This is a genomic window from Candidatus Delongbacteria bacterium, assembly GCA_020634015.1.
Classification (GTDB): domain Bacteria; phylum CAIWAD01; class CAIWAD01; order CAIWAD01; family CAIWAD01; genus JACKCN01.
In genome coordinates this window covers 173,015-288,357 of the sequence record JACKCN010000003.1, presented here as the reverse complement: position 1 = coordinate 288,357, position 115,343 = coordinate 173,015, and the positions used below count along the sequence as shown (strand labels likewise).

Below are 115,343 nucleotides of genomic sequence, written 5' to 3'. Positions count from 1 at the left end.
GCGCTTGTCGGTGTAGGCGAAGAAGTTGAAGCGACGCACCTTGTAAGGGCAGTTGTTTCCGCAGTAGCGGGTGCCCACGCAGCGATTGTAGGTCATGGTGTTCAGACCTTCCTCGCTGTGGGACGTGGCCGCCACCGGGCAGACGTTCTCACAGGGGGCGTTGTCGCAATGCTGGCACATCATCGGCTGATGCAGCACGGTGGGTGCCGCGGGATTGCCTTCGTAGTAGCGGTCGATGCGGATCCAGTGCATCTCGCGGCCCTTGGCCACCCGCTCGGGACCCACCACCGGAATGTTGTTCTCACTCTGGCAGGCCATCACGCAGGCCGTGCAACCGGTGCATGCCGACAGGTCGACCACCATGCCCCACTTGTGGTTGGGGTACTCGCGAATCGGGTAGAAGGTGCGGCCGATGTAAGGGTCTTTGTGGACGTGGGGTTCGCTGTGATTGGCGAACTGCTCCATGGTCCAGTGCCGCACATGATCGCGGCCTTCCAGATTGAAGTGGCGCTGGGTCACCAGCGAGCGCTTCTCGCCATACTGGCCCTTGGACGCTTCGATCTGGGTCACCGTGACCTGCTGGCCGGCGAAGTCGGTGTAGGCGAAGGTGTTCACACCCACACCACTGGCGACACTGCCCGCGCTGCGACCGCCGCCGTGGGTCAGCACGGCCACACCCGGTGTCTGGCCGGGTGTCACGATCAGCGGGAAGTCGTGTTCCACTCCACCGACGCTGACGCGCACCAGGGCACCGGTTTCCATGCCCATGGCTTCCGCATCGGTCCAGGACAGCTGCAGGGAATTGCCCCAGGTTTCCTTGGTGACCGGATCGGGGCATTCCTGAAGCCAGCCGATGTTGGCCGTGCGCCCATCGTAGAGAGTGTGCCCGGGAAGCAGCACCAGCTCGAGGCCTTCCCCGTGTGCAGCCTTGCCTTCTCCGGCAAGCGCGGCCAGTGCCTCGCTCACGGCGGGTGCACGCAGGGCATTGCCCAGATCGGATGCTTCGCTGCGCCTGTGGATGCCGTCGTGCAGCACGGCATTCCAGAAGGCATTGAAATCCACCAGCGTGCCAGCAGGCAGAAACGCCTGGCGCCAGTGATCCATCAGGAAGGCATGGTAGTCGGGAGCCAGCCCCGCCGCCTGAAGAAGATGCTCTTCCCACTGCATGGTGTCCCAAAGGGGCGCGATCACGGGCTGCTGCAGGCAGTAGATGCCCGCACGGCTGCGCCAGTCGCCCCAGCCTTCCAGCCAGTGGGACATGGGCAGTACCAGCTGGCAGGCGGCCGCGCTCTCGTCTTCACGCAGGCCGATGAACACACGGTTCTTGACGGCCTGCAATCCGGCGGCGAAGCCCCAGCTGGCGGGGGTGTCGTACAGGGGATTCACCCCGCAAAGGATCACCGTGTTCCACGAACCGGCGCTCATTTCGGCGATGGTGGCCTTCATGCCCGCGGCATCCATGGGAAGGGCGGGATCCGCGGCCTGCAGCATCCAGGTAGTGCCCCGGTTGTCCAGCATGGCGTTCAGCAGCGCCACGGCCGCGTGACACTCCGCAGACAGCGACTGACCCGCGATCACCAGACTCTTGCGGCCCGCTTCGTTCAGATCGCGCAGCAGTGCGTCCAGCAGCGCGGGATCCAGGTGGTGCGCACTGGCGAACTCTTCAAGGGAATGGCCGCTGAGAGCGGAACCATCGACCCCGGCGGGCAGTGAACGCCCGTGAGACCGCAGACCGGAGACCAGCGCCAGGGCCAGACCACCCATCGCGTTGGCGCGCAGGCCCAGACGATGATCGGCCTTGCTGCCCGTGAGGGTCATTGCGGAATCCACGGCCCAGTGCCGGCTCATGGTGTCGGTACGCTGGTTCACACGTCGATTCAGCGCACGCTGGCGCGACTGGACGGTGGCATTGCCGGCGGTGCCCAGAATGTCCGCATCGAGGGTAAGCAGGGCATCGGCCTTGTCGATCTCGTATACGATTCTGGCAGACTGGCCGTAGAGCTCCATGCTGCCGGGGACATTCGTGCTGTTGTCCAGCGCTTCCCAGGTTCTGTGCTCCAGACCGGGAACCCGCTCAGCCAGCGCCTTGACCAGAGCCTGACGCGTTGGTGAATCACCGGCACCCGTCAGCAGCAGCACCTTCCCGCCCATGGCCGCCTGAAGTGCGGAGGCTGCGGCGGCCGGGTCCACGTCCTTGCCGTCGAGGCGCGGTGTCCGCAGGCGATCGGGATCGTAGAGATTCAGGATTTCGGAAATGGTGCGCAGGGATGTGCGGCCCGCGAAGTCCGGGTGCTCGTCGTTCCCTTCGATATGAATGGGACGACCTTCACGCGTCTTGACCAGCACGCTGTAGACCTGGGAGCCTTCGCCGCAGGCACTGGCGTAATAATTCGCCACGCCGGGCGTGACTTCTTCGGGGCGCTGGGTGTAGGCCACGATCTTGCCGCGGTCGATCTGACGGCTGCAACCGGTGGCAGCAAGCGCCGCGCTGGCGCCCAGCAAGGTCATGAACCGTCGCCGGGAAAGGCCCGCCGGCAGCTGCTCGGCACTCATGGGCTCTTCGGCCGCGGGGCTGAACTCCGGGGTACGGCGACCCGTGCTGGCGGCGTGATACTCTTCGATCGAGAGCCACTGGCCCCGGGAATCGGTGTGCTGTTCAGACATTGCGCTTCACCGCCTTTTCCGCCGGGCGAACCTGAAGGGACAGTTGCGGGCGATCCCCCGTCCCGTTGCCGGAGCCCGTTGTTTCTTGCCCGGCCGAGGAACGCGGAGCACCGCTTCTCAGCAGGCCCAGCGGCCCAAGGGCGAACAGGCCCGCGAGTACGGCTCCCAGCCGTCCCAGCGCCTGCCTACGATCGGTAGCACTCATGGATCGGATTCCTTGCAGGATTAACGGTGACAGGTGCCGCAGCTGACCGGCGCCGTCGGATAGGGCGGTTCCATGGTCGTGTACTCACGTTGCCCGCGATGGCACTCGAGACAGGCGCCCATGCGCATCTTGAGGACCTGGCTGACGGTGTCCATTTCTTCCACGGCCCCGTGGCACTCCTGGCAGGCGATCCCCTTGGCCAGATGCGGGCGATGGTCGAAGAACACATGATCGGGCAGACTGTGAATGCGTTTCCACTCCAGCGGCTTGCCCGAATCGCGGTACTCGGTCAGCTGCTGGATGAAGGGGCTGTCCAGGCGCGTGACGTTGTGGCACTTGAAACAGGCATCCACGGAAGGAATGCCCGCATGGCGCGAAGTCCGGGCGGACGTATGACAATATTCGCAGGGAATATTGTTGGTGCCTGCGTGGATCTTGTGAGAAAAGGGCAGTGGCTGGGTCGGGGCATAGCCCATCACGTAACGGTCGGGTTCCGTCATCCAGCCTACCGTGATGAGAGTCAGAACCACGGCAATCACTGTCAGCGGCAGCCCGACCCGCAGGAGCCGGTCAAGAAACTTCATCCAGGGCCTTCCAGGGAATGAGTGCCGAATCCGGGAGCGCGCGCGACGGATCCTGAGCGATTTTTTGCCGGTTAAAGTTTAAACAACCGGCCAAGTTAGCAAAGGTGTCATCCGATTGTCAATGCGCTTCCCCGGGAAAGCTTGACCGGGATCAAGGATTTCTCCCTTGCAAAAAGCAATGGGCCCGCTGTGCTCGACAGCGGGCCCACAAGCCACAATGACTTGAAAATTCTACTTGACGGAAGCGGTGATCACCTTGGCCTTCTTGGAGGCTTCCTTCTTCACGTCAGCTTTCTGGGCATCCTTCTGGCAGCAGGCACCGGGGGCGGCGGCCTTCTGGGCCTCCATGCTGCAGGAACCCTTGTCGGCGGTCTGCACAACACCATTGGAGCTGCAAGCACCCATCCCAGCGGTCTGCACGACACCCGTGGCGCTGCATGCACCCATGGAGGCCTTCTCAACGCCGGTGGCGCTGCAGGATCCGGAGGCGGTGGTCATGGCATGGGCACTGCAGGCGCCCTGGCCGGAGGCGTTCATGGCGGCCGCAGCGGGGCAGGCGATCGTCTGGCCATCGACCAGGCAGGTGCCATCACTCATCACGGTGCATTCGACGGACTTCCCGTCAACCATGCAGGACTTGGTGCCCACCACCGTGGCGGCGGGAACTGCCTGAGCCGTGGTGACGGCCGCCGCGTTCATGGCAGTCTGGGTTGTCGTGGCGCAGGCCGAAGCCTTCATGTTGGTGTTCTTGGCCTTCGTACCGCAGGTCGTGCCGCAGCCATCTCCGGCAAAGACAGACGTGGTCAGGGCGAGGCCACAGGCCAGCGCGATGGCCATTCCAATACGGAGTGAGTTCTTCATGTCGCGATCCCTCTTTATGACGTGTGTGTGGAGTCAGGTCGGAAGTTAGAGTTCGGACCCTGCAGTTGAAACCCAAACGAACGCGGGCCCAAAAAGTTCCCGGTTCCTAACTCCCTTCCTCGCCATATCGGAACGACATGCCCTCGAATTCCTTGGCGGGGGCCCCCGACATACCTCAATGTCCGGTCCGAACTCTCCGATTGAGCGTTGTCTCGGCCTTGACCGGGTCCATCGAAGAATTGAGCGAACCGGTTTCACTCCAAGATTTCTGTTGAGAATGCGGTTTTTTCGAGCGATACTTGACACTCATCGACATTGAAACGGTTTTCAAGTGATTTGAAACCGTGTTCAAGCGAGTCGAAAAGATTTTTTCACGTTTCCTTTGAAGCTCAGATCCACGGATCAAACCCAGGAGTTCCAAATGGCTCATGACAAGGCCACGATTGATGCGATCCGCAAGACCGTTGCGGAACAGAAGATTGAGTTCGTGAACCTGCAGTTCACGGACATCCACGGCATGCTGAAAAGCGTGGGTCTGCCCATCGCCATGTTCTGGGATGTGGTGGACCATGGCATGTGGTTCGATGGTTCGTCCATCCAGGGATTCACGCGCATCGCCGAAAGCGACATGCTGCTGCACCCGGACCTGGCCACCTTCGCCCGGATTCCCTGGGACGTGGAGATTCCCACGGCCCGCTGCATCTGCGATGTCTGCCTGCCCAATGGCGAACCCTTCGAGGGCGATCCTCGCGGTGTACTCAAGCGTCAGCTCGAGCGGGCAAAGGCCATGGGCTACGAGTACATCACGGCCCCCGAGCTGGAGTTCTTCCTGTTCAAGCCCAATGCCGACGGCAGCCTCCGTCCCCTGCGTCCCCATGACAACGCGCGCTACTTCGACATGAGCACCGACATGGCCCACGATGTGCGTCGCCGCATGGTGCATGCGCTGCAGGCCTTCGGCATCACCGTGGAAGCCCTGCATCACGAAGTGGCCATTGGCCAGCATGAAATCGACTTCAAGTACGGTCCTGCCCTGCAGACCGCCGACAACGCCATGACCCTCAAGACCACCTTCAAGGCAGTGGCCCAGGAGCATGGTCTGTTCTGCAGCTTCATGCCCAAGCCCATCGCGGGCGAGAACGGCAACGGCATGCATGTGCACCAGAGCCTCTGGAAGGACGGCAAGAACGTCTTCGGTGACACGTCGGACCCCCATGGCATGAGCAAGGTGGCCAAGCACTTCATCGCCGGCCAGCTCGAGCACGCCAAGGAAATGTCCGCAGTGATCGCCCCGCTGGTCAACAGCTACAAGCGTCTGGTTCCCGGTTACGAAGCGCCCGTGTACATCAGCTGGGCCAGCAGCAACCGCAGCGCCCTGATCCGCATCCCGCGCATCAGCAAGACCCGCATCGCCACCGCCAGTCGCATCGAGCTGCGTTGTCCCGATCCCAGCTCCAACCCCTATCTGTGCTTCGCCGCCATGCTGGCCTCGGGCCTCGACGGTATCGAGCGCAAACTGGAAGCCCCGCGCGCCCAGGAGGAGGATCTGTTCCACCTGAGCCCCAGCCGCCGCAGTCGCCTGGTTTCCATGCCGGGCAGCCTGGGCGAGGCGATCGGCGAGTTCCGCCGCAGCAAGCTGATGAAGCAGGCCTTCGGCGAGCACCTTTTCCGCCAGTACGTGGAAGCCAAGACCGCCGAATGGGACAGCTACCGCACAAGCGTCAGCGAGTGGGAACTGGAACAGTATCTCTCGGTCTACTAGTTTCAACGCCATCTGCAACACACGGGGCGTGGTTGTCTGCAACCACGCCCCGTTTTTCATCGGGCGCCGAATGCGTCCGCATGGAGGACCCTGCGATGTCGCACATCAGGACAATCGAGTACAAGCCCGATCGACAGACGCTTGAGGACTCACGGGAACGTGGACACGCGCTCCATGCACTCCTGGCGGGGCGTCGCAGCGTACGCAGCTTCTCTCCGGAAGCGGTTCCCCAGGAACTGATCGAGACGGCCGTCCGCTGTGCGGGCACCGCGCCCAGCGGGGCCAATCTGCAGCCCTGGACATTCGTCGCCGTTTCCGATCCCGCTCTGAAACGCGAGATCCGACTGGGTGCCGAGGAAGAAGAACGTCTGAACTATGCATCACGCATGAGCGATGTCTGGAAGGAAGATCTGAACCACCTGGGCACCGACTGGCACAAGCCCATGCTGGAAGAGGCCCCCTGGCTGATCGTCGTGTTCAAGCAGAACACCCGTCCCGATGGACGACCCAACTACTACGTCCAGGAGTCGGTGGGACTTGCCGTCGGCATGCTGCTGACCGCTTTCCGTGTGATGGGCCTGAGTACGTTGACACATACGCCCAGCCCGATGCAGTTCCTCGCCAGAATCCTCGCGCGCCCGGCCAACGAGCGCCCATTCCTGCTGATCCCCGTGGGTTGGCCCAGCGAGACCTGCCGCGTGCCCGACATCCAGCGCAAGCCGCTGGACGAGATCCTCGTGATCCAGAGCGGCAAGTGATCCCTTCTGAGTCGAACCAGCCGAACGGAGAAAGGCCCTGAACGTGAACACGTTCAGGGCCCTTGAATTCAATCCGCCGGAACTACTTGAGAATCTCGAGCAGCTCGACCTCGAACACCAGCACCTCATCGGGACCGATCTTGCCGGGGCTGCCACGCTTGCCGTAGGCGAGATCACCGGGGATCCAGAACTTGAACTTGCTGCCGACGGGCATCAGCTGCACGCCTTCGGTCCAGCCGCGGATCACGCCATTCAACCCGAAGCTGGCAGGCTGGCCACGGTCGTATGAACTGTCGAACTGGGTACCATCCAGCAGAGTACCGGCGTAGTGCACCTTCACCTGATCGGTGGCCTCGGGCTTGGGGCCGTCGCCCATGGTGATCACCTGGTACTGCAGACCGGATTCGGTGGTGACCACACCCTCCTTGGTGCCGTTCTCCTTGAGGAAGGCCTCGCCCGCGGCGCGGTTCTTCTCGGCAATCGACTCGGTCTCGGCCTGCATGCGGGCCTGACTCTGGCGACGGAACTCGCCCATGACGGCCTGGATCGAATCCTGTGTCATCAAGGATTTTCCGCTGGCGAACAGGGTATCACGAACGCCCTGCACGAACGCATCGATGTCCAGTTCGACTTTCTGGTTGGCCAACCAGGCGCCCATGTCCCGGCCGAATGCATAGCTGACCTTCTCTTCGAAGGTGACGACTTCGTTCTTCTCGTTCGCCACTCCCTTTCCTCCTGTGCTGCCGCATCCAACGGCGATTCCAAGCAGCGCCAGCAGAATCAGAAACTTTCCTGTGGTACGCATCATGCTCACTTTCTATATGGTCCCCGCGTGCGTATGGGTCCTTGCTCCGCGGGTTGGAACAAGGGCTGTGTGATCCGTGTCAGTTTTCCAGCGAGAATTCCACCCGCAGCAGGCCCCGCAGCTCGCCAAGGCCGTAGCCCACCGCCTGGTCCGAGGGATAGATCTTCTCGAGTGCCTGGCTGAGGTCGGGTGAAAAGTCCGCGGGATTTCCATGGCAGGCCAGGCAGGTCGCGCCCATGCGGATGGGGCGGTAGTAACGCACGATGGTCCGTTGGCCACGCCGGTACTTCTGCATCAGCTCGGAGGGCACATCGCCCCCCACATCCGCATGGGAGTGCATGATTTCAAGCGCGCGCTGTTCGGCACGATCCGGTGAATTCAAGGGATTGCGTGTCTTGCGGGAGACCCGTTTGATGTCCACGGCGGGGTCCCTGTGGGCCAGGGAGTCGGTCATCCTGAGTGCGCGCGTGGAACAGAAATCGAGCGCTCCCGCGGGCCCTTTGGCCGTCAGTGCCTGATTCAGCTGTGACATCAGCGCACTCATCACTTCACCCGATCGCAGGGCGCCCTGTTCCTTGAAATGGGCAATCTCATCCGGACTCATCACCTGATAGTCCGGTTCGCCCGGTTGGCAGGACAGGCAAGCGAGCAGCAGGGGCAGGGATACCCAACGGAACATCTCGGACTCCAGGTGGCGACATGGGTGGCTGGCAAGCGAAACAGCCAGTTCGGCGGGCAAGGTACTAATCGGCTTGTCAATCAAGGATGCCTGCGAATCAGGCGCGTTCAGGCCTCTCCGGACGCTTCATGCTGCGCTTCAGTCCATCCAGGCTGTGCATCAGTGCCAGCCAGGGATGGTGCAGCATCATGCGTGGACCGGCCCAGGCCATCATCGTCCGCAGTTCGTCTTTCCAGGGTGAACGATAACAGTGGATCGTGCAGTTGCGGCAGGTCCCCTTGTCCTCGCCGAAAGGGCAATGCTCGGTGCGCTTGAGGCTGTAATCCAGCTTCTCACGGCAGGCATCGCACAGATCGGGCGTGCCATGATGGTACCGACAATACAGGCGGCACATGGCCTCGATGGTCTTCAGTTCGCGCTTGATGCGTGGCCCGGGGCTGGATGACATGCGCACTTCCACAAAAAAGCATGGGCCCGGTCTGGGGTAGAGCGGGCCGCATGCAAACACACAGCTAAAAGGGGGGCTTGCCTGATTCGGACCATGGGGATCCGCACCCGGCGTCGAACTCACACTGCCTTGGGTGACTCAGTGAATTCGGCCTGAATATAGCCGTCAGGGCTGGGCTTTCCTTGATTTGAGTCAAGAATTGCAGAAAGCTCGTGCAAAATCTCATTTTCGCCGCAAAAAATCGGAAAGGATGTCCCGAGGCTGCTCAGATGGAGCGATTCACGGCTGACCTGAGCTCAGCAGGCCTGACGAGCAAGGGCCTGCTCCACCGAACTGACCAGATCGTGCATCGAGAAGGGCTTGGGCAGAAAGGCGACCGCTCCCAGATCCAGGATCTCGCGGGCTTCCCAGATGCCGGTATAGCCCGTGGTGATGATCACGGGAATCTCCGGCCGCAGGTTGCGCAGCACACCCAGGAAACTCAGTCCGTCCAGATTGGGCATCTGGATGTCGGAAATGATCAGGTCAAACTGCTCGCGCTCCACGTGGTCCAGGCCCTGCAATCCATCAAAGGCCAGATAGACCACGTACCCATAGCTGGCCAGCATGTCGCTGAAGATCTCGGCCAGATCGCGGTTGTCTTCCAGGACCAGCAGCTTGCAGAAGGAGTTCTGCACATGCTCGCTGTTGGGATAGAGGAAATTGATGAAGGTGTTCACCACTTCCGACGAATAGCGCGCAGCAAAGGTGTCCAGCAGCTCATCCTGGCGCGAATCCAGCGGATAATCCCCGGCGAAGTAGATCGCCGCCAGTTCCAGCACCTTCAGCAGCCGGGCATCGATGCGTCCTTCGCGGTGAACCACATCCAGCATGGCCAGGGGACACAGGGTGGCGAAGGCATGCAGTTTGTCTTCGGCGGCATCGAAGCGCACCCGGATCAGGGCAGCGGAATCCACGGAGACGTCCAGATTGCTCTCGCCGCGTCCCAGCAGTCCTGCCAGCACGGAAATCGCGGCGGCAAGCAGCAGACCGGTTTCCGCCTCGGCCGGTGCGTCGGTCAGCACCCGGTAACTCTCGAACTGCTGGCGGACTCGCCCCGCGAATTCACCTTCCTTCAGATCCAGCAAGCTGACACTGGCAAAACGCAGCAACAGCTCCTCCACTCCGAATCGGCTGCCGGAAGGGGAATCGCCAAGCTTGAATTCTGCACCACAGATGGTCTGGTTGCCATCTTCCCGCAGGAGTTTGAGACTATCGATCATGGGTCCCGGTCTGTTGGCTTCCACTGGCAGCACTCTCCATGCTCCACCTGTCGGCACCTATCGGCCAAGGCAATGGCCACTTTCAATGATTGAAAGATGCTTCTGCCATTTTTGTCTGAATTTCACACACAATTCACGCGCTTCGACACATGGGTGTGCCCGGAACCCGGGTCGTGAACTTGCACTCAAGAATCTTGGAAACCCTGCAGGGCACCCCTACATTTTCGCGTCACACACCCATCGCCGGAGCCAACGTGCCAATTATCCTGCTCAACCACCCGGTCATCCAGCACAATCTGGCCCAGGCGCGCAATCGAACGACCGACAGCGAGACCTTCGCCAAGATGATCGACCGCATCTCGTCGCTGATGGTCTACGAGGTCAGCCGGGATCTGCCCAGCCACCCGGTCTCGCTGGAAACTCCGCTGGAAACCACCCAGGGAAACTGCCTGAGCCGCCCATTGGTGCTGGTCCCCATCCTGCGGGCCGGTCTGGGGATGGTGCAGGGGTTCAAGGCCCTGCTGCCCGATGCCATGGTCGCCCACCTGGGGCTGTACCGCGACGAGCAGACTCTGGAGCCCGTGGTCTACTACAAGAAACTGCCCCGGGATCTGCAGAACCGTGACCTGATCGTGCTGGATCCCATGCTGGCCACCGGCGGCACGGCCGTGGCCGCGCTGCACTTCCTCAAGGAACGCAGGCCCGCCACGATCCGGCTGGTCTGCGTGCTGGCCGCTCCCGAAGGCGTCAAGCACGTGGAGCAGGCACATCCCGACGTGCCGATCTATGGCGCGGCCCTGGACCGCGAACTGAACTCGGTGGGCTATATCCTCCCCGGGCTGGGCGATGCGGGCGATCGCATCTTCGGCACCACCGGCACCGACGATGGGGACGACGCCTGAACTTCCTTCTGACCTGCATCTGCTGCCTGCTGGCCGGCACGACCGCCACGGCCGGCCTGTTGAATCCCGGGCGCACGGCCGTGATCAACCGCGCCATCGACAGCACCATCCGCGAGGACTACTCCGGGGCCATATTGCTGATGGACAGCCTGATCCGCGCCGAACCGGATCGGCCCGAAGGTTGGTTCTTCCGGGCGGCCATCCAGTCGATCCGGATGACCGACGAAGAAAGTTTTCGCCACGAAGCCGCGTTCCTGGCCGATCTGGACAGTGCCGAGACTCGCGCCCTGCAGCTGGAGCCGGTGTCACACGACACGCCCGACGTGGCATTCTGCCTGGCCAGCATCACCAGTTACCGCGCCTATCATGCCTCACGCCGCGAAGAGTGGCTCAAGGCGGTCTCCCTCGGTCTTGGGGCCGTGCGGTCCTTCGAGCGGGTCCAGGAACTGTGGCCCGATTTCCCCGATGTGCGACTGGGACTGGGCAACTACCTCTTCTGGAAGAGCGTGAAGATGCGCGCTTTCCAGTGGATGCCCTTCATCGAGGACGAGCGTCGGGAAGGCATTCGACTGGTCGAAAGCGCCCGCCGCAGCGGCGAGTATCACTCCTGGGTGGCGGCGTCCAATCTCAGCTGGATGTACCTGGAAGACAAGCAGCCACAGCAAGCCCTCGAGATCTGCGAGGAAGGACTGGCACACTATCCGGGAAGTCGGCTGTTCCTGTTTCCCCTGGGCGACGCGCTGATCCAGTTGCAGCAGTGGTCCCGTGCCGAGGAAGTCTGGCGCACGATCCTGGCCCAGCTGGAGTCGCCCACCCAGAACAGCGGAGTCAATCGGGTGATCTGCCACGAGAAGCTGGCCCGCATCGCCGAAGCCAGGGGGGATCACGCACGAGCCCTCGACCTGGCCCGCACGGGGCTGGGGATTCTCGTGGACCAGGCCCAGAAATCCCGCGTGCGTGACACCCGTCGTCGCCTCCAGGAACTGCTGGACTCAAACAACTGAACCCGGCTGACACCGCGACCTGACCGAGCTCGATCTTCCCTCGAACCGGGGCGCGACTCCCGGGATGAGTCAACGAAAGGAAACACCATGACATTTCTGTATCTCAACTCCGACCGCATGGGAACGGGTGACGACGAACTGGGACGCCGCCTCCTGCTGGCGTTCCTGGAGAAGCTGCTGGAATCGAGAACTCCCGTGGATCTGGTGGGTTGTGTCAATTCGGGGATCCGGCTGAGTACGGAAGCCGGCCGTGGTGCCGAGCTGCTGGCCCGTCTGGAGCAGGCCGGCGCGCGCATTGCCAGCTGCGGAACCTGTCTGGACCATTTCGGCAAGCGGGAACAGCTGCTGGTGGGCGAGGTGGGCAGCATGGACGGTACGGTCAAGGTCATGACCGAGGCCGATCGCGTGATCCGCCCCTGCTGAAACGCTCTGGCGGATCCACCGGCGATCTCAGTCGACGATCAGGCTGCCGTTGGCGGTCACGGTGCCGCCATTCACGCTTTCGCTCACCAGGTTGCCAAGCTCATCCACGCGGCTCCAGGACGTGGCGGGCACTTTCAGCCTCAGCTGATAGAGATAGACTCCGCGTGCCAGCGGATCGCCCCGATCATCCCGGGGGCGCCAGTCCTCGCTGTAGTACAGGCTTTCATTTCCCGCCAGGGCCAGTCGGTCGCCGAAGACCCGTCGCCCGCGCGTGGTGAAGACTCGCAACTCCACGTCGGCGGGCGGGTCAATGGCCAGCCCATTGAGCCTGAAGGTGAATCGCGTGCTGCTTCCCACCGGATTGGGATAGTTCACCAGATCCACGAGGGACAGGCTCCCGGTATTCACCACACGGAAATCGGCTTCGGCATAGCCCGGATTGTTGAAGTTGTCAAAGGCGCGCACGCGCGCGTGGTGCAAACCCGCTTCCAGCTGCGGCAGTTCCTGCTGCACGGTACCCTCGGTCCAGCTGCCGTTGTCGTAGACGAATGCCGGAGTCAGGTCCACCGGGGTACCGCCGTCGATCTCCAGCTCGATGCGATGGCCGATCTCGCCGGTCAGATTGATTCCATTGGAGTCGGCCAGCACGATGTAGACACTCGAATTGGGTGCCAGCAGATCATTCTCGCGCCACTGGGGCCCATTGAAGGACAGGCGCAACGTGGGAGCCTGTTCATCCACGGGCGGGTCCGGGTTGAGCGCGAAGTGAATGCTCTCGTCGAAGATCAGCCCGTCGGCGGGCTGGCCGGACGCATCCTCGCCCGTGTAATACATGCGTACCTGCCCCGGAGCCGTGCGTCCGGAAAAGTCCGCCGGCATGATGAACCGGGCCAGCGGGCGGCCGGCCGTGTATCGCACCTTGCCCGCGAACAGCAAGGCGCCGGGTTTCTCGTAGTCCAGCGAGTCGGGAACCGTTGCGGTCCCCGAGCTGGGCAGGTCGTAGTAATAGCGCCTGGGAACCGGAGCCTCGCGGACCACCACCAGGGCCTCACCCTCCTGCGGAGCCGCGGCGCTGGTGACACTGAATGGCCCCGCCAGGGCTTCCAGGGTGGCCAGCTCCAGAGTCCGCAGTGTATCGGTCACACTGCCGTCGGGTCGACGTACGGCCGTGAGCCGCCCGCCCCCCTCGGGAAAACCGGGCATCTGGCTGGGGTCGCCCAGATACAGGTACAGCTCGTCGTTGGAAGACACGCTGGCATTCTTGGCGATGCGCATCGCTTCGGCCACCGTGATGCGTTCGGTCAGCGAATCACTCCAGGCCGCGAACAGCGCCGGATAGAGATTGCGCGCGAAGCGGTCGTTGCCGCCACTGGTGGTGTTGCGCGTGGCGGCCATCACGCCCATCGCGCCGCCACGGGGCATGGTCAGCAGCTGCTGGGGCAGGGCCAGGCCAATGGGCAGGTCGATCTCGGCCCAGGAGCAGGTGGCCGCGATGTAGATCGCGGGCCGGTTGTTGCCGGGCAGCAGGTTGAAGTGCTTGCTGGAATTGAACAGGTACTCATGAGTCCAGGTCGTGTTGTTGCCGTGCCCGATGTAGTTGATCAGGCTGGCCCCCTCGCGCATGCCATCCAGCAGACGCTTCTCGGCCAGAGGTTTCTCGTTCACCCGGATTTCGGGATTGTAGACGGTAGGATACTCGATCTCGTAGATCCGCTCGACCTCGAAGGACGGGGGCACGATGGCCGAGATCAGGTACTCGCTGTGCTGGGTGTGGTCGCTCTCCCAGCTGCGCACGATGCCGTTCTCGCCGTGCTCGTCGTCGCCCACGAAGATCATCCGGTTGCGCCAGGCGCCATCATCCTGGCCACTCTCGTAACGAATCAGCTTGTCCACATAACTGCTCACCTCGGCGGAACTCCATGCGGACAGGCGCCCGATGGCGATGTCCATGCTGTTGTCGTTCAGCAGCCAGCCGTAATACTCGTCGATCATCTTGCCGGACTGGTACCAGACCGGAAAGAGATCCGGCCAGGCGCCCTGGATGCGTCCCACAGGATCGTAGTGCCCATTTCCCACCAGCAGGGCATACTTGAGAACCGGGGACGGCAGCCCACTCTGGTACTCGGCCCGCAGGAAATTGCGCACGGCTCCGGGGTCCGCCACACCCGCGTTGAACTGGCGGTAGACATCTTCCAGCGTGACCAGACGCGCCCGCACGTCTCCGCGGGCATTGCGGTGATCCACCAGGGGCTGGACCGCATCGACCAGACTCTCGGGACTGATCACCACCAGTTCGGTGGTGTTGGCCGCCAACAGGAGATCCGGTTGGGAATCGAGCTGGGCTCCCGTGATGGAGCGGATTCCAGCCTCCGCCACTCCGTAGTACAGGCGCTGAAGTCCGCTTCCGGGTACAGCCGGATTCTCGGGCACCCGATCGCTGAAAGTCGCGCCGCGACTGACTCGCGTGCTGTCGACGAAAGTCACGTCCAGCAGGTATCCGCCCGCCGGAAAACTGCCGATCGTGGTGGACCATGGGCCGGGCGCCAGGGGTGATTCGAAATGGCAGACGCCGTCCACGAACGCCGGCTGGGACTCGACGGCCAGTTCGATGTAGTCCAGCAGTACGGGAATGCCCGTGGATGCCAACTGTGTGATGCTGAAGGACAGTGCATTGCCCGAGAGGGCCAGATCCGCATCGAGAGTGCCCGACGAACTGGGACGCACTCCGCGCCCACCCACGGGCAGCCCGTTCAGCTCGAAATGCAGGCTGTCGCGCGTGTTGCTGGGGTTGGTGGAGTAGCTGAATCTGTACTCCAGTGCCACCGAGCGATTGCCCGCCCCCAGCGGAACCGGCCAGCTCCAGCTTTGCGTGTTGCGGTTGACGAATTCGACCCCGAACCAGTCACGCGAGCTGTTGCGTGCGTTGTTGATGTTGTCGTCAATGAAGGTGCGCCAGACCACTGATTGAACGGGCGTGCCACCTGTGCTTGCGATCGGGGCCATGCTGCGACCGGCGGTGACTCCGTCGAGCAGCAGCCAGACCTGGTTGCGGTCGTCATAGTAGTGCTGCGTGTGACGGATCAGCCCTTCGCCGTTGCGCGCCAGGCCGAAGAGCCCCCTGGCGTGAAACAGCAGCCGGTCGTTGCCGTCGAAGGCCCCGTTGCCATCGTGTTCGCGGATCACGGGCAGTTCCAGGAGGCGCGAGCGATCGTTGAGCGGACTGGATGGATCATCGGGAATCATCTGGCCGTCGTGACCGTAGACCTTGATCGCCTCGGGATCGAAACTGGCAGGATTCAGTCCCAGGGCGCTCAGGTCCTGGGGGGTCAGCTTGTAGAGCCCTTCCTCGGAAATGGGCACCCGCACCCAGCGAGTGCCTTCCCAGGACGCCGGCTGCGTGATCCGCCGGGCTGCCGGCAGCGTGGCCCAGCCACTGGCCTGGGCAGGATTGAGCAGGCACTGGCGCAGTTCCAGCGGGCTGCAGAGCGAACTGCCGCCCACACGGCCACCACCGCTCCAGCTCACCTGGATCCTGGCCGATTCGAGAATCCGGCGCGGACCGTCCGTCAGCTCCAGTTCAAGCACCAGCGTGTTGAGATCGCGCCAGCTTTCCTCGCGTGCCTTCAGGGGTTGTGAGGCATTCGCGGACTGAAGTTCGGGAACCAGATCGCCCGGCAAGCTGCGGTAGCGGCTGTCCAGAATCGTGGCCCTGGCGGAAGCTCCTGGTGGCAGGGCCAGACGGAAGGATTCCACCAGACTGAGCGGGTCCTGGCTGGACGAGGCACGCAGGCTCCAGCCCGTCTCGCCTTCTCGTGGCTGCTGGTCCCATTCGGGTTGCAAGTCGAACAGCAGGCCGTTGGCGTCGGAGCGCAGGATCGTGAGTTCCCGGGCCTGCAGTTCCGTTGCGAACAGGAGGAGGAATGCCAGCAGACAAATGGAAAGGAATCCGGCAGACGTGTCCGGCACACGCCGCTGACTTCCCCGGATGGCAGCGTCAGAATTGGATGCGGGCGAAGACGGGGAAGTGATCGGAGCCCGCAATGCGGGGAATCCGGGTTTCCAGGGCGGTGACTTTGTCGGAGAGAAAGACATGGTCCAGCTTCACCTCTATGTCATAGTTGGCCTGGAAAGTCCCCGTGAAGACGCTGTTCAGCGGGAAGGCATCGTGGTAATCCCTGATGAGCCGCCGCCAGGCAGAAGAGAACGGGAACGTATTGAAATCACCCACAAGGGCCAATGGAAGCTGATGCCAGGGTTCCAGCCAATTCACGACCGCCTCGGCCTGGATCGTGCGCATGCTGGTTCCCAGCAGTTCATTGCGCATGGTCTTGCGAACGCCCAGGTCATGGATGTCCGAATTGGGAAAGTGCACGGTGGCCACGTAGAAGGACCGTCCTTCCACGTCCAGCTCGCACATGCAGATCACGCGGCTTTCTTCTTCGGGTGGCAACAGCTGGCGCCAGCTCCTGCGGATCGGCCAGCGCGAAAAGATTGCCAGTCCGCTGCTGTTCTGGCCCTCGTAAGGGAAATACTCCCAGTACTCCAGGCCCCCCACCATCAACTGGGTCTCCTGCATGGTGGCCCGTTTGAAGGGAATCTCCTGCAGGCAGACCACGTCGGGATCCAGGGGGGCGAGCTGCAGCAGGCCATCACCGCCTTCACGCCCGTACTCGGCAAGGGCCATCAGGTTCCACGAGACGATGGACAATTCGGTATTGCCCTCCGCCCGGCCGCTGCTCAGCCAGGGATGAATCCACCAGCCCAGCGCCAGCAGCGGCGAAAGAAGAATCAGAAGTTTGAACAGCCGCTTCACAGCACGATTTCTCCCTTGAGAGTGCCGGAGCCCGGCGTTTGGCAGGTGATGATCGATTCCAGCGACGCTCCGGTCCAGCGTGCGCCCGGCCAGAGCACCGTGGTGCGCCAGTCCGGGTGACTTTCGAGCGCCGAGGCACTGACTTCGAGTGTATCGTCCCAATCGGGCTTCAGCTCCAGACGTCGGCAGAGAGCGTGGTAGTCCTCCGAGGCGCCCAGCCGCATGTGAAGGGGCAGGTAATCGCCCACGCGGCCCAGATCCTCCCAGAGCCCCGTGTGATGCTCGGCCTGAATCACCCAGCCTTCGAGCTGCATCTCCTGCCAGCTCTCGATCAGGTCGGCCTGCCGGCAGTCAAGCAATCGGGCGCGAAAGGCCTGCCCCATCCAGTGCACTCCCGCGAAACCGTGGGTCGAACGCAGGGGATCACGAAAGCCCAGCACTCTGCCCTGATCGACCTCCACCACACACGGCGCCTGTTGCACCAGCAGGCGGGCACGGTTGGGGTCGGCATTGCAGAGGCGTTTCAACGGACAGTCATGGATCACATCACCGTTGTGCACCAGCACAGGCCCCGGAGGCAGCTGTTCCAGCATCGCCCGCAGTCCTCCGCCCGTTCCCAGCAGCTCGGTTTCCCGATGGCAGGAGAATGTCACACCGGGAAAGCGCGCTGGCAGCGCTGCCGTCCAGTCCTCGAGCTGCCCGGCCAGATGACAGGCATTGAGCGCGATCCGGCGGCAGCCCGCTTCCAGCAGCAGTCGCAGCCCGAACTCGGCCAGCGCGATGCCGTGCAGGGGCACCAGCGCCTTGGGCCGTTGAAAGGTCAGTGGCCGCAGGCGACTTCCCAGTCCGGCGCAGAGCAACACGCCACTCAGGCTGTCATCGGTGCGGGGCACGGGTCACTCCATCCACGAATCGGGTTGAGGGTCTAGCGGAACTTGAGGGACAACAGGGCGATGAATCCCAGCAGCATCGCCACGATCCAGAAACGGATCACGACCTTGGTCTCGGCCACCCCGCGATGCTGGAAGGCATGATGGATCGGGGCTCGGTAGAAAATGCGCCGGCCCAGCCAGCGGATGCCGATCTTCTCCTGGATCAACACGCTGGCGCCTTCGACCACGAACACGCCACCGGCGATCAGAAAGAGCAGCTCCTGCTTGAGCAGCAGGGCCATCACGGCCACCAGCCCGCCCAGGGCCATGCTGCCCGTGTCACCCATGAAGACCTGCGCCGGAAAGAAATTGTACCAGAGAAAGCCCAGACAGGCCCCGATGATCGCACCGGCCAGCACCGCGAATTCCCCCGCGCCAGCCACATAGTCGAAGTTGAGATAGGCGCTGTAGATCTCGTTGCCGATCACGTAGGCCACCACCGCATAGACCATGTAGACAATGGCCACCGGCACCGTGGCCAGCCCGTCCATGCCGTCGGCGAAATTCACACTGTTGGATACGGCAAGGATGGTGAAGATGGCGAAGGGAATGAAGTACAGGCCCAGATCCAGCAGGGGCGCTTTCATGAAGGGAATGTAGAGCTGGGTGCGCAGTTCGGGCGGAACCGGTGACAGGGGCGAGAGCATCCACCAGACAAAGAGTCCGGCGAACGCTGTCTGCAGGAAGAGCTTCACGCCCTGGCTGAGACCGGCCTTGCCACTGCCACCGCGGATCTTGTAGAGGTCATCCACCAGCCCCAGCAGCCCGAACCAGAGCAGCGAGGCCAAGCCGGCCCAGGCCAGCTTGCTGTGGACATCGAACCAGAGCAGGTACCCCGCCAGCACGGCCAGGATGATGATCAGCCCGCCCATGGTGGGCGTGCCACGCTTGTTGCCCACGTCGATCACGCCGTAGTCTTCCACGACGTCACGATAGCCGCGGTCGTGCAGCCAGCGGATCATCAGGCGCCCGATGATCAGGCTGATCACGAAGGTGGTCAGCGCGGCCAGCATGGTGCGCACCGAAAGGTAGTCGAAGAGTCGCAACCACCCCGGTCCGCCCCATTCGGCGCGCAGGATGGCGGCCAGCCATTTCAGCATGAGCCTGTCTCCCGGATGCTGCGACTCAGGTCCTTCATGCGCTGTTTCAGCGGGAAGACCGGATCGAATCGGGTGGAGGTCAGCATGATCCGGTCCAGCAGGGGATCCACGTCCTTGTGGCCGTCCAGGCGCCCACTGCTCACCAGATCATGGAGCACGGTGATGGCTTGCTCGCGCACCCGGCTGTTGGAACAGGACAGCAGAGGCAAGACCCAGCTCTTCCAGTTCTCGGGCCGCTCGTGTTTCTCAAGAAAGCGGGCCGCCACGATCTGCTCTTCAAAATTGCCGCGGCGCGCACGGCGATGGGCCCAGGCAAGCAGCTCGGCACTCGCGCTGCCCGTGTCCAGCAGGTTCCGCAAGGCCCCCAGGGCCTCCACGCGGACTTCCCAGTAGCTGTCATCCAGCAGGCCCACAAGGGTGGAAATCACCTGGTTGTCGGCGTGTCCGATCTGGCCCAGAGCGGCGGCCGCGTTGCGCCGGATGAAACCGTTCTGCGCATAGTGTTCCCCGAAAAGGGCCCGCGGGCTCCAGCGCGTGCGCCCCTGGCCCAGCAACCTCAGCAGGATGGGCACCAGCGACTGGTCACGCAGATCGGCGGCCAGTTTCACGCCCGCGTTGCGTTCGACCCAGGACCCACTGATCAGGGCGGCTCCCGCACGATACACCAGGTAGGCCCGGGATTCTGGATCACGCGCCAGCCGGGCGCTCAGCGCCGCGGTGCTGCGGCTTTCCAGACCCGCGTGACTGGCCGGTTGGCGTGGCACAGCCTCACAGGTCACTCTGCCGCGGTCAACCAGTTCGTGGCACAGACGCAGCAGTTCGGCCAGGGCGTCCTGGCGAGCTTCGCTGTCGGCCAGTGTGCGCTGCCGGTCTCTTTCGTCGCCACTCTCGAGCAGCGGACGCATCACGGAAAACAGGGTGTCCGGATCCAGGCCCGCTTCCACGTGGTTCCCCAGGATCACGGGGCGCTCGAGCACGATGCGTGCGGCTCCCGTGCTCTCGATGCGGCGAGCATTCATCACCTGATGGTCGCCGGGCAGGCCCATCTTGGGCACCAGCACGGCGGGCACTCCGGCCGCCAGCAGTTCATAGATCGTGCCGGCCCCCGCGCGTGCCAGGCAGAGGTCGGCCGCGGCGTAGGCGGCCTGCATGTCAAACAGGAAGGGCACACCGTGATAGCGGCTGGCCAGTTCCTCACCCAGCCCGGCTTTCAAACCGCGCTGCATCTCAAGATTCTCGCTTTCGGCATTCCAGTCGCCCCGTGAGGTACCATAGGCGTGCAGTACCTGGACTCCCATGCGCAGGAGACGGGGCAAGAGCTCGTGCAGTGCGCGGTTCAGGCTGCGGGCGCCCTGCGAGCCCCCGAAGACCAGCAGCACCACGCCTTCCTTTTCCAGCCCCAGACGGGTGCGGGCCTCGTCACACGAAGGCAGCGTGCGCAGGTCGGTACGCACGGGATAGCCCGTGATGCAGCACTGGCGCGCCTTGAGCCCCGCCGCGCTGCCGGGAAATGTCAGCGCGGTCACATCAGCCAGACGCGCGGATACGCGATTCATCAGACCGGGAGACGCATTCTGTTCGTGCAGCAGGATGCGCACCTTCAGCAACCCAACCCGGCGCAGCAGGGAGGCCGCGAACACGGCGGGAGCGCTGGCATAGCCTCCGCAGGCGACAAGCAGATCGGGCCGGAAACGCAGCAGGTGCCAACTTGCCTGCAACACACCGGTTGCCAGAATGGCCAGAAAGCGCAGCAGCGGCAACAGGCGGGTCCCCGGATAGCCGCAACTGCTGGCGAAGCGCAAGGGAATGCGGCCCGCTCCGGAAATCTGGGCTTCGCGCGAGAGCACAAGTTCCTCGCTGCGTCCGCGGGTGCCGATGTAGAGCAGGGAATTGGCCGGATCGCGGGCCAGCTCACGCCCGATGGCCAGGGCAGGATAGACGTGGCCGGCCGTGCCGCCACCGGTGAGGACCACCTTCATGCGGGTTCCACTCCCAGGCGATTCAGGTGATCCCAGGCCAGCCAGCTTGTGTCACACAGGACGGGCCAGTCGGCAAAGGCGCCATCCAGGCAGAGCGAACGCAGGGCCGAGGCCGCGGGAACCAGGTGGCGCAACCAACGCCGTTCGCCCGTGGCTTTCGCGATGCGCAGATAGGCGGCCTGGGCCTGCATCAGCCGGTGGGCGGCCACACGCTGCAGGTCCGGAAGCATCTCCTCCAGCTCCAGCCCGTGCACGGGGTGCCCGATCTCGGCGTACTCCTCCAGCAGTCCCAGTCGCACATCCGGGGGAAGGGCCAGATAGGGGTCGTAGACCAGACTGGCCACATCATAGTAGGGACTGCCCAGCCGTGCGCCCTGGAAATCCACCACTCGCCAGGCACCGTTGACCTGCAGCAGATTGGTCGACTGGAAATCCCGGTGGATGAACTCTCCGGAAGGCAGTGCCCCTGTGACCCGGGCAAGGTCAAGGCATTCACGCTCGAGGGCCGCGTGATCCAGGTCCAGACGCAAGTGATCGTGGATCAGCAGGCGGCGCCAGGGACCGGACTCCTCGGCAAGCAGCATGCCGGTACCCCAGGCGGGACTGTGAGTGCGTGTGGCATCGAAGACCGGGGGCTTCAACCGCAGCTGCAGGTCCACCAGCACGGCCAGGGCATCCAGGCACAGGTCCATCAGACCGTCTTCGTGGGGAGTGGCCAGGGCCAGTTCCAGCAGGCGTGTGTCGCCCAGATCCTCTTCCAGGAACCAGGCGGCGCGGTCCGGGCGTGGGGCTGAGTGGGCCAGCAGGCGTGGGCCATGTCCGCCATGGGCCTCAAGCAGCCGTGCCATGTATACGAAACTCTGGTTCTCGTCCAGACTGCCCCCGACATGCTGGGGCGCGGGACTGAGGCAGAGGATGCGCGCGGGACGGGAATCCTGGACGCGCAGATAGCGACGCTGCCCGCCGCCTCCCGGCACGGGGACGCAACGTGCGTCCGGATCCACCAGGTTCAGTGAATGCAGTTGCTCGAGTGCTTCCTGCTGCAGTGAGATCAGGTCTGCCACACGGCGTCCGTTCGGTGGGTTCGGCGCGTGGCATCTTCGGGGATGCCACGCGCTTCGACAGCTGAGTCGGGCAACGAGACTACAGATTCAGTACCAGCGACATGGACAGCACCGTGTCCGTCTTGTCGTAGACGAACTTCTGGGTGGTGCCGGCCACGGATTCCGTAATCGGGTCGCCATCGTACTTGATGCCGTAGGCCAGTTTCATGGCCAGACGATCGCTCAGGCGGGACGCCAGGCCAAAGTCCAGGTTGAGGCGCAGGTCCTCGCTGTTGCTCATGTTCGAGAGGATTTCCGCCGCGGCGGTGAACTCGGATGTCTCGCTCAGGGGGCGCACATAATCCAGGAATCCACGGGCGCTGCCGAATGACTCGCCATCGCCTTCCACGGGGGTTTCATCCGTGAATTCGAAACCGGCTTCCGACGCCAGGCTGTGCGTGTCGTTCTTGAAGACCGTGTATCCGAAACCGGCACCCGCCGTGATCCGCTGGTCCACACCGGACAGCTTGTCCTGGAACCAGCCCACGTTGGTGTACCACTGGAACTCGCCGGCGAGCTTGCCCTTGAGCTTGGTGCCAAGCTCGTAGGCTTCGGCCGACTTCTCGGTGTTCTCGGTGACCAGAATCACGTCGTTGACCGCATCGTAGCTGACCACGCGAGACGTCGCCTCGGCACTGACCACCTTGCCCAGCACGGTCAGGGTGGTGTTGGTCCACTTGCGGGTGAACTTGTTGGTCAGGGTCAGATTCTGGGTCTGGGAGTTGCCACCGGTCATCACCAGGCTGACGTCCGCCGTGTTGCTCCAGGGCCGATCTTCGGCCTGGGTAGCGGCGGCCAGAAATCCACAGGCCAGAATGAGCGAGAGTGCGTTGCGCATGGAGGTCTTCCTTTATTTGCGACTGGTGCGGAACCAGCCGGTCATCAGAGTTGTCAGGTCGGGATTTGCCGCCGATGGCAGGCCAGAAACGGCTTGGAATCTAGCGAAGGCCGAAGGAAATCCGAACCGCGACCGGGCTCGCCCGGCAGGCTTCGGTCCGGTTTGTTCTATCTTCATCCGCCGCGCGGCGGCCAGCATGCCAACGCCCCGGGCTCCCGATGGTTCCAGTCGGTGTGCCGGGACCGCATTCAATCCGGAGGCTCACGCCATGAAACGCATTCGTCCTTTGTTGCCGCTACTGCTGCTGCTCGGCCTGGTGCTTGCATGCGCCAGCACGCGGGGGGCTCGCCCGCAGAAGACCGCAACCCACGTCATTCGTCTGGAAGCCCTCCAGTTCAGCGAGAAGGACTTCAACCGGGGCGTCCTGGGCGAGCCGCTGGACATCGAACTGCGCATCCTCAAGGACGGGATACCCGTGACCCCCGCCATGGGCGCCACCCCGGGCCATGGTGTGATGCTCGATGGCAAACGGGGCGAGCGGCGCGTGCAGCGCGAGCTGCAGTGGGTGTTGGAGGTTGGACCGGGCAGCCACTACCAGCTCGAGCTGGTCGAACACGCCCTGATCGCCCACAAGGCGCGCTTCGCGGTTCCCAGCGCACCGGAACTGGGCTGGTGGTTCTTCGCGGAGCACGAGGGGCGCGTGGCCGTGGGCAGCGAGTCCTGGCTTCGCTTCAGCGATTCCATCGTCAAGTAGAAACAGCGATCCCCGGTGTCCGTGATGCGGTCACCGGGGATCGTGTGTGAACTGTGCGTGTGTCACGCGGCCCCGGCAGCCCCCCGGCTGCGCAGCAGATGTTCAAAGGCCGCCAATGATGCCTTGGCGCCCTCACCCACCGCGATCACGATCTGTTTCCAGGGCACGGTGGTCACGTCGCCACAGGCGAAGATCCCGGGCTCACTGGTCTCGCAGCGATCGTTGATCACCACTTCCCCGAAGCGGGTCAGTTCGACCACATCCTTGAGGAAGGCGCTGTTGGGCACCAGCCCGATCTGGATGAACACCCCGGCCAGCGGCAGCTCGAGCTCTTCTCCGCTGGCCCGGTTGGTTAGCGACAGGGACACCACTTTGCCCTCCTGGGCATTGATGGTGCGCGTGGCCACATTGGTGTGCACGGTGATGTTGCTTGTGTTCTGCAGCTGGTCCACCAGCACCTTGTCCGCTTTCAGCTCAGGCAGATACTCCAGCACGGTCACAGAGTTCACGATGCCGGCCAGATCCAGGGCGGCTTCCACGCCCGAATTGCCGCCGCCGATCACCGCCACGTCCTTGCCCTTGAAAAAAGGGCCGTCGCAGTGCGGGCAGTAGGCCACGCCATGGCCGATGTTCTCGCGCTCGCCCGGGACTCCCAGTTCGCGCCAGCGGGCCCCGGTGGCCACGATCACGGTGCGGGCGCGCACCACCTCCCCCGAACTGAGCACAAGACTCTTGATCTCGCCCTTTTCCAGCGAATGCACCTTCAAGTGCTTGCGCACCGTGACGGGGTACTCCCCAAGATGTGCTTCCAGGGCATTGCTCAGTTCGGGACCCGTAGTCCTGGGCACCGAAATCAGGTTCTCGATGCCCATGGTATCCTTGACCTGGCCACCCAGCCGGTCCGCGATCAGCATCACCGACAGGCCCTTGCGCGCGGCGTAGACACTGGCGGCCACTCCCGCGGGGCCTCCCCCGACCACCACCACATCCTGGATCACGGACTCATCGGCCGCGGGTGCGACAACGGCCCGCTGGTCCGCGGGAATCAGTGCCAGCACCTTCTCGACGATCTGGCCCACATCCAGTTTGCCATTGGCAAAGGGCTTGCCATCCAGGAACACCGCGGGCACGCCCTGGATCTCGCGCTGCTCCACCAATTCGGGAAACACGCCTCCATCGATCATCTCGTGGTTGATCAGCGGATTCAGCAGGGCCATCTGGTTCAGGGCCTGTACCACATCGGGGCAGTTGTGACAACTGAGCGAGACCACTGTCTCGAAGTGCAGGGGACGCTGGATCGACCGGATGGCGGCCTGGATTCCCGGATCCAGTTTCAGGGGCACGCCCCCGCTCTGCAGCAGGGCCAGGACCAGGGAACTGAACTCGTGACCGCCGGGAACCCCGGAGAAGACGATGCCCGTCTCACGGCCCTCCTGCAGCAGGGTGAAACTGGCCGCGCTGCACAGAGGGGTACTCAGTCCGCTGTCCTCTTCGATCAGGGAAATGCGCGGACTCACGGACGCCACATCCTGCAGCATGGCCAGCAGTTCGGCCCGGCTGGCGTGTTCACCTTTGCCCAGCACCAATGTGACATCGTGGCTCATGCGGGTGGTGTATTCCCGCAGGGCGTCCAGAATGGATGTATCAAGCATGGGGGGACCTCCTTGAAAGAGAACAGGCTGCCCGTGCTGTTCCGGACAGCCTGTTCAACAGGAATTTCAATGGACCTGAACTGGCGAGGGCGTCAGATCTTGCCCACCAGATCCAGACCGGGCTTCAGTGTGGACGCGCCGGGAGTCCAGTTGGCGGGGCAGACTTCGCCGTCGTTGGCAGCCACGTACTGGGCGGCCTTGACCTTGCGCACCATGTCGGCGGCGCTGCGGCCAATGCCCAGATCGTGCACTTCTTCAACCTTGATCACGCCATCGGGATTGGCCAGGAAAGTGCCGCGCAGCGCCAGGCCGGCGTCTTCGATCATCACGCCGAATCCGCGGCTGATGGCGCCGGTGGGGTCACCCAGCATGGGAAACTTGATCTTCTTGATGGTGTCGCTGGCATCGGCCCAGGCCTTGTGCACGAAATGGGTGTCGGTGGACACCGAATAGACTTCCACGCCCAGCTTCTTCAGTTCGTCGTACATGTCGGCCATGTCGCCCAGCTCGGTCGGGCAGACGAAGGTGAAGTCGGCGGGATAGAACATGAAGATGGACCACTTGCCCAGCACATCCTTGGTGCTGACGGTCTTGAACTCGCCATTGTGGTAGGCTTCGGCGGTGAATTGGGGCAGATTCGTGTTGATCCGGGACATTATCGGGACTCCTTTTGTTTGACGTTGCCTGAGGATACCAAAGGCCCCGCATGCTGCAAAATCGAATGATCTGATGCGTTTGATAGCCAATGGCTATTGCCCATTGCATCCCGAACCGCCGTACGGCACGCGTGGTTCCCGCGGGCGAATCAGCCCAGCGGGCTTCCGGGCTGCAGCAGTTCGGCCAGCCGGCGGACCTGGAAATCGGCCTGACGCCGGCGCACGGACAGGCGTTCCGGCCACAGCTCTTCCAGCACCTCCGAGACCAGAATCGTGCACAGGCCGGCCTCCCTGGCTCCCAGCAATTCATTGGAGCCCCCGTCGCCCAGAAACCAGCAGCGCTCCGCGGGCAGCTCCAGTGCGTCCAGAGCCAGCCGGTAGCTTTCGGGTTCGGGTTTGGCACAACCGATGTCGCAGGAAAAGAGCGCCCGGTGAAAGAGAGGAGCCAGCGGAGACCGGGGCCAGGGCGCGGCTTCCATTGCATCGGCATTGCTCAGCAGAGCCAGACTCCAGCCACGCCGGCGCAGTTCCGCCAGAGTGTCAAGGGTCTCGGCAGGAATGGCCGTCAGCATCACCTCGAAGCGGCGCGCCCGTTCCAGGGCCACGGCAGTCAACTGCTCATCCGAGAAGCCCGCGTCGATGCGGTCGGTGATGTCGTGCAGAATCGCCAGCGGTTCGCGCACCTGGCCCGTGAGCCGGGCCCGGGTCTCGCTGAACAGGGCCTGCTCCCAGCGGGCCCGCGGAATGCCCAGCAGTGCGCTGGTATGCGCCGGCAGTTCGACCCTGGACGGGGCGGGCGTCAGGGTGTGAAACAGATCGAAGATCAGACCTCCGGCCGGGCCGGGTCCGCTGACTGAATGTGACAACAAGTCCTCCTCGAGTCTGGGTGCGAACCAGCCGGGATCCGTCCGGATCTGGATCACAGGATGCACAGGGCCCCATCGGCGCATGCTGCCGATGGGGCCCTGAAAACGTGACTGGTCACGATCTAGAGCCGCGGGCCCGCCGCTTCCAGGCGCTTGCCTTCGTCGTTGTCCGTGTATTGCTTGAAGTTGGCGATGAACAGCCCGGCCAGTTCGGCGGCCCTGCGGTCCCATTCGCTGGAATCGGCGTAGGTGTCACGCGGATCAAGGATGCTGGAGGCCACCCCCTTCAGGGAGGTGGGCACTTCAAGATTGAAGACGGGAATCACCTTGGTCGGCGCGTTGTCGATGTCACCATTGAGAATGGCGTCGATGATGCCGCGCGTATCCTTGATGGAGATGCGCTTGCCCGTACCGTTCCAGCCCGTGTTCACCAGGTAGGCCTTGGCCCCGGCCGCATCCATGCGCTTGACCAGTTCCTTGCCGTACATGGTCGGGTGCACGGCCAGGAAGGCCGCCCCGAAGCAGGACGAGAAGGTGGGCGTGGGCTTGTTCACGCCGATCTCGGTGCCCGCCAGCTTGGCCGTGAAGCCCGAGAGGAAGTGATACTTGGCCTGCTCGTGATCCAGGCGGGACACCGGAGGCAGCACGCCGAAGGCATCGGCGGTGAGGAAGATCACCTTGGTGGCGTGCCCGGCCTTGGAGACCGGCTTGACGATGTTGGCGATGTGATGGATCGGGTAGCTGACGCGCGTGTTCTGGGTGACGCTGCCGTCCTTGAAGTCGATCTTGCCCGCGGCGTTCACGGTCACGTTCTCGAGCAGGGCGTCGCGGCGGATGGCATTGTAGATGTCGGGCTCGGCGTCCTTGTCCAGATCGATGGTCTTGGCGTAGCAGCCGCCTTCGAAATTGAACACGCCATCGTCGTCCCAGCCGTGTTCGTCGTCGCCGATCAGCTGGCGATGCGGATCGGTGGACAGGGTGGTCTTGCCCGTGCCCGACAGACCGAAGAACACGGCCGTGTCACCGTCCTTGCCCACGTTGGCGCTGCAGTGCATGGAGGCCATGCCGCGCAGGGGCAGGTAGTAGTTCATGATGGTGAACATGCCCTTCTTCATCTCGCCACCGTACCAGGTGCCGCCGATGACCTGCATCTTCTCCGTCATGTTGAAAGCGACGAAGTTCTCGGAATTGAGCCCCTGCTCCTTCCAGTCCGGGTTGACGCACTTGGAGCCATTGATGACCACGAAATCGGGTTCGCCGAATTCGGCCAGTTCCTGGGCCGTGGGGCGAATGAACATGTTGGTGACGAAGTGCGCCTGCCAGGCCACTTCCATGATGAAGCGCACTTTCAGGCGGCTGTCGGGATTGGCGCCGCAGAAGGCGTCCACCACGAAGAGTCGCTTTGCGGAGAGCTGCTTGCCCACCAGCGACTTCAGATGCGTCCAGTGCTCCTGGCTGAGGCTCTTGTTGCTGCTGCTCTTGGCCTGGGTGCTCCACCAGATGGTGTTTTCCGTGATACTGTCGCGCACGAAGTACTTGTCCTGGGGGGACCGGCCGGTGAACTTTCCGGTCATCACATTGACCGCACCCAGCTCGGTGACCTGACCGCGCTCGTAGCCCTCGAGTCCCGCTTTCGTCTCTTCTTCGAAGAGCAGATCATAGCCGGGATTGTGCACCACCTCCGTGGTATCCATGATGCCGTAGATCGTCAGGTCGAGCATGCCTGCCATTGTGCGCTCCTTCAGGGATTGTGGCTTCCGCCCTTGGGGGAAGTGCTGACGGTAAAGAATTCGGGAGACTGGCCCAGGCCGTGCCCGGACCGGATTCCTGCGGAATCAGTCGGCGAGAACGAGTGCCCATGATCAGCCCCCATGCGGGGCTGCCAGTCCGGCTGGACCTGCATTCAGGTGGCCGGCCTGGAAAGGTCGCAAACTAACAAAGGTGCGGCGAGGAGCCATGGGGATTCCAGCTGGAAGCCCTGCGCACGAGCACGGAATCGGATGGTTTCCAACGAAAACCCCTCAAGTTAAGGGCATCCAAAGTCTCTTTGGTTGGCATTGGACATTCCGCGCAGCAGGACTCCCCGATCTGTCAGCCGTCAGTGCTCCGGGTGCGACGGGTCGGCCACAGGGCCCATGACCGGGAGGGTCCATCCTGGAGCCGGTGATCCATTCCGGAATCTCGTGCCCGGCCAGCTCTCTCTGGACAGTGCGGCTCACCCGGAGACCATCCACCAGAATTGTCCTCAGCCTGGAACGCGTGCATGCGCCCCTCAGGAGCAGTTGTCCCTTTGGAATCTTGCATGGGCAGAAATCAGACGCTGCGACCGGTGGGCACGGGAGAGGCGGGAGATCCGCAGGCGCCATGGCCCTTGGAAGAGAAGGGAGACGGGGTGCATACATGTGCCAGACGTGCGGCACAATGCATCACGGACCAGCCCACGCAGGCCCGGGCCTGGTGTGTACGAAGTGGCTGATTGGGATGGCTGCACTGAGTCCGGGCTGGTTCAAGCCATCGTGCCCCGGACATGCCGCGACCTATGGCCTGTGGGTCAGTTCGCCCAGCAGCATGCGGAATTCATCGAGTCCGGCGAGCTGTACGAACCCCGTCGCACGACCAGTGGAGGTCAGCAACTGCAGAGCCGTCCAGGCCTGGGCGCCCCCCAGCAGAATGGGAAGCCGGGAATCCAGCAGGCGGCGCAGGCGCTCCAGCTCATTCAGCAACTGGGTGCCATCGGCCAGATGCATCACACTCAATGCCACGGCACACGCGCCGCGAAGCTGGGCCACGGCGGCAATGTCCTCGGCGGGCATGTCGGCTCCCAGATGCACCACATCAAAGCCGCAATCCTGGGCGTTGAGGGCCGCGATCATGGCTCCCAACTCGTGCCTCTGTCCCTGGGGCGTGGCCGTGATCAGAACAGGTGAGTCAAGTTGCAGGCGGCGCCTCAGCAATTGAGTCCCCAGAAAACTGCGCAGGACGGCTGTGGCCAGATGCTCCTGCGCGATGCGCAATTCACCCCGGTGCCAATGGTCGCCCACGCGCTGCAGCAAAGGAATGACCACCGTTTCCAGCATGGCGCGCAGGCTGAGTTCCAGGCTGGCCTGATCCAGGGTCTGGGCAAGCTGGTCTCCCTGCAGGATCAGAATGGCCCGCCAGGCCTGCTCGAGCAAGGGTGTCGTGTTGTCCTGCGCGCCGAGGGTGGTCGGGCTGGATGACGGCCTGGCGACCTCCGCGGGTTGCACGGCACCCACCAGACCCTCCAGAGTGTCCAGTTCAAGACTGGCCACATCCCCGATGCGATGGCCAAGACCCAGGGCTTTCTTGAGCAGCAGCAGTCGGTTCAGGTCTTCATCAGTATACATCCGCCTGCCGCTGGCGGTCCGGGTGGGCACCACTGCCTGGTAACGCCGCTCCCAGGCACGCAGCAGGTCCTGGGGCAGGTCTGTTTTCTGGGAGATCACAGCGATGGGATGAAGCATGGCACCTGTTTTCATGGCGCGAAGCTAGAGTATTGTCCATCTTTTGTCAAGATTTTACTGACACAACTTTAAACAGAATGATCTGGACAGTCCACTCGGGTCGTCCCGTTGCTTCGCCAAGGCCCGGGCGTCCAGGCAGACTCAAACAAACTTTGGAATCAACGCAATCTCAATGTTGTCAATGTATTGGAAGCAATGCCTGGTTGATGGACATCCCTTCATGGCATCGGGCTGAGGCGCGCGGCTGTGCAGGAAATCTTGATTCTTGTTGAATTTTTCTTGGACAAAGCCTTGACATGATCCACTGGGTGCTCTAGTTTGTCCATCCGTTGTACAAGAACCAACCCAGGAGAGACCGATGAAAAGACTGATGCTTGCTCTTGCCTGTGGCCTGCTGCCATTGGCCGCCCAGGCCGCCGATCTGCGTGTGGCCCATCTGAGCCCCGACGCCCCCAATGTGGACGTATGGCTGGACAGCAATGTGGTGCTGAGTGATGTGCCCTACGGCGCATTCAGTCCCTATCTGGATATCGCCGACGGCAGCCACCTGGTTCAGGTCTTCGTCGCCGGTACCAATATGAACCCGGTGATCGACGCGACCCTCGACTTCGCCGCCGGCAGTGTCACCACCGTGGCGGCCACCGGGTTGCTGTCGGACAACAGTTTCGGCCCGATCCTGCTGGAAGATACCCGCAGCACGGACGCCAACTCCGCCTGGCTGCGTTTCGTGCATACGGTTGCCGACGCCCCCGCCGTGGACATCACCCTGGCCGATGGCACGGTGATCTTCTCCGATGTGGCCTTCAACCAGTCCATCGATTACACGCCCGTCGCGCCCGGTGACTACAGCCTGCAGGTGCGGGTCGCCGGCACCGAGACCGTGGTGCTGGCCTTCGAGCAGGTGAGCCTGAGTGCGGCCACCACCCTCAGCGTCTTCGCCACCGGCAAGCTGAGCGACGGCACTCTGGGCGCCCTTGCCTCCGTGGATGCCCCGGGCACCGGATCCGATGTGGTGATGCTTGAGAATCTGGGCACCAGCCTGCGTGTGGCGCACCTCAGTCCCGACGCCCCGGCCGTGGACGTCTACTTCGGTGGAGCGATGGTCCTGGAGAATGTGTCCTACCCGGCCTTCAGCAACTATCTGGACATTCCGTCCGGTCCGCACGGGGTTCAGGTGTTCGTGAGCGGCACGAACACCGATCCCGTGATCGATGCCACGCTGGACTTCGCGGCCGGATCGGCCACGACCGTGGCCGCGACCGGCCTGCTGGCTGATCAGAGTTTCGGCCCCGTGGTGCTGGAAGACAGCCGTCTGACGGTTCCCGCGCACGCCTGGGCCCGCTTTGTGCACACGGCCGCGGACGCCCCGGCCGTGGACATCACCCTCGCCGATGGCACCGTGATCTTCGGTGACGTTGCCTTCAACGGCTCCTCGGCCTACCTGCCCGTGTCACCCGGCAACTACAGTTTCCAGGTCCGTCTGGCCGGCACCGAAACCGTGGTGCTGAGTTTCGCCCCGGTTGAGCTGATGGCCGCCTCGACCTACAGCATCTTCGCCACGGGCACCCTGGCTGCTGGCACTCTGGGCGCCTGGGCCAGTGTGGACGCCCCCGGAAGCGGTTCCGATGTGATGATGCTGGAGAATCTGGGAACCAGCGTGCGTGTCGCACACCTGAGCCCCGATGCCCCCGCCGTGGATGTGTACCTGAACGAGGCGATGGTACTGGAGAATGTCGGCTACCCGGCCTTCAGCCCCTACCTGGACATTCCCGCGGGCACCCACCACGTGCAGGTCTTCGTCAGCGGAACCAGCACCAACCCCGTGATCGATGAGATGCTGGACTTCCAGGCCGGCAGCGCCACCACCGTGGCGGCCACTGGCCTGCTGGGCAATGGCAGTTTCGGACCCATGCTCTTCGCCGACAGCCGCCTGACCAGCCCGACACAGGCCTGGGTACGCTTCGCGCACACCGCGGCGGATGCTCCCGCGGTGGACATCACCCTGACCGACGGCACCGTGGTCTTCGGCAACGTGGCCTTCAATGAGTCCGCGGCCTACTTGCCGTTGGACCCGGGTGGATATGATCTGCAGGTGCGCGTGGCGGGCACTGAGACTGTCGTGATGAGTCTTGACACCGTGGAACTGGATGCGGCCATGACCTACTCGGTGTTCGCCACGGGCACCCTGGCGGGCGACATGCTTGCTGCACTGGCCACCGTGGACGCCCCCGGTGACGGCAGTGGATACATCGAGCTGGGACAGACCACTTCCGTGGCGACGGAGCTGGCCCGGCCCAGTGGCTTCCGCATGCTGCCCGCCAGCCCCAATCCCTTCAATCCGACGACCCGTCTGAGCTTCGAGCTGGATGCCGCCAGCTCGGTGCGACTTTCGGTATACAATGTGCAAGGACAGATGGTTGCCCGGTTGCTTGACGGACAACTGGGCGCTGGAGTGCATTCCCTGCAGTGGAATGCCTCTTCTCTGGCAAGTGGACGCTACCTGGCCCTGCTGGAGGGCGGTGCCGGACAAAGCGTGCAGCCTTTGACTCTGGTCAAATAAGAAACCTGCTTTCCATTCTGTGTTCCTTGCCCTGGCCGGGGCCCTTCGGGCCCCGGTTTTCTTTGCTCCTTGCCGCAGGCCTTGATGATACAGTGACTTGAATCCCGGCATGCACACAACTACTGTGGCAGTTCGAGTTCTGTTGACGATCCGGGTGCAGGGACTCCACGTCTGCCGCGAATCTCCCTGTGATCCAACCCCAGAGAGGACCTTGCCATGTCAAGCGCGACCAGAACCCTGCTGGCAGCCTGCCTGCTGGTGCCCTGTGTGTGCCGGATTGCCCGTTGCGATCTGGCCCGCGATTCGGGCAAGGCGACTCTGGAGGATGCAGGCACCCTGGTCGTGGAGCTCTCAGCCCAGCACGAGCAGGATGGAGGCGACAACGAACGATCCGTCGAACTGGCACTGCAGTATGTGCCAAGCTGGTTGCCCCGCGTGAACCTGTTCCTGGAATCGACGACCTGGAAGCGCCTTGCCACGGAACAGCAGCCGGTGCACACCGGCCAGGGTGACACGGAAATCGGGCTCACCACATTGCTGCGAGCGGCCGAGGGCTGGAGTCCGGGAATCCTGCTGGGTGCCAGGCTCAAATTGCCGACAGGGCAAGAACCCTGGCTGGGCAGCGGCAGCGCCGACTGGTCCGGACTGCTGGTGCTTGGAACGGGCTTCGAAAGGCTGGATCTGAATCTGGAACTGGAATACCTGCGCCCGGGCCAGCCCGCCGCCCTGCCGGGCACTGCTGGTGTCGTGGACGCGGAATTGAAGAATCGCCTGCTGCTGTCCCTCGCGGCGGACCTTGACCTGCTTGAGCATCTCAAACTGTTCTCGGAGTTGGGCGCCGCCACGGCAGAAACGGCTGACGACCGTCCGGAACTGGCCCTGGAACTGGGGATGGAAGTGGACATCGACCTGCTCGACGTCGGCAATCTCTTTCTGGAGACCGGAGCGCAAACCGACAGCGGATTCCAGACCAAGCTTGGCCTGGAACTGGAATTCTGAGCTGCAAGCGTCTCCCCATCAGAACTCCGGCACACGGTGAGTCAACCCCGCATGCGCACATCGGCTTGCCCGATCCAGTCCGCCACCCTGAATCCTGCAGAGACAAAAGCCCCGCCAGCTAGTGCTGGCGGGGCCTTTTCGTAACCAGATGTATCGTACTACTTGAGCAGGACCATCTTGTGCGCCTGGCGGAAACCGGGCGCTTCCATCTGGTAGACATACAAGCCGCTGGCGACCTGGATGCCGGCATCGTTGATACCGGTCCAGTTGACCTGGTGATGTCCGGCGACCAGCTGGTCGGCGACCAGGGTGCGGACCTTCTGACCCAGCATGTTGTATACCGTCAACTTCACGAAGCTATCCTGCGGGATGGCGAAGTTGATGCTCGTGACCGGGTTGAACGGGTTGGGGTAGTTGCTCCCCAGCTCGAAGTTCGCGGGCAGCACACTGCTGTTGTCCACGCCGGCAATCTGCATCTCGTTGCCACTGTTCACGACCTGACCGGAGATCAGGCGCAGGTTCGGACGACCGTCACGCTGCGCACGCAGGGTGGCGACGGCAATCACGGACTCGCCGGCGAAACCTTCGCGCTGGCAACCCTTGATGGCACCGGCCCAGACCAGTTCACCGCGGGTGTTCTGGCTCAGGTAGGTGGCCTCGCTCCAGTCGCCCAGCAGGTTGGTGTGCTCAAGGCTCACCACATCCATGCCGGGGGCCGAGAGACGCAGGTCATAGGCACGCACGTCAGCCGCATTGTCCATGGTGATGGCCACGATCAGTTCTTCTCCGCGACGCATGTACTCGGGAACCTCGGGCATGCGGAAGATCACACCGTTGTTGGGCAGGCCCGCACGGTAGATCAGAGGCACGCCGTTGCTGCCCTGGTTGGCATTGGTCACGTTCAGATCCTGGATCTCGACCCAGCCGTTCCGGTTGAAATCGCACAGGGCGTTCCAGCTGGTGCTGTCCGGACGGGCGTTGTAGGCGTTCTTCACCGCGGTCAGGTCCGTGGCGTCGATCTGGTTGTCGGGGGTGGTGTTGCCCAGGTAGTCGGTGTACCCGGCACAGTCACCAGCCAGGAACTGCAGCTGCTGCTCGGCGATGGTCTGGGTCACGCGGTCCGTATAGATCGGATCGGTGTCGCCCGTGTGATCTCCAAACTGCAGCACCACATTCACGGTCTGATCCAGCCAGCCTTCCACATGGACGGTCACATCGTACTCGCCGTTGGGAATGTTGGTCATCCGGAATTCACCGTACTCATTCAGCACGACCTGCACACCGGGCTCGGAGGCGTTGGTGTCGTTGGTCGCCAGGTACAGGGCATCCCACAGTTCCACACCATGGATCGCACCTTCAGGGGACAGGGCGATGGTGGCTTCGATGTCCGTGTAGTCGGTCACCAGCTGCAGGTCCACGGTGCCTTCGATGGTGGCACGCGGGTAGCTCTCGGCGTTGGCCGCGGGCACCTGCACGCTCACCGGCAGCAGATTGCCACCGCCATTGTAGAAGGCCGTGTACCGTCCGCCGCTGACATCCTGGGCGAAGGTGATGAAGGTACTGCGCGGATTGTCCGTGCCGGTATGCTTGTGAATCAGCTGATACGTGGCCAGTTCGGCGGTTCCGCCGTCCAGGTTGGCATCGGGCGATCCGGTGGCGCCGTACACGAAGTTCAGATGATGCATGCCACCGGAGGTGTCGCCACTGTGGTTGCCGTTCTCCACGACATTGGTCGAGGTGAAGCTGCTGCCCACGGTGAACGGCGCGCTCGGGTTGACCACATCCCAGTAGGTGGTGTCCACGTCGATGTAGACGGCGGCGATTTCCGCGGTGGCCACGCCCGAATTGGGATAGATCGAGAAGGTCACGGTGTCGCCATGGGAGACGGCAAAGTTGTTCGGCAGCATGTTGTAGCCCCAGCTGGTGGGACCGGACTCGCTGCTGATGCGCAGGGGACCCGGGGCCTGGAAGACCAGGTCGGCGTCGGCGGCGATCACCGCGTTGGCGGCGGAACTGACGACCACGTAGACATAATAGGTGCCTTCGTTGACCAGGTCCGTGGCCAGGGCCTGGGCGCCGTTGATCGACGCACCGGTCATGGTGTGGGGCTGGAAGTCGAAGGAACCACCGAAGGACGGACCGCTGATGATGTCGGTGAGCGTATTGTTGGCAACGGTACCATCGCTGGAGTTCATCACCCACAGGTCGTTGCTCAGGTCGGCAAGACCCAGCACACCCGTGCCGTAGGTTCCATTGAAGGTGGCCTGCGTACGCATGTCCACATCACCCAGCAGCAACAACACGTTCTGGTTGGCCTGACCGAAGTTCCAGGCAAAATCCCAGGCCACACGGTAGGCTTCGCCCCAGGACACCTCGCCACCCAGATCGGGCGGGGACACCACGAAAGCGTCCTGGGCGTTGGAGATGGCCACGTTGGCATTGGTGATGTCCTCGGCGGCGGTCACAACATAGTCGGTATCCTCGGAGGCGAAGGTCGTGATGCGACTCTGGCTGCCACTGGTGATCACGGCATAGATATGCAGGTCACGCGCGGCATCCGCGGTGGCGACACTGGCCATGAAGGCACTGGACCACAAGGACATGGGAATGTCCACATGGTTGTTCCACTGGTGGTCAGGGTCTTCGCTCACGGTGGTGGTGTAGATCAGCTCGCCATTGGTCACATCGTCGTCGGTGGCGGTGGCCGTGGCGGTCAATGTGGCGATGGTGGTCTGGTTGAAGTCGGCCAGATTGTCGTCGCCGGTGTCATCATCCAGATAGAAGGAGATGGTGGCGGAGTCATCGGGATCCTGGTCACCGGCGATGGTCAGACCCCAGTTCAGGTTGATGTAACGCTGACTGGCGGCCGGGAAGGTGAAGGGATCGGCGACGGCGTCCACCCACGGGTCCTGGATGATCAGGATCGGATTGTGGGCCACCACATAGGTCTGGTTGGAGAACTGGCTGGCGGCCAGGTCCAGATCCTGATGGTAACCATCGTTGGAAGCCACATAGATGTAGTAGGTCCCGGCGGGCACGTAGTCGCTGTCGTCGGTGTAGATGCTCCAGGTGTAATCGGGATCATCATTCTCCAGCAACACATCGCTGCCGTCCAGCAGGGTGGCTCCGGTCAATCCGGTGATGGTCTCGCTGCCATCGACACCGCTGATCACCAGATCGGACTCGCTCAGGGTGGCACTGGTGCTGTAGTACAGGCGCACATCGGCGTTGTCATCGAAGTCGATGGTCTGCAGCGTCCAGGTCACACTGGTCTGGCCGGATCCGTCCTCGGCACCGTCATCCAGCGCGAAGAGCAGCCCCGAATCCAGATAATCCGTGTTGTTGCTGGTGAAGTCGACCATGTCGTTCACACTGTTCGGATCGGTGAGATCGAGGTTGTTGGTGGGGTAATGGAACACGCGAATCGGGCCGCAACGGCCTACTTTGCGAGTTCCGGACTCCCTGGTCGTCGCGAACAGGTAGTACTCCACTCCATACCGCTCAAAATCCTGCAGATCCGCGGTGAGCAGACTGATGGTCGTCGGCGAGGCGGAGATGTTGATCCAGGCATCCACTTCCACATTGGAAGAGTCGCGAGTGGCTCGCTGGGCACCATCGTTGATCGAAATGTCGATCACGGTGGAGTCCGTGTGCCACCACAGCAGATAGTCGGAATCGTGCACATCCGTCGCGGCGAACACGGTGGGAATGTCCCAACCGCCGTCGCCATCGGCCAGATCGGTCGAATCACCGCTGGCACCCGGAGTGGTCCAGGCGATCGAGGATCCCGCCACCACAGCGACTGTCGTGCCCCATGCCGCGTCCGTAAGACTGGTCATGGTATTGCCGGTCACGGCAATGGCAGTGGCCGACACGGCTGCAGTCACGGCCGTCGTCGAACGGGCCGCCAGAACCGTACAGGTGATGTTGCCTGCTGCGGGAATCGCAAAGGCATTCAAGGTAAGCACGAGCTGCTGGGCCGTGCCTCCCTGGGCAAACGTCACGTTACCGCCGCCACCGCTCACGGTAGCGACACACTGGCCCGGAACCCATTCCCAGCTGGTGGTGGGCAGAGTCAACGTCACCGTCCCGGTAGCCTGCAGCTCGCTGCCGGCTCCTGAATCGGTGAACACCAGGTCCTGTCCACTGACCGAGGTCAGGTCGGTCCAGCCGTAGGGGCCGCCGCTGGACAGGAAGATGGTGGAGCTCACGCCCACATTCTGAGTAATGGTAGCCTGCGCGCGAACTTCCGTGTTCTGCATGATCAGCAACAAGCCGACCACCAGGAACAGCGGAACCCTCGCAAGCAAGTTCCGGGGAAGATTGATTAAAGGTTTCATCTCTCCTCCGCAGGCAGTTAAACCTTGAATTCGTTCTTCGTTTCCTCGCCGGGAGAAGCAAGGTCTCGAAGGCATCGTCTCCAGTGTATCTCCAGGAACAGAAGAGTGGCTTCCAAGAGATCATGAATCAGACTCGCCAGCCTTCCCGTTTTTTCGCGGGCCGAACACGCCGAGTCCTCTTCCTGTCTGGGCAACCCTATCGGCACCTTTCAAAAACTATCGAGCAGAATTCTGCCCGCACTCCCGACGTTCTTCCTTTGGCAAGCTTGGGGCCAAGCCAAAGAAGAGGCGATTGCTTGTTTGACAGATATTTTGTTTTGCGTCTTGGATCAATAAATGGTGCAAGAATGCCTGCCAGAAGAACCTGCCGGGGGCAAATTATTCCCCTGAGTTCGGAACTTGGGAAGAGAGCGCGGGAGGAGAGTCGGGGATTGGGGCATCCCGGGCAGGGGATCAGAAGCTGAGAACCAGGATCTCGGTACGGCGATTGAGGCGGCGTCCGGCTTCGGAGTCGTTGTCGGCCACGGGTACCGTCTCCCCATAGCCCCGTGCCTGGAGGCGCTCGGGGTCGGTTCCGGCGGCGATCAGCCAGTCCCGCACGCTTTGCGCACGCCGACTGCTGAGGCCCAGATTGTACTCCGGGCTGCCCACAGCGTCGGTATGCCCCTGCAGTTCAACCACCAGGCCTGGATTCTCCTCGAGGAGCTCGAATGCCGCCTGCAGCACCGGGCGGCTTTCATCCTTCAGGCTGGCCAGATTGAAATCGAAGAGCAGATTGTCCAGCACGGCCCGGGCTCCCACGCGGATCGGCCTGAGGGAAAGCTGAAGCAGGGAGTCACTCCAGCTCTCCGAATGCTGGAGCAGGCGGCTGGTGAAGAAGTGTCCCGGCGCCGATGCGGACACCAGAATGGGCCCCGGGGCCAGCACCAGACCGAATGCTCCCAGCTCGCTGGACCATTGCATGGGCACCTCGATCGCTTGCAGCAATCCATCGGCACGGACGCGCGCCTTCAGGCCGGCGCCACTCTCCTCGTCCACAACGCACCCCCGCAGCAGGAAGGCTTCTTCGGGACGACAATCGGCGGGCAGTCGGCATCCAAATAGGTCGAGCTCGACACCACCGGCCACCGGGCTGGCGTAGTAGCCCAGTCGTCCTTCCCCGGGGACCACCAGGCCAAGATCGGGGCCGCTTCCGTTGATCGGCCGCCCAAGGTTCAGGGGGTCCGTCCAGCCCTTGCCGCTGGCCCGGGCGCAGAAAAGGTCCATGTCGCCGAAGCCCGGTTTTCCGCTACTACTATAGTAGAGCGTCTTGCCGCCCGCATGCAGGAATGGGGTCTCGTCGCGACCCGGGCTGTTGATGGCCGCGCCCAGATTCACCGGTTCGGACCACATGCCATTCTCAAGCCGACTGCTCCAGAGATCGGTCTGTCCAAACCCTCCCGGGCGATCACTGCTGAAGATCAGCAGACAGCCATCGGCGGAAATGGCCGGCTGGCTCTCCCAGAATGAGGAGTTCACGGGCGCTCCCAGATTGCGGGGTGGCCCCCAGCCATCGGCTCCGGAGCTGCAGCGGTAGATGTCGCAATCACCCAGTCCTTCACTGCGGTCGCACGCGGTGAAGTAAAGCACCGTACCCAGTGCCGTGAAACTGGCGGACCCTTCGGAGCGCGGTGTATTCAATGGCGGCCCTGCATTGCGACAGGCTTTCCATCCATCATCGCCCCACTCACTCTGCCAGAAATCTTCGCGGCAGCGCTGTCCCGGCGGGCAATCACCCACTCCACCGGGGCGGTCGCTGGTGAAGAACAGTCGTCGCCCATCCACGGTAACGGTGGGCATGTAGTCATTGAAGCTGGAATTGATCAGGGGCCCCAGATTCCAGCGATGATCCTGGGGCTGGTCGCGCTGACTCAGTTCTTCCAGTCCCGCATGAACCTCCAGCGCATGGGCCAGCGCTTCCCGTTCCGTGGCGGAGATCCGTGGGTTGGCCAGGAGATGGCGGCAGACTCCGGCCGCTTCCGTGAATCGGCCCAGCCGGGAAAGCGCCAGAGCCAGAGTACGCACGATTTCTCCATTGGCGGGATCAAGCTCCATGGCCAGTTCAAGCTCCGTCGCCGCGTCCTGCGCGCTGCCCAGATCCAACAGGCAGCGCCCCAGCAGCAGGCGCGCCTCAACCAATCCGGAACAACGCTGCAGCACCGAACGCATCTGAGCGGCCGCTTCGCTGTACTGTTGCTGGTGAAACAGGCGTTGCCCCTGTTCCAGTTGCCGCTGACAGAGGTCCTGACGCAGATCCGCTCCCTGCGCGAGACAGGCGGTGAGGAGGATTCCGGCCTGAACGAGCCGCCACCGGGAGCCGATGGACACGCATGACCGCAAAGCTGGAAAGGATGCGGGCATTGAATCTCCCTGGCATTGGAACAGCCTGACGCCGAACCGGTTCTATCGGTGGCACAAGGCCGGGACTTGCCGGAAAAGCGGTTGGCGGCGCAGCTCGGGGGTAATGGACAGATTCGGCAGATGGCGAAAGCGATTTGGAACCCGGCACCCGCTCATCGTACATTCCCCGTCGACCACACTCCCCAACCGCCAGCAGTCAGCAAACGAACCGTGGCGGCCGGAGTCAACAGGAGCCTGCAGCAATGCGCGCCAATCCGATGGAAACCATCCTCGAGTATTTCAACGAGCTGGACTGGGACCATCGCTTCTATCCGGAAGATGGTTCCGTCGATGCCACCTACAACGGCTCCAACGGCACCTGGCAATGTCGGGCCGTCTGGGACGGGCAGGCCGAGATCTTCACCTTCTATTCTTTCCTGCCGCTGACGATTCCCATCGAGAAGCGCTATGTGCTGATGGAACTGGTGACCCGGCTGAACCTGGGCCAGCGCTACGGAGACTTCGAGCTCGACCTGAACACGGGCAGTCTGGCCCTGAAGACCTATCTGCTGTGTCGCGAACACTCGCTCAACCGCGAACAGATCAACGACGCCATCGGGGGCAATCTGGCGCTGCTGGACGACCATCTGCACCTGTTGATCAAGATGGTCTACACCGACCTCAGCCCGCTGGAAGCCTACGAAGAAGCCATGCTCGATGAAGAACACCGTTTCGGCACCGAAGACGAAGAAGCCGACGGCGACGACGAAGACTGAGCCACACTCCATGACACACAGAAGCCCGTGCTCACCACACGGGCTTTTTTCTTGCACATGCGAATTACGACACCACTGAACGAACAAAGGGGATCCGCACCATGAGCGCGGACCCCCTTGTTCCTCCTCCCGTGACAAGGCTACTTCAGGAGGACCATCTTCTGACTGCGGCTCTGGCCTTCGCTGCTCAGGGTGTACACGTACACGCCACTGGCGAGGCTGGAGGCGTCGAAGGTGACCTCATGGGCTCCACTGGCCACCATTCCATCAACGAGCGTCGCCACGGTGCGGCCGGCCAGGTCACTGACGACCAGACGGACTTCCGCGGTGTGCGCCATCGCGAAGGCGATGGTGGTGCTGGGGTTGAAGGGATTGGGGTAGGCGGGGCTCAGGTTGAAAGCGCCGGGGAGATCCTCGGTGCCACTGGTGGGGCAATCGCTGACGTTGTCCCAGTGCAGGGCGAGGCCATCGCTGGTGGCACCATCGGCAATGGTGTAGACACGGTCGCCGATGTTTTCCCAGTCGTTGACGCCGGGGTTGCGGAACTTGAAGTATACGGTGGGTGAGGAACCTGCCGGAATGGTGATCGTGGTGCACCAGACATTCGGGTTCGGTGTGGAGTTCAGACCCAGAAAGGCCCAACCGTTGAATGAGCCGGACACACCGGGATCGCCCACTTGGGTGCAATGCATGTCAACGCAGAGGGTCAGCTCAAAATCATTCAATGTGGCCTGGACGATGTCGTAGTAGGCCGGTTCGAACTCGGAGTAGCCATCAGGATAGAAGAACGACTGGTCGCTGACATCCATGTACTCGATATAGAACAGCACCTGGGATTCGGCCAGAGAAGTCTGCGGAATCTGCCCCATGTACTCGTCGTTGCTTCCGCTGTCGGTATTGTAGGCCATCGCCACCGCACTGAAGCTGCCTTCGCTGGGCATTTTGTAGTACAGGGTCGGCACCAGATCGGCACAGGCGCCGGGCATGTCGGTGCAGCCGCCCTTCCAGACCTGGCTGTACACGGTGATCGCGGAGTTCGAGGGCTGGGTCGAACCGGGAATCGGCCACTGGATATTGCCCCAGCCGACCACGGCCTGGGCGCTGAGTGCCAGACCAACGACGGCCAGCACGGATGTGAACAGACGAGAGATGCGCATGCTTCCTCCAGGGGGAAATGGATGATTGTGTCGATTGTCAGGTTCAGGGCTCGGGGGGCCCACCGAGGCGGTGGACAGGTTGCGACGCAGACGGCAATAAACGGGCCGAACGGCAACTCATTGAAAAACAAATGCGGTTCCCATTGGCTCCCGGTGTCAAGTGTTCGGAATACGTCAGGCTGCCATGCAATTCCCGGCAGCAACCGGATTCTCCTACATTGGACAGCCGCTCGCGACCCGCAACGTGTCGTCCATCGATCGCGGCCCACTCCCCTGGAGGATGCAGAATGAGTTCCCTGCCCCGCACCGTCTCCATACTGCTGCTGCTCGCCCTGGGCCTGCTCAGCACTGTCGCCGCCATGGTGGAACTGACCCCCGTGCTGACGCTGAACCCCGGCGAATCCAGCCGATTCACCAATGCCAGCCTCGGTTTGTCGCCAACGTCCACCTTGAGTGCCACGGGGCCTGCTCTGGACCATGTGAGCATGACAGCCACGCCCGGCAGTCTCGAGCTGGCATGTGACGCACCATTCGGCTGGCAGGTGCTCGAATCAAAGGACGGCGATGTTCTGCTGCGAAGTGGAGGCCGGGTGCCCGTGGACTTCGTCCACGACGGCGAGCCGGGTCAGAATGTGTTCGTCTTCGGCAGTTTCAACGGCTGGAACCGCGGAGCAAACACCCTGGAAGAACTCACCCCGGGCCATTATTCAACACGTGTGGCGCTGGAGTCCGGGGATTACGAATACCTGTTCAAGGTCGGCGATCGGGAATTGCTGGATCCCAGCAATCCCGACTCGGTGAGCAATGGCATGGGCGGATTCAACAGCCCGCTCAAGGTGCGAGCCGCGCAGGGGTCCACGATCCACGTGCGCCGTCTGGGTTGGCGCGCGGTTGCTGAAGGGCGATGCGTGTCATTCCTCTGCGAGGGCCAGGGCAGCGCTCCGCGCGTCAGCGCCCTGCATGGCAACCGACGAGTCGAAGCGACGGCTGTTTCCTTTGTGGGTGATACACTACGGGTAACGATCGCATCCTCGCCCCGCATGGGTCCCGATATCCTGCGACTGGCGCTCTCCGGCCCGGGCAGCGCCTCCAGTCTGCAGACCATCTGGTTCGACCGGGACTTCGTCTGGGAGGACGGTCTGGTGTATGCCCTGATGCCCGACCGCTTCCGCAATGGCGACCCCGACAACGACCGGCCCGTGAGCCATCCCGAACTGAGCGAACGCGCCAACTGGCAGGGCGGCGATCTGGCCGGCATTCTCAAGTGCCTGCAGGAGGGCTACTTCAGCAATCTGGGAGTCAACACTCTCTGGATCTATCCGTTGAATCTGGCTGCCGATGGCGCCTGGCGCGAGTTCCCCGAGCCCCATCGGATGTATACGGGCTATCATGGCTACTGGCCCGTATCGGACCGCAAGCTGGAACCGCGCTTCGGCGACGAGGAACTCTTCAAGCAGGTGGTGGCCGAAGCCCACCGGCGCGGCATCAAGGTGCTGCTGGATTTCGTTTCGAATCACGTGCACGAGGATCACCCCTGGGTCAGGCAGCATCCCGACTGGTTCAGTCAGCTGGCCCTGCCCGACGGCACCCTGAACCTGCGCAACTGGGACGAACATCGGCTGACCACCTGGTTCGAACCCTACATGCCGGACATCGACTACTCCCACAGCCCGCAGGTGACCCAGGCGATGTGTGACGCGGCGCTCTGGTGGCTGAAGACCTATGACCTGGATGGCTTCCGGCATGATGCCGTGAAACATGTACCGCGCGAGTTCTGGGAGGAACTGACACGCAGGATCCGCAAGGACCCGGTCCTCTCCGGGCGCGACATCTTCCAGATTGGCGAGACCTTCGGCAGTGACGAGCTGATTCTGTCCTATGTCGGACCCGATGTGCTGGACGCCCAGTTCAACTTCAACCTGTTCCACCCGGCGCGCGCGCTTTTCCTGAACGAGCAGGCGAACTTCGGCGGTCTGGCGGATCTTGTGACACAGGATCTGCGGATCTACGGTGCGAACAACCGAATGGGCATGCTGATGGACAGCCACGACAAGGCGCGCTATGCGGTCTATGCCGATGGCGACATGCCGCTGGAAGGGGTCAGCGAGACGGAGCCCGGTTGGCACAATGAGTATCGCGTGGACCATCCCGAGACCTACGACAAGCAGGCTCTGTACCTGACCTGGATGCTGACCTCGCCCGGCCTGCCATTTCTGTATTACGGTGACGAGATCGGCATGACGGGTGCCGGTGATCCGGACAATCGCCGGATGATGCGTTTTGGCAAGGATGTCTCGGAGGATGAAGCGCGACTCAAGGAACGGGTCTCCCTGCTCTGCCGTGCGCGCCGCGAACGCCCGGAGCTTCGCCGGGGCGATCTGGAGTTTCTGCTGGCCGACGAACAGGTCGTGGCCTACCTGCGCAGTGCGGAGAACGCGGACGGATCACCGAGTCGCAGCCTGATCTGGCTGAATCGCAGTGGCAGTCTGCAGACCCGTTCGGTGAACTTGCCGCTGGGACTTGGCGCACGTGAGGTGGAGCTGCAGCCCTGGGGCGGCAGCATCCAGATCATCGAATAGTGCACGCTCCGCCGGGAGTGCGTCTCAGCCTTGCTTGAGCATGGTCAGCAGCATCACGAAGGACTGCTCGGCCTTGAGAGCATGGGGCACATTGGCGGGCATCAGCACCAGTTGCCCGGCGGCCACGGTCATTTCCTTGCCATCGATCGTGACCAGAGCCTCTCCCTGGATTACCTGGACAGTGGCGTCGAAAGGTGCCGTGTGCTCGCTCAAGCCCTGCCCGGCCGCGAAGGCGAACAGGCTCTGGTTGCCGCCAGCGGCCTTGCACAGTGTGCGGCTGACGATGGACCCTTCCTGAATGCTCACCAGATCGCTCAATGTCACGACGGAGGCCGGTTCCAGCTGGCTCATGGAGTTCCCCTGTTTTGAATGCTGATCCGGATGCGAAGGTCCGATCCTGGGCCCCGGGAGATGTCACCGGAACATCACGTGCGAATGAACCCCAGCAACGACGCCACCCGAGCAGCGATTGCCGGTGAGGCGGTCAACCCCGGACTCTCGATGCCGATCAGGTTGACCCAGCCCGGCAGACCGCGTGCGCTCTCTTCGGCGAGATGAAAGTCCCGGGCCGGCTCCCCGGGAGCCGCCAGCCTGGCCCGGATGCCGACCAGGCAGGGCTCCAGCTGATCTTCGCGCAGCTCGGGCAGCCAGCGTGATACGGATGCGTGCACCGTAGCCCTGCCGCGATTGTCCTGCCGATAGTCTTCTTCATGAGTCGTTGAGGGGGACGCCGTGGGGCCGAAGCGCACCTGTCCGGCCAGATCGAGGGTCAGATGCACCCCCAGATGGCCGTCCGCTCCACCGGGTACCGGATAGAGCAGATGCCGGATGCCCCGCTCGCCCGCGCCGCTCCAGGCGAAATACTCCCCCCGGTTCCAGTGCAGACGCAGTCCCTCGCGGTCCACATTCATTCCGGCCAGCGCGGCCACCCGGTCGCTGTAGAGCCCGGCGGCGTTGACCACTCGGGTGGAGCTCACCTCTGTCAGGCCATCCGGACCACGAAGTTCCAGCACGTACTCCTGCGTCGTGTGACGCACGGACAGCAACTCGTGGCCGAAAACACTTTCGGCACCGGCATGGCTCGCCCTCTGCAGCCAGTGCGCCAACAGCGCGTGGCTGTCGAGAATGGCGGTACTCGGGGAGAGGAGGGCTGAGTGACAACGGACCGCCGGTTCCAGTTCCTGCACCTGGTTCGCATTCAGCAATTCCAGTCCGGACACACCGCAGGCGAGTGCGTTGCGTTGCAGGGCCTGCAGGCGGGAGTGGTCCTCGGCCGTGGGTGCCAACACCAGCTTGCCACACACGGAGACGGGAATCGTGCCGGCCCGGCCCAGTTCGGCGATGCGTCGATGCCCTTCTAGACAGAGTCGCGCCTTGAGGCTTCCGGGAGGGTAATACAAGCCCGCGTGCAGGACTTCGGAATTGCGGCTTGAAGATCCGCGTCCGATGCCGGCTTCCTTCTCCACCAGCAGCAGAGATCCGTGTGGTGCCAGCTCGGCCGCGCAAGCCAGTCCGCAGGCTCCGGCGCCGATCACCACACTGTCGAAGTCCGCCATGACAGCCTCCCGCGTGCAGCGATCAGTAGCGGCGCCCTGCCAGGAATCCGGTTTTGCGGTACACCTTGTCCAGCGTGCGACGCGCCACGCCGCGAGCCTTTTCGGCGCCTGCATCCAGCACCTTCTCGAGCCCCGCCTTGTCGGCAATGATCTCCTTGTAGCGCGCCTGCAGCGGTTCCAGCCAGGCCACCACGGCCTCGCCCAGTTCGGCCTTGAAGGGGCCATAGCCCTTGCCCGCGAAACGCTCGGTCTGACTCTCGAAGGACTCGCCCGTGACCGCCTTGAGAATGGTCATCAGGTTGCTCACCCCGGGCCGGTTCTCGGGATCGTAGCCAATGCTGGTTTCGCTGTCGGTCACGGCGCGCTTGAGCTTGTTGCGGATCACGGCGGGTGGATCCAGCAGCAGCAGGCTGGCGTCGGCGTCGGTGTCCGACTTGGACATCTTGCTGGTGGGATCCTGCAGGCTCATGATGCGCGCCCCTTCGGCGCGCGCCGCAATCCAGGGCTCCGGCACAGTGAAGGTGTCGCTGTAGAGACTGTTGAAGCGAATCGCCAGATCGCGTGTCAGTTCCAGGTGTTGTTTCTGGTCGTCGCCCACCGGCACCTTGTCCGCGTTGTACAGGAGAATGTCCGCGGCCATCAGGACGGGGTAGGCCAGCAGTCCCGCGTTGAGATTCTTCTCGTGCTTGCGTGACTTGTCCTTGAACTGTGTCATGCGCTGCAACTGGCCCAGCGGCGTGATACAGGTCAGCACCCAGGCCAGCTCGGCATGCATGGGCACATGGCTCTGCACGAAGAGCGTGCTGCGTTCGGGATCGATGCCGCAGGCGATGTACAGCGCCAGCAATTCCAGACTGCGCTTGCGCAGGTCGGCCGGTTTCTGGAACACGGTGATGGCGTGCATGTCCACCAGCATGAAAAAGCAATCGTGGGTTTCCTGCAGCAGCTTCCAGTTGCGGATCGCGCCGATGTAATGCCCCAGCATCAGCGATCCGCTGGGCTGGATTCCCGAGAGGATCACCGGCTTGCGCGCCGTTGCCTCCCCCTCATTCCTGGTCTCACTTCCGGCACTCTCGCTGCTCATCTCACTCTCCTGCTGGTGTGACGCCCGCCTTCCGGGCGAAAGGCCAAGTATAGGAAGTCGGGGCCGCCCGAGGAAAGCGAGGCCGACTGGCTGGTCCGGATGCAGGCATGATGGCGGGCCAGGCTGCTGGCCTGACTGCAGGCCGACGGGGGGCTCCGCGGCTGGCACAGCAGCTCGCTTGGTGGCTGGCACGACGGGTGGCTGGCACGACGGGTGGCTCCGCGGGTGGCGTAGTTGCTGACGCGGCAGCTGGCGTGACGGCGGGCCAGGATGCTGGCCAGGCAGCAGGCACAACGGGTGGCTCCGCGGGTGGCGCGGCAGCTGGCGTGAATGCTGGCATGACGCCGGGCTCATCGGGTGGCATGGCGCCAGCACCCTCCGCTGTCGCCAAGCCAGCAGCCCTGGCCATGAGGTCAGGGCGTGCGCAACTTCAGGTCGAAGGGGTCGTAGGAGATGGCGATGCGGCCAAGGCCTTCCTGAAGGTTCTTGCGGCGCCGCATGGGCATCTTGAGCTTTTCGTAGAACTCCTGCAGGTCCTTCTGAAGGGTCATCCGGATTTCGCTGTGGGCAGGCAACCACAGACCCTGGGCCACCTGGTAGTGGGTTTCCAGCTCCATGACAAGCTGCCCGTCCACGCGCATCAGGAGGTGGGTCGGCACCCAGTGCAGGGTGTCGATGCGATACTCCATTTCCGCCAGGCGACTGCCTTCACGAAAGACGCCCCGCACGCGCAGGTTGTCGCGGCCCAGACTGTCATCGGGTGCGCTGATCACCGGGTCGGCCAGACCGGCGAAGAGACTGTCCGGATTCATGTTCAGGCTGCGCCGGGGCAGCACCGCAAAGCCCTTGGCCTCGTAGCGGAAACTGTCCGGGTACTCGTAGAACAGCGTCACGGACTTGTCGCGCACGGTCATCCCGGGCATCTCGATGTCCACGTGGATGCGCACCCGGTAGGACTGGATGCGCTGGAATTCCTGCTGCATGCGTGCCCGCAGCGCGGGCAGATCGGGCAGGGCCGAGTCCGGCAGATCGGCGGCAATCACCTGCGACGCCAGCAACAAGCCAAGCCACACAGACACGGCAACGGTTCGGAAACGCCTCATGAGCGGATGTCCTTGTGGTTGAAGATCCAGAACGACAGCCCCGTGAACAGCGCGATGTAACCCGCGTGAATCGCGGCGCTCTGGGCCAGCAGGTCTCCGGGAACCGGACTTTCCAGCGCCAGGGTCCAGATGTCGAAATGGCTGGTGAAGAGCCAGGGACGCAGCGCGTCGAAACTGGTCACCGGCAGTCCACTGACCGCCAGGCTGACCACGATCACGGCCATGGCACCGATCACGGGCGTGAGACTGTTCTCGGACAGCACACCGAAGAGGAAGGCCAGACTGGCCACGGTCATCATGGACAGCGCCCCGCAGGCCACGGCCGCCAGCAGCTGGCCCAGCGCCTGGTCTTCGCCCAGCAGGCTGATGCCCGCCTCGGTCAGCACCAACAGGTCGCCGCTGCCCATGAACAACACGCCCAGCCCGATGGCCAGCAGCCCCATCAGGAACACCAACCCCACCGCGTAGCCCATGCTGACCATCCATTTGGCGGCCAGAATCCGGCTGCGCGACTGGCGCCGGGTGAGGGTCAGCCGCAGGGTGCCCGCCGCCGCCTCGCCCGCCAGTGTATCACCGGCCACCAGGGTCACCAGCAGGGGCACGTGGATCCAGAGGAAATTGAGCACCAGCACCGTGGCCGTGTAGCCATTCATGATGGTACCCAGCACGATGAACTGCTCCTCCAGCCCGCGCGCGAATTCCTTCTCGATGGTCTCGCCTCCCGCGGCCAGCCCCCAGACCACCAGCGGAATCACCACCAGAATTGCCACGATGCCCACGATGGTACGCGGCTTGCGGAAGGTCTTGCGCATCTCCAGCCTCATCAGCAGCAGGAAGTCGCTCATCGTGCGTCCTCCGCGCCTTCGGGCAGGTGATCCAGAAACAGTTCTTCCAGGCTGTCCGCCGAACGGAATTCATCCACGGGCAGCCCGTGTTCCAGCAACTCGCGCAGCAGACGATCGGGTGTCACGGCCCTAGCCACGTTCACCCGGATGCGCAGCCCGTGCGGCGTGTGCTCCACCACTTCCACCCCGGCCCGGCCGGTCATGAAGGCGGCCAGCGCACCGGGATCGCCGCCGTGCACCTCGAAATAGCGCTCGGGCAGCGAATGGAACAGTTCCTCGAGCGTGCCCATTGCCAGGGTGCGCCCGTGGTTGAGAATCAGCACCCGGTCGGCCAGCAGCTCCACCTCGCTGAGCAGGTGGCTGGAAAAGAGCACGGCCATGCCCTCGTCGCGCGCCAGCTGGCGAATCAGCACACGCATCTCGCGCATGCCACCCGGATCCAGCCCCGTGGCCGGTTCGTCCAGAATCAGCAGCCTGGGCCGATGCAGGATTGCCTGGGCCAGCCCCAGTCGCTGCTTCATGCCGTGGGAGAACTTGGCCACCCGGTCGTCGGCGCGATCGAGCAGACCCACACGCTCGAGCACCTCGTTGACCCGCGCCGCATCGCGCACTCCCTGCATGCGCCCCAGCAGCTCGATGTTCTCGCGTGCCGTCAATTGAAGGAACAGGTCCGCGCGCTCGATCAGTGCCCCCACGCGCCCGTAGACCGCACGGTTGCCACCGGGGAAGTCCGTGTCCAGAATGCGGAAACGCCCACTGTCGGCACGTACCAGGCTCAACAGAATGCGCAACGTGGTGCTCTTGCCCGCCCCGTTGGCCCCCAGAAATCCCAGAATGCGCCCCTCTTCCAATTGGAACGAGATTCGGTCCAACACCTGCAGCCGGCCATAGTGTTTGCTGAGACCGTCAACCGACAAAACCATCTGCATACCGCTCCCGCCCTCACACCGGTCCCCGTGACCGGCGCTGCGCCAACCTACCAATTGGCCACCCCGAAGAAAGCCCCACCGGCCTGCCAGCGCCAGGAAGCGGACAGACACTTGCGCCGACCCGCAGGCGCAGGCTTGACTTTGCCACTCTCCGGCATTATACTCCGGCCCTTGCGCCAGAACGGCGTTTTTTCCTGAGTAGCTCAATGGTAGAGCGGGTGGCTGTTAACCACTAGGTTGGGGGTTCAAATCCCTCCTCAGGAGCTTGAGTCTCAAAAGTTCGCAGCGATGCGGACTTTTTCTCTCCTGTCCGGGGCCAAGCGTGCCACCGCCGAGCCGACTGCACCCAACGATGCGTTGCGCTTGCCGGCTGTGAGACTGCCGTACGTCGCTCCCTCACTGGCTGGGAAGCGAGTGATCCCATGAGCGTCGCAGCGGCTCTCTCAGCTTTCCACCCTCTCCACACGAATCAAGCTCGCCACACGCCTGCCCAGTGCGACCTGCGCGAATTCAGTCCGCAATGTGACGGCGTCCAGCAAGCGCGAATTGTCCTCCACCAGCACCACGCTGCCGATGCCCAGCTTCCAGCTGTCCAGCAGGCGCAGCAGTTCGGAATCCTCATCCGGAACCTCCAGCAACCGGACCCGTGATCCCGATTCCACCTGGTCCAGGGCGATTCCCTGGATCGTGAGCGCAGACGCGTCCGCCCGGGGAATCCTCGAGCCGTGTGGGTCGTGGTCGGGGTAGCCGAGGAAGGCGTCAATCTTCCCGGTGAGATCGTCACCGATGGCGTGCTCCAGGCGATCCGCGTACTCATGGACCTCGTCCCAGGGGACAGAGAGCACCTGATGCAGGAAGAGCTCGATCAGTCGATGACGCCGCAGCACGGCATTCGCGAATCGTCTGCCCTTCTCCGACAGGACGGCTCCCCTGTAGGGCTCGTGCTCGATCAGGCCTTCGGCGGCAAGCCGTTTCACCATGCGTGTGACCGAAGGCATGGTCACGGAGAGTGCCCGCGCGATCTCGTTGGTGGAGGCCTGCCCGTAGCGCAACTCGAGCGTCTGGATGGCCTTGATGTAATTCTCGGTCGATTCGCTCATCAGGTATGCCCTTCCTTGCCCGCCCATTCCCGGACCCTGTTCCATCGGATGCCTGCATCAGGATCGCATTGTCGGCGTTCGCACGCATGATTTGCTCAGGCTAATTTTATTGTTATGCTTGGCTAATTATCAAGCATGAGGACCGAGATGCGATTCACACAGTCACGAAAGTGGCCGAAAAGGCTGTGTCTGCTGGGGTTCCTGCTCGGCGTCTGTCTGATCGGAGCAGCTGGATGCCAGCGCCCCGCCGAACGCAAGACCGACGGAAAGAAGCGTGTCGTGACCACCTTCACCATTCTGGCGGACATCGCGAGCAATGTCGCGGGCGACAAGGCGGTGGTGGAATCGATCACGAAACCCGGAGCCGAAATCCACGAGTACGAGCCCACGCCGCTGGATATCGTGAAGGCTCAATCCGCGGATCTGGTGCTGCGCAATGGCATGGGGCTGGAACGCTGGTTCGAGAAGTTCATGGGCTCCCTTCGCGATGTGAAGAGCATGGATTGCAGCCAGGGCGTCGAACCGATCGGAATCGGGGAAGGGCCTTACAACGGCAAACCCAATCCGCACGCCTGGATGTCCCCGGCCAATGCGCTGATCTATGTGGAGAACATTCGCAAGGCACTGACGGAGATCGATCCTGAAAATGCCGTCGCCTATGCGACCAACGCCGACGCATACAGTGCCAGGATCCTGGCGATTGACGCACCGCTGCGCGCGACACTGTCCGGAATACCCACCGATCAACGCTGGCTGGTGACCTGCGAGGGTGCCTTCTCCTATCTGGCGCGGGACTACGACATGCAGGAGCTTTTCCTGTGGCCGGTCAACGCCGATGCGGAGGGCACTCCGCAACAGATTCGCAAGGTGGTGGACACCATTCGCCGCTTCCGCATTCCCGTGGTGTTCTCCGAGAGCACGATCAGCGACAAGGCTCAGCGCGAAGTGTGTCAGGAGACAGGCGCGCGTTACGGCGGGGTGCTGTACGTGGATTCGCTCACGGACGAGAGCGGGCCCGCGCCCACCTACCTCAGAATGCTCACCTACAACGCCGGAGTCATCGTGTCCGGTTTCGACCAGGCACGCTGAACCCATTCGGAAGGAAGACGGATGCCCGATGAAGTGCGGGACATGCAGCTGACCGTGCGTGATCTGACCGTGGCCTACACCAATGGCCACGTGGCGCTCCACGATGCCGGATTCGAGTTGAGGTCCGGCACGATCTGCGGGCTGGTGGGGGTCAACGGGAGTGGAAAGTCCACCCTGTTCAAGTCGATCATGGGGTTCGTGAAACCGGTCACGGGCAGTGTGCTCATTGCCGGGCGCCCCGTGAAGGAAGCGCTCCGCAACAACTGGGTGGCCTACGTTCCCCAATCCGAGGATGTGGACTGGGCCTTTCCCGTCAGTGTCTGGGATGTCGTGCTGATGGGCCGCTACGGGCACATGAACTTCCTCCGCATGCCCAGGGCGCATGACAGACGGATCGCCCTCGAGAGCCTGGAGAGGGTCGGCATGGCCGAGTTTCGCGAACGCCAGATCGGCGAACTCTCCGGTGGGCAGAAGAAGCGCGTCTTTCTCGCCCGCGCACTGGCTCAGGAGGGACGCATCATGTTGCTGGACGAACCCTTCACCGGCGTGGACGTCAGCACCGAAACCGCGATCATCGACCTGCTGCGGCAGCTGCGCGCCGACGGACACATCATTCTCGTCTCCACCCACGATCTGGGCGCCGTGCCCGGATTCTGCGATCAGGTGGTGATCATCAACCGCACCGTGCTGGCCGCTGGCCCCACGCAGGAAACCTTCACCGCGGAGAATCTCGGCCTCGCGTTCGGCGGAGCGCTGCGCAGTCTGCGTGTGGATCACACGGACACACCTGGATCGAAGATTCACGAACTGCGGGTGATCACGGACGACGAAGGCGCCCTTGTTCTGCGTGAGGATGGAAGGCTCAGCCGCGCGACACGCGAGGATTCGCGCGATGCTTGAGACCCTGCTGACACCGTTCCACTACCAGTACATGGTCAAGGCGATCTGCGTGAGCGCCGCGGTGGGCGGTGTGTGCGCGCTGCTCTCCTGCTTCGTCACGCTGAAGGGCTGGTCGTTGATGGGCGACGCCCTGTCGCACGCCGTGGTTCCGGGCGTGGTCCTGGCGCATCTCGCCGCTCTCCCGTTCTCGGTGGGCGCATTCCTTTCCGGAATACTGGCGGCAGTGACGATGGGCGCGATCAAGTCGCGCACCCATATCCGCGAAGACGCCGTGATCGGCATTGTCTTCACCACGTTCTTCGCCGCCGGCGTGCTGCTGATCTCGCTGTTTCCAAGCAACATCAGCCTGAAGACGATCGTGTTCGGCAACATTCTCGGCATTGCGGACGAGGACATCCTGCAGCTGCTCGTCATCTCGGCCATCACCGTTTCAGTGATCGCCGTCAAGTGGAAGGACCTGTTGCTCTTCGCCTTCGACCCCAACCAGGCCCGGGCCATCGGCCTCAACACGACCGTGCTGCACTACACCCTGCTGACCTTGCTGGCGGCCACATCCGTGGCCGGGTTGCAGGCCGTGGGCGCCTGTCTGGTCGTGGCGATGCTGGTGACGCCCGGGGCAACGGCCTACCTGCTCACGAATCGCTTTGGCACCATGATGCTGCTGGCCGCCGGAATCGGTCTGCTCACTTCCGCCGGCGGGGCCTACCTCAGCTATTTCCTCAATGGTTCGACGGGCGGTTGCATCGTGGTGCTTCAGGTCATGGTCTTTCTGCTCACACTCTTGCTCGCCCCACGACACGGCGTGCTGGCGGGCAGGCTGGCCGCGCGACACGCCGTTCGCACAGGAACCACGCGAGTTCCGCAACCGGCGAACGTGGAAGGCCGGGCCTGATGCTCACGACCCTTCTGGAACCGCTGCGATACGGCTTCATGGTGGAAGCGATGCTGATTTCGGCTGTGATCGGGGCCGCCTGTGCGCTGCTTTCCTGCTACCTCGTGCTCAAGGGCTGGTCGCTGATGGGCGACGCCATCTCCCACGCGCTGCTTCCCGGAGTCGTTCTGGCGTACATCGCGGGACTGCCGCTGGCGCTGGGTGCCTTTGCCGCCGGTCTTGTCTGTGCCGGGGGCACGGGATGGATCAAGCAACACAGCCGAGTGAAGGAGGACACGGTTCTGGGCGTCGTCTTCACCGGCATGTTCGCACTGGGCCTGGTGATGTTCTCCAAGGTGCAGACATCCGTGCATCTGAATCACATCCTGTTCGGCAGCCTTCTGGGCATCGAGCGGGAGGAGATGATCCAGGCACTGGTCTTCGGTGGTCTTGCGCTGATCACGCTGCTGCTGAAGCGCAAGGACCTGCTGCTGTACCTGTTCGATGCCGGTCAGGCGCGCGCCTCCGGACTCAACACCACCGCCATGCACTACCTGCTGCTTGTCCTGATGGCCGCCACGGTCGTCGCCGCGTTGCAGGCCGTGGGCATCATTCTGACCGTGGCCATGCTGATCACGCCGGGCTGCATCGCCCACCTGCTCACCGACCGCTTCGACCGCATGCTGCTGGTATCCGCAGCAAGCGCCGTTTCCAGTTCCGTGATCGGCACCTGGCTGAGCTACTTCCTCAACGGTGCCACGGGCGCGTGCATCGTCCTCACCCAGTCCCTGTTCTTTGTGTTCGCCCTGCTGTTCGCCCCCAAACACGGTCTGCTGTCCCGCCGCACGGCAGCACGGACACGCTCGATCCAGGCCAAGAGCGTCTGAGCTCAGCGAATTCTTCCGGCACGACCCCTCGCAGCGCCGCTCTTCTGGAGCGGGCAGGGCCTGTGCGTGGGGCCGGAAAAGGCAGCCACACCGCGACCCGTGCGCCAGCCAGCAGGCATCCTGGGTCTGCGCGCCTCCGGATCCGACCCGACTTCAGCCCTGCGCCAGCATTTCTTCGGCCCACCGGCGACGAGCACAGGCCAGCTCCGCCATCCAGTTCCTGAAACAATTCACTTGACGATGACGCTGACTCTCCTATCTTCGGGTCCTGTTATGAACATATGCACACCATCCATGGACAGGAGCCCACTCGTGCCGCGACCTTTCAATTGCCGCCGGATCGCCGGGAGCCCCGCGTCGCCGGTCTTCAAGCCGATGGGCATCCGCAGGAGTACCCTCGAGGAAGTGGTCATGACTCTCGACGAGTTCGAGGCCATCCGCCTCGCCGATCTTGAGGGCCTGTACCAGGAGCAGGCAGCCGCGCAGATGAACATCTCCCGCGCGACCTTCAGCCGGATCATCGAATCCGCCCACCGCAAGACCGCGGATGCCCTGGTGCATGGAAAGGCACTGCGCATCGAAGGGGGCCCGATCCAGATGACGGCACGCCGGTGCTGCCGCCTCCATGATGACTCGGTGGACTGAAGACTCAGAAGTCCGCAGGGACCGCGAACAGCCCGGCCGCGGCAACGGAACTCCGCTCACACGGTGATGAACATTCAAGGAGATTCGATCATGAAGATCTGCGTTCCCATCAATGCTGACAACCAGCTCGACAGTGAGATCTGCGCCCATTTCGGTTCGGCTCCCGCCTTTCTGATCGTGGACACCGAGGACCAGAGTTGCCATGCCATCGTCAACGGCAACCAGCATCACCAGCACGGCAAGTGCATGCCGCTCCAGGCGCTCCAGAACGAACGGATCGAGGGCGTTGTCGTTGGCGGAATCGGCAATGGCGCGCTGAGCAAACTCACCGCCGCCAGACTCCAGGTATACATTTCCAGGCAAGGGACCGTCAGGGACATGCTGGTCGAGTTCAGGGCGGGCCGCCTGGGAAGGATGGAGCCGGCACTGGCCTGCGCTCACGATGCTCATGGCCATGTGTGACCTCAGGTTTCCACGGTGAACACGCACCTTGGCCGGACGGACATGCACACCGGTGACAGGCAGGTGAGGCGATGATCCTTCTGCTGATCCTCTTCGCATCCCTGGCGGGAGGCATCGTCTCCGTCCTTCTGGCCGCCACGGTCCTGACCGTCAAGCCTGCCCGTCTGGAACGCGCACTGCCGCGGCTGATCAGTTTTTCCACCGGCACACTGCTGGGGGCCGCCATGCTGGGCATGATCCCCCACGCGGCCGATTCCCTGCCCACGTCCACAGTGGCACAAGCCATGCTGGTCGGAATCGTCAGCTTCTTCGTGCTCGAAAAGCTGCTGGTGTGGCGTCATTGCCACAAGCACGACTGTGATGTTCACGCCAGCTCCGGGCCGCTCCTGCTCATCGGCGACGCGTTTCACAACTTCGTTGACGGCGTGGTCATCGCGGGCGCCTTCCTGAGTTCCGTGCCACTGGGTCTGACCGTGACACTCTCGACCATCGCCCATGAAGTACCGCAGGAAGTCGGCGAATTCATGGTCTACCTCAGCAGCGGCTACACGCGACGACGCGCCCTCTTCCTCAACGCCGTGACGAGCCTGACTGCGGTTGTCGGCGCTGCCCTTGGATATTTCTTCCTCTCGCAGATGCACCACGCGGGCCCCTATCTGCTGTCCTTCGCCGCCGCGGGGTTCATCTACGTGGCCCTCGCGGACCTGATCCCCACCCAGCGCGGCAAGACCAGTCTCCGCCTGACGCTGCTGGACCTCCTGCTTCTGCTCGCGGGCATCGGTCTGATCGCATGGGTCGTACGGTAGTCATCAAGAAAGTTGCAGGAGACCTTCTGCACAGATGGCTCGGGCAGCGGGACAGGATGAGCGCCAGCTTCACTGGGGAGCACCCCTGGCATCTTTCGGGCCCACTGCTCCAACCCCGCCCGGCCAGCTGAACCGAACGAGCAGTACTACATGTTGGAATGAGTGGCTTTTGACCACCGGATCCGGAGTACAGAACCCCGAGGATCATGATTTTCAATGAGTTGACAGCAGCGCCAGCCGCCATGGCTCACACACCAGCTGACACTCCACACATCTCTCCAGCCAAGAACGCCCTGTCTGATCGCAATCCACCACGCATCCGCAGAAAAGTCTGGGCCACGGATGGTTGTGCAGCGTTCCTTGGCAGTTCGCCATATCGATATGTTGTTTCACAGTGCGATCGGCAAGCAGTAGGTTTTGTGGGGCAGTCAGCCGAAGCACCGATAGCCGGCCATTTCAATGAAAGCACCACATCCCAGCCAATGGGTGGCCATTTGGAAGGACAAGTTGTGACTGGAGAGTTGATCAAGTTGCCGGCGGATCAGCTGCTGAACAAATTCGGCTCCGGGAATCACAAACCTGGATCCGGAAGTGCCGCCGCGCTGATTGGATTGCTTGCGTGCAAACTGTTGCAGACAGTTGTGTCTCTGACGAATGGCCGAGATCAGTATCAAGGAGTCGTCCCCCAGTTGACATTGGCCAACCAGGATATCCTGAACGGCATCGAACCCAAACTGGTGAGCGCATTACAGAGTGACTCAGAGCAGTTCGAACGTGTCATTCAGGCCAGGCGACTGCGAGATGCCGAAGAGGACAGGAACAAGAGGCGCGCACTTTCGGAGCGGGCACTTGAAGAGCTAAGGAAGGCGACAGATATCCCAATCGAAATCGCCGAAGTATGTCTGACACTTGCAGAGAAGGCACTGATTGTCTTTGATCTGGGGTTCAAAGCGGCGCGCGGCGATTCCGGAGTTGCATTGAGTTCCGCATTGGCCGCCGCTTCGGGTTCATTGTCCATCGTCTACTTGAACCTGTCGAGATTCAAAGGCAGTGACTGGGCGGTGAAGACTCGTGAGCGAGCGGATGTCCAATCCGCGAAACTGAGCAGTTTGCAGATGGAATTGGCAACCAGAATCAATCAGCTTCGTGAAGCAGTTGTCCATCGGGAGTCTTTGGCTTGACTTCGATTGATTTGGAATCACAGAACGAGAAGCATCATTGCAGGAAACTCGAAGGACCGTTTGCATATGGCAAACAACAAAGGCAATGGCAAGTCGCTGGAATCATGGATCTGGGGCGCCGCCTGCTCAATTCGCGGGGCCAAGGATGCCCCGAAGTTCAAGGACTACATCCTTCCGCTGATCTTCACCAAGCGTCTATGTGATGTCTTCGATGACGAGGTGAACCGCATTGCCAAGGAAGTCGGATCGCGCAAGAAGGCATTCCAACTCGTCAAGGCCGATCACAAACTGGTCCGTTTCTACCTCCCCCTTGTGCCTGATGACCCCGATCTGCCTGTCTGGTCCGTAATCCGCAAGCTCGCCGACAGAATCGGTGAAAATGTCACCACCCAGATGCGGGCCATTGCCAGAGAGAACTCGCAGCTGCAGGGCATCATCGATCGCGTGGACTTCAACGCCACGACTCACGGCGTGCGCGATCTCGACGACGACCGGCTCTCGAACCTGATCGAAGCCATCAGCAGCAAGCGTCTTGGGCTGGATGATGTCGAGGCCGACATCATCGGCAAGAGCTATGAATACCTCATCCGCAAGTTCGCCGAGGGCAGTGGCTCAAGCGCGGGCGAGTTCTACACACCACCGGAAGTCGGCACGATCATGTCACGCGTCCTCCAGCCCGAACCGGGCATGGAAATCCATGACCCTACCTGTGGTTCCGGCGGGCTGCTCGTGAAGTGCGAGATCGCCATGGAGGAACGCTCCATAGGCAAGCAACGCAGCGTGGCTCCATTGAAGCTGTTTGGCCAGGAGTACATACCGGAAACCTGGGCCATGGCCAGCATGAACATGATCATCCACGACATGGAAGGTCAGATCGAAATCGGTGACACTTTCAAGAACCCAAAATTCCGTGACCGCCGGGGCAGGCTGCGCACTTTCGACCGTGTCGTCGCCAATCCCATGTGGAACCAGGACTCGTTCACCGAGGCCGACTACGACGCCGACGAGTTGGACCGCTTCCCCGCCGGTGCGGGCTTCCCGGGAAAGTCCTCCGCCGATTGGGGCTGGGTTCAGCACATTCACGCCTGCCTGAACGACACGGGCCGTGCTGCCGTGGTTCTCGACACGGGTGCTGCCTCGCGTGGCTCGGGCAATGCCGGCAGCAACAAGGAACGCACGGTACGCCAGTGGTTCGTGGATCAGGATCTGATCGAGAGCGTACTCTATCTGCCGGAAAATCTGTTCTACAACACCACTGCCCCGGGCATTGTGCTCTTTCTCAACAGGGCCAAGCCCAAATCCCGTCAGGGCAAGGTCTTTCTCGTCAACGCCAGTCAGATCTTCGAAAAGGGCGAGCCCAAGAACTTCATCCCGGACGCAGGCATCCAACGCATCGCCGAGACCCTCATCGGGTGGAAGGAAGAGGAAAAGCTCAGCCGCATCGTCGATCACGCCGAGTTGAAGAAAAACGACTACAACATCTCACCGAGTCGCTACATACACACCAGCGACGCGGAGACCTACCGCCCGATTGCGGAGATTGTCGCGGAGTTGAAGGTCATCGAAGCCGAAGCTCGTGAGACGGACAAGGCTTTGATGAAGATTCTGAAGCAGATCGGGGTCTAGGAGGGTCCACCATTGGCCAGGTCAACGCCATTCGATCCGAGAAAGCTGATGGAGCAAGCGGTGGAAGTCATGAAGGCTTCCATACGCGAGAGGCGTGCTGACGATACGGTCCCTCCGAAAGTCGGGGCTGTGCTCTGGATGCCCGATGGAACGACTCGAACGGCCAGTCGGGGTGAGCTGCGCGAGGGCGACCATGCTGAATACACCCTGATCGAGCGCAAGAATGGTGCTGTGGATCTCAGCGACTGTGTTCTCTTTGCCACTCTGGAACCCTGCGGCCCCATGTCCCGCACTGTGCCGAAGATCGGGTGTTCGCGACGTATCACCAACGCACGAATCAAGACGGTCTATTACGGTTGTGAGGACCCACATCCCAAGGTTGCCGGGGAGGGCCTTCGCTACCTGCGACAGATGGGCGTCGAGGTCATTCCATTCGACCGGGACCTGCAGGAAATCATCGAGCGGGAGAATGCCGACTTCTTCGATCAGGCGCGACGAAAGGCCGAGCAGATGGAAGAGGGGCCAACCCTGGCGCCTTCCCTCTACGACCAGAATCCTGCTCAGGTGTCCATGCAGGATCTCGACAACGAAGCGCTCAGCTACTACCGCCGCTTTCTGTTCAAGAAAGGCACGGGCAGCGACGACGAGTTCCATCGCCGGTTGTCTCACCAGGGTCTGCTGGTGAAAACCACAGACGGCATTCTCGCACCAACACGATTCGCCCACCTTCTCTTCGGAGAACACCCCCGCGACATTCTTCTCCAGGCAGGTGTCATGGCGACGATTGCCCGTGGTACAGGGGAAGAACTCAGAGATTTTGACGGTCCCATGGTGCTGGGCCCCAGTCAGGTGATTGCCTGGCTGCGCGAGAAACTGCCCGATGCCATCAATCGCTCGAATGCCCAACGGACGAGTATCAATGATGCCTTCTACGAACTGGTTCGCGAAGGCCTCGCCAATGCCCTCGTTCACCGTGACTACGACATCGAGGGCTGCAAGATCCAACTGGTGGTAACCGGCGACACGGTGACCATCCGCAGTCCCGGCGCCCCCGTCGCCCCGATCACTCTCGAGCAATTGCAGTCGTTCACCGCGCCCATGGTCAGCCGCAATCCGCGACTGCATGCGGTTTTCAACACCATGGAACTTGCCGAGGAACGCGGTCTGGGCCTCAAGTCCATGCGCAGCAAAGCGACGGAAGCAGGCCTTCCCCTTCCGAAGTTCAGTTATACCGCACCCTATCTTGACCTGACTCTTTACCGCACTGCCCAGGCGGCGACACAGGCCCTGCCAGCGGAAATACTCGACCAGCTCAGCCCCGCGGAACGCAGGGGCTGGGAGTGGTTGGCCGCAAGAGAGATCGTCTCCGCCGCTGAGTATAAAAAGGCCATGGAGATTCCGAATCGCACATCTCTCAACCACCTCAAACACCTCGTGGACCTCGGTTTCCTGAAGAAGGAAGGCAGAGGAAACGCGACCAAATACCGCATCCTCCAACCATGAGATTGCTCAGTCACAGGCCCACCGTCTCGCCAAGCCTCTCGCCAGAATGGCGCGAGACTGACCCTTTCCTGGGGGAAAGCAAGCTCTCACGCCATTTCTCGCGCCAAAATGGCGAGAGGAAAAGCTTGGGTTGGAGACTTCCGGGATATCCCGCAGAACTTCGCGCACCAATGGCAGGACTGTTCGGCACCTCGTTCCGGAAACGACCGATCCCGCCATTGCTCATGCCAATCTGGCGAGAGGACGTGGCGGCCGAGGCCATCGTCAACGCCGTGGCCCACCGCGATCACAACAGCAACGGCAGTGTCCAGGTCATGCTATTCACCGACCGGCTGGAGGTCTGGAACCCCGGCACCCTGACCAACGCCGAGATCCTGGAAGCCTTTGCCCTGAGGGATCGCCGACGCCTGCGCGAAACCACCATCGACCCGGCACTGGCCGAGGGACTGGTGGAGCGCACCAATCCGGACAAGCCCACCAGCCGCCTTCAGCAGTATCGCCTTACCGACAAGGGCCGCACCTTGCTCAAGCAGGCAAACCAAGAAAAGGGCTAATCGTGAAAACGCACGAACAAGCCATAATAGTCGCACCCCATAAAGCCGCTGGGGCTCGACCAGTAAGCCATCCCGTAAGCCTCCGAGCCTGTGGAAGGCCAGGCTGGCAACATGCGTTGTGTGGCCTAGACGCAGAAAAGGAGATAGGCTGGGTCAACGTATACACTGGTCTTCCACGGGGAGTGAAAGTGACAGCTACAATACGATGGGTGAACAAGGCTTTCAAAAAATCTCAGGAGAAATACGGAGCATGAGCGATTCCAACTTGCTTCTTGATCCACTGCCTCCTGGATGGGAAAACCACAAGTTTGGTGACATATGCAATCGTGTGAAGGATTCATACAAACCAATCGAAGGCGGCGACACACCATATGTAGGCCTTGAGCACCTGGCCCAAGGATTTCCCGTGTTTGTTGGCCGAGGAAAAGAAAGCGACGTGAAGTCCGCCAAGACGGCCTTCAAAGTAGACGACATTCTCTTTGGAAAGCTTCGTCCGTATCTCCGCAAAGGCGCACGGGCCAATTTTGATGGTGTATGCTCAACGGACATTCTCGCATTTCGTGCTACGCCTTCCTGTGAGTCAGAGTACTTGAAGTTTGTCATCCACAGCAATGAATTCATCGACCACGCAAAATCAACGACGAGCGGGGTTCAGCATCCCAGGACATCGTGGCCTTCGCTGAAGGAATTCCGCCTTTCACTCCCCCCACTAGCCGAACAGAAGAAGATGGCGCACATCCTGTCGACGGTGCAGAAGGCGATCGAAGCGCAGGAGCGGATCATTCAGACAACCACAGAGCTGAAGAAGGCTCTCATGCACAAGCTCTTCACCGAAGGCCTTCGCAACGAACCCCAAAAACAAACCGAAATCGGCCCCGTCCCCGAAAGCTGGGAGGTCAAACGCTTCGATTCATTCGCTGTTCTTCAAAGAGGATTCGACATCACGAAAAAGGACCAAAGACCCGGAGAGTATCCGGTCGTCTCATCTGGAGGCGTTAGCAGCTATCACGATGAACCGAAAGTAAAGGGCCCGGGGGTCGTTATCGGGCGTAAGGGCACCCTCGGAACGGTCCACTATATTCCAACCGACTATTGGCCTCATGACACGACTCTTTGGGTGAAAGATTTCAAAGGGAACGATCCCCGATTTGTCGGTTACTTGCTTAAGACTATGCGACTGAAGCGATTCGACACGGGAGCCGCAAACCCAACATTGAATCGGAATATTGTCCACGGCGAGAAGATCGTTGTCCCCCCAAAGGGCCAACAGGTGGAGATCGGCGAAGCGCTGGAAACGGTCGAATCAAAGATCACCTTTCACGAGAGTCGCAAACACTCGTTCCAAGACCTCTTCCTCACCCTCCTTCACGAACTGATGACCGCGAAGTCCCGCGTTCACAGATTGGAGATTTCCTTATGAGCACATCGCCGAAATCAACAAGCACGATGCCGGCAAATTTAGGCGGTCGGCTCAGAAACACCCCCCTACCCTTGACAAGTGGCCTTCTTCCACTGTTTGAGGCGGTAGTGAATTCGATTCATGCACTTGAGGAAGCGAGTGTTTCCACAGAAGACGGTCGAATCCGGGTCACTATTCTTCGGGGATCAAAACAAGGATCCTTGAATCTGAGAGATTCCAAGAAGAGAGGGCCGGATGCACTTGAGGACATTGTCGGATTTAAAATTGAGGATAACGGAATCGGATTCACAGACGACAACATGCTGTCGTTCCGGACACTTGATTCAGAACATAAAATCCAAAAGGGTTGCCGTGGAATAGGACGCTTGCTCTGGCTCAAAGCCTTCAAGAACGTCCGAGTTGAAAGTACCTATCGAGTGGGTGAAAGCCTCTTTCAGCGCACTTTCACCTTTAGCGCCGACGGCGGAGTCTCTAATGAGGAAAACTACACGGCACCCGTAAGTTCTTCGATCAGTACCAGTGTCCACCTTGATGAGTTCAATACGCGCTATCGCGAGTACGCACGTAAAACCCCTGGCGCGATAGCTGATAGCATTTTTGAGCACTGCCTGTGGTATTTCATCAGGCAGGGTGGTGCACCGCTAATCGAACTCGTTGATGAAGCAGAATTGATTTCAATAAATGATGTCTACGATGCTCACATGCATTCTTCGGCCGTTCCGGAAACCATTTCCATCAAGGAACAGTCATTCGACCTCGTTCATGTCCGGCTCAGGTATACCTCCCTCTCGGCGCATTTCATCGCGTTCTGCGCCGACAATCGACTGGTCGCAGAAGAAAAGCTGTCCGGCAAGTTGCCGGGGCTACACGGGAAACTCACAGATGCTAACGGCGAGTTCGTTTATTCCTGTTATGTGAGTTCGGCATTTTTAGATGAAAATGTACGTCCTGAGCGCACAGGATTTGAAATTATCGACAATGTCGATGGGCTATTTGCGAACACAGAGATCGGCCTCAACGACATTCGAGAGGCGGTAGTAGAGCGAGCAAAAGTGCAACTGGCAGAGCATCTCGAGAAAAACTTGCAGCGCTCGAAAGACAAGGTCTCGACGTTTGTTGCAACCAAGGCGCCCCGCTATCGCCCCATCCTCTCTCGAATTCCTGAGACTGAACTAAATATCGATCCCGACATTTCGGACAAGGATCTGGAACTCACTCTTCATAAACAGTTCGCAAATTTCGAGAGGGAACTTATAAGCGAAGGGCACGACATCCTCAGCCAAACTCACGCACCACTGGATGAACAATACAGGACTAAGCTCGAGTCTTACTTGGCAAAAGCCGCGGACATCAAGAAATCAGATCTTGCGAGTTACGTTTCGCACCGGCGGGTGATTATTGACCTCTTCGAAAAGGCTATCGAGAAGGATGTGCACGGGAACTACGTTCGGGAGGAGTTAATTCACAGCCTCATTATTCAAATGCGGAAGGATAGCTCGGAACTCCTGATGGACAGTTGCAATTTATGGCTAGTCGATGAAAGGCTCGCGTTCCATGATTACCTAGCTTCGGATAAACCGCTCAAGTCGATTCCCATTACAGCATCTGGAGATGGTAAGGAACCCGATATCTGCGTCTTGAATGTCTTCGATCAACCGATTTTGGTTTCAGAAGGAACCAAGCTTCCGCCTGCCAGCATCGAGATTGTGGAGATAAAACGACCGATGCGGAATGATGCAAAGGCGGGTCAGGACCATGACCCCATCGAACAGGCGATCGACTATCTTGAAAGAATTCGACAAGGAGGTGTGATGACATCAACTGGGCGGCCCATTCCATCACTCCAAAACAATGTTGTTCCAGGTTTCTGCTACATCCTCGCAGACCTTACACCATCGTTTGAAAAGCGCTGTCGAATTCATCACAACCTCAAGCGCACTTCTGATGGACAGGGTTATTTTGGCTATAAGGACAACGTAAACGCCTATGTGGAAGTGATCTCCTTTGGCCGCCTTGTAAATATGGCGAAAGAACGGAATCGCGCGTTCTTTGACAAACTCGGACTACCCGCAAATTGAGCACTGAATCAGCAGACACGACCTGAATCATGCCAATCTTTGAATGTTGATGCCCATAGGAGACGTACGAATATCTCGATCCATTTGGGCATACACATACAAACTCAATGTTGGGATAGCCTGCGGTTTTCAGCTGCCCCTTCAATCGGGAGACGCAAATTCAACGATGGCCAAGAGAATGAAGACGCACACAAATCCTCCTGCTGACTTTGAGAGTTCTGAATACTCAGTCAAGCCGATTTGCTCGTGGAATCATGTGACCCAACTCTCGGGCTTTCCACCAGCGCCGAGCGAGAATCTGTAACTCATGCTCACACCCGGAGAACATAAAACCGTCCAATCCCGGATCCTCGCCTACGCCGAGGCTATCGGCTGGACTGTTGTGTCCCGTGCCGCAGCTGAGCAGCGGCGCGGGTTTGATCCCGACACGCCGGTTGCCGACCGAGCCCGGAACCGTTCGCTCTACTTCGAGGCTCTGCTGGACAGCAAGGTGCGGGAGTTCAACCCGTGTTACGCCGAGGCCGCGGGTGCTCTGCCCGGACAGTTCCGTCGCCTACACACCGACATTTACGGAAACCGTGAATTCGTCGAGCACCTGCGAAACCACGGCAAGTTCTTCGATCACCAGGAGAAGCGCGAGCGCGACCTGAACCTGATCGACTACGACGAGCCAACGAACAATGTCTACGAAGTGACCGAGGAGTGGGCCTTTCACAACGGGCGCTACGGAACGCGGGAAGATGTGGTCTTTCTCATCAATGGCATCCCCGTACTGGTGATCGAGTGCAAGAACGCCAGCAAGGACGAGGCGATTGCCCTGGGGGTGGACCAGATCCGCCGCTACCACCGCGAGACTCCCGAACTGTTCGTGTCGCAACAACTGTTCACCGCCACCGACGCGATCGGCTTCTCATACGGTGCAAGTTGGAATACGGTGCGGCGGAACATCTTCAACTGGAAGGACACGGAGCTCGGCAAGCTGGAGGCCAAGGTTCGCAGCTTCTGTGCCATTCCGCAGGTGCTGGCCTTTCTGAAGGACTACATCGTCTTCGCCGAAAAGGACGAGGAGCTGAACAAATACATCCTGCGCCAGCACCAGACCGGCGCCGTGGAAGCGACTGTCGGTCGGGCCCTCGATCCCGGACGCAGGCGGGGCCTCGTCTGGCACACCCAGGGAAGCGGCAAGACTTTCACCATAATCAAGGCGGCGGAAAAGCTCTTCCGCGCACCGGAAGCCGACAAGCCCACCGTGCTGCTGATGATTGACCGCAACGAGCTGGAAGATCAGATGCTGAAGAATCTGGCCGCGCTCGGCATGGGCAATCTGGAGCACGCCAGCAGCATCGATCGACTCAACCAGCTGCTGAGGGATGACTACCGCGGTATCATCGTGACCATGGTGCACAAATTCCGCGACATGCCTGCGGATATCAACACGCGCACCAATATCTACGTGCTTATTGACGAAGCCCACCGTACCACTGGTGGCGATCTGGGCAACTTCCTGATGGCCGGTCTGCCGAATGCGACCTACATCGGCTTCACGGGAACGCCGGTGGACAGGACCGTTTACGGCAAGGGTACCTTCAAGACCTTCGGCTGCGAAGATGACCGGGGCTACCTGCACAAGTACTCCATCTCGGACAGTATCGAGGACGGCACCACCCTGCCGCTGTACTACCAGCTCGCCCCCAACGAACTGCTCGTTCCGCACGAAACTCTGGACAAGGAGTTTCTCTCCCTCGCCGAAGCCGAAGGCGTGGCCGACATTGAGGAACTGAACAAGATCCTTGAGCGGGCGGTGACCCTGAAAAACTTCCTCAAAGGGGCACAGCGTATCCAGCAGGTGGCACAGTTCGTCGCCAGTCACTACCGGGAAACCGTGGAGCCGCTGGGTTACAAAGGCTTTCTGGTAGGTGTGGACCGCGAAGCCTGTGCGATGTACAAACATGCGCTGGACCAGTTTCTGCCGCCCGATTACTCGGAGGTGGTGTACACGGACAACAACAACGATTCGGCCCTGCTGAAGGAGTTCCATCTTGAGAGCAAGCGTGAACGCCAGATCCGCAAGAGCTTTGGCAAGCTGGACCAGCAGCCGAAGATTCTCATCGTCACCGAGAAACTGCTGACGGGCTTCGATGCACCCGTGCTGTACGCGATGTATCTGGACAAGCCGATGCGTGACCACACTCTGCTGCAGGCCATTGCCCGGGTGAACCGCCCGTACGAGAACGAAGCACAGGAAATGGTGAAGCCACACGGTTTCGTGCTGGATTTCGTGGGCATCTTTGACAAGCTGTCAAAGGCGCTGGCCTTCGACAGCGACGAAGTGAACGCCATCGTCAAGGATCTGAAGCTGCTCAAGGAATTGTTCAAATCCAGGATGGAACAATCGGCACCGGCGTATCTCGCCCTGATTGAACAGAACTTCAATGACAAGGATGTGGAAACTCTGATCGAGCATTTTCGTGATGCCGACCGGCGCAAGGTATTCTTCAAGGAGTTCAAGGAACTCGAGATGCTTTACGAAATCATCTCACCGGATGCCTTCTTGCGGCCGTTCATCGATTCCTATACATCACTGGCAGCGATGTACCACGTGGTGCGCAAGGCTTTTGCAAAGACAGTCTATGTGGACCGGGAGTTCCAACGCAAGACGGGCAGTTTGATCCAGGAACAGGTGGGCACCTATGGACTCGCGGATCCCAGCGGCCGGATCCGGATCGACGAGGATACGATCGAACTCATCAAGTCAACCCGTGGCGGCGAAGGCACGAAAGTCATCAACCTGATCCGCAGCATCCAGAAGACGGCCGAAGAGGAAAGCGACGATCCGTTTCTGATCGCGATGGCGGAACGAGCCCTGGCCGTCCAGCAGAGTTTCGAAGAGCGGCAGACTTCCACAAGTGAAGCCCTGGCCACCTTGCTTGAGGCCGTGGAAGCCAACGAACTCCGCAAGAAGGAGCAGGCAGCCAAAGGCTTTGATGGCCTGACCTATTTCGTTTACAGGACCTTGCTGGACAAAGGGGTCGGCAATGCGGAATCGGTCAGCGGGCGAATCAAGGCCGCCTTCGTGGACCTGCCCAACTGGAAGAAAAGCGAAGCCACCCTGCGAGAGTTACGTCAGAAAGTCACTTTTGCGATAGCCGCCGAACTGGACGACCTGCAGCAGGTGGCCGATGTCGTGGAAGAGCTGTTCTCGCTGTTGGACAAGGCCGGGCGGATTTGATCCCATGACGCAGGCAGACCGCGTACTCACTTTCAAGGCCCGCGTACGCCAGTGGGAAACGGCACTGGATGTGAAAATCGTCCGCCTTGCCGTACGCCCGATGCGCGCCAAGTGGGCTTCGTGTTCGACCAAAGGCCATCTGAATTTCAGCACCGATCTGCTGCACCTGAACTCCAAGCTGCAGGACTATGTCATTGTTCACGAGCTGCTCCATTTGCGCACGCCCAACCACGGCAAGCTCTGGAAGGTCTTCATGCGAGCCCATCTGGGCGAGTACGAGGTGTACGAAGCAGAATTGAAGCACGTTATGCACAGTCAATCGAACCCATGATCGAGCGGTCACGCGCTTGGATCAAAATGCAGTCACTCCCCATGAACCCCACCAAAGTCATCCGCTCAAGAACCAGACGACTTGTCGACCTGCCCAACATCGGCCCGGCCAGCGCGGCTGATCTGCGTCTGCTGGGCATTCAGGAACCCACCGATCTGGTGGGGCGCGATCCCTGGGTCATGTATGAGCAGTTGTGCAAAATGACCGCCTGCCGCCAGGATCCCTGCGTGCTGGATGTGTTCATCTCGGTCACGCGCTTCATGAGTGGCCATGAGCCGCGTCCCTGGTGGGACTTCACGGAGGAGCGCAAGAAAACGCTGGCTGCGCGGAGGAATTCGCCTGCCGGATCGCCAGAGCATTCCGCACACGTGTCGAAGGATTCGTGAGATGATCGCCCTTTCCATCGTCGCGCCCAATGGCACACGGATTGCGCGTGGCGAGAAGACGCTGGAAGTGCGTTCGTGGCAACCTCCAGTCTTGCCATTGCACGACCTGCTGATCGTGGAGAACTCACTGTTCCTCTCGGAGGACCAGCCCGAAGACCCGGAGGGACGGGCCGTGGCGCTCGTGGACGTGGTGGCCGTGCATCCCTGGCGCCCGGACGAGGTGCAGGCAGCCTGTTCCAGCGGCTGGCAGCCGGGCTACTGGGCCTGGGTGCTGGAGAATGTGCGAGTGCTGGAGCCCCAGGCAACAGTTCCGGCGAAGCGCAAGTTGTACGAGATTGATCCAGCGAGCAAAGTGACTCCTGGAGATGACTGAAACCGGCGACAACTCGCCCATTCTTGCCTGAGCACGCCCCCACACACTCATTGAATCACCTGATTGGAGACTGCGTGGATATCTGTTCCTTGCCTGTTCAACCTGCCTGCGCGTTCCTGCGCCAACGAATTCTTGGCGTGATCGCCCTGGCGACCCTGGCGGGCTGGACAGGTCCTGCCGGGGCCACCATCCTGCTGCCGCCGACCCTTGAAGGCCCAACCTATCAGCTGACCCTGCAGACCGGCAGCTGGCAGTTCCGTCCGGGCACCGATTCGGCCACCATGGGGGTGAACGGGCCAGTCCTGGGACCGACTCTGATCATGGAACAGGGCGAGGACGTGAGCCTGTTCCTTGAGAATCAACTGGGCACGACCACTACCATCCACTGGCACGGCATGCATGTGTCACCCGAGAATGACGGCGGTCCCCATACCGTGATCGTGCCCGGGGCGACCTGGAACCCGCAGTTCACGGTGCTGGACAAGGCCGGAACCTATTGGTATCACCCGCACCTGCACGAGAACACAAATCTGCACGCCTCGCGGGGCATCGCCGGTTTCGTGATCGTGCGCGACGCCGAAGAGGCCGCGCTGGACCTGCCGCGCACCTACGGCGTTGATGACTTCCCTCTGGCGATCCAGACCAAGACCGTCGATGAGACCGGGCAGATCATCGTGCCTTCGAATGCCGACTCGGTGCTGATGGTGAATGCCACCGTCAACGCGGAACTTGCCGTGCCGGGCCAGGTGGTCCGCCTGCGCCTGCTGAACGGCTCCTCGATGCGCACCTTCAACCTTGGGCTGGAAGACAACAGCAACTTCCAGATGATCGCCTCCGATGGCGGCCTGCTGGGCTCGCCACTGGCATTGACCCGGTTGCAGCTTTCCCCGGGCGAGCGTGCGGAGATTCTGGTGAACTTCGCCAACTACACGGGTTCCCTCGCTCTGATGAGCTATGCCTCGGAACTGCCGAATGGCGTATACGGCGCCCTTCAGCCGGGAATGATGCCCCAGCAGGTACTGACCGGATACAACCCGAATCCGATGAACGGCACCGACTTTCAGGTCATGCGCTTCAACATCGGCGCGCAGAGCGAGAATCCGGTGCTGACCATTCCCGGGGAACTGGTGCCGCAGACTCCCCTGCCAGAAAGCCAGGCCGACACGCTCCGGCAGTTCCTGCTGACTCCCATGACTCCGGGTCCCAACGCGCTCAATGGTCACTTCCTGATCAATGGCAGCGAGTTCGACATGGGCATGATCAACGAGACGATCATGCTGGGGGCCACCGAAATCTGGTCGATCACCAACCAGTCGCCGATCGCCCATCCATTCCATATCCACGATGTCCAGTTCTACGTGTTGGATCTGAACGGTGCGCCTCCCCTGCCCGCACTGAGCGGGCGCAAGGATGTGATTCTGGTGCCGCCCATGCAGACCGTGCGGTTCATCACCCAGTTTCTTGACCATGCCAGCAGCACGGTACCATACATGTATCACTGCCACATGCTGATCCACGAGGACGCCGGCATGATGGGCCAGTTTCTGGTGATCGATCCGAGCGCCTCGCTTGCTCCGCAGGCGGGACTCCCTGGTTCTCTGATCCTGCAGCCAGCCTTCCCCAACCCGTTCAATCCCGACACGGTGCTGGGCGTGGTCGTGAGCCACGCACAACACGCCAGTCTGGGCATCTTCAATCTGCTCGGCCAGGAAGTCGCCAGGCTCCACGAGGGGCTGATGGGCACGGGCGAGCACAGTTTTCGGCTGGACGGCTCCACTCTGGCCTCCGGCGTATACATCGTGCGCCTCCAGGGTGACTCGGAGCTGCTGCAGCAGAAAGTCCTGCTGTGCAAGTGAGCGGCGGTCGAACCTTCGCATCAGGTGGATGTGAAGGCGGCATGGAACTGATGCAGGAACGGAGATCTTGATGGCGAGCACCACAGGCCTCTGCGGCGAACGGATCCTGATCCTGGGCGGCACCGGGTTCATCGGGTCGGCCGTGGTGCAAGCGCTGCTGGCCAGGGCTTGCACGCTCACCATCCTGACTCGAGGCGCACGGGACGGCGACCTGCCCGCCGAAGTCGAACGCCTGCACGGCGATCGCGATGCGGGGCCAGCCGGCATCGCGGCCCTCGGCACACGCACCTGGGATGTCTGCGTGGATCTGTCGGGCTACACCGCGATCCAGGTGCGAGCGTCCTCCCGGGCCCTGGCCGGGAGGGTCGAGCGCTACCTGTTCATCAGTTCGGCGGCGGCCTATGGCCCCCTGTCCAGCGGACCGGTGGACGAGAGCACACCCCTGACCCCCGAGGCCCCGGAAACCGAGACCGATCTGGCCGGTGGCAACTATGGGCGTCTCAAGGCCACCTGCGAGCGCATCGTGCGTGAGACATTCGGCGCGCGGGCCACGATCCTGCGTCCCCAGGTGGTCGCGGGGCCCGCGGACCCTTGGTCCAGACTGGGTCACTGGGTGCAGCGCGCTCTGCTGCCCGGCCCGATGCTCGCGCCCGGTGCCGGGCAGGACTGGCTGCAGTTGATCGATGTGGAGGATGTGGCCCGGTTCGTCGGCACGGTTCTGGAACACAACCTACCGGGTGCCTTCAACCTGGCGGGCGAACGCGTGCGCTGGACGGAATTCATGTCCATGCTGGGCGTGCCGGATCCGGTCTGGGTGCCATGGGGCATGCTCGATGAAGCGGGCCTGAACTTTCAGCTGCTGCCACTGTACAGAGCCGATGGCCAGCCATACAGCGGCCTGATGGATGTCTCCAACGCCAAAGCACGGAGCCTGGGGCTGCGGATCACACCGCTGGCAGATACCATCGCACGTGTGCGTGCCTCCATCCAGCAAGGTGCCCGGATCCAGCTGGCCCTCGACCCGGAGCGCGAGGCGGAGTTGATCCGGCGCGCCAGGTCGGCATGACCCGGGCCCGGAATGGACAACAGACTGGAACACAATGAAATCTGGGGAGGCCCGATGAAAACCGCACTCCTTGTGATCGATGTCCAGCAAGCACTCTGCACGGGAGAGTATTCCGTGCATGACGCCGAAGTGCTGACATCGCGCATCAACACTCTGACGGTCAGGGCACGCGCCGCTGGTGTGCCCGTGTTCTGGATCCAGCACGAAGAGGATCACGAGCTGCTGCGCTGGGGCAGTCCGGGTTGGCAGCTGGACAGCCGCCTGCAGCCATTGCCCGGGGACGCGCGCGTGCGCAAGACCACCCCCGATTCGTTCCACGGGACCGACCTCAAGAAGGGTCTGGACGCGGCTGGCATCCAGCGGCTGATCATCTGCGGCCTGCAAAGTGAATACTGTGTGGATTCCACCGTGCGCGCGGCACTGGCCCATGGCTACCCGGTGGTGCTGGTCTCCGACGCCCACACCACCATGGACAACGGCGTGCTCAGCGCGGGTCAGATCGTGGCTCACCACAACGCCACCCTGGCCGGCCTGGACAGTTTCGGCCCCCGTGTGAGCCTGGTGTGCAGCGAGGACCTGAGGATCAGCGACTGAGTTCCGGACCCCCGATGCCCCACGCCTGTTCCATTGAGGCTCCCGCACGGTTCTGGCGCTTTCTTCAGGCGGCAGGCTGTCTCCTGCTTGCCGCGTGTCTCGTGCTGGGCCCGGCACGGCCCTGCCACGGCGCGGGGGCTCAGACCGGGCTGACCTTTCGCGAGGACACGGTGGATCTGCTGCGCTTTCTGCGCGAAGGGCACGGGCGGGCCCAGGATGACCATCTGACCTTTTCCCTGGCGGCCTGGCATGCCTGGGGGCCGCCGCAGCGCTCCCTTGAACTGGGGCTGGCGCTGCACTGCCTCACCGACCGACTCTCGGGCACCCGCACGGATCTGGGATTCGTTCAGCTCGAGAACTCCCTGTGGCACAGCCAATCTCTGGCCTGGACCATGGGGCTGGGTCTCGCGGCTCGAGGCGACCTGGGCGGCCAATCACTGCAGAATGGCTACCACGGACTCAGTGGCAACGCCCTGCTGGATCTTGAGTATCCCACGCACAGACACTGGGGCGGCCTGTTCACACAACGGCTGGACTGGATTGCGCTGAAAGGTGCAGGCTCCCGGGCCGGAATTCTGGCGGCGCATTGCGAGAGTGGAGCCGGATTCCACCGTGCAAGCCTGTTGGCTCACGGCGACTGGATGCCTGCCACAGGTTGGCGATTGGAAGTCGGCGCGGGCGTCGTGCGCCATCATCATCTGGCCAGTGAGCTGCAGCATGCCTTCCAGAGTGGCCCGATGGGAGCCCTGCTGGGTCACTGGTCTCCCGCATCCCGCCTGGAGCTGTCGATTTTCGTGCTGGTCCGGAATACGCGCCAGGACCAGAGCGTGCCCGGAGTGAGTCTGACATGGGGTCGCAATGCCCTGGCCAGCAGTGGATTGCCGCGCCTCCTGCAGCTCTGATCCCGTGGGAGTCGGCAACGCGGTGATCGCCATCCGGTGAGCGCTGCGGCTTGCCGCGCCGGAGCCGGCAAGCGGTTCAGGCAGGATTCTGCATCGTGCCTTCCGGGCAGGTCAAGCGCCACCCACGACAGTTCGCTTCATGGCGGCAAGGAGCAGGTTCCGTTCGTTCTGCATGCTGCGGATCACGGCTCGGAGAGCGGTACGAAACGGCAGCGGTCGATCACGACCGTGCGCGGTGCAATGAACGCCGACAGTCGCCCGGGGCCATCCTGTTCGACACACAGATCGGACAGCACCAGATCGAAGCGCCCCTCCAGATCCAGATTTCCCCGGACCCGCAAGCGGACACAATCCTGGCCATCGTTGCCCCCATCCTTGCGCTCCGGCCCCGCTCCCCTCAACTCGAGACAGCAGAACGGCGACCGCGCATCCAGCGTACTGAAATCAAGCTGGCTGAAGTCCACCGTGTCGCAGGCTGAATCTCTTTCATGAAACCAGATCCGCACCGTGTCCTGGTGGGCGGCGCTGGCCCGAATGAGCGTGGCCAGCGGGGTTGACCAGCGCTGATGATCGAACTCCGGGCCTTCTCCGATGTGATACTTTGCCCGCCCCGTGGCCCAGTTGCGCAGCTCGGTGTACGCCGGTTTGAGTGACCAGTCCAGATTGCGCGCGAAGCCGTACCAGTCGTACCCCCCGGAATAGCGCATCCAGGGTTTGTTCCAGACTTTTCCCGGGACCCGGTCCCGGATGCTGAACCAGATCAAAGGACCCGTGAAATCCCAGGCCAGCCACTGTGACATGTAGTCATTCACCCAGGCGGCCTGCAAGGTTTCCATGGCTGGATTGGAGAACCAGATTGTGGCACCGAAGGTCGAGTCGTAAAGCGCCGGGTCGGGCCAGTTTTCCGGAATGTTCCGGTACTTCAGCGCACCGGTCGGCAGACCGAATTCACTGCCCCAGATCTGCTTGGCACCGTCCTGATTGGCCCGCATGATGTTGTGGAGGTTTTTCGTATACAGAAACAGGGACTGTCTGGAATGAGGCCCGAAACCATCTGCCGTCACTGGATAGTCGGCCAGTGGCCCATACTCATGCCAGTGGGCGGGTCCACTGCGCCAGTCGAAGAAGGCGTAGGGGTGGTAGGCCACCGCATCGAAGGACTCGCGGATATCGTGGCCTTCAGGATTCAGCACGGGATCCCGGCTCCAGTCGTACAGACGCAGCAACCAGTCCCGTGAGCTCAGACTGGAATCCTTGAACGAGGTGCGAACGTAAATGGAATCCCCCAACAGGGTCATGGTCGAATCGATGCGACTCCAGGGGATGGGTTGCATTCCGCCCGTCACGATGAAGGCGTCTGGATCCACGCTGCGAATCGAGTCCGCGGCGATCCGCAGCAATTCGGGATAGTGCGCGGACGAATCATTGGTGGTGAAGAAGCCCTGGGCATTGGGCTCATTCCAGATCTCGTAGTGATGCACGCCTCGCGCCGAATAGCGGGCCGCAGCCCGTGCGCAGAAGTGTGCCCAGTCCTGCAGATGTGAGCGGGAGGGAGCAGCGGCGTATCGGGACGGATCATTGTCCTGTTCCGGATCCCGCACCTGAAACTCAACCGGTCGCGCCCAGGAGGGTGTGCCATACAGTCCCAGCAGAATGCTCCTGCCATGCGCGCGCACACTGTCGACCCATGCATCCGTGCGCGTCCAGTCCATCGGCTCGCCGCGGGAATGCTTCTGCACCTTTCGCCACGAACATCCTCCATGGAACCAGTCGCCCAGCGAATCCGCCAGTTGCTGCTCACGCCCGATCTCCACGGCATCCTGATTGTCCAGATAGCCCGAACCGGTGCCCATCCGATGTGCCTGTCGCGTGGCGGCATGTGCAGGAAGGATCGACAGCAGCAGGAGAATCGCCAGGACATGCCGGGCCGTGCGAACGCAAGGCGCAGCCGCGTCTCGACATGCGTTGCGGATCACGTTCTTCAGAAAATCGACAGGGAGCATGCTCACCTCCGCACTGGTATCGTGTACCTGCTTCCTGTTGCGGCGGAAGCTGCACCATGATACACCCCGGTCAGGCCGGGTGCAACGAAATTCCGGAGTGCGCGATCCGTGAAAGACAGAAGGGCACCCCGCGGGGTGCCCTTTCATCAGAATCCTGTGTCATGAGCGATCAGTTGCAGATATGCACGATCCGGTAGAAACGATGAGGCGCTCCCAAAGCGTTGGCGTCGGTCCAGCTGCCCAGGCTGGCGTCCACGGTGGCCAGGGGCAGGAAGCCCGCATAGGCATCCAGGGAGGCTTCGATGCGGATCTGGCCACTGTCGGGCGTCCAGCTGAGCATGATGTCGCTGCCACTGGGCTCCACCGACATGGGCCTGGGCGGACAGGGCGCGGTGAACACGAGCATGCACAGATTCAGCTCGTCGTACAGCTCACCGCCATTGGCCCACCAGGAATCGTAGCTCACGCCATCGTAGAACGAACTGAATCCGTCGTAGCCACCGGGTTCGCCGGCATAAAAGCCGATCCGGTCGGCGGGGCCATCTCCGGTGAAGCTCAGCCCGATGCTGAAATCCTGGCCGGGCGTCACGGCGTACCCGAGACCGCTCATGTCAAAATCGTTGTAGCCGTCAAGCAGCAGATCGGTGTCCACGTCCAGTTGCCCCTGCAGCAGGGTGGGTTGCCCCAGACCGTCGGCGTGCAGCACGCTCAGGCTCAGCACGCCCGCGTGATCCGGAAATGCACTGGTGTTCAGGTTGAGGGTCACCTGGCCCAGCACACCGGCGGTCGCAGGCACGAAGAGCTGGTAATACTCCAGCGCGATGCCATTGATGTCGGGCAGGCTCAGCAGCAGCGAACTGCTGCCGTGGTGACACTCCAGCCCATCGATGCAAGGGCCGGAGCGCAGGGCGAAGCTGAAGGGCAGCCCGTTCCAGTTGAAGGCGTCCACGACCACGTAGTACTCGCCCGCCGGATAGACGCCCGAAATGCTCTCGCTGCTGCCGATCAGCCAGGGCATGGCCAGACAGTCGGCCGGGTCGCAGCTGCCCAGCAGGATCAGGTCCAGCTGGTTGCTGTCCTCGGAACTGAGACTGAGGTCCAGCAGGCCGCCCGGGTGATTGAGCACGTAAATCACTTCCGGAGCGCTCTCGCCGCTGAAGCAGTACTCGCCCCAGAGATTGCCGTTCTGCGATTGCTCCGAGTTGCCGAAAGCCAGCTCATCGCAGCCCAGGGGAATCGCGCTGGCGCAGTAGTCGGCCTCGCCCGGGCAGATGGCGCTCAGCTCGAAGGTGAAGGGCTGCCCATTCCAGCCGTAGGCATCCACGACCACGTGATACGTGCCCGCGGGATAGTCGCCGGAAATGGTCTCGTCGCTGCCCACCAGCCAGGGCATGGCCAGGCAGTCCTGGCTGTCGCAGCTGCCCAGCAGAATCAGGTCCAGCTGTTCGCTGTCGGTGGAACTGAGCTGCAGATTCAGCGGTCCGCCCGGGTGCTCCAGCGAGTAGATCACTTCGGGGCCGCTGTCGCCGCTGAAACAGTAGCTGCTCCAGGCATTGCCGTTCTGCGAATCGTCGCTGGAGCCCACCACCGTGCTGCCGCAGAGCAGGGGAATGGCGTTGGCGCAGAGGTCCACATTGCCCAGGCAGCTGGTTTCCAGGGTGTAGGTGAAGGGCTGGCCATCCCAGCCATAGGCGTCAACGACCACGTGATACGTGCCCGCAGGGTAACTGCCGGAAATGCTCTCGCTGCTGCCCACCAGCCAGGGCATGGCCAGACAATCGGCCTCATCACAGCCGCCCAGCAGGATCAGGTCCAGCTGGCTGGAGTCGCCGCTGTTCAATGTCAGGGTCAGCGGGCCGCCACCGTGCTCGAGGACGTGGATGACCTCGGGGCCCGTGTCGCCGCTGAAACAGTAGTTGGACCAGGTGTCGCCGTTCTGGGACAGGGCCGACGAGCCATTGAACACCTCGTTGCAGGACAGCACCACCGCGTTGTCGCACAGAGTGCGGTTGTCGCGCGGGCTGTCGTTGGCGGGACGCTGGTCCGCATCGCCATTGAGTGTCTGGTTCGGTCTCGGCTGGTGCATGGCAGAATCGGTCGACATGGGCAGATCCGCGGTCCGTCCCGCTCCGGCAAGCAGCAGGGTGACCAGCGATGGGGCAAGCAGTGTGCGCATGGATGTCCTCATGGATGATGGGGGAAAACACCTCGCCAAAGCAAAATCCGGGCCGCCCGCCCGAAGCGGCCCGGGTCGAGAATCCCGTCACGTCCGTGAAGGATTCGTCAACATGTCGATGGTGAGTTCGCGGATGCTCGCCCAGAATTGAACACTGCGAACAAGGATCCGGGCAGGCGCGATGGCCCCGCTCAGCGCACCAGGCTGAGCTTGCGCGTGCGGCACTGGCCCAGGGCTTCCAGACTGACGAAGTAGAGTCCCGAGGGCAGATGGCCCGCGTCGAAGCGCAGCTCGTGGGATCCCGCGGCGGTGGGGCCCTCGAGCAGGGTTGCCACCCGCTGGCCCGCCAGGTTGTAGACGCACAGGCGAGCCTGGCCTGCATGGGCCAGGGTGAAACTCAGGCGCGTGCTCGGGTTGAAGGGATTGGGCTGGCCCGCCGAGAGCGTGATCGCGCCGGGAAGTCCGCGGCCGTCGGGGGCCGGCAGTCCGGTTCCCGCGCGCTGGAAGACGACCTCGAACTCGCCCCCATTGCCCGCGGGAATGTGCAGGGTGCGTTCCAGCGGATCGAAGTCCGTCCACGGCTCGCCTTCGTGCAGGATCTGGGCGATCTGCAGCTCTCCCTCTTCGATGGCGATCGGTGTCAGCCGGATGTTGCGCTCCAGTTCCGCCGACACGAAGCGGTAGCGCAGCGTGGCCGGGTCGCCGTGCAGCAGCAGCTTGCCGTAGAGGTAGGCGTAGTAGCCCGTCTCGATGGAATGATAACCCGCCTTGCCGCCGCCGCCCTTGTTCAGGCCCCATGTCTCATTGCCCCGGATGGTGCGGTTCTCGTAGATCTCGCCGTAGACGGGGTCGACGAAATGGTCCATGAAGAACACCAGGGTCTCGTCGGCCATCTGCAGCTGGCGTTCGTCCTCGGACAGGCCATTCAGCATCAGTCCGGCCACCACGGCCTGCTCCATCTGCCACCAGGCCTTGGCCGTGTCCGGATTGCTCCACATCAGCATCTGGCCCGTGACACGGTTGAAGTCCTTGTACGGGCCACCATATTCATGGTCGTAGCCCAGATCCCAGACGTTATCGAAGAGAGTATGGGACGCATCAAGCCATTGCGGATTGCCATCCAGCCGGTAGGTGCGGCCCAGACACCAGGCGGTCTTCAGCACATGGCCCATGATGGTCATGGTCTCGCCGTTGTCGGGCTGCCAGTCGGGGTTGTATTCCTCGACGAAGCCGATGGCCTGCGCGGGCATCGACGCCACCAGATGTGACACCATCTGCCCGGCAAGGGTCTGCAGGCGCTGGCGGTACTGGGGCTCGCCGGTCATCAGGTCCATCAGCAGCACATGGGTCGTCACCGCGTCCACGGTGGCGTTGAAGCTCTTGCCGCCCGGATTGCCGTTGCTGCTGTTGGTGTGATCCCAGTAGCCTTCCAGTCCGGGTCGATCGTCCCAGAAATGCGCTTCCAGGTGCTCGATGCCCGCCAGCAGGGCCGCCAGCATCTCGGGGTCTCCCGTCGCCTCCACATAGGCCGCCAGCCCCAGCAAGGCGTAGTGCGCGTCAAAGGCGCTGCGGCTGTCGTTGGGCGAGGTGGGCAGGCCGTTCTCGCCCAGCGAACTGACCCAGCCTCCGCCGTTGGCGGTGTCCCAGGCGTGTGCCAGCATCCAGACCAGCGCCTCGTGAGCGCGATCCAGGTAGCTCTGTTCACCCGTGAGCTGGAAGGCCCGCACCAGTCCGTAGGCGTTGCGGGTCTGGGTCAGCAGGTTCTTGTTGCGCCCCCAGGCACTGATCACCTGTCCCGTACGATCGATGTTGGTGTAGAAGCCGCCCTGGACCGGGTCCCAGGTGGGCATCCAGAAACGCGCGCAACTGTCCACATAGGAGATGTTGCGCTCGGGATGGGCCAGATGGTCACTGAGGAACTGGGCTGGTGCACTTCCCGCCAGAAGCAGGAGGGCCAGCAGGGTGCGCAGGAAGACAGGCATGAGGACTCCGGAGCTGAATGTGCGGGACAGCCCCAACATAGGAAGTGCCGCGTCCCCGGGCGACTCATCAGGAAATGGATGCGGGAATCGCAAGGCTCACGTTGCTCAGGCCCGGAGATGGGTGTCGCAGACCCGGCGGAAGTGATGGCCGTAGATCGCCAGCGTCACGGCCAGCTGCATCGAGCGCGGGCGGTGGAAGAGGGTCCAGCGCAGCAGCCGCCAGAAGTGGAAGCGTTCGCGTCCCAGCACGCCCAGTCGCCAGAGGCTGCGCAGGAAGGCGGTGCCGCGATCCAGATCCAGCGGGGCGCGCACGCTGGGGCGTTTCATTTCCCTGAGGAAGGTACGCACGCGCGCGTAATACACTTTCGGTTTGTACAGGTGCAGCATCAGCGCGCGGTAGTTGTCGCGCAGGGAGTCCGATGCCGTCAGCGGCAGGATGTTGGTGCGCCCGTCCACATTGTTGCCGTAGTCCTCGCTGAGGATGCGCCCAGCCGCCCGCATGCGCGCGTGCAGCCTTGTGCCCGGAGGGGCCTGCAGCAGCCCGACCATGGCCGTGACGATGCCCGAGCGCTGGATCAGGTCGATCTGGCGCTGGAACACACCGGGACTGTCGTTGTCGAAGCCCACGATGAATCCGCCCTGAACCTGCATGCCCGCCCGCTGGATGCGCTGGGTGTCGGCCACCATGTCGCGGCCCGTGTTCTGGCGCTTGCCGCATTCGGCAAGGGCGTCGTCCTCGGGTGTTTCCAGCCCGATGAACACCGTGTCGAAGCCCGCGGCGGCCATCAGGGCCATCAGCGTGGCGTCATCGGCCAGATTGATCGAGACCTGGGTATTGAAGGGCATGCCCTTGCGTGGTTGTCCTGAAGGCCCGTTCATCCGCCAGTCGACCAGCGCGGGCAGCAGGTCCCGCAGGATGCGCGGCCGGTTGCCGATGAAGTTGTCATCCACGAAGAACACACCCTTGCGCCAGCCCAGGTCCCAGAGCCGGTCCAGTTCGGCCAGCACCTGGGCCGTGGTCTTCTGGCGCGGCTTGCGCCCCAGCAGGCTGGTCACGTTGCAGAAATCACAGTCGAAGGGACAGCCGCGCGAACTCTGGATCGAGGCGGTCATGTAGCCATCCAGCTCGGCCAGTTCCCAGAGCGGAAGCGGTGAGTGCTCCAGATCGGCGAAGCCCGTCGGGTGATACATGCGCCGGGCGGTTCCGGCCTCCAGGTCCGCCAGGAAGGGAGCCAGACTCAGCTCGGCTTCTCCCAGCACCAGATGATCCACCGCGGGAAAGAGTTCCGGCTCCATGGTGAAGAGCGGTCCGCCGCCCACCACTCGCAGTCCGGCCGTCTTGCAGCGCTCGATGGCATGCAGGGCTGAATCACGCTGTACGCTCATGGCACCGATGAACACGAGCTCGGCCCAGGCCAGATCGGCCTCCGAGAGAGGTCGGATGTTCAGGTCCACCAATCGCATGGGCCACTGGGCAGGCAGCAGCGCCGCCATGGTCAGCAGACCGAGGGGCGGCAGGGCCGTCTTGCGTCGGGTGAAGGAAATGGCGTGACGGAAGCTCCAGAAGGTGTCGGGAAATTCCGGATTGATCAGCAGACAACGCATGGCGGCTCTCCCGGGGCCACTCCTGCCGCGAACGGTTCGCGGCGGATCGGATGGCCCGACCGGTGGTCCACGCCACGAGGTCCCGGGAAGGGGAATCGGCTGCAGGCCGTGGGTGACACACAAGCTCCCGCTCCCGCGTCAGCGCCGCAAGCACTGCCTGCTGCCGGCAGGATCATCTCAGGGCGCCGTTCCAGTTGCGGGACACGAGGAGAGGCCGGATTTCCAAGCTGTGGGCGGGCAGCGGGATCCCAGGGGCGAGCCTCGGCGGGCAAAGATATCCGGGGGATGGAGAGTGCGGGCTGGCGTACTGCGGTGCCCAGCCTCAGGACTTGCGCGTGGGCAGACGCAGCAGATGCTGAGTGACCGCCACACCGATGCCCAGCAGCAGGAGCTTCACCCAGAACATGTGGGGTGGAATGTGCCGGACGATGGACACAGCCAGCATGACCCACAACAGCGAGAGCGAGACCACCTTGTGCGCCAGCGAGAGTCCTTCTCCCGCCCGGTAACGCCGCAGCACTTCGCCGAAGAAGCGGTTGTGCAGCAACCAGTGATGCAGGCGCGGACTGCTGCGCACGAAACAGGCGGCCGCCAGCAGCAGAAAGGGCGTGGTGGGCAGCACGGGCACCACCACTCCGATCAGGCCCAGGGCCACGGACAGGATACCGGCTGCGATCAGCAGCCCGCGAATGAGTGGATTGCGTACCAGGTGCGTCTCCTCCACGCAGAAATCACGGCGGTGGCCCAGGTCCCATCGTTGGCATCGGAAGGTTGCTGGTGTGAGTCAGTGCCGGCAGAAATGTACTCAGAGCCCGGGAACTGTGACTCAGGTCCGGGTCTGGCCCAGCGTGCGGTGCAGGATCGCCGGAGGCTGAATGCCCTGCTCGGCGAAAGCCTTCATCACGCGGAACTGCACATCGGTCTCGAAAGCCTTCTCGTAGCGGCAGTCGAAGACATAGGGCCGCGCCGTCAGCTGCAGGGCCACATAACTGTCCAGGATGACCTGGCGCGCCATCACGGGCACATCCTTGTCCAGATGCACATAGGAACTGGTGAGACAGGCCTCGCGGATGATCTCGCAGGCGCGCTCGTTGTCCTGGCCGATGCCGATCCAGAAGTTCATGGGCACCTGCATCTCCAGCGCGCCATAGTTGCCGCTGGCCGTGACATCGGTCAGGATCTTGTTGTTGGGAATGGTCACGATGTTGTGATCCAGCGTATTCATCTGCACGCTGCGCAGGCCGATCTTGACCACATCGCCATACTCGCCGGCATAGGAAATGCGGTCACCCACCTGGAAGGGCCGGTCGAACATGATGGTGATGCCCGCGATGAAGGCCGCCACCAGATCGCGCATCGCGAAGCCCACGGCAAAGGCCAGCGCGCCTCCGATCACGGTCATGGCCGTCTTGTCCAGCCTGATGCTCAGACTCACACAGAGCGCGGCCGCCACGATGTAGATCAGGAAACTGGTGGCCGACTCCACTTTCTGGATCGTGGGACGCCGGTTGGTGAAGCTGCGGCTGAGCCGCTCGGCCAGGTCGCCCACGATGCGGCGCAGGATGGCTGCTCCCATCAGCACCAGAATGGACAGGGTCACGCCGCCCCAGCGGATGAAGTTCGCCAGCTGCCCCAGATCCGGTGCATCCTGCGTCTGGGCGGTGGCAACCAGCGGCAGGGCGATCAGCAGTGTGATACCGATGCGTGTGGGCCAACGACGGTTCATGAGGGGGTCTCCTCCCGGAGCTTCAATGACTGGCCAGCAGGTGACGTCGCTGGAGGAATCGGGTGATCGCCCGGAACCAGGCCCAGGACACCCGGTAGCGCTCGCCTTCCCGCAGGAAGTACCCGCGCGCCAGCCCGTAACGCAACGCATTCTCGACCTGGGACAGCCCAAGCATCGTCGCGCGCACCACATCCTCGACGCGCACGGGTTCCATCTGGATCACGGCCCGCAGCACGAAGACCGCCGGATCGGGCAGCTGTTCCAGTTCCCGGGTGTCCGGGGCCTGGAAGAGTTTCACGAACACCCGGCCATCCTCGCCAACGCCCAGCGAACGCCGCCACATGTGCAGGGCGACTCCCGGGTTGCCCGAGGAGTAATCCCAGAGCAGGCGATAGTAGCCCGCGGATGCACGGGCGAGGGCTTCTTCACGATCGTACTCGTCGGCATCGGTGGGCAGCGGCTCCAGCATGTGCTCGAAGTCCGGCTCGATGCCCGCCTCCCTGCTGCGTGTGACAAGCAGATTGGAAATGTCCTCTTCGCGCCAGGAACCGAGCATGATCACATCATCGAAGAGCGGACGGGAGCCACGCGCACGCACCAGAAAGCGCCAGATCACTTCGTCCATGGCAAAGAACCAGGCGCACTGGGTGCTGTTGTGGCGGGCCACGTCCACGATGTGATCGAACTGGGTCAGACCGCCCATCATGGGCTGGATCAGCAGGTGCGCGTTGTCGATCAGCAGAGCCGGATCCCGTTCCGGTTGGTTCAGGGCGGCCGCACAGGTTTCCAGCGTGCTGTTCGCGTCCAGGGCCAGGCGAGACGCAAAGGCCTGGCGCAGCCCTTCGGGACCGGTCACGGGACAATCCAGCAGGAGTGTGTCGGGATGCAGCTCCTGCACCCGGTGCAACACGGCGGACTTGCCACCACCGCGTTCGCCCACCACGGCGAAGACTCCCCCGCCCGTGCGCCGGATCCGTTCCAGCACACGCTGGACCTGGGCATCCCCTTCGCCACTGACATCGTTCGCGGACTGATGCTCGGGCCCCATGATGCTGAAGACGCTCGCCGGCAGCTCGGCGAATTGCAGTCCGGACTTCTCGTCGGCCAGACGATCCATGCCGCGCCGGAAAAGCCAGGCCAGGGTGCGGCGAGTCAGATTGAAGCGACTGACCCGGTTGCGCAGGATGCGCAGCGCACCGCGCGTGAACAGGTAGACACCTCCCGCGGCCACGGCGGGGAAACTTTTCCAGCCGCTGCGGTTCTGCAACACCCAGCGCTCGAGCGGGCGTTTCTTGCGGTTGGCGTCGATGCGTTCCAGAATCACCACGCGCCACCAGCGCAGGATCACCAGCGCCACGGGAATCGCCGCGAACCAGCAGATCGAGAAGACCCAGTTGTAAATGGTCCCACGTCCCACCAGCTGGATGCTGAGCACCAGGATCAGTCCGAAGACCACCACCGTGCGTCCCACCAGACGCAGCGAACGCAGGCGCAGTGTTCCATGGGGCGAAAGCGCGCCCAGCGGACGGGTCTGTTCCTGATGACTGGCGATGGTGTTGATCACATCCACGGCCAGAGCTCCGCCGAAGGCCCAGAAGAGAACCGTGGCCAACAGACGCACTTCAAGTTGCGCCGCCGTCTCGGTGGGCAGGGCCCAGACCAGCAGGATCACCAGCAACAACCAGTCCAGCGGTCCACGGATCTGGCGCAGCGAGTCCAGCACGATGATCAGGCGGCTGGGCAACACCGCCCGCTGGCGCCGATCCTCCTCGCGGATCCGCTCGCGCCACTGCTGCAGCAACTCATCCCCGCGCTTGCGCCACCAGAGAAACAGCCCAAGGGTGAAGATCCACTTCAGCAACACCATGCCGAAAGTGACCGCCGACCAACCCAGAGTCGAGCTGGAACTGCCCAGAGTCGTGATCCAGTTGCGGCTGACCATCAGATGGTAGCTCAGCACCAGGCTGACCTGGCGAACTTCGGCGAGAGCCTGGTCCAGGCCGTCCGCGCCGAAGTGGATGATCCGGCCCCGGCGCTCGGAACTGAGGAAGCCCAGCAGTTTCAGGCGGTCGGCATTCAGGGCGCGCACGTCATCGTACAGTTGGCCGGCCTGATCCAGACGCAGGCGCCGCTCACGCAGGCGCAACTGCACGCTGGTGGCGTCGATTTCCAGACGGATGCGATCAATGGCCGTGCGATCCACGCCGGACATCAGGCTGCCCAGTGGATCCTCGCCAGCGGTGGGAACCACACTGGGCGCTGCGACCATGGAAATGGCACGGGCCAACTGGTCACGCGACGTCCGCAGGTGCTGGCGCAGTTCGTCGTACAGACCATCGGCCGAATCGGCAATCTGGCCCGCATCCTGCAACTCACGGATCCGCCGGTGATACGAGAGGCTGAGTTCGCCGCCCAGAGCCAGTGCCTGGCGAGCCCGCAGCATGTCGGCGCTCACGCTTGCCTGTTCGGCCTGGATGCCCAGCAGGCGCGCCTGTTCTTCATTGATCAGGCGCTCGGCCTCGGTGCGGGCGTGGGCCGCTTCTTCGATGCTGCGCTGGCGCTCGGCCAATGCATCACGCTGGCGCTTTTCGGCCTGATCCAGTTCGGCTGCCTGGCGGGCTCCCGCCGTCTCACGCCAGCGCTGGGTCTGCTTCTGCACCAGGCTGTCGCGCCGTGCTTTGGGCAGCGAATAGAAATCCAGACGGGCGCGATCCAGACCCAGGCGCGCCGCAAGCAGCAGAGAATCGGCCCCGGCCTGCAGGGAGTCCGACGTGTCACCTTGTTGAGAATGGGTTTCGCCATCGCGCGCGTGTGTCGCCGGACGCCCGCCCGGCACAGGCCCTTGTTCCCCGAGCACGGCACCGAGACGCTCGACTTCCACCCGGATCGCCGCGTCGTCGTCCAGCGGCAGGTCGAACAGGTCGGCCGGAATGACTTCGGCCTGCAGCGTATCCCCCAGCAGATCACGGATCCGCTGCGAGGTGGCATGGAGGATCTGGACATCCGTCGTGTCCACGAAGACACGCATGGCACTGCTGTCCGCCGGACTGACGACCACGTCCGCCGGTCCCGAGTGCGCCAGGGACTCCGCCGGGGCCGATGCATCGGCCGGTGACTGGCCGAACGCACTCGTCACCCACACCAGACAACTGAGCCAGAGTCCATGTCGGAGAAGTTGCTGGATCATGCTGCGGTCTCCCGGTTCGCAATGTCAGAACGGCCCTGACAGCGGTCACGCCAGACTGGGACGAGGGGTTTGAATGGGCCCGTGCAAGTGGCGTTCAAGATGGCAATGCAGGGGCATTGATGACGGCAGTCCCCAAAGCTGCCCGACATGGGGCGGCCGGGCAGATGGATGTGATCGGGCCTGGATGCGCGTCTCGGGGCGTGCCAATGCGAAACCTATCCCACACGGCATGACCGGTACCGCCCAAGAGAACGCGCGGCCGAAGCCGCGCGTGTCATGATCAGTGTGCCAGGTAAGGTTCTGCAGTGTCCTCAGAACTGATTCAGCAGCGGACCGGCGGCCACCACGTCGGGGGGGCAGTCGGCGGCGAACTTGCGGAAGTTCTCGACGAAGAGGCTGCCCAGCTGGCGGTACTTCAGCCGGTAGGCCGCCTTGTCGGCCCAGGAGCTCTCGGGCACCAGCACGCTCTCGGGCACATTGGGGCAGCTCAGCGGCACCTGGAAGCCAAAGAGTGGATCGCGGCGATATTCGACCTCGTTCAGCCGACCGTCGAGGGCTGCGTCCAGCAGGGCGCGCGTGTGACGGATCGAGATGCGCTTGCCCACGCCGTAGGCCCCGCCCACCCAGCCGGTATTCACCAGCCAGCACTGCACTCCGTAGCGCTCGATCTTGCGGCGCAGCAGCTCGGCGTAGTATTCGGGCTTGTGCACCATGAAGGGGGCGCCGAAACAGGCGCTGAAGGTGATTTCGGGCTCCAGGCCCATGTCCAGCTCGGTGCCGGAAACCTTGGCCGTGTAACCGCTGATGAAGTGGTACAGCGCCTGCTCGGTGCTCAGTTTCGCGATCGGGGGCATCACGCCGCTGGCGTCGCAGGTGAGCATGATGATGTTCTTCGGGTGGCCCGCGCGTTTCTCGGGCACCGCATTGCCGATGAAGGAGAGCGGGTAGGAGGCGCGCGTGTTCTCGGTGCGCGTGTCGTCATCCAGATCCAGACGGCGGGTCACGGGGTCGTGCACCACGTTCTCGAGGATCGTGCCGAAACGATGCGTGCAGGCGTGGATCTCCGGCTCGGCTTCCGCGGACAGGTTGATCACCTTGGCGTAACAGCCGTTCTCGAAGTTGAAGACACCCTCGTCACTCCAGCCGTGCTCGTCGTCGCCGATCAGGCGCCGCCGCGGATCGGCCGAAAGGGTGGTCTTGCCGGTGCCCGAGAGGCCGAAGAACAGGGCCGTGTCACCGGCTTCGTCCACATTGGCCGAGCAGTGCATGGTCATCACGCCTTCGCGGGGCAGCAGGTAGTTGAGCACGGTGAACACACTCTTCTTGATCTCGCCCCCGTAACCGGTGCCGCCGATGATGGCCAGGCGGTGGTCGAAGGAAAGCAGGATGAAGGTGTCACTGCGCGTGCCGTCCAGCTCGGGAATGGCCTTGAAACTGGGCATGCTGATGATGGTGAAGTCCGGCACGTGGCGCCGGTACTCGTCGGCACCGTCAAGTGGAATGAACATGTTGCGCGCGAAGAGGCTGTGCCAGGCGTACTCGGTGATCACGCGGATCGGCAGGCGGTACTGCGGATCGGCCCCGCCCCAGCCATCCTGGACAAAGAGATCCCGCTCCTGCATGAAAGCCTGCAGGCGGTTGAGCACCTCACTGAACTTCTGGCTTGAGAAGGGCCGATTGTACTGGCCCCACCAGACCTCGGGGTCCGAGGAGGCTTCCAGCACCACGAACTTGTCGTTGGCCGCACGCGCGGTATGGGTGCCCGTGTTGACCACGATCGGGCCTTCCTGACTGATGCGCCCCTCACGACGGAAGAGGATTTCCTCGTAGAGGGCGGGCTCGGGCAGGTTCCAGTAGACGGTACCCAGGTTGGCAAGGCCGTGATTCACCAGGCCGTAATCGCTCTTGAGTTCCCGGGCGATCGCCGCGGCCGGGCTGCTGATTTTCAGATAGTTGATCATGGGAGTGTTCCTGGTTACCAGTTGCGCACGAGCTTGCGGTCGCCGATGAAGATCTCGTTGGGGGAATCGGGATCCAGCACCCACTTGATGCGTGCGATTCCTTCCATGATCTGTTTCACCGTGCCACAGGTCGAAAGCCGCAGATGCCCTTCGGCACCGAAGCTCACGCCGGGGACCGTGACCACCATCACCTTGTCCAGCAGGAGTTCGGCCAGTTTCACCGAATCCTTCTCGTAGGCGCTGAAGTCCGCCAGGCAATAGAACGTGCCTTCCGGTTCCTGCAGGATCACATTCTTGAAGGCCTGCAGCTCGCGGTTCATCACACGCGAGGTGTTCTGCAGGCTGAGACGCAGGTTCTCGATGGACCCCTGCAGACCGTTGAGAGCTCCCACGGCTCCCGCCTGCGAGAGGGCCGAGGCGCAGCTCGCGGTCTGGGCCTGCACGTTCACCATCACGTCCTGGACCTTGCGCGGCAGCAGGCTCCAGCCGATGCGGAAACCGGTCATGCCGTAGAGCTTGGACACACCGTTCACGATGATCATGCGACCGTCGTCGAAGCTCTTCTTCGCGAAACGGTTGGCGGGCGTCCAGGGATGTCCGTCGAAGACCAGCTTGTGGTAGATGTCGTCCACGATCAGCCAGATGCCCATCTTCTCGCAGAACTCCACCAGCTCCTGAATGAATTCCGCCGAGTAGACGGCCCCCGAGGGATTGTTGGGGCTGTTCACGATCAGCGCCTTGGTGTAACCCGTGACGCTGGCCATGATTTCCTGCATGCGCGGGTGAAAGCGCCCGTCCTCGGGATGCACGATCACCGGCTTGGCGTAATACATCTTCACCAGCTCGGGATAGCTGACCCAGTAGGGGGCCAGAATCACCACTTCGTCCTGGGGATCCAGCAGGGTGGCCAGGATCCCGGCCAGACTCTGCTTGGCACCCGCGCTGACCACCACGTTCTCGGGGGCCAGCACCAGGCCGTAGTTGTCCTCGGTGTAGCGCAGGATCGCACGCTTGAGCGCGGGAGTCCCGTCGGTGGGGGTGTAGCGGATGTCGGCGGACACCAGCTGGGCCGACGCCGCGCGCACGGCGTCGATGGGCGTCTTGCTCATGGGTTCGCCCGAACTGAGGTTGATCAGGGGCTGGCCGGCTTCCCGCAGCACGCGCGCTTTCTCATTCATGACCAGGGTCGGGGGAGCTGAAATGCTCCGCGCCAGTTGACTGATGCTCATGGCCGTTCCATTGTTGTGGGGTTGGACTGAAGAACGAAGGCCCAAGGAATGGCAATCGGGAGCGGACAATCATGACAATGATCATGCCGCGGGACGCCGCAGCATCTCCAGGAAGAAGGTTGGCGGCTGCGGGCGAGGAATCTCCCCGGATTGACCGAAAAAGCGAAGGCGCGGGGCAAGCCCCGCGCCTTGTGATCATCGCATGTCCGTCGAGTCGTTTCAGGCGTTCCGGGCGCGTTTCCAGGCCGAGTCGAGCACCAGCTTGCGCAGGAAGGTGATCAGGAAGAAACTCATCAGGGCTGCGGAAATGGGATTGAGACCAAGCAGTTTCCAGCCCCAGAGGAAGCCGGCCAGCCCGGACAGCAGCGACAGCGAATTCACCACGGTGCGCAGGTTGGCATCGAGCTGGCGGTGCTGTGCGGCTCCGATGTCCCCGGCGTCCTCCACGTGTCCGCTGACCGTGCGTTTCAGGTCGGGCAACATGTGCGCCGCGAAGAAACTGAGCAGGTAGGCCAGCGAGCCGATCAGAATCAGCATCTGGATCGACAGGGGGGCTCCTGATCGGGCCGGAAGGTCAAAGACACTTTCCTGGATCACACGCATGAAACCCAGCGCCAACCCGTTGTCGTACAGCCAGGCGCCGCTGGAATAGGAGAAGGAATAGGCCAGATTGGCCACGCTCATGAATCCGGCGAAAAGACTGCCCGCCGCGGCAACCGGGATCACCGCACCCACCAGGCTGAAGGTACTCATCCGGATCAGGCCGGTCACCGTGGCCAGCACGAAATTGTAGACACACATGTAGCCCAGGCGCACGCTGCTTTCCGGCAGGAAGGGCAGCATGGTATGCAGGCCGCCCGTGATCCGGCTGAACCAGGGGTCCACCACCAGATACTGGGTCAGGTTGATCACGATGCTGAGCAGGATGTAGATCTTGAACAGGTTCTTGAGCCCCATCCGGTCCTGCCAGCGCACACCCAGCCAGGCGAAGATGATGACACCCAGGAACAGCCCCAGATTGCTGGCCCCGTCGCCGATGCCCGCTTCGGTCTGCGTGAAGTGCAGGGAGTCCAGCAGGTAATTGGTCCAGAGCGCACCCATGGCCGGCTGGAAGTGGAAGAGAAAATAGAACACGATGATCCACAGCACGGGCCCTGTGTTCAGCCCTTCCCAGAAGTTGTTGATCGAATGGCCCAGGGGAATCGGCACCGCCTTGTCTCTGGGCAGGAACCACACCGCGGCGAGCACGGCCAGGGGCACGATCGCCAGCCCGAGCATCAGCCAGTGGAACTGCACGTGGTCGGCGATCCAGCCACCGGACACGGCGGCCAGAATCCCGGTGCCGTAGATCGCGGTCCAGCAGATGGCCTGGTTGAGACCCACGGTCGAGGCGCGGCTGCGGCCGGTGGCCTGGGCTTCTTCCTCGCCGGCCACCACGGTGGCACGGTCCACGGCCACATCGGTGGCGGCCAGCACCACAGAGAGCAGGAACATGAAATAGAAGAAGAGCTGGGCGCTCAGGTCCACCAGGGGAGTCAGCAGATAACCGGCCACGGCCATGGTCAGCAGGCTGAGCAGGATCACGCGTGTGCGACCCCAGGCGTCAATCAGGAAACCAATGATCGGCTTGAAGCTCCAGGCCAGGTAGGACTGGGAGAAATACAGCTGGGTGGCCGCCGGACTCAATCCATAGTCCACCGTGAAGTGCCGGAAGAAGGGCTGATAGGTGATGCCCTGAAAGGGATTGGCCAGGCCCTGCAGCACGTACTCGAGAGCGAATACCCGTTTCAGGGCCCTGAGTCCGCGGGCTTTCTCCGGATCGAGGGGGTCGTGATTGTCGGATGCTTGTTGTCCGCCTGGAACGGCGGTCCCCTGTGCGGACTGTGAATCGCTCATGAGCTCTCCATGGGCTGGGTTGGTGGGATGCGGATGCGAACCGGAACGGGCGACAAGGAGCTCAAGATAAAGTGTGCGGACAGCAGTTTAAGCAGGAAAGTGACCAAGCCCCATCTGACGGGACCGGCCGCTTCATGAAGCGGCCGGCCGGCAATGGGGAGGGATTCGTGGGGGGCAAGGTGTCAGGCGGCCTGCAGAAACACGGGCTGCACGTCGCTGAAGATTCGCCGGGTCTGCTCGATGAGCGAGTCGATGTCGGTCAGTTCCAGCTCGGCGATCTGCCAGGCACGAGTCCAGACGGGGGGCACGAAGCCCGACCCGCTGCTGCCGATGCGCAGGCTGTTGATGATCACATCGGCCAGGTGTACCACAGCCGCCAGCTCCTGATGCTCGTCGGCCGCGGAGGGCCGATGATGCCAGCGCACGGCTTCGACCAGGGCCGGAGGCAAGTGCCACTGTTCCATCAGGCAGGCACCCACATCGGCGTGCGTGAAACCGAAAATGTCCTTCTCGCTCTGAAACAGCAATTCTTCGCGCGAGCGGCTCTGCTCCAGTGCACGGGTCATGTCCGCGGGTTCGGCGAGACACATCACCAGTCGGCCCACATCGTGCAGCAGGCCGGCGACGAACAGACGCTCGGAGTCCACATCCAGTCCGTTCTCGGCAATGATGCGGGCACAGATCCCGGTGGCCAGGCTGTGTTTCCAGAAACTTTCCATGGTGATCAGGTTCTGGGGCACTCCATCGAAGACCCGGATCACCGAGGTGGCCAGGGCCAGATCCGAGAGCTGGCGTGTGCCTACCAGGGTCACCGCACGGGACACCGTGTCGATCTTGCGAGGAAATCCGTAGAACGCGCTGTTGACCAGTTTCAGCAGGCGCGCACTCAGGCCGGGGTCGGTCTGGATAACCTCGGAAATGGCCGCGGCGGAGCTGACCGGCTGTTGGATCACATCCAGCAGCCGATAGTACACATCGGGCAGCGAGCACAACTGCTGTTGTCTTGCCACCAGCTCAGCCGCGCTTGACACCATCGCCGGCTCCCTCGTTTCTGTGGGTTGTCATTTCCTTGCTCGCCTGCATCAGGTACCGACTGTAGGGGTCCGCCGGGTCCAGGAATCGGTGGCGGTCCACCGGTACGGGCCAGGGTTCCCCATCGGGCACATCGCGCACATCGGCTCCCCGCAGATCCAGGGAATGCACCCAATCGATCTGGGCGTCGGTCAACCGGGTGCCGGAATGCAGCAGCAGACGGCCGTGATTGTCCAACAGTTCTTCGCTGAGAATCATGCCCGCCTTCAGGTGAGCACTGCGCAACCAACTCATGTGTCGGTCTCCCGGACGTATGGGTCCTGCAGGGTGACTGAACTGCTATCGGCTGACACGGCTGGCGGATTTACCGCAAAAGCGCTTCGAACCCACTGGATTCCAAGCTGCATCCAGGAGCTTCTGGGGGGGGTGGTAGTGGATGCTGGTGCGGAATCCTATGCTCCCGCGCGCGCTGGGTTTGCGCGGCCTGGAGCCGTGCCTCCCCGAATCATGTGGCCAGCGATTGAGTCAGACAACCCGGAGAGTGCATGCGAGCGAATGCGCGGGTGATCGTGGTGGGTGCCGGTCCTTCGGGTGCAACGGCAGCCTGCCTGCTGGCACGGGCCGGCATCGAGGTGCTGCTGCTCGAGAAGCGCACTTTTCCTCGAGACAAGCTCTGCGGCGGATATCTTGCCGCCCGCACCATCGGGCTGCTTGAGGAACTGCACGGGAGTGCCCTTCCTGCCGGACTGTACCATGACACGCGTGATGCGTTCGCGATCCATCATGCCGGAGAAGCCATCGTCCAGCGCGAGCTGGGGGGCCGGATGGCCTTCGTCCAACGCCGGGAACTGGATCATTTCCTCGTCCGCCAGGCAGTCTCCGCCGGAGCCGTGCTGCAGGAACGCTGCGAGGTGGAGAGCATCACCGCCGTGGGTGGGGCGGTGGAAGTGCGGGCCAAGGATGGCACCGTACATCGTGCCGACTGGGTGATCGCCGCGGATGGTGCCCTGTCAAGACTGAGACGCTGTCTGGCACCCGGTGAGGGCGGACACCAGACCGCGCTGGAGCTCTCGATTCCTTCCGAACGCACGGACCCGGCCCGACTGGACTTCGGTCTCTTTCCCTGGGGCTATGCCTGGGACTTTCCCAAACGCGGCATGCGCATGGTGGGTGTCTGCGGGCCTCCCCAGCGGACCGGGGAGCAGAAAGCGCTGCTGGAAGCCTACCGCCTGCGTCTGGGTCTGCCCCGGGCCAAGGTCGACGGTTGGCCCCTGCCCGATCGCCCGATCCGCAGGCTGGCGCGCGGTCGTGTACTCTTCGTGGGAGATGCGGGCGGTCTCTGCGAGCCGATCAGCGGAGAGGGCATCTACTACGCTCTGCGTTCAGGTGAGCGGGCGGCGAGCGCCCTGCTCGCGGATGGCCTGGGCCAGGAGCCACGCCCGGAAGCGCGGGTGGCCGCCACGTATACGCACAGCATGGCCTTCGTGATGCGCCAGATCAGATTCTCGCTGCTCTTCAGGCCCCTGTTCCATCGCCCGGGATTCCAGCGTCGCATGCTGCAGGCGCTGGTGCATCTTCCCGAGCTGAAGGACATCGAGTGGACCGATGTGGCCCGTGTGGCATTGCGCGTGGGCATTCTGGGTCGCTGACCAACCACGTGATCCGTTCAGGGGATGAGCCCCTGGGTGTTGGTGTGGATCACCCAGACATCCATTCCGTTGCCCGTGGACGTGCCGGACATGCCGGCGGCCACCAGACCGCCATCGGCCGCAGGCAGCAAGGCCCGCAGTTCCTGCCCCAGTCCATCTCCGTGTGAGTGTTGCCAGAGGGTGCCCGAGCCGAAGGAAACTTCGGCCAGCAGGCCATCCAGGCCGTTGGACTGCGCGCCCGCGCTCCAGCCCGCCAACCACCAGTCACCTCCGGTGGACTTCAGCAGCCGGTGTGCGCTGTGTGGTGCATTCTGCTGCATCACACGGCTTTCCACCAGCACGCCCGTGTTGTCAGTGCGCCAGAGGGTGGCCTGTACCGCGGCGGGATCCGAGCCTGTTTCTCCGCATACCACCAGTCCGGCCCCGTCCTCTTTCAGATCCCAGGCATAGCCGGCTCCCAGGGACCGGGTCCAGCGCACGGTACCGGTCTGATCGGTGCTCACCAGCAGGGCTTCGCGGTTCGTGTCCGGTGTCCAGGCGCCGCAGATCCAGAGGTCGCCGGACTGTGTGTTCAGCAGGCGCTCGACGGTGCCGGTCTGCCCGCCCAGCGGGCTGCGATCCCAGACGATGGCTCCGGTGCCATCCAGTTCCATCAGGCGGGCCCCCGCCTGGGTGTTGGCGATGGCCAGCCAGCCCTGGCCGTCGGAGGTGGCGATCAAGTCGCTGATCGAGCCCTCGCCGTACTGGTCGATGCCACGACTGGACACGATGTAACCTCGGTGATTCAGCTTGGCGACCCAGGGATATCCGTCCAGCTTGCCGGCCACCATACTGCCGCCATCCACGGGCAGCACGGCATTGATCTGGCCATTTCCCGTACCGAAGCGCCAGGACCAGACCATGTCACCCTCGCGATCCAGGCGCATCAGCCAGGCCTGGTCGCCAGCACTGCCTCCAGCAAGCCAACCGTTGCCGACCGGGGCCAGTGTCTGGATCCAGTCATTTCCGCTGAGGTTGTGCGTCCGGTAGAAGTATCTGGGTTGGGCAGGTGCGGAGGCGCTGGCGGAGACGGTCACGGTCACGGGGTCGGAGACCACGATCGAGCTGTTGCTGGCCGCACCCCAGACCTCCAGTTCATGCTCCTGGTCGTCGGCCCAGGAACGGACATCCAGATCGTTGTCATAGGGGGAGTTGGTCGAAATGGCCACCTCTTCCCCATCCACGCGCAGCCCGACCACCACGAGACGGCCGAAATCTGAAGAAGCGATCTGGATCCGGGTTTCCTGCCGCAGGGTGTCGCCGTCGATGGGTGACACCAGTTGGATTCCGGACAGGGGGTTGTTGTCGTCGATGGTGCTGTCGTCGCAGGCCATGGGCAGCAATGCTCCCAGGCCAAGCAGCAGGAAGAGGATTCGTTTCACTTGAGGCTCCGTGCTTCGTCACTCCTTGCCCCGGCCGGGAGTGTGCCGGGGTGGTTGCATCAACCCTGTGGACATGGCGGGAGTTCCACGGGGCGGAAGATAGGGTTTCGGGGACAGGGCCGTGCCCGGGTCCGGGATGGTGCGGGTTGTTTGCTGACCGGTTTCGCGCCAAGACGCTACTTTCGGGACCTTCCATGCGCGTGCATGGGGCACGCGGACCAGTCACCAAGGAGAATTCCATGATTCAAGCCGGCAAGAAACTGCCCGCCTTCAGCCTGCCCGATCAGGACGGAACCACGCGCACCGCCAAGGATTTTCTGGGCGCTTGGTGGGTTCTGTATGCGTACCCCAAGGATCTGACTCCTGGATGCACCACCGAGGCCATCGATTTCACGGCCTTGAAGAAGTCCTTCGCGAAACTGGGAGCCCAGGTCGTCGGGATCAGCCCGGACACGCCGAAGAAGCACTGCTCCTTCATTGAAAAGAAGGACCTGCAGCTGATTCTGCTCTCGGACACCGAGCACAGCCTGCTGGAAGCTCTGGGGTTCTGGGGACTGAAGAAGTTCATGGGTCGCGAGTACATGGGCGTGCTGCGCAGCACTCTGCTGATCAACCCGGAAGGCAAGGTGGCCGAGGTCTGGAGCCCCGTCTCGGTGGCCGGACACGCCCAGGCCGTGCTCGACAGGTTGAAGGAACTGGCCTGAGCCATGCCCGAACTGCCCGAAGTGGAAACCGTGGTCCGGCAATTGCGACCGATGCTGGTGGGGCAGCGGATCCAGGGAGTGCGCATCCTTGATGCGAAACTGTTTGGCGACTACCGGCCGATCACCGGCGCGCTCATCGAGGACGTGCAGCGCGAGGGCAAGCAGATCCTGCTTTGCCTGAAAGGCCGCAAGGGGCCGCACTGGCTGGCCGTGCACCTGCGCATGACCGGACGCCTGCAACTGGCGAGCTTCGCCAGCGAGAATTCGCAACGCTTCCTGCGGGCCGAATTCAGTCTGGGCAGCGACCGTCTGCAATTCAGTGATACACGACGCTTCGGCACCCTGATTCTTGCGGGAAGTCGCGACGACCTGGCAGCCCCGGGAGTGGATCCCACCGGTTCAGCATTCACCACGACCCGCCTCGCGGCACTGCTGAACGGCAGTCGCAGCCCGCTGAAGACCTGGCTGCTGCGCCAGGACCGCATCACGGGCATCGGCAACATCTACGCCTGCGAGATCCTGTTCGAGAGCGGACTGCACCCCTTTCGTGCCGCAGGTTCGCTGGAACCCGATGAAATCAAGCGCCTGCACACAAGTACCCGCCGCGTGCTGCGCCGGGCGATCAAGGCCTGCGGCACGACCTTCGACAGCTTCCAGGATGCCCGCGGCGTGGAAGGCAGCTACCAGCGCTACCTGAAGGTCTACGGTCGCACGGGTGAATACTGCGGCGTGTGCGCCACGCCCATCGAACGCATCATCATGCAGCAACGGGGAACCTGGTGGTGCCCGCACTGCCAGCCGGTCCGCTGAGGCGGACCCAGAGAGGATGACCCATGGAATTCCACAAAGGCACTGCTGAGCGCCTCGCGGATGGACGCCCGGTACTCGATTTCCGGTCGGACACGGTCACACGCCCATCAAACGCCATGCGGCAGGCCATGGCCGCGGCCGAGGTGGGCGACGACGTGATGGGCGAAGATCCCACCGTGCGCGCCCTTGAAGAACGCGTAGCCGCGCTGTTCGGGCGCAAGGCGTCACTGTACCTGCCCAGCAGCACCATGGCCAACCTGGCCGGCATCGCGGTGCACTGCACGCGGGGCAGCGAGATCATCCTCGAACGCCGCACGCACAGTGTGCAGCACGAGGTCGCGGGAGCATCCGCCCTGCTGGGTGCGGGCTTCTGGCCCGTGGATTGCGAGGATGGCCGACTGAGCGCCGCCGATGTGCGCCAGGCTCTGCGCCAGCCCGATGTGCACCATCCGAAGAGCCGCCTGGTGATCACCGAGAACACAGTGAATCTGGCGGGCGGCCTGGTGCGCAGCGTGGCCGAGATCGATGAGCTGTTCACCACCTGTCGCGAGCTGGACCTGGCCCTGCACCTGGATGGCGCACGGATCTGGAACGCCGCCACGGCCCTGGGTGTGCCACTCTCCGAGTTCGGCCAGCGCTGCGATACGCTGGCCTGTTGCCTTTCCAAGGGAATGGGCTGTCCGGTGGGAGCCATGCTGGTGGGCGACGCGGCCACCCTCGACGAAGCCCGTTGGTATCGCAAGATGTTCGGCGGTGGCATGCGCCAGGCGGGGATCATCGCGGCGGCCGGGCTGTACGCGCTGGATCACGAGTACCCACGCCTGGGTGAAGACCATGCCCTGGCCCGTGATGTCGCCAAGGCATTGGCGAGCCTGGACGCGCGCCCCTGGACCGTGCGGACTCCCGAGAGCAACATGGTGCTGCTGCGCTGTCACACCCCCGCGGACTGCCTGGATCAGGTTGCCGGGCTGGCTGCCGTCGGCGTGCTGGCCTATGATGTCAGTCCCACCGACATCCGCCTGGTCTGCCACCGCGATCTGCCCCGCGATGCGGCCGCTCAATTGCTGGAACGGCTTGGGGACTGAGCCTGTTGCAGCCACGTCGACAGGACTGGGCCATGGTCAGCATCGTCAGGGTTCGCTGTCCGAGACGGGATCCTGCCCCGGGGACTCGCCACTGTCGTACAGAGGCCCCCGCATATTCGTGTGTGTCGAATCGTCGTCACACGCAATCATGAAGCGCTCGGGTTTTCCGGCGATGGCTCCTGCCCACAGACCGCCAAGACTGCCTGTGGAAGTCACGACGCCCAGTACGACCAGTCTCAGGATGCCGGAGTATTCACCCCCACCGATTGACTGACTGTAGACCAATCCCCCCAGAAGACCCATCACGGCCCCGACCATGGCACCCGATCGAGCCCCTTCCAGAGTGTTGGAGAACTGGATGTACTCCACCCGTTCCAGCGGAAAGGCAACGGGTTCTGGAAAGTGCATGCTGGTCGCGAACAGGCTGTCATCGTGAACGCTCACCCGTGAGGCGAAACGACGATCCCCGTCTGTCAGTCTGAAGTAGGCCGCTTGATCCGCGGCCATGCGATTGAGCTCCAGCAGGTCATCCGGGGTGCTCATGTTGCGGGAGTGGACACAGGAAAGCAGGCAAAGACCTGTTCCCGCAAGTGCCAGAAGCATCAGCGGACGACGATTCATTCACCGGCCCCCTCTTGATGACCTGTGACCGGCCGGTACACCTCCGGATGGCCAATGATGAATCCCCCGATCGCACCAGCTTCCAATCCAAGAAGTGTCGTCAACCCAAGGATGAGCAAAGATGCTCCCGGGAGTACATCGTGGACACTGCCATGCGTCATGAGTATTCCCACCCCGGCAAGCAGACCGGCCGCCCCGCCGACCGCCATTCCCGGGCAATGCCCCGAGTGACGAGCAGGTCCACCTGCGGCGCGCGAAAGCTGAAGGCACCGTGATGTTGCCACTCACATCGCCCCTGGCACACAGTTACCTCTTCAATGCCGACAGTGGCCACTGGAACCTCCGTCACCCGCGATTGCGGGGATGGTTGCGCGCGGTCTTCTCGTTGCCGCGGCGGTAGTTTCCCGTCACACGGGCCATCAGTTGCTGGGCACCCGGCGGATCCAGGCTGGCGACCTTGCCAATGAACTCGCCGGCTGCCTTGCCACGCAGGGTCGCGGCGGGCCGGCCATGGTGCAGAATGTGCACGTCGCCATTCTTGTGAACACGATACTCGAAGCCGTCGGGAAGCGATGAGCCGGAGTCGTTCATTGGTTCAGACGACGGAACTGCACGATGTTTCCTTCCGGATCACAGCCATCCAGTACGGTGGCTCCGCGGATCGTCCAGGCCTGATCACGCGCCTTCAGCCAGCCTCCCGTGCGGGTCACCGCCTCGCGCAAGGCGTCGAGGTCGTTCACCAGAAACGCGGGTTTCAGTGGCGTGTTCTCGCGCAATTGTGGCGGCTTGCTGATCTGGATCTCGCGCGCGATGCGCTGCGGAATGCTGTGAATGACCAGTTCGATGCCGTTGCCGCGCAGGAGATCGTGAGACGACTCATTCTCGACCACATCAAGCCCAAGAGCCTGCTGGTAGAAGGTGGACACGCGTTTCTTGTTCTTGGCGAAAATGACAAGCGCCTGGGATACTGGTGTGGAAGGCATGGACATGAATGGTCGCTCCAGTTTGATGGTCGAACGCCGCATGAACCGCGGGAATCGCCTCAGTCGGCCATGGCCGTGATCTGCACGCTGACGACCTTCCAGTCCTCACCCTGGCGGGCGTAGACATCGATGTAACGATAGTGGCTGGTGAAGGGCTCGCCCGCCCAGCTTCCGGTCATCTGCGTGCGGCCGCAGAGCAGGGCCACGTCCCCGTACAGGCGCAGGTCGAAGTCCTCGACGGCATACGGATCGATGACAAACGCCGAATCCATCATGGTCTCGATGAAGTTCGCACGGTCCGTGATCAGCCCGCGCGCGTCAATGAAGAGGAAATCCGCTGCCATGTTGGCCTCGATGGCGGTCCGGTCCTTGCGGATGATGGCCTCGTCCCAGGCCTCGGCCTGTGCCTCAAGCCGAGCTCGCAGGGCTTGTGTTGACAGGGCCCGTTCAGCAGTCCTGCCCTGACAGCTCACAAGACCCAGCACCGTGACGCCCAGTGCGGCAAGGATCCGCGGCCCTCGCGATCGTATGGACCGTGCACTCATCTTGTCACCAGCTTCCAGTTCCACTCAGGTCTGCCATGGCTCGCCGTGGAATGGTCCCGTCCTGCGCCATGGCCGGTCAGGCCTGAAAGATGCCTGCACTCAGTCAATTTCCCGAGTCATGAACACGCTGTTGCGGTCTTCGTGATACTCGCCGAAAGGCGCGCAGTCCACGAAGCCCAGGCGGCGATAGAGTGCCCGCGCAGGCTCGAAGGCGGCCATCGCGCCTGTTTCCAGACTCAACCGTTGGTAGCCCCGCCCCCGGGCGACCGCCATGATGTGATCCATCAGCGCCCGGGCCACGCCCCGCCTCAGGAATTCCGGAGCGGTGCGCATCGATTTGATTTCACCGTGGGTGCGATCCAGCTCCCGCAATGCGCCACAACCGGCCAGCGAGTCACCCAGCCAGACGCTCCAGACACTCATCCCCGGAGCCAGCAGGGCCTCAATGGGCAGGGCATGGATGCTTTCGGGCGGGGAGAATTCCCGCACCGCCGCAAGATGCATTCCGATCAGATCCCGAACGCGCGCGTCGCTCAGATCATCCAGTTGGATCACGAAATCCTGCGTCACCTATCCTCCTTGACCCAATGCTGGCCCGCCACCCAGTCACCGTGGATGCCACTCACTCGGGCATGGGCAGGTCGGAGCCCCAGGCATCGCGGGCCACGCGCCAGGTGCCGTCCGCGTCGTGGTGATAGATCGCCAGCCCCCAGCCCGTGTCCACCACGACCGAGCCATCGGCCAGGCTGATGTTCGTGGAGGTGTAGCTGTATCGCTCGAAGGCCCACTCCCCGCTGACCACGAATTCCTGCACGGGTTTGTCCCAGTTGGTACGCCAGCCGCCCAGATAACTCTCCAGCCAGGGGGCAACCTCGCTCTTGCCAAGCATCGGGGTTTCGTGCGGTGCCATGTACACCACATCGTCCGTGAGCATGCCCAGCAGAGTCGCCAGGTCGTTGGAATTGATGGCGTTCACGTAGGCGTCGTGCGCCTGATGGGCCGCTTCGATCGTCGCGTTGTCCTGGGTCGGTGCCGGGGCAGGGCCGGAACAGGAGACCGCCAACAGGGTCAGCAGCAGCAGGGGGAGAGGATGTCGCATCGGGAGACTCCTTGAGTGTGAGTTCGGCTTTGGAACCACGTGTCTCCGCGGTTCAGTCCCATCCATCACGCGAAGACTTCCCGAATCTGCAGAAAACGGAGCACATCATGGGCGGAATTCCGTCGTTCAGGAAGCAGTTCGCTCGGTGTGGTGGCTTTGCCCGCTCCCCCGGCCGGGCGGAAGTCAAACGACGCGGGCAAGAATCGGAATCCGTTGCAGGACCAGCACCCCCACCGCGGACAGACCGGTCGCCAGCAGAAACGCCGTGGGAATGTAGATCCCGGGGTGCACGTTCAGCGGGTCCAGACCCGCATGCTGCAGCAGTTCCAGCGGCACGGGATGAACCAGATACACACCGAGCGTCAGCCGGGCCAGCCGCCTCGAGAGCGCTGGAGTGCCCGGCACCCAGGCAAGTGACCTGAAGAACAGCGCCATGGCGAGCGACATGAGAATGACCGTGATACTCAGGTAGTCATAGAAGTACAGGCCGCTGTCCAGTCCCAGTCGCAGTGTCAGCAGGTGGACCCCCGCGGCAGTGGTCGCCATCGTCAGCAGAGCAAAGGGAACCGTCCGCGTGCGGCTGACATCTCCCTGCATGGTGCGCAGCATGTATCCAAGCAGGAACCAGGGGATGTAATACAGAAACAGGCTCAGAAACGATCCACGACCCACAGGTTCCGGATAGCCGATCGCGGTGACTCCAGCCGCCAGCGCCAGCAGCGAGACCGTTGCAGTACCGAACACGCGGCGATCGGTCGCCCGTACGAGCCGGCGCAGGAAAGGCGTGACCAGGTACAGCGGCAGAATCATGTAGAGAAACCACATGTGGTAATGCGGCACTCCCGCCAGCACGCGCTCCGCCAGCTCTCCGGGCAGAGGCGGATGTCCGCTGCGGATTCCCTTGAGCATGGCCCAGAGCAGGTAGAATACGGTCCAGAACAGCAGGGGAATTGCAATGCGGGCGGCGCGTTTGCGATAGAATGTGGCCGCGGTTTCCTGCCTGCCGGGATCCAGCAGCAGGGCGCCGCTGATCATCACGAAGACCGGTACGCACCAGCGGGTGGTCGAGTCCACCAGGTTTCCGATCCACCAGTGCACCGTACCGGGTGGGCACTGGATCACGACCGCGGCGGACACATGCAGCAAGACCACCGCCAGAATCGCCAGGATGCGCGCCGTGTCAAGCCAGGCCAGCTCGGTTCCCTGCTCTGATGGTGGCTGTTCGGCGGCATTCACGGGCATGGTGGATCAGCACGGTGATGGGGCTTGAGCCTGAGGAATCGGTGCTCGGGCATGCGGTGGAATGTCCTTCAGCTTGACAGATGCAGCGCGATGCCCACCAGACTCAACACGGCTCCGCTTGCCCACAGCGACACACCCGCGGATGTCAGATAGCGTCTGGCCCTCCAGATGGGACCCATGAAGAAGAATGGCACCCCGGGGAGCCTGAAGAACAGAAACGCCACGACGGAGACGATCAGGCCCACGATCACCAGAACCTGTCCTGCTTCCATGGAAAAGTCCTCGCGTTGATGATCCAGCGTTCACTGGCTTGGGCAACAGCAGGACCACGCGTGCCTTGACCTGCGCTCGCCTCACACCCAATCCGGGCAATCCGGTACGTCAGACGTGCTGGTCCACCAGAATCGGATTGCCGTCGGGATCAATCGCCATGAAACTGGCGGGACCCGTGCCGTGCTCGTCGGCTTCGGGCAGCAGCTCGACACCCTGGGCCTTCACCTGGCGCTGCAGTTCACGGATGTCAGTGAACTCGGGCAGCGTGTTCGCGTCCTGATCCCAACCGGGGTTGAAGGTCATCAGATTGCGCTCGAACATGCCCTGGAACAGGCCGATGATGTGCGCGCCGTTCTTCATGATCAGCCAGTTCTGTTCCACGTTTCCACCCCAGACCGTGAAGCCGAACTTCTGGTAGAAGTCCCGCGAGGCCACGATGTCCTTGACCGCGAGGCTGATCGAAAATGCACCGAGATTCATGGCTCACTCCAACGTGATGCTGGCCACTGTCCGGACTCCAGACCGGGTGCGTACACGCGCGACGCCTGTCGGGCATGCAGGAGTTTCGGGATGCGTTCCAGAATGTCAATCAACCGGCAGTGGAGCAAGAGAAACGCCCCACGAGGGGGCGTTTCCTGAAGGACCATCCGGAGCTCAACGGGCTGCGGAGAAGCGCTTGGACACTTCGGCCCAGTTGACCACTTCCCACCAGGCCTTGATGTAATCGGGGCGGCGATTCTGGTAGTGCAGGTAGTAGGCGTGCTCCCAGACATCCAGACCCAGGATGGGCGTGCCACTGTTGTCCATCAGCGGGTTGTCCTGGTTGGGGGTGCTGCTCACCTGAATCTTGCCGCCGGAGGCCGTGATCCAGGCCCAGCCGCTGCCGAAGCGGGTGGCGGCGGCTGCGGCGAACTTCTCGCGCAGGGCATCCATGCCACCGAAATCATCGATTGCGCGGGCAAGTTCCAGGGAGACGTCGGCGCTGCCGCCGGAACACATCACGCTCCAGAACAGGCTGTGATTGTAGTGGCCGCCGCCATTGTTGCGCACGGCCGTGCGCTGGGCCTCGGGCACCAGGTTCAGGTTGGCGCACAGGCTGATGATGTCCTTGTCGCCCAGGTCTCCGCCCGCGGCTTCCAGAGCGTTGTTCAGATTGGTCACGTAGGCGTTGTGATGCTTGCCATGATGGATTTCCATGGTACGCGCGTCAATGCTGGGCTCGAGGGCGTTGAAATCATAGGGCAGATCGGGAAGACGATGCATGGGGAACCTCCGGAATATGGCGGGCTGGCGCACGAAGCGCTGCCCGATTGACTTGTTGGCTGTGCTGTGATCTGTGTGCGCTGGCCCGTTGCTGTCGCAGGCTCAGAAAACGAAACGGAAGCTTTCCTGGAGTCCGGCATAGGACCCCGCCGACAGACGGGAAAGCGGCAGGATGCGGTCCACATCCAGCCTGCCCTTGTCGCCAAAGACCTCGAGCGCCGCGTGGGCTTCGACAATGCGTCCCAGCACCAGGTCGGTGGGGCCCTGGCCCACTTCAACGATCCGCTCGAGGCGGCATTCCAGCTGGATCGGGCAATTGCCCAGGCGAGGAACGGCCACCTTCAACGAAGGCAGCGCCTCCAGCCCGCAGATCTCGGCTTCGCTCTGCTCGGTCGGCCAGGACTTGCCCGCGGTCTCGACGGCCGCGGCCAGACTGACTGGCGCGATGTTCACCACGAACTCGCCCGTGCGCCGGATATTGCGCGCCGTGTCCTTGAGGCGGGACTCCGGATCCGGTCGCTCGGCCGACACCGGGTGCCGGATGATGGCCACGCTCAGGATCGGAGGATCGGAGCAGACCCCGTTGAAAAAGGAAAACGGGGCCACATTCAACTGGCCCTGTTCACCCACGGTGGAAATCAATGCGATCGGCCGGGGCACGATCATCGCGGTCATCAGGTGATAGATCGCTCCCGCGGACTGCCCTGCCAGCTCCAGGGTGCGGTACTGTTCCGCCCCCCAGCGTCGTTCCGGTGCCACGCGTGGGTGCTCGATGACTCTCATGGATGCACGCTTTCGCCGGGGACAGGACGGCAACGCTGGGCGGCCAGGGTGCGCGCCAGGCGAACCGCCAGCACATAGCCGCAGGGGTCCTTGAGAAACTCGGCCACCTCGGCCTCGTTGGCCAGTCGGACCAGCGTGTTGTCGAAGACCTGATTGACCCCATCGATGGGGCTGCTCAGTTTCTGCCCGCTCACGGGGCTGGAGGTCAACGGGTATTCGGGCAGGTCCCGCTGGACCACCGCCAGATTCAGGCGCTGCACCAGCTCCTGCTTGCCGGTCTGATCCAGCTCCTGGGCTTGCTTCTGGCAGGCGGGGCCGCAAAGTCGCACGGTCACGCCATCGATCACGAAGTCCACTCCCCGGTGGTCCTTGCCGGGCAGGATGCGGTCGCAGATCAGGCAATGATCAGTGGGATAGCGGCAATCGCGGCCGCGCCACATCAACTGCCGTTCGGGCGAGCCGGCCGCCGGAACCTGCCCGTACAGCGCGGATCCGTCCAGATCCCCGCGAGTCAGCGGAACCCCTGAGTCGCTTCCGGCCAGCGCAGCGCCGGCAACCAGAAAAAAGCCCAGCAGCCAAAGCCGGCTCCTGGTGAAAGTGTTCAGTACGTCCATCAGCGGGCCTGCGCTTCCTGGAGCGTGAACCCCGCCTTGGCGAGGGCCTCCTTCATCCGATCGAAGGAAGGAACCCGCTCACTCGTCAGCTGGGCGCTGGCACTCTCCAGACTGACCGTCACGTCCGCATCCGGTTCGCTCTGTTGCAGCAGCCGGGTCACCGACCCGACGCAGCCTCCGCAGGACATGCCCTCAATCCTGTAGCGATAGACTCCCATCCCGACTCCCCTCTTCCATTGGTACCCCGTCGTGCCCGCAGGGCTCAGTGGCCAGCCAGCCCCAGCTCATCGGCGATCGGCCTGAGCGCCGAAATGCAGAAGGCCAGGTGCACGTCCATCGTGCGTCCCAGCAGCTCGGCCCCCTGTGTCATGTCCTCACGACTGACCGCAGCGCAGAAGGCGCGGTCCTTGAACTTCTTGATCACGCTGCGCGGTTCCAGATCGTGCAGGCTGCGGCTGGGTCGAACCAATGCCACGCCCACCAGGAATCCGGCCAGTTCATCCACGGCGAACAGGGTGCGCGCCATTGCCGTATCCAGCGGGACACCCAGCCCGTTGCCCGGATTATGACTGTGGATGGCACGGATCAGTTCCGGCGGATAGCCTGCTTCTTCCAGGATTTTTCCGCCCTGGACCGTATGCTCCGCCGGATCGGGCCAGCGCTCGTAGTCAAAATCGTGCAGAAGGCCGCAGCGCTCCCAGAGATCCGCATCCTCACCGGCTTCGCGAGCGTGGGCACCCATGAGGGCTTCCACCGCCAGAGCGTGCTTGCGAAGGCTTTCGCTCTGGGTGTGCAGGCAGAGCAGCTCCCACGCACGGACACGATCGGGGAGTTCGTACATCCAGACTCCTCATTGTTCTTGATCCAGATCAAAATAAAGCGCCACCATCCTGCATAGAATGGCCCGTTGACTCCGGCAGGGCGAATTCAGCATTGGCAACTCAGGCCCGGGGCAGACGGCTGCCAAGATAGTACAAGCACCAAGCCTCGCACGCCGGTCAGCGCAACCCTGTGAATCCGCACCACCGGACCGGACAAGTCCAACCCGGGGCGTCGCGGAGCCGTTCGGAAGTTCAACGGTTCGCGGGACGCGTCAGGTCCCACCCCTTCGCCCGAGCACGCAATCCACTCTAAAGGAGGATGGAATCCCCCTATGGCATGGTTCACCACATTCCGCAGCTCCTCCATCGGCCGAAAACTGCTGATGGCGCTCACCGGGCTGGCCCTGCTGCTGTTCCTGCTGGGACACATGGCCGGCAACCTGCAGTTCTTCGCCGGGGCGGACACGCTCAACGCCTATGCGGCGGCCCTGAGGCACAACATCTACCTGCTCTGGGGCATTCGCGGCACACTGCTGCTGATCTTCCTGGTCCACGTGATCAGCGCGATCCAGCTGACTCTGGCCAACCGGGCGGCACGTCCCGAGCCCTACGCGGTGCAGAAACCCCTGCAATCCACTTTCGCCTCCAGGACCATGTTCCTCAGCGGGCTGGTGGTGCTGGGTTACATCGTGTTCCATCTGGCCCACCTCACCGTGGGCGTGGTCGGCCCCGAACACCGGCTGCAGGTGGGAAGCCATGTGCCCGACGCCTATGCCAACGTGGTGGCCGGATTCAGCAACCCACTGATTGCGGGCCTCTACATTCTGAGCATGGTGGTGCTGTTCTTTCACCTGTCTCACGGAGCACAGAGCGCCCTGCAGACCCTGGGCTTCAACCATCCGAAGTACACCCCCATGGTCCGCGGACTCCTGCTGGGACTGGTGTTCCTGATCTGCGCGGGTTTCATTTCAATTCCCCTGGCCGTCCTGCTGGCCTGGTACTAAATCGGGAGCCTTCCCAATGAACCTCGAATCCAGAATCCCGGGCGGGGACCTGCGCGACAAATGGGATCGCCACCGCTTCGAGATGAAACTGGTCAACCCGGCCAACAAGCGGAAGTACACGGTCATCGTGGTGGGCAGTGGGCTCGCCGGCGGTGCCGCTGCGGCCACCCTGGCCGAGCTGGGCTACAATGTGCAGTGCTTCTGCTACCAGGACAGCCCGCGCCGCGCGCACTCGATCGCGGCCCAGGGCGGCATCAACGCCGCCAAGAACTACCAGGGTGACGGCGACAGCATCTACCGGCTGTTCTACGACACGGTCAAGGGCGGCGACTACCGCGCCCGCGAAGCCAATGTTTACCGCCTGGCCCAGATCAGCGTGCAGATCATCGACCAGTGCGTGGCCCAGGGCGTGCCCTTCGCGCGTGAGTACGGTGGCGTGCTGGACAACCGCAGTTTCGGCGGCGCCCAGGTCTCGCGCACCTTCTACGCCCGTGGCCAGACCGGCCAGCAGCTGCTGCTGGGAGCCTACCAGGCTCTTGCCCGCCAGATCGGCGCGGGCAAGGTCAAGATGTATCCGCGCACGGAAATGCTGGACCTGGTCGTGCACAACGGCGTGGCCCGTGGCATCACCGTGCGTGACATGGTCAGCGGCAAGGTCTCCTCGCACATGGCCGACGCGGTCTGCCTGGCCACCGGCGGCTACGGCAACGTGTTCTTCCTCAGCACCAACGCCAAGGGCTGCAACGTGACCGCCGCCTGGCGGGCCCACAAGCGCGGCGCGGCCTTCGCCAATCCGTGTTTCACCCAGATCCATCCCACCTGCATTCCCGTGTCGGGCGACTACCAGAGCAAGCTCACCCTGATGAGCGAGTCCCTGCGCAACGACGGGCGTGTCTGGGTGCCCAAGGCCAAGGGCGACAAGCGCCGTGCGGCCGACATTCCCGAGAGCGAACGCGACTACTACCTGGAGCGGATCTACCCCAGCTTCGGCAATCTGGTCCCCCGTGACGTGGCCAGCCGCGCCGCCAAGCGCATGTGTGACGAAGGTTACGGCGTGGGTCCCAGCGGGCTGGCCGTGTACCTGGACTTTGGCGATGCGATCCAGCGACTGGGCAAGCATGTGATCGAGGAACGCTACGGCAACCTCTTCCAGATGTACGAGAAGATCACCGACGAAGACCCCTACTCCGTGCCGATGCGCATCTACCCCGCCGTGCACTACACCATGGGCGGGCTCTGGGTGGACTACAACTTGCAGAGCACGATTCCCGGCCTGTTCGTGCTGGGCGAGGCCAACTTCAGCGACCACGGCGCCAACCGGCTGGGAGCCAGCGCCCTGATGCAGGGGCTGGCCGATGGCTACTTCGTGATTCCCTACACCATCGGCAACTACCTGGCCGGACACAAGCCCGACGGACTGGATGCCACCTGTGCCGAGGCCGTCGAGAGCCAGCGCATGGTCGCCGAGCGCACCTCGCGCCTGCTGGGTGCCAGGGGCAAGCGCACGGTGGACGATCTGCACCGCGAACTGGGTCGCCAGATGTGGGACAACTGCGGCATGGGCCGCAATGAGAAGGGGCTTAAGTCGCTGCTGTCATGGATCCCCGAGGCGCGCGAGCGTTTCTGGAAGGACGTGACCGTGGTGGGCACGGGCGAGGGCCTGAATCAGAACCTGGAGCGGGCCGGTCGCGTGGCCGATTTCTACGAGTTCGCCGAGTTGATGGCCCGCGATGCGCTCGAGCGCCCCGAGTCCTGCGGCGGTCACTTCCGTGAAGAAAGCCAGACGCCCGAAGGCGAAGCGATGCGCGACGACGCCAACTTCAGCCACACGGCCGTGTGGGAGTACAAGGGCGAGAACAACACTCCGGTGCGTCACCGCGAAGAGCTGACCTTCGAGCACTGCAAACCCTCGCAAAGGAGCTACAAGTGAAACTGACACTGAAGATCTGGCGCCAGGCGGGACCTTCGGTCCGGGGCAGTCTGGAGACCTACGAACTGGACGGCGTCAGTACGCACATGTCCTTCCTTGAGATGCTGGATGTGCTGAACGACAAGCTGGAACTGGAAGGCCGCGAGCCGGTGGCCTTTGACCACGACTGCCGCGAAGGCATCTGCGGCATGTGCTCGCTGATGATCAATGGCGAGGCCCATGGCCCCGAAGAGGGCACGACCGTGTGCCAACTGCACATGCGCCATTTCAAGGACGGTGACACGATCGTGATCGAACCCTGGCGCGCCCGGGCCTTTCCGATCGTGCGCGACCTCATTGTGGATCGTGCCGCATTCGACCGCATCATCGAGGCCGGTGGTTTCGTGAGCGTGAACACGGGCGGTGCTCCCGACGGCAACGCGATTCCGGTGCCCAAGGAGAATGCCGACGCGGCCATGGACGCGGCGGCCTGCATCGGCTGCGGCGCCTGCGTGGCCAGCTGCAAGAACGCCAGCGCGATGCTTTTCGTGAGCGCCAAGATCAGCCATCTGGCCCACCTGCCCCAGGGTCAGGCGGAACGCGACCGCCGCGCGCTGTCGATGGTGTCCACCATGGACAAGCTGGGCTTTGGCAACTGCACCAACACCTACGACTGCGAAGCGGCCTGCCCCAAGGAGATCAAGATCTCCAACATCGCGCTGCTCAATCGCGATTTCCTGAAAGCCAGCCTCTGCAGCCGCAAGGGCGTGTGACGCTCGCATCCGATCCGAACGCAGAAACCCCCGGTTCGCGAGAGCCGGGGGTTTCCTGTTGAGTCCAGTTCCAGCAAAGCCCTTACTTCAGCTCGGTCGCCAGGAAGTCCAGCAGTTTCGTCCAGCTGTCCGAGTCGGCGGCTTCGTTGTATTCAACGGGCATCTCGAAGCGCTTGCCCGTTTCCGTGGACGCAGGATTGGTGAATGCGTGAGTCGCGCCGGGGTAGCCCACATAGGTCAAGCGGGCATCCGCCGCGTCCATTTCCGCCCGGAATGCCGCCACTTCCTCGGCAGGTACGAAGGGATCGGCCTCGCCATTCAGCACCAGCAAGGCGGGCTTGATGCTGCCCTTGCTCGCGGGGGTCTTCGTGCCCAGTGAGCCATGGAAACTGGCCAGGGCATCCAGCTCCACGCCCGCGCGGGCCAGCCCCAGCAGGACTCCTCCGCCGAAGCAGTATCCAATGGCCGCAACCCGGGTGGTATCCGCCTCAGGGCGCGAGAAGGTGAGCCTGCGCGCCGCTTCGAATCGGGCTTGCAGGCGCGCCGGATCGGAGTAGGCATCGCTGGCCAGGGCCATGGCGCCACCCGGCTCTTCGGCCCGTCGGCCCTTGCCGTACATGTCCACGGCCAGAGCCATGTAGCCCGCCTCGGCCAGCATTTCGGCCCGGCGCTGGCTGTAGGCGTTGTTGCCCCACCATTCGTGAACCACCAGCACCACGGGCAGCTTCGTGTCCAGCGTTGGGTTCCAGGCCAGAGTGCCTTCAAGAGTGTCGCCGTCGCAGACGTAGGTCACGGTTTCGCTTCGAACCAGGGTCGAGGTGGGCATGTCGACTCCGCTGCCGACCATGGCTCTGGCGGACAGCAGAGGCAGGGCGCAGAACACCATCAGCGCGATTGGCTTGATCATGGATTCTCCTGGACAATTATCAATGACTGTGTGCAGTGGGGTGGTATCGCCGGGACCGAAGCTGGCGAACCAGCCCGCGCGATGCAAGCCTTCGTTTCGCGACGGCCCGGGACGCAGATGTGTCGAGCGAACGCTCACATGCCGCAGTCTTCGCCTCCCCCGCCAGCCATCCGAATGGGCTGGGTCGATTGGACTGCCGATCGTGGGTGTCCGTCCCTGAGCGGCATCGCCGCCGGATCCGGACTGGACCCGACGGCGATGCCCGTGCAGCGGATGCCACACATTGAAGAACGTGATCAGTCGATCAGGAAGGTCATGGCGGGCACCTTCAGATCGGACCCGCGCAACTTGACCTTGAGAAACTCCCCGTACTCCGTCGCCGGCCGCGAGATGTGATTCAGTCGCTGCTCCTGATGCAGCTCGAAACGTCCGGGCACGTTGGTGTACTGCGCGGAAAGTCTGCCGAAGTCGTTCTCAAGGGTGAAGTCGGCAAAGGGCTCCATGTCCGGCTGCCAGGACACCGGATAGCGGATCGTCACGTCCAGCTTGTTCCACTGGTCCTCGTCCACGTGCAGGGGCAGCTTCCGATCATTGGTGTCCAGATAGACCACGGATTTCCGGTCGGGAGCGAACAGTCCCTTGACGGTGAACAGGGCTTCATCGGGCAGGATCTCGACCATGCCGTCCACCGTGTACTCCATGCGCAGCTCCAGAGGCTCGTACCAGTCTTCACGCCCATCCACGTATCCCGTGAAATCCCGGATGCGGGAGACATCGAAGCGCACCATGTCACGCAGCAGGTCCTGGATCTGCTCTTCCACCCCGGCCAGATCTTCATTGCGCTCGGCGTCATGGGCGTCCCTGGAGACCCAGATCGTCTTGATCCGTTCCTTGGGGACAAGAGTCTTGATGCTCTCTCTGAGCGACCAGGCGGCCAGCCCGTGGAGCACATGGGTCTCGACGATGTCAAGGCGGCCGTCCAGGCGCAGATCCACGTCGATGCGGCGCTCGAAGAGCGCATCATCGGCCGCCTCACAGCCCATCGTCAGCGTGTCGGGAGTCCCGAAGTTCCACGCGACCTTTCCGGCCATGTCCGAGGGGATGGCCGACAGCCCCGCCGTGCTGATCTGCGGCAGAGCGACGAAGCTCTCCCCTTCGCAGCGAACCAGCAGCGCGAACAGTCTCTCGGAGGACGGCCGGTACGATCCTGGAGCGTACATCGCGGGTGGACAATCCGAGAGCACGGACAGGTCCGCCTGATACCCGGCGGCCCGGCAGAGATGCACGGCAATGGCGACTTTCTGGAAGGACAGTGCCTTGTGCATGCTCAGCATCTGCGAAAGCTTGTGCTGCACGTTGGCCGTCTCGACGGTCTTGACCTCCTGCTGGACCCACTTGACGATGGTTCTCAGGGAGTCCTCCCGGGTCGTACTCTCGAAGGGAATGCGCTTGAGGTACTTGCCGACCTTGCGGGTCTGTTTGCGGGTCATGTTCTTGCGCAGATAGATGTCCACCATGTTCGTGCGACTTCCCCACACCGACGGCCCACTGCGGCCATCGACGGGATACACCGCCTGCCGGTTCTCTTCCCCGGAGGGGGAGTCATGTTCCTGGACGATGGCGGGCTCGAAACCCGTGATCCAGGTGTGGCATTCGAAGTCTTTGTCCAGCTCACGGCAACTGGATTCAAGCCACTGCGGATGAAAACGTTGGACCGTGTCCTTCTTGCGGGGAAGAATGTATTCGACCTTGCCGCCGAGAACGGGCAGGCCCCGTTTCATGGAGAATCCGTAGTACCCAAACTTGCTGGCGGGATCCCAGGCGCAGTAGTCGGCGGTCCGCGACGACCCGAAGGTGCATTCCACGAGGGTTCCGCGCACCGCTCCCGGAACGGTGATCCGCCAGGTTCCCAGATCCTTGTCGGCGATCTGGTTCAGTCCGGACACAAGGATCGAGACCGGATGAATCGCCGCCAACGCATCCGCGACCGCGTTCGCCCCCCGGGACTCGACACTGACGGATTCATCCACCTGCTGCAACTGATCCGGTCCGTACTCGCGGATCTCTTCACCGGGCGACTTCACCCTCAGTCTGAAATCCGTTGGCAGCGAGGTGAACGTGTACTCCAGGACCTCGCTTCGGGATGGATCCAGCACGACTCCGAGTTCCACCATCTGGTTCAGGTTCTGCATCATGCCAAGGCTGGAACTGCTCACGATCCGGCGTCTCCAGTCCAGAATCACCATGGGGGCATCGGGGAACTCGCGAGCCAGTGAATCGGCGTTGACCGCGGGCATGTCCATGGTCAGAAGGTCGGGCAGCGGTTGCAGCACAGGAAGTTTGGCCTGGGCTGCCGTACCTGCCAGACACACTGCGAGACACAGGGATTGAAGCAGTTTCATCAATCATACCTTTCGGTTCGGATGGAGATGTGAGTCAAGGGATGGCAACCGGTGCGACCCGGGTCATTCCTGGCTGTCGGAATCCAGCGAGCTCAGGCGGAAGTAATTGTTGCGTTCGTCGTTCATGGCCCGGATCAGGTCTTCGACCCACACACGATCCTGGCCTTCCTGGGTGCCCGCGCGAAGGCGCAGATAGCATTCCATGCGCGCGGTGTCCTCGGCGCAGATCACCCGGGCCGTGTAGCTGGCTCCCCGCGGATCGCCCAGGTCCAGACTGTCCGCGGCTGGCGTCAGACCTGGTGCGGCCAGTGCAAGCTGCAGTTTCAGGTGCAGGGGGTACGACAGATGCAGAGCTTCGCCATCTCCGATTCTGTCCTTGGCTTTCAGGCTGAATCCCGTCAACGGAAATCTGGGCAGATAGTCTCCCCGGCGTCCCTTGACCAGCATGCTGCCCATGTCGGCTCGTGCCACACAGATCAGGTCCGGAGACCTGTCATCCTCGATCCGGATGTCACGCAAAGCCACGCTGGGACAGTAACCGCCCACGAGGGTCGCCAGCCAGTTGCTCAGGTCCAGGTCCTTGCGGTCCCGGGCATACTCCCTGCCGCGTGAAGCCAGACTTCCGCGCAGGATCAGGCGGGCTTCGGACCGGGCCAGTGAATCCCGTCGGGCGACCAGACTCAATTCCAGCTGGGGCAGCTCCGCTTCGGCATCGATGTATACGATTGTCGGATTGTCGGGCTGAAGTACAAGCACTGGATGAGCGTGCAGATCCGGATTGGGCACTCCAAAATCCAGCCCCCGGTCCGTGGGGTCGCCGAACTCCCAGTCGTCGCCATTGTGCCAGGCCACGATCATGTGATTGAAGTCGCCTGCCCGACAGCCTTGCATGTGCCGGTCGTCCGTGTTCACCAGGGCCATGTGGAGAGGGATCGAGTAG

97 protein-coding genes and 1 tRNA gene (2 of these 98 running past the window's edge) are annotated in these 115,343 nt (G+C 62.7%); 39 read left to right on the top strand and 59 right to left on the bottom strand.

Annotated elements, in window-relative coordinates; genetic code table 11:
- The 3 genes from H6678_07895 to H6678_07885 form a co-directional block, all read right to left on the bottom strand.
- A protein-coding gene (locus H6678_07895; GenBank protein MCB9473717.1) for a 4Fe-4S dicluster domain-containing protein crosses the window boundary here: on the bottom strand, nucleotides 1–2,664 show its 5' portion. It extends 354 nt beyond the left edge of the window; the window shows 2,664 of its 3,018 coding nt (coding positions 1–2,664); the start codon lies at nucleotides 2,662–2,664; its stop codon lies beyond the left edge, outside the window.
- 225 nt (nucleotides 2,665–2,889) lie between these two features.
- Nucleotides 2,890–3,453, bottom strand: coding sequence for a cytochrome c3 family protein (locus H6678_07890; GenBank protein ID MCB9473716.1), 564 nt, complete (start codon nucleotides 3,451–3,453; stop codon nucleotides 2,890–2,892).
- Between the two features lie 231 nt (nucleotides 3,454–3,684).
- Entirely contained in the window at nucleotides 3,685–4,314 is a 630-nt protein-coding gene (locus H6678_07885; protein ID MCB9473715.1) for a hypothetical protein, read from the bottom strand.
- Between the two features lie 421 nt (nucleotides 4,315–4,735).
- On the opposite strand from H6678_07885, the gene glnA reads away from it, so the two are divergent.
- Together glnA and H6678_07875 are read left to right on the top strand one after the other, a co-directional pair.
- Nucleotides 4,736–6,076 carry a type I glutamate--ammonia ligase gene (gene glnA, locus H6678_07880; protein ID MCB9473714.1) on the top strand — a complete coding sequence of 447 codons (1,341 nt, stop codon included), beginning with the start codon at nucleotides 4,736–4,738 and terminating at the stop codon, nucleotides 6,074–6,076.
- Between the two features lie 95 nt (nucleotides 6,077–6,171).
- On the top strand, nucleotides 6,172–6,834 hold the full coding sequence (locus H6678_07875) for a nitroreductase family protein (GenBank protein ID MCB9473713.1): 663 nt from the start codon (nucleotides 6,172–6,174) through the stop codon (nucleotides 6,832–6,834).
- Nucleotides 6,835–6,916: 82 nt separating this feature from the next.
- Here H6678_07875 and H6678_07870 read toward each other — a convergent pair whose 3' ends face one another.
- The 4 genes from H6678_07870 to H6678_07855 all read right to left on the bottom strand — a co-directional run bounded on the left by H6678_07870 (nucleotide 6,917) and on the right by H6678_07855 (nucleotide 10,028).
- Entirely contained in the window at nucleotides 6,917–7,642 is a 726-nt protein-coding gene (locus tag H6678_07870; protein ID MCB9473712.1) for an FKBP-type peptidyl-prolyl cis-trans isomerase, read from the bottom strand.
- Nucleotides 7,643–7,718: 76 nt separating this feature from the next.
- Complete coding sequence (locus H6678_07865) at nucleotides 7,719–8,318, bottom strand: DUF3365 domain-containing protein (protein MCB9473711.1); 600 nt, start codon at nucleotides 8,316–8,318, stop codon at nucleotides 7,719–7,721.
- A gap of 97 nt (nucleotides 8,319–8,415) precedes the next feature.
- Nucleotides 8,416–8,766 (bottom strand): nitrous oxide-stimulated promoter family protein, encoded by a 351-nt coding sequence (locus tag H6678_07860; GenBank protein ID MCB9473710.1) that lies wholly within the window; start codon nucleotides 8,764–8,766, stop codon nucleotides 8,416–8,418.
- Between the two features lie 296 nt (nucleotides 8,767–9,062).
- Nucleotides 9,063–10,028, bottom strand: a complete 966-nt coding sequence (locus tag H6678_07855; protein MCB9473709.1) for a response regulator — start codon at nucleotides 10,026–10,028, stop codon at nucleotides 9,063–9,065.
- 149 nt (nucleotides 10,029–10,177) lie between these two features.
- On the opposite strand from H6678_07855, the gene upp reads away from it, so the two are divergent.
- From upp to H6678_07840, 3 genes are all read left to right on the top strand, one after another.
- Nucleotides 10,178–10,930, top strand: a complete 753-nt coding sequence (upp, locus tag H6678_07850; protein MCB9473708.1) for a uracil phosphoribosyltransferase — start codon at nucleotides 10,178–10,180, stop codon at nucleotides 10,928–10,930.
- Nucleotides 10,931–10,989: 59 nt separating this feature from the next.
- Nucleotides 10,990–11,934 (top strand): tetratricopeptide repeat protein, encoded by a 945-nt coding sequence (locus H6678_07845; GenBank protein MCB9473707.1) that lies wholly within the window; start codon nucleotides 10,990–10,992, stop codon nucleotides 11,932–11,934.
- Nucleotides 11,935–12,021: 87 nt separating this feature from the next.
- On the top strand, nucleotides 12,022–12,357 hold the full coding sequence (locus H6678_07840; GenBank protein ID MCB9473706.1) for a DsrE family protein: 336 nt from the start codon (nucleotides 12,022–12,024) through the stop codon (nucleotides 12,355–12,357).
- Nucleotides 12,358–12,384: 27 nt separating this feature from the next.
- Here the strand turns inward: H6678_07840 and porU are convergent, their stop codons facing one another.
- From porU to H6678_07805, 7 genes are all read right to left on the bottom strand, one after another.
- A complete protein-coding gene (gene porU / locus H6678_07835) occupies nucleotides 12,385–16,323 on the bottom strand; it encodes a type IX secretion system sortase PorU (protein MCB9473705.1) in 3,939 nt (1,312 codons plus the stop codon).
- Between the two features lie 28 nt (nucleotides 16,324–16,351).
- The gene (locus tag H6678_07830; GenBank protein ID MCB9473704.1) at nucleotides 16,352–17,170 is read right to left on the bottom strand and encodes an endonuclease/exonuclease/phosphatase family protein; all 819 of its coding nucleotides are present in this window, start codon (nucleotides 17,168–17,170) and stop codon (nucleotides 16,352–16,354) included.
- The gene (locus H6678_07825; protein ID MCB9473703.1) at nucleotides 17,167–18,063 is read right to left on the bottom strand and encodes an NTP transferase domain-containing protein; all 897 of its coding nucleotides are present in this window, start codon (nucleotides 18,061–18,063) and stop codon (nucleotides 17,167–17,169) included. Before H6678_07825 ends, H6678_07830 begins: the two co-directional genes overlap by 4 nt.
- A 32-nt stretch (nucleotides 18,064–18,095) precedes the next feature.
- On the bottom strand, nucleotides 18,096–19,202 hold the full coding sequence (gene mraY / locus H6678_07820) for a phospho-N-acetylmuramoyl-pentapeptide-transferase (protein MCB9473702.1): 1,107 nt from the start codon (nucleotides 19,200–19,202) through the stop codon (nucleotides 18,096–18,098).
- The gene (locus H6678_07815; GenBank protein MCB9473701.1) at nucleotides 19,196–21,181 is read right to left on the bottom strand and encodes a glycosyltransferase; all 1,986 of its coding nucleotides are present in this window, start codon (nucleotides 21,179–21,181) and stop codon (nucleotides 19,196–19,198) included. Before H6678_07815 ends, mraY begins: the two co-directional genes overlap by 7 nt.
- The gene (locus H6678_07810; GenBank protein MCB9473700.1) at nucleotides 21,178–22,245 is read right to left on the bottom strand and encodes a phosphotransferase; all 1,068 of its coding nucleotides are present in this window, start codon (nucleotides 22,243–22,245) and stop codon (nucleotides 21,178–21,180) included. Before H6678_07810 ends, H6678_07815 begins: the two co-directional genes overlap by 4 nt.
- A 79-nt stretch (nucleotides 22,246–22,324) precedes the next feature.
- Complete coding sequence (locus tag H6678_07805) at nucleotides 22,325–23,122, bottom strand: DUF481 domain-containing protein (GenBank protein MCB9473699.1); 798 nt, start codon at nucleotides 23,120–23,122, stop codon at nucleotides 22,325–22,327.
- A 268-nt stretch (nucleotides 23,123–23,390) separates the two neighbouring features.
- On the opposite strand from H6678_07805, the gene H6678_07800 reads away from it, so the two are divergent.
- Entirely contained in the window at nucleotides 23,391–23,876 is a 486-nt protein-coding gene (locus tag H6678_07800) for a hypothetical protein (GenBank protein ID MCB9473698.1), read from the top strand.
- Nucleotides 23,877–23,938: 62 nt separating this feature from the next.
- On the opposite strand, the gene ahpF is transcribed toward H6678_07800, so the two are convergent.
- The 5 genes from ahpF to H6678_07775 all read right to left on the bottom strand — a co-directional run bounded on the left by ahpF (nucleotide 23,939) and on the right by H6678_07775 (nucleotide 30,532).
- On the bottom strand, nucleotides 23,939–25,528 hold the full coding sequence (gene ahpF / locus H6678_07795; GenBank protein MCB9473697.1) for an alkyl hydroperoxide reductase subunit F: 1,590 nt from the start codon (nucleotides 25,526–25,528) through the stop codon (nucleotides 23,939–23,941).
- A 92-nt stretch (nucleotides 25,529–25,620) separates the two neighbouring features.
- A complete protein-coding gene (gene ahpC, locus H6678_07790) occupies nucleotides 25,621–26,184 on the bottom strand; it encodes a peroxiredoxin (protein MCB9473696.1) in 564 nt (187 codons plus the stop codon).
- A 149-nt stretch (nucleotides 26,185–26,333) separates the two neighbouring features.
- Nucleotides 26,334–27,050, bottom strand: coding sequence for an HAD family hydrolase (locus H6678_07785; GenBank protein MCB9473695.1), 717 nt, complete (start codon nucleotides 27,048–27,050; stop codon nucleotides 26,334–26,336).
- 122 nt (nucleotides 27,051–27,172) lie between these two features.
- Nucleotides 27,173–28,780 (bottom strand): phosphoenolpyruvate carboxykinase (ATP), encoded by a 1,608-nt coding sequence (gene pckA / locus H6678_07780; GenBank protein MCB9473694.1) that lies wholly within the window; start codon nucleotides 28,778–28,780, stop codon nucleotides 27,173–27,175.
- An 807-nt stretch (nucleotides 28,781–29,587) separates the two neighbouring features.
- Nucleotides 29,588–30,532, bottom strand: a complete 945-nt coding sequence (locus tag H6678_07775; protein MCB9473693.1) for a MerR family transcriptional regulator — start codon at nucleotides 30,530–30,532, stop codon at nucleotides 29,588–29,590.
- Between the two features lie 358 nt (nucleotides 30,533–30,890).
- Between H6678_07775 and H6678_07770 the strand changes: the two genes are divergently transcribed.
- A complete protein-coding gene (locus H6678_07770) occupies nucleotides 30,891–33,092 on the top strand; it encodes a DUF4397 domain-containing protein (protein MCB9473692.1) in 2,202 nt (733 codons plus the stop codon).
- 216 nt (nucleotides 33,093–33,308) lie between these two features.
- Entirely contained in the window at nucleotides 33,309–34,091 is a 783-nt protein-coding gene (locus H6678_07765; protein ID MCB9473691.1) for a hypothetical protein, read from the top strand.
- Nucleotides 34,092–34,249: 158 nt separating this feature from the next.
- On the opposite strand, the gene H6678_07760 is transcribed toward H6678_07765, so the two are convergent.
- Together H6678_07760 and H6678_07755 are read right to left on the bottom strand one after the other, a co-directional pair.
- Nucleotides 34,250–38,431 carry a T9SS type A sorting domain-containing protein gene (locus tag H6678_07760; GenBank protein MCB9473690.1) on the bottom strand — a complete coding sequence of 1,394 codons (4,182 nt, stop codon included), beginning with the start codon at nucleotides 38,429–38,431 and terminating at the stop codon, nucleotides 34,250–34,252.
- A gap of 453 nt (nucleotides 38,432–38,884) precedes the next feature.
- Entirely contained in the window at nucleotides 38,885–40,831 is a 1,947-nt protein-coding gene (locus tag H6678_07755; GenBank protein ID MCB9473689.1) for a PD40 domain-containing protein, read from the bottom strand.
- A gap of 242 nt (nucleotides 40,832–41,073) precedes the next feature.
- On the opposite strand from H6678_07755, the gene H6678_07750 reads away from it, so the two are divergent.
- Nucleotides 41,074–41,586 (top strand): YbjN domain-containing protein, encoded by a 513-nt coding sequence (locus H6678_07750; GenBank protein ID MCB9473688.1) that lies wholly within the window; start codon nucleotides 41,074–41,076, stop codon nucleotides 41,584–41,586.
- A 140-nt stretch (nucleotides 41,587–41,726) separates the two neighbouring features.
- On the opposite strand, the gene H6678_07745 is transcribed toward H6678_07750, so the two are convergent.
- Entirely contained in the window at nucleotides 41,727–42,743 is a 1,017-nt protein-coding gene (locus tag H6678_07745; protein MCB9473687.1) for a T9SS type A sorting domain-containing protein, read from the bottom strand.
- Between the two features lie 287 nt (nucleotides 42,744–43,030).
- Here H6678_07745 and H6678_07740 point away from each other — a divergent pair, with 287 nt between their 5' ends.
- A complete protein-coding gene (locus tag H6678_07740; GenBank protein ID MCB9473686.1) occupies nucleotides 43,031–45,322 on the top strand; it encodes a hypothetical protein in 2,292 nt (763 codons plus the stop codon).
- A gap of 24 nt (nucleotides 45,323–45,346) precedes the next feature.
- Here H6678_07740 and H6678_07735 read toward each other — a convergent pair whose 3' ends face one another.
- The 6 genes from H6678_07735 to H6678_07710 all read right to left on the bottom strand — a co-directional run bounded on the left by H6678_07735 (nucleotide 45,347) and on the right by H6678_07710 (nucleotide 50,839).
- Nucleotides 45,347–45,673, bottom strand: coding sequence for a cupin domain-containing protein (locus H6678_07735; protein MCB9473685.1), 327 nt, complete (start codon nucleotides 45,671–45,673; stop codon nucleotides 45,347–45,349).
- Nucleotides 45,674–45,747: 74 nt separating this feature from the next.
- The gene (locus H6678_07730) at nucleotides 45,748–46,878 is read right to left on the bottom strand and encodes an NAD(P)/FAD-dependent oxidoreductase (GenBank protein ID MCB9473684.1); all 1,131 of its coding nucleotides are present in this window, start codon (nucleotides 46,876–46,878) and stop codon (nucleotides 45,748–45,750) included.
- Nucleotides 46,879–46,900: 22 nt separating this feature from the next.
- Nucleotides 46,901–47,962, bottom strand: a complete 1,062-nt coding sequence (trpS, locus tag H6678_07725) for a tryptophan--tRNA ligase (protein MCB9473683.1) — start codon at nucleotides 47,960–47,962, stop codon at nucleotides 46,901–46,903.
- A gap of 413 nt (nucleotides 47,963–48,375) precedes the next feature.
- On the bottom strand, nucleotides 48,376–49,065 hold the full coding sequence (locus H6678_07720) for a hypothetical protein (GenBank protein MCB9473682.1): 690 nt from the start codon (nucleotides 49,063–49,065) through the stop codon (nucleotides 48,376–48,378).
- Nucleotides 49,062–49,910 (bottom strand): ABC transporter permease, encoded by an 849-nt coding sequence (locus H6678_07715; protein ID MCB9473681.1) that lies wholly within the window; start codon nucleotides 49,908–49,910, stop codon nucleotides 49,062–49,064. The genes H6678_07720 and H6678_07715 overlap by 4 nt, the downstream gene beginning before the upstream one ends.
- Nucleotides 49,907–50,839 carry an ABC transporter ATP-binding protein gene (locus H6678_07710; protein MCB9473680.1) on the bottom strand — a complete coding sequence of 311 codons (933 nt, stop codon included), beginning with the start codon at nucleotides 50,837–50,839 and terminating at the stop codon, nucleotides 49,907–49,909. Before H6678_07710 ends, H6678_07715 begins: the two co-directional genes overlap by 4 nt.
- A gap of 192 nt (nucleotides 50,840–51,031) precedes the next feature.
- On the opposite strand from H6678_07710, the gene H6678_07705 reads away from it, so the two are divergent.
- Nucleotides 51,032–51,103: transfer RNA gene (locus H6678_07705), tRNA-Asn, on the top strand.
- A 179-nt stretch (nucleotides 51,104–51,282) separates the two neighbouring features.
- Here the strand turns inward: H6678_07705 and H6678_07700 are convergent.
- Nucleotides 51,283–51,939, bottom strand: a complete 657-nt coding sequence (locus H6678_07700; GenBank protein MCB9473679.1) for a metal-dependent transcriptional regulator — start codon at nucleotides 51,937–51,939, stop codon at nucleotides 51,283–51,285.
- A gap of 147 nt (nucleotides 51,940–52,086) precedes the next feature.
- On the opposite strand from H6678_07700, the gene H6678_07695 reads away from it, so the two are divergent.
- The 21 genes from H6678_07695 to H6678_07595 all read left to right on the top strand — a co-directional run bounded on the left by H6678_07695 (nucleotide 52,087) and on the right by H6678_07595 (nucleotide 74,698).
- The gene (locus tag H6678_07695; GenBank protein MCB9473678.1) at nucleotides 52,087–53,028 is read left to right on the top strand and encodes a metal ABC transporter substrate-binding protein; all 942 of its coding nucleotides are present in this window, start codon (nucleotides 52,087–52,089) and stop codon (nucleotides 53,026–53,028) included.
- Nucleotides 53,029–53,049: 21 nt separating this feature from the next.
- A complete protein-coding gene (locus H6678_07690) occupies nucleotides 53,050–53,928 on the top strand; it encodes an ATP-binding cassette domain-containing protein (protein ID MCB9473677.1) in 879 nt (292 codons plus the stop codon).
- Nucleotides 53,921–54,820 carry a metal ABC transporter permease gene (locus H6678_07685; GenBank protein MCB9473676.1) on the top strand — a complete coding sequence of 300 codons (900 nt, stop codon included), beginning with the start codon at nucleotides 53,921–53,923 and terminating at the stop codon, nucleotides 54,818–54,820. Before H6678_07690 ends, H6678_07685 begins: the two co-directional genes overlap by 8 nt.
- Nucleotides 54,817–55,686: a metal ABC transporter permease gene (locus H6678_07680; GenBank protein ID MCB9473675.1), complete on the top strand. Its 870-nt coding sequence runs from the start codon at nucleotides 54,817–54,819 to the stop codon at nucleotides 55,684–55,686. The genes H6678_07685 and H6678_07680 overlap by 4 nt, the downstream gene beginning before the upstream one ends.
- A 294-nt stretch (nucleotides 55,687–55,980) precedes the next feature.
- Entirely contained in the window at nucleotides 55,981–56,331 is a 351-nt protein-coding gene (locus H6678_07675) for a DUF134 domain-containing protein (protein ID MCB9473674.1), read from the top strand.
- A gap of 90 nt (nucleotides 56,332–56,421) precedes the next feature.
- On the top strand, nucleotides 56,422–56,793 hold the full coding sequence (locus H6678_07670) for a NifB/NifX family molybdenum-iron cluster-binding protein (protein ID MCB9473673.1): 372 nt from the start codon (nucleotides 56,422–56,424) through the stop codon (nucleotides 56,791–56,793).
- 71 nt (nucleotides 56,794–56,864) lie between these two features.
- Nucleotides 56,865–57,599, top strand: coding sequence for a ZIP family metal transporter (locus H6678_07665; protein MCB9473672.1), 735 nt, complete (start codon nucleotides 56,865–56,867; stop codon nucleotides 57,597–57,599).
- Nucleotides 57,600–57,805: 206 nt separating this feature from the next.
- The gene (locus H6678_07660; GenBank protein MCB9473671.1) at nucleotides 57,806–58,780 is read left to right on the top strand and encodes a cyclodeaminase/cyclohydrolase family protein; all 975 of its coding nucleotides are present in this window, start codon (nucleotides 57,806–57,808) and stop codon (nucleotides 58,778–58,780) included.
- A gap of 66 nt (nucleotides 58,781–58,846) precedes the next feature.
- The gene (locus tag H6678_07655; GenBank protein MCB9473670.1) at nucleotides 58,847–60,406 is read left to right on the top strand and encodes an SAM-dependent DNA methyltransferase; all 1,560 of its coding nucleotides are present in this window, start codon (nucleotides 58,847–58,849) and stop codon (nucleotides 60,404–60,406) included.
- Between the two features lie 12 nt (nucleotides 60,407–60,418).
- Nucleotides 60,419–61,909 carry a hypothetical protein gene (locus H6678_07650; protein ID MCB9473669.1) on the top strand — a complete coding sequence of 497 codons (1,491 nt, stop codon included), beginning with the start codon at nucleotides 60,419–60,421 and terminating at the stop codon, nucleotides 61,907–61,909.
- A gap of 224 nt (nucleotides 61,910–62,133) precedes the next feature.
- Nucleotides 62,134–62,463 carry a hypothetical protein gene (locus H6678_07645; protein ID MCB9473668.1) on the top strand — a complete coding sequence of 110 codons (330 nt, stop codon included), beginning with the start codon at nucleotides 62,134–62,136 and terminating at the stop codon, nucleotides 62,461–62,463.
- A gap of 250 nt (nucleotides 62,464–62,713) precedes the next feature.
- On the top strand, nucleotides 62,714–63,883 hold the full coding sequence (locus H6678_07640; GenBank protein ID MCB9473667.1) for a restriction endonuclease subunit S: 1,170 nt from the start codon (nucleotides 62,714–62,716) through the stop codon (nucleotides 63,881–63,883).
- A gap of 26 nt (nucleotides 63,884–63,909) precedes the next feature.
- Nucleotides 63,910–65,961 carry an ATP-binding protein gene (locus H6678_07635; protein MCB9473666.1) on the top strand — a complete coding sequence of 684 codons (2,052 nt, stop codon included), beginning with the start codon at nucleotides 63,910–63,912 and terminating at the stop codon, nucleotides 65,959–65,961.
- A 307-nt stretch (nucleotides 65,962–66,268) separates the two neighbouring features.
- A complete protein-coding gene (locus H6678_07630; protein MCB9473665.1) occupies nucleotides 66,269–69,190 on the top strand; it encodes an HsdR family type I site-specific deoxyribonuclease in 2,922 nt (973 codons plus the stop codon).
- A gap of 4 nt (nucleotides 69,191–69,194) precedes the next feature.
- Complete coding sequence (locus H6678_07625) at nucleotides 69,195–69,521, top strand: M48 family metallopeptidase (protein MCB9473664.1); 327 nt, start codon at nucleotides 69,195–69,197, stop codon at nucleotides 69,519–69,521.
- Nucleotides 69,522–69,562: 41 nt separating this feature from the next.
- Nucleotides 69,563–69,907 (top strand): helix-hairpin-helix domain-containing protein, encoded by a 345-nt coding sequence (locus H6678_07620; GenBank protein ID MCB9473663.1) that lies wholly within the window; start codon nucleotides 69,563–69,565, stop codon nucleotides 69,905–69,907.
- 1 nt (nucleotide 69,908) lies between these two features.
- Nucleotides 69,909–70,280, top strand: coding sequence for an ASCH domain-containing protein (locus H6678_07615; protein MCB9473662.1), 372 nt, complete (start codon nucleotides 69,909–69,911; stop codon nucleotides 70,278–70,280).
- Between the two features lie 74 nt (nucleotides 70,281–70,354).
- On the top strand, nucleotides 70,355–72,136 hold the full coding sequence (locus H6678_07610; GenBank protein ID MCB9473661.1) for a multicopper oxidase domain-containing protein: 1,782 nt from the start codon (nucleotides 70,355–70,357) through the stop codon (nucleotides 72,134–72,136).
- 70 nt (nucleotides 72,137–72,206) lie between these two features.
- The gene (locus H6678_07605) at nucleotides 72,207–73,202 is read left to right on the top strand and encodes an NAD-dependent epimerase/dehydratase family protein (GenBank protein ID MCB9473660.1); all 996 of its coding nucleotides are present in this window, start codon (nucleotides 72,207–72,209) and stop codon (nucleotides 73,200–73,202) included.
- 54 nt (nucleotides 73,203–73,256) lie between these two features.
- Nucleotides 73,257–73,796: a cysteine hydrolase gene (locus H6678_07600; GenBank protein ID MCB9473659.1), complete on the top strand. Its 540-nt coding sequence runs from the start codon at nucleotides 73,257–73,259 to the stop codon at nucleotides 73,794–73,796.
- 14 nt (nucleotides 73,797–73,810) lie between these two features.
- A complete protein-coding gene (locus H6678_07595) occupies nucleotides 73,811–74,698 on the top strand; it encodes a hypothetical protein (GenBank protein MCB9473658.1) in 888 nt (295 codons plus the stop codon).
- Between the two features lie 182 nt (nucleotides 74,699–74,880).
- Here H6678_07595 and H6678_07590 read toward each other — a convergent pair whose 3' ends face one another.
- The 12 genes from H6678_07590 to H6678_07535 all read right to left on the bottom strand — a co-directional run bounded on the left by H6678_07590 (nucleotide 74,881) and on the right by H6678_07535 (nucleotide 93,789).
- Nucleotides 74,881–76,551, bottom strand: a complete 1,671-nt coding sequence (locus tag H6678_07590) for a hypothetical protein (protein ID MCB9473657.1) — start codon at nucleotides 76,549–76,551, stop codon at nucleotides 74,881–74,883.
- A gap of 319 nt (nucleotides 76,552–76,870) precedes the next feature.
- Nucleotides 76,871–78,877, bottom strand: coding sequence for a hypothetical protein (locus H6678_07585; protein MCB9473656.1), 2,007 nt, complete (start codon nucleotides 78,875–78,877; stop codon nucleotides 76,871–76,873).
- 191 nt (nucleotides 78,878–79,068) lie between these two features.
- A complete protein-coding gene (locus H6678_07580) occupies nucleotides 79,069–80,859 on the bottom strand; it encodes an AGE family epimerase/isomerase (protein ID MCB9473655.1) in 1,791 nt (596 codons plus the stop codon).
- 105 nt (nucleotides 80,860–80,964) lie between these two features.
- The gene (locus H6678_07575) at nucleotides 80,965–82,464 is read right to left on the bottom strand and encodes a B12-binding domain-containing radical SAM protein (GenBank protein MCB9473654.1); all 1,500 of its coding nucleotides are present in this window, start codon (nucleotides 82,462–82,464) and stop codon (nucleotides 80,965–80,967) included.
- Between the two features lie 322 nt (nucleotides 82,465–82,786).
- A complete protein-coding gene (locus tag H6678_07570; GenBank protein ID MCB9473653.1) occupies nucleotides 82,787–83,155 on the bottom strand; it encodes a YbaN family protein in 369 nt (122 codons plus the stop codon).
- 135 nt (nucleotides 83,156–83,290) lie between these two features.
- Nucleotides 83,291–84,190, bottom strand: coding sequence for a mechanosensitive ion channel (locus H6678_07565; GenBank protein ID MCB9473652.1), 900 nt, complete (start codon nucleotides 84,188–84,190; stop codon nucleotides 83,291–83,293).
- A gap of 22 nt (nucleotides 84,191–84,212) precedes the next feature.
- Nucleotides 84,213–87,377 carry an AAA family ATPase gene (locus H6678_07560; GenBank protein MCB9473651.1) on the bottom strand — a complete coding sequence of 1,055 codons (3,165 nt, stop codon included), beginning with the start codon at nucleotides 87,375–87,377 and terminating at the stop codon, nucleotides 84,213–84,215.
- Nucleotides 87,378–87,688: 311 nt separating this feature from the next.
- Nucleotides 87,689–89,338: a phosphoenolpyruvate carboxykinase (ATP) gene (pckA, locus tag H6678_07555; GenBank protein ID MCB9473650.1), complete on the bottom strand. Its 1,650-nt coding sequence runs from the start codon at nucleotides 89,336–89,338 to the stop codon at nucleotides 87,689–87,691.
- A 14-nt stretch (nucleotides 89,339–89,352) separates the two neighbouring features.
- On the bottom strand, nucleotides 89,353–90,567 hold the full coding sequence (locus H6678_07550; GenBank protein MCB9473649.1) for an aminotransferase class I/II-fold pyridoxal phosphate-dependent enzyme: 1,215 nt from the start codon (nucleotides 90,565–90,567) through the stop codon (nucleotides 89,353–89,355).
- A gap of 219 nt (nucleotides 90,568–90,786) precedes the next feature.
- Nucleotides 90,787–92,463, bottom strand: coding sequence for an MFS transporter (locus H6678_07545; GenBank protein ID MCB9473648.1), 1,677 nt, complete (start codon nucleotides 92,461–92,463; stop codon nucleotides 90,787–90,789).
- Nucleotides 92,464–92,645: 182 nt separating this feature from the next.
- Nucleotides 92,646–93,497 carry an HDOD domain-containing protein gene (locus H6678_07540; GenBank protein MCB9473647.1) on the bottom strand — a complete coding sequence of 284 codons (852 nt, stop codon included), beginning with the start codon at nucleotides 93,495–93,497 and terminating at the stop codon, nucleotides 92,646–92,648.
- Entirely contained in the window at nucleotides 93,478–93,789 is a 312-nt protein-coding gene (locus H6678_07535) for a hypothetical protein (protein MCB9473646.1), read from the bottom strand. The genes H6678_07540 and H6678_07535 overlap by 20 nt, the downstream gene beginning before the upstream one ends.
- 251 nt (nucleotides 93,790–94,040) lie before the next feature.
- Here H6678_07535 and H6678_07530 point away from each other — a divergent pair, with 251 nt between their 5' ends.
- Nucleotides 94,041–95,144 (top strand): geranylgeranyl reductase family protein, encoded by a 1,104-nt coding sequence (locus H6678_07530; GenBank protein ID MCB9473645.1) that lies wholly within the window; start codon nucleotides 94,041–94,043, stop codon nucleotides 95,142–95,144.
- Nucleotides 95,145–95,161: 17 nt separating this feature from the next.
- Here the strand turns inward: H6678_07530 and H6678_07525 are convergent, their stop codons facing one another.
- Entirely contained in the window at nucleotides 95,162–96,565 is a 1,404-nt protein-coding gene (locus H6678_07525; protein ID MCB9473644.1) for a hypothetical protein, read from the bottom strand.
- Between the two features lie 239 nt (nucleotides 96,566–96,804).
- Here H6678_07525 and bcp point away from each other — a divergent pair, with 239 nt between their 5' ends.
- The 3 genes from bcp to H6678_07510 are packed head-to-tail and all read left to right on the top strand — an operon-like array spanning nucleotide 96,805 to nucleotide 99,164.
- Nucleotides 96,805–97,269, top strand: a complete 465-nt coding sequence (gene bcp / locus H6678_07520) for a thioredoxin-dependent thiol peroxidase (GenBank protein MCB9473643.1) — start codon at nucleotides 96,805–96,807, stop codon at nucleotides 97,267–97,269.
- Between the two features lie 3 nt (nucleotides 97,270–97,272).
- Nucleotides 97,273–98,079 carry a bifunctional DNA-formamidopyrimidine glycosylase/DNA-(apurinic or apyrimidinic site) lyase gene (gene mutM, locus H6678_07515; GenBank protein ID MCB9473642.1) on the top strand — a complete coding sequence of 269 codons (807 nt, stop codon included), beginning with the start codon at nucleotides 97,273–97,275 and terminating at the stop codon, nucleotides 98,077–98,079.
- Between the two features lie 23 nt (nucleotides 98,080–98,102).
- Nucleotides 98,103–99,164, top strand: coding sequence for an aminotransferase class I/II-fold pyridoxal phosphate-dependent enzyme (locus H6678_07510; GenBank protein ID MCB9473641.1), 1,062 nt, complete (start codon nucleotides 98,103–98,105; stop codon nucleotides 99,162–99,164).
- A gap of 45 nt (nucleotides 99,165–99,209) precedes the next feature.
- Here the strand turns inward: H6678_07510 and H6678_07505 are convergent, their stop codons facing one another.
- The 14 genes from H6678_07505 to H6678_07440 all read right to left on the bottom strand — a co-directional run bounded on the left by H6678_07505 (nucleotide 99,210) and on the right by H6678_07440 (nucleotide 107,428).
- Complete coding sequence (locus H6678_07505; protein MCB9473640.1) at nucleotides 99,210–99,785, bottom strand: hypothetical protein; 576 nt, start codon at nucleotides 99,783–99,785, stop codon at nucleotides 99,210–99,212.
- A gap of 345 nt (nucleotides 99,786–100,130) precedes the next feature.
- Nucleotides 100,131–100,376, bottom strand: a complete 246-nt coding sequence (locus H6678_07500; protein ID MCB9473639.1) for a hypothetical protein — start codon at nucleotides 100,374–100,376, stop codon at nucleotides 100,131–100,133.
- The gene (locus H6678_07495) at nucleotides 100,373–100,768 is read right to left on the bottom strand and encodes a hypothetical protein (GenBank protein MCB9473638.1); all 396 of its coding nucleotides are present in this window, start codon (nucleotides 100,766–100,768) and stop codon (nucleotides 100,373–100,375) included. Before H6678_07495 ends, H6678_07500 begins: the two co-directional genes overlap by 4 nt.
- A 59-nt stretch (nucleotides 100,769–100,827) precedes the next feature.
- The gene (locus H6678_07490; GenBank protein MCB9473637.1) at nucleotides 100,828–101,313 is read right to left on the bottom strand and encodes a nuclear transport factor 2 family protein; all 486 of its coding nucleotides are present in this window, start codon (nucleotides 101,311–101,313) and stop codon (nucleotides 100,828–100,830) included.
- Nucleotides 101,314–101,412: 99 nt separating this feature from the next.
- Nucleotides 101,413–101,817, bottom strand: a complete 405-nt coding sequence (locus H6678_07485) for a GNAT family N-acetyltransferase (protein MCB9473636.1) — start codon at nucleotides 101,815–101,817, stop codon at nucleotides 101,413–101,415.
- Between the two features lie 118 nt (nucleotides 101,818–101,935).
- Nucleotides 101,936–102,412: a nuclear transport factor 2 family protein gene (locus H6678_07480; GenBank protein MCB9473635.1), complete on the bottom strand. Its 477-nt coding sequence runs from the start codon at nucleotides 102,410–102,412 to the stop codon at nucleotides 101,936–101,938.
- Nucleotides 102,413–102,595: 183 nt separating this feature from the next.
- Complete coding sequence (locus H6678_07475) at nucleotides 102,596–103,654, bottom strand: acyltransferase family protein (GenBank protein MCB9473634.1); 1,059 nt, start codon at nucleotides 103,652–103,654, stop codon at nucleotides 102,596–102,598.
- Nucleotides 103,655–103,722: 68 nt separating this feature from the next.
- The gene (locus H6678_07470; protein MCB9473633.1) at nucleotides 103,723–103,926 is read right to left on the bottom strand and encodes a hypothetical protein; all 204 of its coding nucleotides are present in this window, start codon (nucleotides 103,924–103,926) and stop codon (nucleotides 103,723–103,725) included.
- Nucleotides 103,927–104,035: 109 nt separating this feature from the next.
- Nucleotides 104,036–104,407, bottom strand: a complete 372-nt coding sequence (locus H6678_07465) for a VOC family protein (GenBank protein MCB9473632.1) — start codon at nucleotides 104,405–104,407, stop codon at nucleotides 104,036–104,038.
- A gap of 174 nt (nucleotides 104,408–104,581) precedes the next feature.
- Nucleotides 104,582–105,190: a superoxide dismutase gene (locus H6678_07460; GenBank protein MCB9473631.1), complete on the bottom strand. Its 609-nt coding sequence runs from the start codon at nucleotides 105,188–105,190 to the stop codon at nucleotides 104,582–104,584.
- Between the two features lie 102 nt (nucleotides 105,191–105,292).
- Nucleotides 105,293–105,973: a flavin reductase family protein gene (locus H6678_07455; protein ID MCB9473630.1), complete on the bottom strand. Its 681-nt coding sequence runs from the start codon at nucleotides 105,971–105,973 to the stop codon at nucleotides 105,293–105,295.
- On the bottom strand, nucleotides 105,970–106,587 hold the full coding sequence (locus H6678_07450; protein ID MCB9473629.1) for a hypothetical protein: 618 nt from the start codon (nucleotides 106,585–106,587) through the stop codon (nucleotides 105,970–105,972). The genes H6678_07455 and H6678_07450 overlap by 4 nt, the downstream gene beginning before the upstream one ends.
- Entirely contained in the window at nucleotides 106,587–106,805 is a 219-nt protein-coding gene (locus H6678_07445; GenBank protein MCB9473628.1) for a heavy-metal-associated domain-containing protein, read from the bottom strand. The genes H6678_07450 and H6678_07445 overlap by 1 nt, the downstream gene beginning before the upstream one ends.
- A gap of 44 nt (nucleotides 106,806–106,849) precedes the next feature.
- Nucleotides 106,850–107,428: an HDIG domain-containing protein gene (locus tag H6678_07440; GenBank protein ID MCB9473627.1), complete on the bottom strand. Its 579-nt coding sequence runs from the start codon at nucleotides 107,426–107,428 to the stop codon at nucleotides 106,850–106,852.
- Nucleotides 107,429–107,740: 312 nt separating this feature from the next.
- Between H6678_07440 and H6678_07435 the strand changes: the two genes are divergently transcribed.
- The 3 genes from H6678_07435 to H6678_07425 are packed head-to-tail and all read left to right on the top strand — an operon-like array spanning nucleotide 107,741 to nucleotide 111,094.
- On the top strand, nucleotides 107,741–108,412 hold the full coding sequence (locus H6678_07435) for a succinate dehydrogenase cytochrome b subunit (GenBank protein ID MCB9473626.1): 672 nt from the start codon (nucleotides 107,741–107,743) through the stop codon (nucleotides 108,410–108,412).
- Nucleotides 108,413–108,428: 16 nt separating this feature from the next.
- Nucleotides 108,429–110,342, top strand: a complete 1,914-nt coding sequence (locus tag H6678_07430; GenBank protein MCB9473625.1) for a fumarate reductase/succinate dehydrogenase flavoprotein subunit — start codon at nucleotides 108,429–108,431, stop codon at nucleotides 110,340–110,342.
- On the top strand, nucleotides 110,339–111,094 hold the full coding sequence (locus tag H6678_07425) for a succinate dehydrogenase/fumarate reductase iron-sulfur subunit (protein MCB9473624.1): 756 nt from the start codon (nucleotides 110,339–110,341) through the stop codon (nucleotides 111,092–111,094). The genes H6678_07430 and H6678_07425 overlap by 4 nt, the downstream gene beginning before the upstream one ends.
- A gap of 82 nt (nucleotides 111,095–111,176) precedes the next feature.
- On the opposite strand, the gene H6678_07420 is transcribed toward H6678_07425, so the two are convergent.
- From H6678_07420 to H6678_07410, 3 genes are all read right to left on the bottom strand, one after another.
- Nucleotides 111,177–112,001: a dienelactone hydrolase family protein gene (locus H6678_07420; GenBank protein MCB9473623.1), complete on the bottom strand. Its 825-nt coding sequence runs from the start codon at nucleotides 111,999–112,001 to the stop codon at nucleotides 111,177–111,179.
- A gap of 296 nt (nucleotides 112,002–112,297) precedes the next feature.
- Nucleotides 112,298–114,403: a hypothetical protein gene (locus H6678_07415; protein ID MCB9473622.1), complete on the bottom strand. Its 2,106-nt coding sequence runs from the start codon at nucleotides 114,401–114,403 to the stop codon at nucleotides 112,298–112,300.
- A 63-nt stretch (nucleotides 114,404–114,466) separates the two neighbouring features.
- Nucleotides 114,467–115,343, bottom strand: partial view of a transglutaminase domain-containing protein gene (locus tag H6678_07410; protein ID MCB9473621.1) — the 3' end only. The gene runs 953 nt beyond the window's last position; the window shows 877 of its 1,830 coding nt (coding positions 954–1,830); its start codon lies beyond the right edge, outside the window — the gene reads right to left on this strand; its stop codon occupies nucleotides 114,467–114,469.

Excerpts from the sequence above, each read along its gene's own strand:
- trpS (MCB9473683.1), bottom strand. The coding sequence starts at position 47,962 with ATGAGCAGCGAGAGTGCCGGAAGTGAGACCAGGAATGAGGGGGAGGCA.
- H6678_07530 (MCB9473645.1), top strand. The coding sequence starts at position 94,041 with ATGCGAGCGAATGCGCGGGTGATCGTGGTGGGTGCCGGTCCTTCGGGT.
- H6678_07585 (MCB9473656.1), bottom strand. The coding sequence starts at position 78,877 with ATGCGCACACTGCTTGCCCCATCGCTGGTCACCCTGCTGCTTGCCGGA.
- H6678_07870 (MCB9473712.1), bottom strand. The coding sequence starts at position 7,642 with ATGATGCGTACCACAGGAAAGTTTCTGATTCTGCTGGCGCTGCTTGGA.
- H6678_07415 (MCB9473622.1), bottom strand. The coding sequence starts at position 114,403 with ATGAAACTGCTTCAATCCCTGTGTCTCGCAGTGTGTCTGGCAGGTACG.
- H6678_07860 (MCB9473710.1), bottom strand. The coding sequence starts at position 8,766 with ATGTCATCCAGCCCCGGGCCACGCATCAAGCGCGAACTGAAGACCATC.
- ahpC (MCB9473696.1), bottom strand. The coding sequence starts at position 26,184 with ATGTCCCGGATCAACACGAATCTGCCCCAATTCACCGCCGAAGCCTAC.
- H6678_07480 (MCB9473635.1), bottom strand. The coding sequence starts at position 102,412 with ATGCGACATCCTCTCCCCCTGCTGCTGCTGACCCTGTTGGCGGTCTCC.
- H6678_07505 (MCB9473640.1), bottom strand. The coding sequence starts at position 99,785 with ATGAATCGTCGTCCGCTGATGCTTCTGGCACTTGCGGGAACAGGTCTT.
- H6678_07745 (MCB9473687.1), bottom strand. The coding sequence starts at position 42,743 with ATGCGCATCTCTCGTCTGTTCACATCCGTGCTGGCCGTCGTTGGTCTG.
- H6678_07490 (MCB9473637.1), bottom strand. The coding sequence starts at position 101,313 with ATGAGTGCACGGTCCATACGATCGCGAGGGCCGCGGATCCTTGCCGCA.
- H6678_07665 (MCB9473672.1), top strand. The coding sequence starts at position 56,865 with ATGATCCTTCTGCTGATCCTCTTCGCATCCCTGGCGGGAGGCATCGTC.
- H6678_07600 (MCB9473659.1), top strand. The coding sequence starts at position 73,257 with ATGAAAACCGCACTCCTTGTGATCGATGTCCAGCAAGCACTCTGCACG.
- H6678_07440 (MCB9473627.1), bottom strand. The coding sequence starts at position 107,428 with ATGTACGAACTCCCCGATCGTGTCCGTGCGTGGGAGCTGCTCTGCCTG.
- H6678_07605 (MCB9473660.1), top strand. The coding sequence starts at position 72,207 with ATGGCGAGCACCACAGGCCTCTGCGGCGAACGGATCCTGATCCTGGGC.
- H6678_07445 (MCB9473628.1), bottom strand. The coding sequence starts at position 106,805 with ATGGGAGTCTATCGCTACAGGATTGAGGGCATGTCCTGCGGAGGCTGC.
- H6678_07455 (MCB9473630.1), bottom strand. The coding sequence starts at position 105,973 with ATGAGAGTCATCGAGCACCCACGCGTGGCACCGGAACGACGCTGGGGG.
- H6678_07475 (MCB9473634.1), bottom strand. The coding sequence starts at position 103,654 with ATGCCCGTGAATGCCGCCGAACAGCCACCATCAGAGCAGGGAACCGAG.
- H6678_07700 (MCB9473679.1), bottom strand. The coding sequence starts at position 51,939 with ATGAGCGAATCGACCGAGAATTACATCAAGGCCATCCAGACGCTCGAG.
- mutM (MCB9473642.1), top strand. The coding sequence starts at position 97,273 with ATGCCCGAACTGCCCGAAGTGGAAACCGTGGTCCGGCAATTGCGACCG.
- H6678_07770 (MCB9473692.1), top strand. The coding sequence starts at position 30,891 with ATGAAAAGACTGATGCTTGCTCTTGCCTGTGGCCTGCTGCCATTGGCC.
- H6678_07565 (MCB9473652.1), bottom strand. The coding sequence starts at position 84,190 with ATGAACCGTCGTTGGCCCACACGCATCGGTATCACACTGCTGATCGCC.
- H6678_07815 (MCB9473701.1), bottom strand. The coding sequence starts at position 21,181 with ATGAAGGTGGTCCTCACCGGTGGCGGCACGGCCGGCCACGTCTATCCT.
- H6678_07655 (MCB9473670.1), top strand. The coding sequence starts at position 58,847 with ATGGCAAACAACAAAGGCAATGGCAAGTCGCTGGAATCATGGATCTGG.
- H6678_07640 (MCB9473667.1), top strand. The coding sequence starts at position 62,714 with ATGAGCGATTCCAACTTGCTTCTTGATCCACTGCCTCCTGGATGGGAA.
- H6678_07875 (MCB9473713.1), top strand. The coding sequence starts at position 6,172 with ATGTCGCACATCAGGACAATCGAGTACAAGCCCGATCGACAGACGCTT.
- H6678_07735 (MCB9473685.1), bottom strand. The coding sequence starts at position 45,673 with ATGAGCCAGCTGGAACCGGCCTCCGTCGTGACATTGAGCGATCTGGTG.
- H6678_07800 (MCB9473698.1), top strand. The coding sequence starts at position 23,391 with ATGAAACGCATTCGTCCTTTGTTGCCGCTACTGCTGCTGCTCGGCCTG.
- H6678_07630 (MCB9473665.1), top strand. The coding sequence starts at position 66,269 with ATGCTCACACCCGGAGAACATAAAACCGTCCAATCCCGGATCCTCGCC.
- H6678_07730 (MCB9473684.1), bottom strand. The coding sequence starts at position 46,878 with ATGGCGGACTTCGACAGTGTGGTGATCGGCGCCGGAGCCTGCGGACTG.
- H6678_07720 (MCB9473682.1), bottom strand. The coding sequence starts at position 49,065 with ATGAGGCGTTTCCGAACCGTTGCCGTGTCTGTGTGGCTTGGCTTGTTG.
- H6678_07885 (MCB9473715.1), bottom strand. The coding sequence starts at position 4,314 with ATGAAGAACTCACTCCGTATTGGAATGGCCATCGCGCTGGCCTGTGGC.
- H6678_07675 (MCB9473674.1), top strand. The coding sequence starts at position 55,981 with ATGGACAGGAGCCCACTCGTGCCGCGACCTTTCAATTGCCGCCGGATC.
- H6678_07890 (MCB9473716.1), bottom strand. The coding sequence starts at position 3,453 with ATGAAGTTTCTTGACCGGCTCCTGCGGGTCGGGCTGCCGCTGACAGTG.
- H6678_07465 (MCB9473632.1), bottom strand. The coding sequence starts at position 104,407 with ATGAATCTCGGTGCATTTTCGATCAGCCTCGCGGTCAAGGACATCGTG.
- H6678_07645 (MCB9473668.1), top strand. The coding sequence starts at position 62,134 with ATGCCAATCTGGCGAGAGGACGTGGCGGCCGAGGCCATCGTCAACGCC.
- H6678_07470 (MCB9473633.1), bottom strand. The coding sequence starts at position 103,926 with ATGGAAGCAGGACAGGTTCTGGTGATCGTGGGCCTGATCGTCTCCGTC.
- H6678_07710 (MCB9473680.1), bottom strand. The coding sequence starts at position 50,839 with ATGCAGATGGTTTTGTCGGTTGACGGTCTCAGCAAACACTATGGCCGG.
- glnA (MCB9473714.1), top strand. The coding sequence starts at position 4,736 with ATGGCTCATGACAAGGCCACGATTGATGCGATCCGCAAGACCGTTGCG.
- H6678_07510 (MCB9473641.1), top strand. The coding sequence starts at position 98,103 with ATGGAATTCCACAAAGGCACTGCTGAGCGCCTCGCGGATGGACGCCCG.
- H6678_07660 (MCB9473671.1), top strand. The coding sequence starts at position 57,806 with ATGATTTTCAATGAGTTGACAGCAGCGCCAGCCGCCATGGCTCACACA.
- H6678_07615 (MCB9473662.1), top strand. The coding sequence starts at position 69,909 with ATGATCGCCCTTTCCATCGTCGCGCCCAATGGCACACGGATTGCGCGT.
- upp (MCB9473708.1), top strand. The coding sequence starts at position 10,178 with ATGGGTGTGCCCGGAACCCGGGTCGTGAACTTGCACTCAAGAATCTTG.
- H6678_07685 (MCB9473676.1), top strand. The coding sequence starts at position 53,921 with ATGCTTGAGACCCTGCTGACACCGTTCCACTACCAGTACATGGTCAAG.
- H6678_07750 (MCB9473688.1), top strand. The coding sequence starts at position 41,074 with ATGCGCGCCAATCCGATGGAAACCATCCTCGAGTATTTCAACGAGCTG.
- H6678_07485 (MCB9473636.1), bottom strand. The coding sequence starts at position 101,817 with ATGCATCTTGCGGCGGTGCGGGAATTCTCCCCGCCCGAAAGCATCCAT.
- H6678_07560 (MCB9473651.1), bottom strand. The coding sequence starts at position 87,377 with ATGATCCAGCAACTTCTCCGACATGGACTCTGGCTCAGTTGTCTGGTG.
- H6678_07420 (MCB9473623.1), bottom strand. The coding sequence starts at position 112,001 with ATGATCAAGCCAATCGCGCTGATGGTGTTCTGCGCCCTGCCTCTGCTG.
- H6678_07840 (MCB9473706.1), top strand. The coding sequence starts at position 12,022 with ATGACATTTCTGTATCTCAACTCCGACCGCATGGGAACGGGTGACGAC.
- H6678_07590 (MCB9473657.1), bottom strand. The coding sequence starts at position 76,551 with ATGGGCACCGGTTCGGGCTATCTGGACAATCAGGATGCCGTGGAGATC.
- H6678_07500 (MCB9473639.1), bottom strand. The coding sequence starts at position 100,376 with ATGAACGACTCCGGCTCATCGCTTCCCGACGGCTTCGAGTATCGTGTT.
- H6678_07740 (MCB9473686.1), top strand. The coding sequence starts at position 43,031 with ATGAGTTCCCTGCCCCGCACCGTCTCCATACTGCTGCTGCTCGCCCTG.
- H6678_07690 (MCB9473677.1), top strand. The coding sequence starts at position 53,050 with ATGCCCGATGAAGTGCGGGACATGCAGCTGACCGTGCGTGATCTGACC.
- ahpF (MCB9473697.1), bottom strand. The coding sequence starts at position 25,528 with ATGCTTGATACATCCATTCTGGACGCCCTGCGGGAATACACCACCCGC.
- H6678_07575 (MCB9473654.1), bottom strand. The coding sequence starts at position 82,464 with ATGCGTTGTCTGCTGATCAATCCGGAATTTCCCGACACCTTCTGGAGC.
- H6678_07540 (MCB9473647.1), bottom strand. The coding sequence starts at position 93,497 with ATGGTGTCAAGCGCGGCTGAGCTGGTGGCAAGACAACAGCAGTTGTGC.
- H6678_07545 (MCB9473648.1), bottom strand. The coding sequence starts at position 92,463 with ATGAGCGATTCACAGTCCGCACAGGGGACCGCCGTTCCAGGCGGACAA.
- pckA (MCB9473694.1), bottom strand. The coding sequence starts at position 28,780 with ATGGCAGGCATGCTCGACCTGACGATCTACGGCATCATGGATACCACG.
- H6678_07805 (MCB9473699.1), bottom strand. The coding sequence starts at position 23,122 with ATGCGCAACGCACTCTCGCTCATTCTGGCCTGTGGATTTCTGGCCGCC.
- H6678_07450 (MCB9473629.1), bottom strand. The coding sequence starts at position 106,587 with ATGGACGTACTGAACACTTTCACCAGGAGCCGGCTTTGGCTGCTGGGC.
- H6678_07775 (MCB9473693.1), bottom strand. The coding sequence starts at position 30,532 with ATGCTTCATCCCATCGCTGTGATCTCCCAGAAAACAGACCTGCCCCAG.
- H6678_07635 (MCB9473666.1), top strand. The coding sequence starts at position 63,910 with ATGCCGGCAAATTTAGGCGGTCGGCTCAGAAACACCCCCCTACCCTTG.
- H6678_07760 (MCB9473690.1), bottom strand. The coding sequence starts at position 38,431 with ATGAAACCTTTAATCAATCTTCCCCGGAACTTGCTTGCGAGGGTTCCG.
- H6678_07715 (MCB9473681.1), bottom strand. The coding sequence starts at position 49,910 with ATGAGCGACTTCCTGCTGCTGATGAGGCTGGAGATGCGCAAGACCTTC.
- H6678_07435 (MCB9473626.1), top strand. The coding sequence starts at position 107,741 with ATGGCATGGTTCACCACATTCCGCAGCTCCTCCATCGGCCGAAAACTG.
- H6678_07580 (MCB9473655.1), bottom strand. The coding sequence starts at position 80,859 with ATGCCTGTCTTCCTGCGCACCCTGCTGGCCCTCCTGCTTCTGGCGGGA.
- pckA (MCB9473650.1), bottom strand. The coding sequence starts at position 89,338 with ATGATCAACTATCTGAAAATCAGCAGCCCGGCCGCGGCGATCGCCCGG.
- H6678_07695 (MCB9473678.1), top strand. The coding sequence starts at position 52,087 with ATGCGATTCACACAGTCACGAAAGTGGCCGAAAAGGCTGTGTCTGCTG.
- H6678_07550 (MCB9473649.1), bottom strand. The coding sequence starts at position 90,567 with ATGAGCATCAGTCAACTGGCGCGGAGCATTTCAGCTCCCCCGACCCTG.
- mraY (MCB9473702.1), bottom strand. The coding sequence starts at position 19,202 with ATGCTGAAATGGCTGGCCGCCATCCTGCGCGCCGAATGGGGCGGACCG.
- H6678_07595 (MCB9473658.1), top strand. The coding sequence starts at position 73,811 with ATGCCCCACGCCTGTTCCATTGAGGCTCCCGCACGGTTCTGGCGCTTT.
- H6678_07670 (MCB9473673.1), top strand. The coding sequence starts at position 56,422 with ATGAAGATCTGCGTTCCCATCAATGCTGACAACCAGCTCGACAGTGAG.
- H6678_07535 (MCB9473646.1), bottom strand. The coding sequence starts at position 93,789 with ATGAGTTGGTTGCGCAGTGCTCACCTGAAGGCGGGCATGATTCTCAGC.
- H6678_07865 (MCB9473711.1), bottom strand. The coding sequence starts at position 8,318 with ATGTTCCGTTGGGTATCCCTGCCCCTGCTGCTCGCTTGCCTGTCCTGC.
- H6678_07430 (MCB9473625.1), top strand. The coding sequence starts at position 108,429 with ATGAACCTCGAATCCAGAATCCCGGGCGGGGACCTGCGCGACAAATGG.
- H6678_07460 (MCB9473631.1), bottom strand. The coding sequence starts at position 105,190 with ATGCATCGTCTTCCCGATCTGCCCTATGATTTCAACGCCCTCGAGCCC.
- H6678_07495 (MCB9473638.1), bottom strand. The coding sequence starts at position 100,768 with ATGCCTTCCACACCAGTATCCCAGGCGCTTGTCATTTTCGCCAAGAAC.
- H6678_07625 (MCB9473664.1), top strand. The coding sequence starts at position 69,195 with ATGACGCAGGCAGACCGCGTACTCACTTTCAAGGCCCGCGTACGCCAG.
- H6678_07755 (MCB9473689.1), bottom strand. The coding sequence starts at position 40,831 with ATGCCCGCATCCTTTCCAGCTTTGCGGTCATGCGTGTCCATCGGCTCC.
- H6678_07620 (MCB9473663.1), top strand. The coding sequence starts at position 69,563 with ATGAACCCCACCAAAGTCATCCGCTCAAGAACCAGACGACTTGTCGAC.
- bcp (MCB9473643.1), top strand. The coding sequence starts at position 96,805 with ATGATTCAAGCCGGCAAGAAACTGCCCGCCTTCAGCCTGCCCGATCAG.
- H6678_07765 (MCB9473691.1), top strand. The coding sequence starts at position 33,309 with ATGTCAAGCGCGACCAGAACCCTGCTGGCAGCCTGCCTGCTGGTGCCC.
- H6678_07855 (MCB9473709.1), bottom strand. The coding sequence starts at position 10,028 with ATGATCGATAGTCTCAAACTCCTGCGGGAAGATGGCAACCAGACCATC.